The organism is Streptomyces sp. NPDC091209 (assembly GCF_044757755.1).
Lineage (GTDB): Bacteria > Actinomycetota > Actinomycetes > Streptomycetales > Streptomycetaceae > Streptomyces.
Genome location: NZ_JBIVVR010000004.1, coordinates 522,371 through 631,097 on the forward strand (window position 1 = coordinate 522,371; position 108,727 = coordinate 631,097).

At 70.1% G+C, this 108,727-nt stretch carries 84 protein-coding genes and 4 pseudogenes; 29 read left to right on the plus strand and 59 right to left on the minus strand.

Annotated elements, in window-relative coordinates:
- Positions 1-124 precede the first annotated feature (124 nt).
- From ACIQRL_RS15150 to ngcE, 5 genes are all read right to left on the minus strand, one after another.
- Positions 125-1,231: a sugar ABC transporter substrate-binding protein gene (locus ACIQRL_RS15150; protein WP_401331640.1), complete on the minus strand. Its 1,107-nt coding sequence runs from the start codon at positions 1,229-1,231 to the stop codon at positions 125-127.
- 121 nt (positions 1,232-1,352) lie between these two features.
- On the minus strand, positions 1,353-2,552 hold the full coding sequence (locus ACIQRL_RS15155) for an ROK family transcriptional regulator (protein ID WP_401331642.1): 1,200 nt from the start codon (positions 2,550-2,552) through the stop codon (positions 1,353-1,355).
- A 240-nt stretch (positions 2,553-2,792) separates the two neighbouring features.
- Entirely contained in the window at positions 2,793-3,731 is a 939-nt protein-coding gene (locus ACIQRL_RS15160) for a carbohydrate ABC transporter permease (RefSeq protein ID WP_401331644.1), read from the minus strand.
- 15 nt (positions 3,732-3,746) lie between these two features.
- Positions 3,747-4,679 carry a carbohydrate ABC transporter permease gene (locus ACIQRL_RS15165; protein ID WP_401331646.1) on the minus strand — a complete coding sequence of 311 codons (933 nt, stop codon included), beginning with the start codon at positions 4,677-4,679 and terminating at the stop codon, positions 3,747-3,749.
- 80 nt (positions 4,680-4,759) lie between these two features.
- Positions 4,760-6,211 (minus strand): N-acetylglucosamine/diacetylchitobiose ABC transporter substrate-binding protein, encoded by a 1,452-nt coding sequence (ngcE, locus tag ACIQRL_RS15170; RefSeq protein ID WP_401331648.1) that lies wholly within the window; start codon positions 6,209-6,211, stop codon positions 4,760-4,762.
- A gap of 547 nt (positions 6,212-6,758) precedes the next feature.
- Here ngcE and ACIQRL_RS15175 point away from each other — a divergent pair.
- On the plus strand, positions 6,759-10,523 hold the full coding sequence (locus ACIQRL_RS15175; protein ID WP_401331650.1) for a GH92 family glycosyl hydrolase: 3,765 nt from the start codon (positions 6,759-6,761) through the stop codon (positions 10,521-10,523).
- A gap of 77 nt (positions 10,524-10,600) precedes the next feature.
- Here the strand turns inward: ACIQRL_RS15175 and ACIQRL_RS15180 are convergent, their stop codons facing one another.
- A complete protein-coding gene (locus ACIQRL_RS15180) occupies positions 10,601-13,879 on the minus strand; it encodes a GH92 family glycosyl hydrolase (RefSeq protein WP_401331652.1) in 3,279 nt (1,092 codons plus the stop codon).
- 1,186 nt (positions 13,880-15,065) lie between these two features.
- Between ACIQRL_RS15180 and ACIQRL_RS15185 the strand changes: the two genes are divergently transcribed.
- Positions 15,066-15,416, plus strand: a complete 351-nt coding sequence (locus ACIQRL_RS15185) for a hypothetical protein (RefSeq protein WP_401331654.1) — start codon at positions 15,066-15,068, stop codon at positions 15,414-15,416.
- A 407-nt stretch (positions 15,417-15,823) separates the two neighbouring features.
- On the opposite strand, the gene ACIQRL_RS15190 is transcribed toward ACIQRL_RS15185, so the two are convergent.
- Entirely contained in the window at positions 15,824-17,443 is a 1,620-nt protein-coding gene (locus ACIQRL_RS15190) for a sensor histidine kinase (protein WP_401331656.1), read from the minus strand.
- 797 nt (positions 17,444-18,240) lie between these two features.
- Positions 18,241-20,955: an aconitate hydratase AcnA gene (gene acnA, locus ACIQRL_RS15195; protein WP_401331658.1), complete on the minus strand. Its 2,715-nt coding sequence runs from the start codon at positions 20,953-20,955 to the stop codon at positions 18,241-18,243.
- Positions 20,956-21,659: 704 nt separating this feature from the next.
- Here acnA and ACIQRL_RS15200 point away from each other — a divergent pair.
- Positions 21,660-21,854: a DUF4236 domain-containing protein gene (locus tag ACIQRL_RS15200; protein ID WP_339132092.1), complete on the plus strand. Its 195-nt coding sequence runs from the start codon at positions 21,660-21,662 to the stop codon at positions 21,852-21,854.
- 229 nt (positions 21,855-22,083) lie between these two features.
- The gene (locus ACIQRL_RS15205; protein WP_401331660.1) at positions 22,084-23,613 is read left to right on the plus strand and encodes a helix-turn-helix domain-containing protein; all 1,530 of its coding nucleotides are present in this window, start codon (positions 22,084-22,086) and stop codon (positions 23,611-23,613) included.
- A 150-nt stretch (positions 23,614-23,763) separates the two neighbouring features.
- On the opposite strand, the gene ACIQRL_RS15210 is transcribed toward ACIQRL_RS15205, so the two are convergent.
- Both ACIQRL_RS15210 and ACIQRL_RS15215 read right to left on the minus strand, forming a co-directional pair.
- Positions 23,764-23,976: a DUF397 domain-containing protein gene (locus ACIQRL_RS15210; RefSeq protein ID WP_401331661.1), complete on the minus strand. Its 213-nt coding sequence runs from the start codon at positions 23,974-23,976 to the stop codon at positions 23,764-23,766.
- Entirely contained in the window at positions 23,973-24,857 is an 885-nt protein-coding gene (locus ACIQRL_RS15215) for a helix-turn-helix domain-containing protein (protein ID WP_401331662.1), read from the minus strand. The genes ACIQRL_RS15210 and ACIQRL_RS15215 overlap by 4 nt, the downstream gene beginning before the upstream one ends.
- Before the next feature lie 597 nt (positions 24,858-25,454).
- Between ACIQRL_RS15215 and ACIQRL_RS15220 the strand changes: the two genes are divergently transcribed.
- A complete protein-coding gene (locus tag ACIQRL_RS15220) occupies positions 25,455-25,955 on the plus strand; it encodes a DUF3293 domain-containing protein (protein WP_401331663.1) in 501 nt (166 codons plus the stop codon).
- A 2-nt stretch (positions 25,956-25,957) separates the two neighbouring features.
- Positions 25,958-26,167 carry a hypothetical protein gene (locus tag ACIQRL_RS15225; RefSeq protein ID WP_401331664.1) on the plus strand — a complete coding sequence of 70 codons (210 nt, stop codon included), beginning with the start codon at positions 25,958-25,960 and terminating at the stop codon, positions 26,165-26,167.
- A gap of 138 nt (positions 26,168-26,305) precedes the next feature.
- Here the strand turns inward: ACIQRL_RS15225 and ACIQRL_RS15230 are convergent, their stop codons facing one another.
- The gene (locus ACIQRL_RS15230) at positions 26,306-26,755 is read right to left on the minus strand and encodes a DUF6299 family protein (RefSeq protein ID WP_401331665.1); all 450 of its coding nucleotides are present in this window, start codon (positions 26,753-26,755) and stop codon (positions 26,306-26,308) included.
- Between the two features lie 252 nt (positions 26,756-27,007).
- Here ACIQRL_RS15230 and ACIQRL_RS15235 point away from each other — a divergent pair, with 252 nt between their 5' ends.
- Positions 27,008-27,202, plus strand: coding sequence for a DUF5999 family protein (locus ACIQRL_RS15235; RefSeq protein ID WP_401331666.1), 195 nt, complete (start codon positions 27,008-27,010; stop codon positions 27,200-27,202).
- Positions 27,203-27,227: 25 nt separating this feature from the next.
- On the opposite strand, the gene ACIQRL_RS15240 is transcribed toward ACIQRL_RS15235, so the two are convergent.
- Both ACIQRL_RS15240 and ACIQRL_RS15245 read right to left on the minus strand, forming a co-directional pair.
- Positions 27,228-27,626, minus strand: a complete 399-nt coding sequence (locus tag ACIQRL_RS15240) for a RidA family protein (RefSeq protein WP_401331667.1) — start codon at positions 27,624-27,626, stop codon at positions 27,228-27,230.
- Positions 27,627-27,728: 102 nt separating this feature from the next.
- Entirely contained in the window at positions 27,729-28,907 is a 1,179-nt protein-coding gene (locus ACIQRL_RS15245; protein WP_401331668.1) for an acyl-CoA dehydrogenase family protein, read from the minus strand.
- Between the two features lie 125 nt (positions 28,908-29,032).
- Here ACIQRL_RS15245 and ACIQRL_RS15250 point away from each other — a divergent pair, with 125 nt between their 5' ends.
- Both ACIQRL_RS15250 and ACIQRL_RS15255 read left to right on the plus strand, forming a co-directional pair.
- A complete protein-coding gene (locus ACIQRL_RS15250) occupies positions 29,033-30,721 on the plus strand; it encodes an AMP-binding protein (RefSeq protein WP_401331669.1) in 1,689 nt (562 codons plus the stop codon).
- Between the two features lie 15 nt (positions 30,722-30,736).
- Positions 30,737-31,579 carry a PaaX family transcriptional regulator C-terminal domain-containing protein gene (locus tag ACIQRL_RS15255; protein WP_401331670.1) on the plus strand — a complete coding sequence of 281 codons (843 nt, stop codon included), beginning with the start codon at positions 30,737-30,739 and terminating at the stop codon, positions 31,577-31,579.
- Between the two features lie 21 nt (positions 31,580-31,600).
- Here ACIQRL_RS15255 and ACIQRL_RS15260 read toward each other — a convergent pair whose 3' ends face one another.
- Both ACIQRL_RS15260 and ACIQRL_RS15265 read right to left on the minus strand, forming a co-directional pair.
- Positions 31,601-33,868 (minus strand): bifunctional salicylyl-CoA 5-hydroxylase/oxidoreductase, encoded by a 2,268-nt coding sequence (locus ACIQRL_RS15260; RefSeq protein ID WP_401331753.1) that lies wholly within the window; start codon positions 33,866-33,868, stop codon positions 31,601-31,603.
- Positions 33,869-33,944: 76 nt separating this feature from the next.
- On the minus strand, positions 33,945-34,772 hold the full coding sequence (locus ACIQRL_RS15265; RefSeq protein WP_401331671.1) for an enoyl-CoA hydratase family protein: 828 nt from the start codon (positions 34,770-34,772) through the stop codon (positions 33,945-33,947).
- A gap of 486 nt (positions 34,773-35,258) precedes the next feature.
- On the opposite strand from ACIQRL_RS15265, the gene ACIQRL_RS15270 reads away from it, so the two are divergent.
- Positions 35,259-35,714, plus strand: a complete 456-nt coding sequence (locus tag ACIQRL_RS15270) for an ATP-binding protein (RefSeq protein WP_401331672.1) — start codon at positions 35,259-35,261, stop codon at positions 35,712-35,714.
- 54 nt (positions 35,715-35,768) lie between these two features.
- Here the strand turns inward: ACIQRL_RS15270 and argF are convergent, their stop codons facing one another.
- Complete coding sequence (gene argF, locus ACIQRL_RS15275; RefSeq protein WP_401331673.1) at positions 35,769-36,776, minus strand: ornithine carbamoyltransferase; 1,008 nt, start codon at positions 36,774-36,776, stop codon at positions 35,769-35,771.
- A 231-nt stretch (positions 36,777-37,007) separates the two neighbouring features.
- Positions 37,008-38,231: an arginine deiminase gene (locus ACIQRL_RS15280; RefSeq protein WP_401331674.1), complete on the minus strand. Its 1,224-nt coding sequence runs from the start codon at positions 38,229-38,231 to the stop codon at positions 37,008-37,010.
- Between the two features lie 164 nt (positions 38,232-38,395).
- Here ACIQRL_RS15280 and ACIQRL_RS15285 point away from each other — a divergent pair, with 164 nt between their 5' ends.
- Positions 38,396-39,475, plus strand: coding sequence for an SPFH domain-containing protein (locus tag ACIQRL_RS15285; RefSeq protein ID WP_401331754.1), 1,080 nt, complete (start codon positions 38,396-38,398; stop codon positions 39,473-39,475).
- Entirely contained in the window at positions 39,472-40,365 is an 894-nt protein-coding gene (locus ACIQRL_RS15290) for a hypothetical protein (RefSeq protein ID WP_401331675.1), read from the plus strand. Before ACIQRL_RS15285 ends, ACIQRL_RS15290 begins: the two co-directional genes overlap by 4 nt.
- Before the next feature lie 474 nt (positions 40,366-40,839).
- Here ACIQRL_RS15290 and ACIQRL_RS15295 read toward each other — a convergent pair whose 3' ends face one another.
- The 3 genes from ACIQRL_RS15295 to ACIQRL_RS15305 form a co-directional block, all read right to left on the minus strand.
- Positions 40,840-43,383, minus strand: coding sequence for a polynucleotide kinase-phosphatase (locus ACIQRL_RS15295; RefSeq protein WP_401331676.1), 2,544 nt, complete (start codon positions 43,381-43,383; stop codon positions 40,840-40,842).
- Entirely contained in the window at positions 43,380-44,867 is a 1,488-nt protein-coding gene (locus ACIQRL_RS15300; protein WP_401331677.1) for a 3' terminal RNA ribose 2'-O-methyltransferase Hen1, read from the minus strand. Before ACIQRL_RS15300 ends, ACIQRL_RS15295 begins: the two co-directional genes overlap by 4 nt.
- A 295-nt stretch (positions 44,868-45,162) precedes the next feature.
- Positions 45,163-45,786: a TetR/AcrR family transcriptional regulator gene (locus tag ACIQRL_RS15305; protein ID WP_401331678.1), complete on the minus strand. Its 624-nt coding sequence runs from the start codon at positions 45,784-45,786 to the stop codon at positions 45,163-45,165.
- A 106-nt stretch (positions 45,787-45,892) separates the two neighbouring features.
- Between ACIQRL_RS15305 and ACIQRL_RS15310 the strand changes: the two genes are divergently transcribed.
- Positions 45,893-46,603: an SDR family oxidoreductase gene (locus ACIQRL_RS15310; protein ID WP_401331679.1), complete on the plus strand. Its 711-nt coding sequence runs from the start codon at positions 45,893-45,895 to the stop codon at positions 46,601-46,603.
- 273 nt (positions 46,604-46,876) lie between these two features.
- Entirely contained in the window at positions 46,877-47,800 is a 924-nt protein-coding gene (locus tag ACIQRL_RS15315) for an LLM class F420-dependent oxidoreductase (RefSeq protein WP_401331680.1), read from the plus strand.
- A 526-nt stretch (positions 47,801-48,326) separates the two neighbouring features.
- Here the strand turns inward: ACIQRL_RS15315 and ACIQRL_RS15320 are convergent.
- The 4 genes from ACIQRL_RS15320 to ACIQRL_RS15335 all read right to left on the minus strand — a co-directional run bounded on the left by ACIQRL_RS15320 (position 48,327) and on the right by ACIQRL_RS15335 (position 51,225).
- Entirely contained in the window at positions 48,327-48,806 is a 480-nt protein-coding gene (locus tag ACIQRL_RS15320) for a DUF6099 family protein (protein ID WP_401331681.1), read from the minus strand.
- Positions 48,807-49,155: 349 nt separating this feature from the next.
- Entirely contained in the window at positions 49,156-49,488 is a 333-nt protein-coding gene (locus ACIQRL_RS15325; protein WP_401331682.1) for a nucleotide pyrophosphohydrolase, read from the minus strand.
- Positions 49,485-50,642, minus strand: a complete 1,158-nt coding sequence (locus ACIQRL_RS15330; protein WP_401331683.1) for an AAA family ATPase — start codon at positions 50,640-50,642, stop codon at positions 49,485-49,487. The genes ACIQRL_RS15325 and ACIQRL_RS15330 overlap by 4 nt, the downstream gene beginning before the upstream one ends.
- A gap of 193 nt (positions 50,643-50,835) precedes the next feature.
- Positions 50,836-51,225 carry a cell division protein SepF gene (locus tag ACIQRL_RS15335; protein ID WP_401331684.1) on the minus strand — a complete coding sequence of 130 codons (390 nt, stop codon included), beginning with the start codon at positions 51,223-51,225 and terminating at the stop codon, positions 50,836-50,838.
- Positions 51,226-51,399: 174 nt separating this feature from the next.
- Here ACIQRL_RS15335 and ACIQRL_RS15340 point away from each other — a divergent pair, with 174 nt between their 5' ends.
- The 4 genes and pseudogenes from ACIQRL_RS15340 (at position 51,400) to ACIQRL_RS15355 (ending at position 54,685) form a co-directional block, all read left to right on the plus strand.
- The gene (locus ACIQRL_RS15340; protein ID WP_401331685.1) at positions 51,400-51,819 is read left to right on the plus strand and encodes a molybdopterin-binding protein; all 420 of its coding nucleotides are present in this window, start codon (positions 51,400-51,402) and stop codon (positions 51,817-51,819) included.
- 121 nt (positions 51,820-51,940) lie between these two features.
- Positions 51,941-53,683 carry a hypothetical protein gene (locus tag ACIQRL_RS15345; RefSeq protein ID WP_401331686.1) on the plus strand — a complete coding sequence of 581 codons (1,743 nt, stop codon included), beginning with the start codon at positions 51,941-51,943 and terminating at the stop codon, positions 53,681-53,683.
- A 73-nt stretch (positions 53,684-53,756) separates the two neighbouring features.
- Positions 53,757-53,888: pseudogene (locus ACIQRL_RS15350) on the plus strand (acyl-CoA dehydrogenase family protein); the annotation flags it as partial.
- A 5-nt stretch (positions 53,889-53,893) separates the two neighbouring features.
- On the plus strand, positions 53,894-54,685 hold the full coding sequence (locus tag ACIQRL_RS15355; RefSeq protein WP_401331687.1) for an SDR family NAD(P)-dependent oxidoreductase: 792 nt from the start codon (positions 53,894-53,896) through the stop codon (positions 54,683-54,685).
- 254 nt (positions 54,686-54,939) lie between these two features.
- On the opposite strand, the gene ACIQRL_RS15360 is transcribed toward ACIQRL_RS15355, so the two are convergent.
- The 8 genes from ACIQRL_RS15360 to ACIQRL_RS15395 form a co-directional block, all read right to left on the minus strand.
- Positions 54,940-56,199 (minus strand): VWA-like domain-containing protein, encoded by a 1,260-nt coding sequence (locus ACIQRL_RS15360; protein WP_401331688.1) that lies wholly within the window; start codon positions 56,197-56,199, stop codon positions 54,940-54,942.
- Positions 56,196-57,458, minus strand: a complete 1,263-nt coding sequence (locus tag ACIQRL_RS15365; RefSeq protein WP_401331689.1) for an AAA family ATPase — start codon at positions 57,456-57,458, stop codon at positions 56,196-56,198. Before ACIQRL_RS15365 ends, ACIQRL_RS15360 begins: the two co-directional genes overlap by 4 nt.
- Positions 57,459-57,708: 250 nt before the next feature.
- Complete coding sequence (locus ACIQRL_RS15370) at positions 57,709-59,133, minus strand: hypothetical protein (protein WP_401331690.1); 1,425 nt, start codon at positions 59,131-59,133, stop codon at positions 57,709-57,711.
- A gap of 467 nt (positions 59,134-59,600) precedes the next feature.
- Positions 59,601-60,935 carry a hypothetical protein gene (locus tag ACIQRL_RS15375; protein WP_401331691.1) on the minus strand — a complete coding sequence of 445 codons (1,335 nt, stop codon included), beginning with the start codon at positions 60,933-60,935 and terminating at the stop codon, positions 59,601-59,603.
- A gap of 160 nt (positions 60,936-61,095) precedes the next feature.
- Complete coding sequence (locus ACIQRL_RS15380; RefSeq protein WP_401331692.1) at positions 61,096-61,629, minus strand: hypothetical protein; 534 nt, start codon at positions 61,627-61,629, stop codon at positions 61,096-61,098.
- A 509-nt stretch (positions 61,630-62,138) separates the two neighbouring features.
- Positions 62,139-63,200: an LLM class flavin-dependent oxidoreductase gene (locus ACIQRL_RS15385; RefSeq protein ID WP_401331693.1), complete on the minus strand. Its 1,062-nt coding sequence runs from the start codon at positions 63,198-63,200 to the stop codon at positions 62,139-62,141.
- A complete protein-coding gene (locus ACIQRL_RS15390) occupies positions 63,200-63,724 on the minus strand; it encodes an SRPBCC family protein (protein WP_401331694.1) in 525 nt (174 codons plus the stop codon). The genes ACIQRL_RS15385 and ACIQRL_RS15390 overlap by 1 nt, the downstream gene beginning before the upstream one ends.
- A gap of 211 nt (positions 63,725-63,935) precedes the next feature.
- Positions 63,936-64,433 (minus strand): winged helix-turn-helix transcriptional regulator, encoded by a 498-nt coding sequence (locus ACIQRL_RS15395; RefSeq protein WP_401331695.1) that lies wholly within the window; start codon positions 64,431-64,433, stop codon positions 63,936-63,938.
- Positions 64,434-64,607: 174 nt separating this feature from the next.
- On the opposite strand from ACIQRL_RS15395, the gene ACIQRL_RS15400 reads away from it, so the two are divergent.
- Positions 64,608-65,174, plus strand: coding sequence for a hypothetical protein (locus ACIQRL_RS15400; RefSeq protein ID WP_401331696.1), 567 nt, complete (start codon positions 64,608-64,610; stop codon positions 65,172-65,174).
- A 38-nt stretch (positions 65,175-65,212) separates the two neighbouring features.
- Here the strand turns inward: ACIQRL_RS15400 and ACIQRL_RS15405 are convergent, their stop codons facing one another.
- Positions 65,213-67,864 carry a glycosyl hydrolase gene (locus ACIQRL_RS15405; RefSeq protein WP_401331697.1) on the minus strand — a complete coding sequence of 884 codons (2,652 nt, stop codon included), beginning with the start codon at positions 67,862-67,864 and terminating at the stop codon, positions 65,213-65,215.
- 496 nt (positions 67,865-68,360) lie between these two features.
- Between ACIQRL_RS15405 and ACIQRL_RS15410 the strand changes: the two genes are divergently transcribed.
- Positions 68,361-68,489 carry a DUF6408 family protein gene (locus ACIQRL_RS15410; protein WP_401331698.1) on the plus strand — a complete coding sequence of 43 codons (129 nt, stop codon included), beginning with the start codon at positions 68,361-68,363 and terminating at the stop codon, positions 68,487-68,489.
- A gap of 55 nt (positions 68,490-68,544) precedes the next feature.
- Here the strand turns inward: ACIQRL_RS15410 and ACIQRL_RS15415 are convergent, their stop codons facing one another.
- The 17 genes and pseudogenes from ACIQRL_RS15415 to ACIQRL_RS15495 form a co-directional block, all read right to left on the minus strand.
- Positions 68,545-70,659, minus strand: coding sequence for a DUF2075 domain-containing protein (locus tag ACIQRL_RS15415; protein ID WP_401331755.1), 2,115 nt, complete (start codon positions 70,657-70,659; stop codon positions 68,545-68,547).
- Between the two features lie 382 nt (positions 70,660-71,041).
- Positions 71,042-73,222 (minus strand): hypothetical protein, encoded by a 2,181-nt coding sequence (locus ACIQRL_RS15420; RefSeq protein ID WP_401331699.1) that lies wholly within the window; start codon positions 73,220-73,222, stop codon positions 71,042-71,044.
- A 2-nt stretch (positions 73,223-73,224) separates the two neighbouring features.
- On the minus strand, positions 73,225-74,085 hold the full coding sequence (locus ACIQRL_RS15425; RefSeq protein ID WP_401331700.1) for a hypothetical protein: 861 nt from the start codon (positions 74,083-74,085) through the stop codon (positions 73,225-73,227).
- Positions 74,082-74,918 carry a vWA domain-containing protein gene (locus ACIQRL_RS15430; protein WP_401331701.1) on the minus strand — a complete coding sequence of 279 codons (837 nt, stop codon included), beginning with the start codon at positions 74,916-74,918 and terminating at the stop codon, positions 74,082-74,084. The genes ACIQRL_RS15425 and ACIQRL_RS15430 overlap by 4 nt, the downstream gene beginning before the upstream one ends.
- Positions 74,919-75,183: 265 nt before the next feature.
- Positions 75,184-75,678: a restriction endonuclease gene (locus ACIQRL_RS15435; protein ID WP_401331702.1), complete on the minus strand. Its 495-nt coding sequence runs from the start codon at positions 75,676-75,678 to the stop codon at positions 75,184-75,186.
- A 187-nt stretch (positions 75,679-75,865) separates the two neighbouring features.
- Positions 75,866-76,123 carry a hypothetical protein gene (locus ACIQRL_RS15440; RefSeq protein WP_401331703.1) on the minus strand — a complete coding sequence of 86 codons (258 nt, stop codon included), beginning with the start codon at positions 76,121-76,123 and terminating at the stop codon, positions 75,866-75,868.
- Positions 76,124-76,523: 400 nt separating this feature from the next.
- A pseudogene (locus ACIQRL_RS15445) lies at positions 76,524-76,838 on the minus strand (DUF6079 family protein); the annotation flags it as partial.
- A 110-nt stretch (positions 76,839-76,948) separates the two neighbouring features.
- On the minus strand, positions 76,949-78,841 hold the full coding sequence (locus ACIQRL_RS15450; RefSeq protein ID WP_401331704.1) for a DNA/RNA helicase domain-containing protein: 1,893 nt from the start codon (positions 78,839-78,841) through the stop codon (positions 76,949-76,951).
- Between the two features lie 248 nt (positions 78,842-79,089).
- Positions 79,090-79,320, minus strand: coding sequence for a hypothetical protein (locus ACIQRL_RS15455; protein ID WP_401331705.1), 231 nt, complete (start codon positions 79,318-79,320; stop codon positions 79,090-79,092).
- A complete protein-coding gene (locus ACIQRL_RS15460) occupies positions 79,317-79,448 on the minus strand; it encodes a hypothetical protein (RefSeq protein WP_401331706.1) in 132 nt (43 codons plus the stop codon). The genes ACIQRL_RS15455 and ACIQRL_RS15460 overlap by 4 nt, the downstream gene beginning before the upstream one ends.
- Before the next feature lie 469 nt (positions 79,449-79,917).
- Complete coding sequence (locus tag ACIQRL_RS15465) at positions 79,918-80,820, minus strand: hypothetical protein (protein ID WP_401331707.1); 903 nt, start codon at positions 80,818-80,820, stop codon at positions 79,918-79,920.
- A 32-nt stretch (positions 80,821-80,852) separates the two neighbouring features.
- Positions 80,853-81,191 carry a hypothetical protein gene (locus tag ACIQRL_RS15470; protein WP_401331708.1) on the minus strand — a complete coding sequence of 113 codons (339 nt, stop codon included), beginning with the start codon at positions 81,189-81,191 and terminating at the stop codon, positions 80,853-80,855.
- A gap of 354 nt (positions 81,192-81,545) precedes the next feature.
- Positions 81,546-82,193, minus strand: coding sequence for a hypothetical protein (locus tag ACIQRL_RS15475; RefSeq protein ID WP_401331709.1), 648 nt, complete (start codon positions 82,191-82,193; stop codon positions 81,546-81,548).
- Positions 82,190-82,663 carry a hypothetical protein gene (locus ACIQRL_RS15480; protein ID WP_401331710.1) on the minus strand — a complete coding sequence of 158 codons (474 nt, stop codon included), beginning with the start codon at positions 82,661-82,663 and terminating at the stop codon, positions 82,190-82,192. The genes ACIQRL_RS15475 and ACIQRL_RS15480 overlap by 4 nt, the downstream gene beginning before the upstream one ends.
- Positions 82,660-82,950, minus strand: coding sequence for a hypothetical protein (locus tag ACIQRL_RS15485; RefSeq protein WP_401331711.1), 291 nt, complete (start codon positions 82,948-82,950; stop codon positions 82,660-82,662). Before ACIQRL_RS15485 ends, ACIQRL_RS15480 begins: the two co-directional genes overlap by 4 nt.
- Positions 82,947-83,249: a hypothetical protein gene (locus ACIQRL_RS15490; protein WP_401331712.1), complete on the minus strand. Its 303-nt coding sequence runs from the start codon at positions 83,247-83,249 to the stop codon at positions 82,947-82,949. The genes ACIQRL_RS15485 and ACIQRL_RS15490 overlap by 4 nt, the downstream gene beginning before the upstream one ends.
- A gap of 19 nt (positions 83,250-83,268) precedes the next feature.
- Positions 83,269-83,673 (minus strand): hypothetical protein, encoded by a 405-nt coding sequence (locus tag ACIQRL_RS15495; protein WP_401331713.1) that lies wholly within the window; start codon positions 83,671-83,673, stop codon positions 83,269-83,271.
- 303 nt (positions 83,674-83,976) lie between these two features.
- Between ACIQRL_RS15495 and ACIQRL_RS15500 the strand changes: the two genes are divergently transcribed.
- Positions 83,977-84,105 (plus strand): hypothetical protein, encoded by a 129-nt coding sequence (locus ACIQRL_RS15500; RefSeq protein WP_401331714.1) that lies wholly within the window; start codon positions 83,977-83,979, stop codon positions 84,103-84,105.
- 90 nt (positions 84,106-84,195) lie between these two features.
- On the opposite strand, the gene ACIQRL_RS15505 is transcribed toward ACIQRL_RS15500, so the two are convergent.
- The gene (locus ACIQRL_RS15505; RefSeq protein WP_401331715.1) at positions 84,196-84,852 is read right to left on the minus strand and encodes a hypothetical protein; all 657 of its coding nucleotides are present in this window, start codon (positions 84,850-84,852) and stop codon (positions 84,196-84,198) included.
- Between the two features lie 254 nt (positions 84,853-85,106).
- On the opposite strand from ACIQRL_RS15505, the pseudogene ACIQRL_RS15510 reads away from it, so the two are divergent.
- The 6 genes and pseudogenes from ACIQRL_RS15510 to ACIQRL_RS15535 all read left to right on the plus strand — a co-directional run.
- A pseudogene (locus ACIQRL_RS15510) lies at positions 85,107-85,749 on the plus strand (ATP-dependent helicase); the annotation flags it as partial.
- Between the two features lie 545 nt (positions 85,750-86,294).
- Complete coding sequence (locus ACIQRL_RS15515) at positions 86,295-86,609, plus strand: hypothetical protein (protein ID WP_401331716.1); 315 nt, start codon at positions 86,295-86,297, stop codon at positions 86,607-86,609.
- 5 nt (positions 86,610-86,614) lie between these two features.
- Positions 86,615-91,015, plus strand: coding sequence for a polymorphic toxin type 28 domain-containing protein (locus ACIQRL_RS15520; RefSeq protein ID WP_401331717.1), 4,401 nt, complete (start codon positions 86,615-86,617; stop codon positions 91,013-91,015).
- Between the two features lie 116 nt (positions 91,016-91,131).
- Positions 91,132-91,551, plus strand: coding sequence for a contact-dependent growth inhibition system immunity protein (locus ACIQRL_RS15525; protein WP_401331718.1), 420 nt, complete (start codon positions 91,132-91,134; stop codon positions 91,549-91,551).
- An 816-nt stretch (positions 91,552-92,367) separates the two neighbouring features.
- Positions 92,368-92,751, plus strand: coding sequence for a hypothetical protein (locus ACIQRL_RS15530; protein WP_401331719.1), 384 nt, complete (start codon positions 92,368-92,370; stop codon positions 92,749-92,751).
- Between the two features lie 5 nt (positions 92,752-92,756).
- On the plus strand, positions 92,757-96,659 hold the full coding sequence (locus tag ACIQRL_RS15535) for an AAA domain-containing protein (protein WP_401331720.1): 3,903 nt from the start codon (positions 92,757-92,759) through the stop codon (positions 96,657-96,659).
- A 47-nt stretch (positions 96,660-96,706) separates the two neighbouring features.
- Here ACIQRL_RS15535 and ACIQRL_RS15540 read toward each other — a convergent pair whose 3' ends face one another.
- The 4 genes and pseudogenes from ACIQRL_RS15540 to ACIQRL_RS15555 all read right to left on the minus strand — a co-directional run bounded on the left by ACIQRL_RS15540 (position 96,707) and on the right by ACIQRL_RS15555 (position 102,689).
- Positions 96,707-97,762, minus strand: a complete 1,056-nt coding sequence (locus ACIQRL_RS15540) for a beta family protein (RefSeq protein WP_401331721.1) — start codon at positions 97,760-97,762, stop codon at positions 96,707-96,709.
- A 569-nt stretch (positions 97,763-98,331) separates the two neighbouring features.
- Positions 98,332-98,925: pseudogene (locus ACIQRL_RS15545) on the minus strand (nitroreductase family protein).
- A 151-nt stretch (positions 98,926-99,076) separates the two neighbouring features.
- Positions 99,077-100,405: a class I SAM-dependent RNA methyltransferase gene (locus ACIQRL_RS15550; RefSeq protein WP_401331722.1), complete on the minus strand. Its 1,329-nt coding sequence runs from the start codon at positions 100,403-100,405 to the stop codon at positions 99,077-99,079.
- Positions 100,406-100,640: 235 nt separating this feature from the next.
- The gene (locus tag ACIQRL_RS15555; RefSeq protein WP_401331723.1) at positions 100,641-102,689 is read right to left on the minus strand and encodes an APC family permease; all 2,049 of its coding nucleotides are present in this window, start codon (positions 102,687-102,689) and stop codon (positions 100,641-100,643) included.
- A gap of 424 nt (positions 102,690-103,113) precedes the next feature.
- On the opposite strand from ACIQRL_RS15555, the gene ACIQRL_RS15560 reads away from it, so the two are divergent.
- Positions 103,114-103,785 (plus strand): potassium channel family protein, encoded by a 672-nt coding sequence (locus tag ACIQRL_RS15560; RefSeq protein ID WP_401331724.1) that lies wholly within the window; start codon positions 103,114-103,116, stop codon positions 103,783-103,785.
- Positions 103,785-104,465 (plus strand): TrkA family potassium uptake protein, encoded by a 681-nt coding sequence (locus tag ACIQRL_RS15565; protein ID WP_261707696.1) that lies wholly within the window; start codon positions 103,785-103,787, stop codon positions 104,463-104,465. The genes ACIQRL_RS15560 and ACIQRL_RS15565 overlap by 1 nt, the downstream gene beginning before the upstream one ends.
- 185 nt (positions 104,466-104,650) lie before the next feature.
- On the opposite strand, the gene ACIQRL_RS15570 is transcribed toward ACIQRL_RS15565, so the two are convergent.
- The 4 genes from ACIQRL_RS15570 to ACIQRL_RS15585 all read right to left on the minus strand — a co-directional run.
- Positions 104,651-105,418, minus strand: a complete 768-nt coding sequence (locus ACIQRL_RS15570) for a DUF3159 domain-containing protein (RefSeq protein WP_401331725.1) — start codon at positions 105,416-105,418, stop codon at positions 104,651-104,653.
- A gap of 3 nt (positions 105,419-105,421) precedes the next feature.
- The gene (locus ACIQRL_RS15575) at positions 105,422-105,820 is read right to left on the minus strand and encodes an OB-fold nucleic acid binding domain-containing protein (RefSeq protein ID WP_261707694.1); all 399 of its coding nucleotides are present in this window, start codon (positions 105,818-105,820) and stop codon (positions 105,422-105,424) included.
- Between the two features lie 264 nt (positions 105,821-106,084).
- Positions 106,085-106,768, minus strand: coding sequence for a response regulator (locus tag ACIQRL_RS15580; protein ID WP_401331726.1), 684 nt, complete (start codon positions 106,766-106,768; stop codon positions 106,085-106,087).
- A partial coding sequence (locus ACIQRL_RS15585; RefSeq protein ID WP_401331727.1) for an ATP-binding protein occupies positions 106,765-108,727 on the minus strand: 1,963 nt, incomplete at its 5' end. The genes ACIQRL_RS15585 and ACIQRL_RS15580, both read right to left, overlap by 4 nt.

Genomic DNA, 108,727 nt, shown 5'->3' on the forward strand with positions numbered 1-108,727 from the left:
ATCCGACGCCCGCCCCGCAGCGGGGTGTGAAGGTGGAGCAGGCGCCGGACAGGTTCGCGAGACCGCTCAGCGGTCGGAACTCGGGCGACCGTCCGTTGTGGGGAGGTCGCCCGAGCGGGTCGTGCTACTGCAGGCCGGCAGCCTTGCAGGCCTTGGCGAAGTCCGCGGTGCAGATGTCGGCGACGGTGTAGAGACCGTCCTTGACGACCGTGTCCTTGATGTTGGCCTTGGTGACCGAGACCGGGACGAGGAGCTGCGAGGGCACCTTGTCGCCCGAGCCGCTGGTCAGCGTCTGGGTGGCGAGGGACTTGATGTCCTTGCCCTCCAGCAGGTTGACCGCGAGCTGGGCAGCGGCGTCCGCCTCCGGCTTGAAGGCCTTGTAGACGGTGGAGGACTGGGTGCCGGCGACGAGGCGCTGGATACCCGCGAGCTCCGCGTCCTGACCCGTCAGCGGGATGCCACTGATCTTCGCACCCTTGAGGGTGTTCGCGATGCCACCGGCCATGCCGTCGTTGGCGGAGTAGACGCCCGCGATGTTCTTGGCACCGAGCTGCGTGATGGCAGCGGACATCTTCTGAGCGGCGACGGTGTCCTTCCAGAGACCGGACTGCTCGTAGGCGATGTTGACCTTGCCGTCGAGGGCCTTGTGGGCACCCGCCTTGAACTGACCGGCGTTCGGGTCGGCGTCGTCACCGTTGATCATGACGATCTTCGACTTGGGGGTCGCCTTGGAGCCGAGCGCGGTGAGCAGCGCCTGGCCCTGGAGCTCGCCGACCTTCTCGTTGTCGAAGGAGACGTACGCCGAGACCGGACCCTGCGCGAGGCGGTCGTACGCGACGACCTTGATGCCCTTGTTGACCGCGGTCTGGATCGAGGACTTGATGGCGGCCGAGTCCTGCGCGCTGATCACGAGGACCTTGACGCCCTGGGTGATCATGGTGCTGACCTGCTGGGCCTGCTTGGCGGCGTCACCGGCCGCGTTCGCGTACTGGACCTTGCAGTCCGGGCACAGCTCCTTGACCTTGTTGACGAAGAGCGGGTGGTCGAACTTCTCGTAGCGAGCGGTGACGCTGTCGGGGAGCAGGAGACCGATGGTCTTGCTGCCCGAGGAAGAGGAGCTGCTGCTGCTGTCGCTGGAGCTCTTGTCGCCGGCCTTGCCGCAGGCGGCCACCGAAAGGGCCATGGAAACAGCGGCGGTACCGATTACGACTCTACGCATCATTGCGTTCATTGGTGGTGCCTCCCTGACAGGGCCGCAACGCTGCGGCCGAGGTGGTTTGGAGTCAACTCGGCCGCTCGTGCGACGTCAAGAAGTAAATACTTAACGGGTTGGCAACGGCGTGTTTCGTTCTCTAAGTGAAGGCAGGTGTAACGGCAGACAGAGACCCATCCAAAAGGGTCGAATCGCCCATCTCGCTGAGCGCGAGAGCAAGCGCCCCGAGCACCTCAGCACGGCCCCCGAGGGCCCCTGGCAACACCGAGAGTTGACGTGCGGCGCTGGGGATCGCGTAGCGGCCGACAGACTCCCTGATGGGCCCGAGAACGAGCTCACCGGCCTCGGCGAGATCGCCGCCGAGGACCACCCGGCTCGGGTTCAGCAAATTGCAGAGATTGGCCACTCCACTGCCGATATGTCGGCCGACGTCGGCGATCACGCGACGGCAGCCCGGATCTCCGTCCCGCGCCAGCCTGACCACGCCCTCCATGGTCAGATCGGTCCCGTGACTGGACTGGAGGAGCGGCAGCACATAGCGCGCCGCCGCGAAGGTCTCCAGGCAGCCCCGGTTGCCGCAACGGCAGACGGGGCCTGATTCATCAAGTGTAATATGCCCGATTTCTCCCGCTGTGCCACCCGGGCCGCGGTAGATCTTGCCTTCTATCACCAGGCCCGCCCCGACACCGCTGGCGACCTTGATGTACGCGAGATCCCTGACCCCGCGACCGCTGCCCCAGACCATCTCGCCGAGCGCGCCCAGATTGGCGTCGTTGTCCACGTAGACAGGCACCCCGAGCCGCCCCCGCAGCTCCTCGGCGGGCCTGGCGCCGGTCCAGCCCGGCAGGATCGAGGTGGACCCCAGGGTCCCCGATTCCACGTCGATGGGCCCCGGCACGCCGAGGCCCACGCCCGCGACCTTGGAACGGTCGACGCCGGTCGCCGCGATCAGACGGCTGACCAGCTCCTCCGCCCGGTCGAAGCCCTGCGCCGCGGACGCGTCCACGTCCAGCGGCTCGGACTCCTCGGCCAGCACCTGGTGGGCCAGGTTCCCGACCGCGACGCGCAGATGGGTATGCCCGAAGTCGACACCGATGACGATGCCGGCGTCGCCGCTCAAGGACACGCTGCGCGCCCTGCGGCCGCCGGCCGAAGTGGGTGTGACCTCGACCGTTCCACCGTCCTTGAGTTCACGGACGATATTGGAAACGGTCGCGGCCGACAGGCCCGTCGTCCTCGCGATCTCCGCCTGCGTGAGCGAGCCGGCAAGCCGCACCGCCCGCACGACGCGTTCCAGATTGGCTCGGTGCAGCGAAGACTGCGACCCCGGAGTCTCCATCGACTCATCCACTCCTGCCCTCAGCCGGGCGGCCCCGATGCCGCCCGTGTGATCTGGGTCACGCCAACGGGACCCCGGTCACTTACAAGTTGTGAACTCCAAGCTCCGCTGATCGGGTTACCGCAGTCAAGTCCTTGACGAAAATCGGGTCCATCCTCAGGTTCGATTTCCGGCCGCGCCCGGACACGCGTACGCCACCCCCGGGACGGAGGTGGCGTACGCGAAGAAAGGGGCGAATCGTTACTTGAGGGTCGCCGAGGTGAGACCGGCCTGGACCTGGCGCTGGAAGGACAGGTAGACGATCAGCATGGGGACCATGGCGATCGTCACGCCGGCGAACAGGACGGGAAGGTCGGTGGCGTAGCCCTGCTGCTGCTGGAGCTGGATGAGGCCCTGGGTCAGAACGTAGCGTTCCGGATCCGAACTGGTCTGCGGCTGCATCAGGACCGAGGGCAGGATGTACTGGTTCCACTGGCCCAGGACGTTGAAGATGCCGACGCTGAGCAGTCCGGGCTTGGCCATCGGCAGCATGACTTGGAAGAACGCCCGTGTGTGCGAGGCCCCGTCGAGCACCGCCGCCTCGAAGACCGCCGTGGGCAATGTCCGGAAAAAGGCGTGCATGAAGAACACGGTGAACGGCAGCGAGTAGGCCACGTACACCAGGATCAGACCTTGGTACGTGTTCAACATGTCGAGACGCTTGACCATGAAGAACAGCGGCACCAGGGCCAGGAAGACGGGGAACATGGCCCCGCCGACGAAGAAGTAGTACACGAGCCGGTTGCCCGGGAACTCGTAGCGGGCCAGGACGTAGGCCGCCATCGCGCCGAGGAGCATGGTCAGCGGGACCGAGAAGACCAGGACGATCAGGGTGTTGGCGAAGTAGTCGCCGATGCCCTTGTTCCAGGCCCGGACGAAGACGTCGAACTGCCAGTTGGAGGGCCAGCCGAGGGCCGAGCCGCCGATCTGCGCGTCGGTCTTGAACGAGCTCAGGACCAGCCAGAGCAGCGGCAGGATGATCAGGATCGCCCACAGGGCCAGGAACCCGTGCGAGAAGACGTTGAGGGCCATGCCCTCGCTGCGCTTGTCGCCCGGCCTGGGCGGGGCCTTCCTGGCGTTTCGTTGCGGGGGTACTCCGGCGCCGTCGACCTTCGTCGGCTCCGTGATGGGTGCGCTCATAGTCGTGTCTCCCGCTCAGAACTCGATGCGCTCGCGGCGGGTGGCGCGCAGCGTGACCACGGACAGGATCAGGGTGAGAAGGAGCATGACGACGCCCATGGCGCAGGCGTAGCCGCTCTTTCCGAAGTAGAGGAAGTTGCGCATCATGACGTTCGCCATGACCTCGCTGTGGTGGTCGGGCCCGCCGCCGTACCCGGTGCCCTGGGTCGTGGTCGAGACGAGCACGAACATGTCCATCGCGATGATGCCGAGATAGACCCAGGCGGTCTGCACCGTGTCCCACAGCAGGGGCAGGGTGACCCGGAAGAACGTGTGGGCGCGGCTCGCGCCGTCCAGCAGCGCGGCCTCGTAGATGTCCCGCGGGATGGACTGCATGGCGGCGGAGAACAGCACCAGATAGAAGCCGACGCCGTGCCAGACGACGACCGCCATCAGGCACCAGAGCACCAGACTGGGCTCGTTCATCCACTCGATGGGGTTGTTCCCGTCGACCAGACCGAACTTGATCAGCAGGCCGTTGAGCAGACCGCCGCTGTCACTGCGGTAGAGGGCCCCGAAGAGCACCGCCACGATCGCGAGCGACAGCACCTGCGGGAAGAAGTACACGATCTTGTAGAACCGCGAGCCGGCGACGCCCTGTACGCCACCGGCGCCACCCCGCCCGCCCGCGTTCACCATGAAGGCGAAGAAGAGGGCGAGCAGGATGGTGATCACCGGGATGAACACCAGGAACAGGATGTTGTGCCAGATCGCTTCGAGGAATACGTCGTCCTGGAACAACGCCTTGTAATTGTCCAGGCCGACGAAACTGAACGTCTGCGACTGACCCCTCCAGTCGGTGAAGGAGTAACCGATGGTCTGTATGTAAGGCCAGATCACGAAGATCAGATACAGCGCCAAAGGTGCGAGGAGAAACCCCGCGACGAACCGGTACTGCCCTTTTCGCATGGCATCCTGCCCTGGTGTTCCGGGTCTGCGACCCGGGTGTTCCGGGTACGCGTGCCCCTGATGTTCCGGGTTTTACGTGATCAGTCGCGGTGGTTCTTCTTGGACGCCGGGTCCTTGGCCGCCTTGTCGACCGCCGCCTGGGCCCGCTTCAGCCACTCCTTCGGCTGAATGCGCTTGGACATCAGCTCGTTGGACGCGTTCTGGATGGACACGTCCATCTCGCTGTACCAGTTGGGGTACAGGAAGTTGAAGGTGTTGTCACCCGCCGCCTTGGACGCGTCGACGGTGGACTGCGTACCGGGGCGCAGCGTCACGCCGGCGGACACGCCGTCCTTGAGGATGGTGAGCGAGTTGGCCTTCTGCGCGAAGAGCGTCGACCACTCCTTGGAGAGCATGGAGCGCATGAACTCCTGGGCCTCGGGCAGGTTCGCGGCCTTCGCCGGGATGATGAACGGCTCGCCGGAGCCGGCCCGGATCGCCTCGAACGGCAGCTTGTCGCCGGACAGGCTGGGCATCGGCATGAACTTCATGTCGAAGTCGGCCGGGGTCTGCTTGAGCTGCTCGTTCTCCAGCCAGGAACCACAGGTGATGAACGCGGCCTTGTACTGGTTCCACCGGGTCTGCGACTCGGTGTGGGTCAGGCCGTTGGTGCCGGCCATCAAGTAGCCCTTTTCCACGACCTCGTAGATCGCCTCGACGGCAGCCAGGGCGGCGTCGGACCCGACGAACGCCTTGGGGTCGAGGTTGTCGATCGCCTTCATGGCGTCCAGACCGCCCTGCTTGGCGATCAGGTCCATGATGGCGACGTTGATGTAGTACGGGTACTTGCCCTGGTGTGCGAGGCCGCCGATGCCCTGCGACTTGGCGTCCTTGCAGATGGCGAGGAAGGCGTCCCAGGTCTTGGGAACCTCCCAGCCCTTCTCCTTGAAGAGCTTGCCGGAGTACCACAACCCCCACACCGTGTAGATGTAGTTGAGGGACACGACCTTGCCGCCCTGCAGGCCCGGGTCGAGCGTGCCCGGGATCAGGGTGTCGCGGACCTTCTTGGTCGGGTCGTCGATGGACGGGGCGTCGAGGACCGCGGCCAGGTCGAGGAGCTGGCCGCTCTTGTAGAGCACGTCCAGCTTGATCTGCTGGGCGCCCGAGTCGTCGACGATGTCCGGCGGGTTGCCACCGTTGAAGCGCGGCTGGAGCTTGCCGGTGATCTCCTGCGTACCGGTGTGGGCGCTCTTGCTGCCCCACTTCTTGTCGAACGACGCTTCCCACGCCTTGGCGTAGTCGTCGCCGTAGCCGCCCTTGAAGACGACGACGTCGAGCTTGCCGCCACCCTTCTTCACACCGAAGGGGTTGTCCTTGGTGGTCTTGCCGGTGCCCTTGTCGCCGGACTTGCTGTCATCGCCCCCGCCGCTCGCACAGGCGGACAGGAAGCTCATCGTCGGGACGGTGATCAGACCGAGTGCGGCCGACCTCTTGATGAGGTCACGGCGGCCGACACCCTCGGGGCTGCTGTTCTCGGCGGAAGTGGATCCCATGCTCAAGTCCTCGCCTTCTCCAGGACTCAGGCGGTGAACCGGATCCTCCCCGGCACCGCGGTTAGGTCAAGCTGGGGTCGTGCATGGGGGATTCAGTGGGACGAATCGGCGGTACGTGTATGAACCACGGTCCGCCGGCCCGCGAAATTCCCCCCTGGGTCCTGCCTGTCCAGCGCCAGTCGATCGACTGGCCGGACGCGACAGGTATAGTCCACTTCCCGCCAGCGGAGCAAGATCGAATGCAGGTTTGCCCGTCGGTCTTTTCCGAGTTGAGACCTCCCGGAAATATGGGGCAGCCCCGGACCACCCCGGCGAAGATCCACAGGAGGCCAACCTCCCGCAATGAACGCAATGCACGGTTCGTCACACGGTATTCACCCCGGATGCCGCATCCAACACCCTTGACAGCGCTGTCAACTTGGCTCCCAAATGGTCCTTGCGCATCAAAATTGACAACGTTGTCCAGGTGCAGGGAGGGTGCTCGCGCATGCAGCACAGAGCTCGGTACAGACACAGTTCCACGCGTCGGACCGGATGGCTTTCCCCTATGGCACTGGGGGTGACGGCCCTCTCCCTGTTAGCGGCCTCGCAGGGCGTGGCCATCGCCCTGCCGGCCCAAGGAGCGGCCGCGGACCGGGAATTCAGTTCCTCGTTCGAATCGGGCGATCCCGCTCCGGACTGGCTCAACACGGTGGATACGGCTCCTGACGGGACGAAGCGGTCCTCCGGGGTCGACGGCGGCTACAGCACCGGCATCCCCGGAAACGTGACCGACCATGTCAGCGACGTGCGCGCCAGCGGTGAGAACACCGGCGCGGGCGAGGTCAAGGAGAACCTCGTCGACGGCGAGTCGAGCAGCAAATGGCTGACCTTCGAGCCCACCGGCTGGGCGGAGTTCGACCTGGACGCGCCGGTCAAGGTGGTCACGTACGCGCTCACATCCGCAAACGACCACGACGAGCGCGACCCCCAGGACTGGACCCTCCAGGGCTCCACCGACGGCAAGGACTGGAAGACGCTCGACACCCGTTCCGGCGAGACCTTCGGCGAGCGGTTCCAGACCAAGACGTACGACATCCAAAGTCCCGTCGAGTACCAGCACTTCCGGCTCGATGTCACCAGGAACAACGGCGGCGACATCCTCCAGATCGCCGACGTCCAGTTCTCGACGGGCCAGAGCGACGACCCGACGCCCAAGGACATGCTCTCGCTCGTGGACCGGGGTCCCAGCGGCTCGCCGACCGCCAAGGCGGGCGCGGGCTTCACCGGCAAGCGGGCGCTGCGCTACGCGGGCACCCACAAGGGTGACGGCCGTGCGTACTCGTACAACAAGGTCTTCGACGTGAACGTCGCCGTCGGGCGCGACACCGAACTGGCGTACCGGATCTTCCCCGCGATGGCGGACGGCGACCGGGACTACGACGCCACGAACGTGGCCGTGGACCTGGTCTTCACCGACGGCACCTCGCTGAGTGATCTGAACGCCGTGGACCAGCACGGATTCGCGCTCACGCCGCAGGGCCAGGGCGCCTCCAAGGTGCTGTACGTGAACCAGTGGAACAACGTGACCTCACGGATCGGTTCCGTCGCGGCCGGGAAGACCGTCGACCGGATCCTCCTCGCGTACGACTCGCCGAAGGGCCCCGCGAAGTTCCGCGGCTGGCTGGACGACGTCGCGCTGCGCAAGGCCGCTCCGCAGAGGCCCGAGGCGCACCTCGCCGACTACGCGCTGACGACCCGCGGCACCAACTCCAGCGGCGGCTTCTCGCGCGGCAACAACTTCCCGGCCACGGCCGTCCCGCACGGTTTCAACTTCTGGACGCCGGTCACCAACGCGGGCTCGCTGAGCTGGCTGTACGACTACGCCCGCGCCAACAACGCGGACAATCTGCCCACCATCCAGGCGTTCAGCGCGAGCCATGAGCCCAGCCCCTGGATGGGTGACCGGCAGACCTTCCAGGTGATGCCGTCGGCCGCCTCCGGCGCCCCGGACACCGGGCGCACGGCCCGCGAACTGGCCTTCCGGCACGAGAACGAGACCGCGCGGCCGTACTACTACGGGGTGACGTTCGAGAACGGTCTGAAGGCGGAGATGGCGCCGACCGATCACGCCGCCGCCCTGCGCTTCACCTATCCCGGTGACGACGCGAGCGTGATCTTCGACAACGTGACCGAGCAGGCGGGGCTGACGCTGGACACCTCGGCGGGTGTCGTCACCGGCTTCTCGGACGTGAAGTCCGGCCTGTCGACCGGCGCCACCCGGCTCTTCGTCTACGGGGTGTTCGACGCGCCCGTGACCGACGGCGGATCCAGCGGCGTCAAGGGCTATCTGAAGTTCAAGCCCGGCGCCGACCACACCGTCACCCTGCGCCTGGCCACCTCGCTGATCAGCATCGACCAGGCCAAGGACAACCTGAGCCAGGAGATCCCGGACGGCACGTCGTTCGACGCGGTCAAGAAGGGGGCTCGCAGGCAGTGGGACCGGCTGTTCGGAAAGGTCGAGGTGCAGGGCGCCACGCCGGACCAGCTCACGACGCTGTACTCCAGCATGTACCGGCTCTACCTGTACCCCAACTCCGGCTTCGAGAAGGTGGGTTCGACGTACCAGTACGCCTCGCCGTTCTCGCCGATGCCGGGGCCCGACACGCCGACCCACACCGGCGCGAAGATCGTCGACGGCAAGGTGTACGTCAACAACGGCTTCTGGGACACCTACCGGACGACCTGGCCGGCGTACTCGCTGTTCACGCCTCATCAGGCGGGTGAAATGGTCGACGGGTTCGTGCAGCAGTACAAGGACGGCGGCTGGACCTCGCGCTGGTCCTCGCCCGGCTACGCGGACCTGATGACCGGCACCTCCTCGGACGTGGCGTTCGCGGACGCGTACGTCAAGGGCGTCGACTTCGACGCCAAGTCGGCGTACGAAGCGGCGCTGAAGAACGCGACGGTGGTCCCGCCGACCTCCGGCGTGGGCCGCAAGGGCATGGCCACCGCCCCCTTCCTCGGCTACACGAGCACCGCCACGGGCGAGGGGCTGTCGTGGGCCATGGAGGGCTACGTCAACGACTACGGCATCGCCGAGATGGGCAAGGCGCTCTACAGGAAGACCGGCGAGAAACGCTACAAGGAGGAGTCGGACTACTTCCTCAACCGCTCCCAGGACTACGTGAACCTCTTCGACTCGAAGGCCGGCTTCTTCCAGGGCCGGGACGCGAAGGGCGACTGGCGGGTCGACTCCGCGAAGTACGATCCGCGCGTGTGGGGTTACGACTACACGGAGACCGACGGCTGGGGGTACGCCTTCACCGCGCCGCAGGACTCGCGGGGACTGGCCAACCTCTACGGCGGTCGCAGTGCGCTCGCACAGAAGCTGGACACGTACTTCGCGACCCCCGAGACCGCCTCGCCGGACACCGTGGGCTCCTACGGCGGGGTCATCCATGAGATGACCGAGGCCCGGGACGTACGGATGGGCCAGTACGGGCACTCCAACCAGGTGGCCCACCACGTGAACTACATGTACGACGCGGCCGGGCAGCCCTGGAAGGCCCAGAAGAACATCCGCGAGGTCCTCTCCCGGCTCTACTCCGGCAGCGAGATCGGGCAGGGCTACCACGGCGACGAGGACAACGGCGAGCAGTCGGCCTGGTACCTCTTCTCCTCCCTCGGCTTCTACCCGCTGGTGATGGGCAGCGGCGAATACGCCATCGGCTCCCCGCTGTTCACCAAGGCGACGGTCCACCTGGAGAACGGCCACGACCTGGTGATCAAGGCCCCGCGGAACAGCGCCAAGAACGTGTACGTGCAGGGCGTGCGGTTCAACGGCAAGCGGTGGAACTCGACTTCGCTCCCGCACTCGCTGATCACCCGGGGCGGAGTGCTGGAGTTCGACATGGGCGCCGAGCCGTCCTCCTGGGGCACGGGCAAGGACGCGGCGCCGGTCTCGGTCACCCAGGACGACAAGGTGCCGTCGCCGCGCGCGGACGTCCTCAAGGGAGACGGCGCGCTGTTCGACAACACCTCGGCGACGGACGCCACCGTCACCTCGGTGGACCTGCCGGTCGGCGACGCCGCCCAGGGTGTCCAGTACACGCTGACGTCCTCGGACCACACGAAGGCCCCGACCGGCTGGACCCTGCAGGGTTCCCCGGACGGAACGACGTGGGCGGATCTCGACAGACGCTCCGGCGAGTCCTTCACCTGGGACCGGCAGACCCGGGCGTTCACGGTCGCGAACCCGGGTTCGTACGCCCACTACCGTCTCGTCCTCGACGGCGAGTCGACCCTCGCCGAGGTGGAACTGCTGGCCTGAGCCACATCCGAAGGGAAAGGGGCGGGCCCGGAGGAGACTCCGGGCCCGCCCCGCGTTCGGTTCAGGGGTTCAGGGGTTCAGGGGCTCACCGCGAGGGTGAAGACGTGCAGATCCGCGTCATCCGGAAGGGTGACGGCCTTGACGGTCTTGCCTGCCGGTGCCGTGAAGGGCTTGGTGGCGAAGACGTAGGTGGCCACCGGGTCCTTGTCGGCACCGGCGACGTTGCGGTAGGCGGCCTTGGCGATGGTCTCGTTGCCGTACTGGACGGTGCCGCCCCCGCCGCCGACGGTCCAGTCGGTGAAGGACAGCTCGACGGAGTCCGTACTGCCGTCGGTGTAGGTGACGGTCGCCCTGGTCTCCTGGTTGCCGTTCACGGCGCTGCCGATGAAGGACAACCGGCCTGCCGGATCGGCCAGTTCGATGCTCTGCGAGGTCGCAGAGGCGTTGTCGGGGCGGCCGGACGGCGACTTCGGCCAGGTGTAGGTCAGACCGTCCACCGTTCCCTGTGCGCCCGGGGTCAGGCCCGCGTCGGCGAGGGCCTGGCGGGAGTAGCTCCAGCCGCCGCCGTCGTAGTCGGCCTCGGAGTGGTCTCCGGTGTCGTCGGAGACACCGGTGTTGTTGTAGGCCGCGAGGAGGGACCCCGGGGCCGCGACCGTCAGGGCCACCGGCTGCGCGTACGACGTGTCGGCGGAGGTCACCGTCACCTTGACGTCGTAGGACCCCTGCTCGGCGTCGTCCGCGGCGGTGAGGGCGATCCGCTGGGCGCCGTCGGTCACCGTGCCCTCGGCGGGCGTCGCCGTCACACCGGCGGGCACGTCCACGTGGAAGCGGACCTCGGGCCCGGCACCGCCGCCTAGGGCCAGGGCGCGGATGTCGAGCGCGGTGCTGCCGCCGGGCGCGAGCGTCGCCGCGGTCGGTCCCACACCGATCTGGTACGGCTGCTCGCCCGTGCGGAAGGACGGCGGCGCGGCCGTCTCGGCACTGCCCCAGCCCTTGTCGGCCGTGGCGGACAGCGTGTAGTCGAGCGTGCCGCCGTCGCGGACGAAGGAGGCGGGGAGCCAGGGCCGTTCGCTGCTACGGCCGTCCACGCGCAGCGACTGGACGTACGGGGCGTCGGCGGCCGCGCCCCGGGCCCGGATCTCGATGTCGGCGCCGCCCGGGCGGTCGATCTCGATCCTCGGGAACAGCGGTGAGGCCAGGGTGAGTTCGGCGCGCGAGGGCACCTGCGGGTACATGCCGAGCGCGGAGAAGACGTACCAGGACGACATCTCACCGAGGTCGTCGTTGCCGGGGATGCCGTCGGGCTGCGTCGACCACAGCCGCGTCATCGCCGCGCGGACGGTCTCCTGCGCCTTGTAGGGCGCGCCCGCGTAGTCGTACAGGTACGGCACGTTGACCGAAGGCTCGTTGTCCAGTTCGGACTTGTCGCCGCCGCTGCCGGTGAACGCCCAACCGCCGTCCGCGTCGTGGAAGAACGTGTCGAGGCGGTCGAGCGCCTTGGCGCGACCGCCCATCGCGGCGAAGAGGCCCGCCGGGTCGTGCTGCACCATCCAGGTGTACTGGGCCGCCGTGCCCTCCACGAAGCCGTTGCCGGTCGACGGGGTGAAGCCGGTGACCCAACTCCCGTCGGCCTTCCGGTTGGCGATGTATCCGCCGCCGGGGTCGGCCGCGATGTTGAAGTTGTTCTGCCAGTACTGGGACCGCTCGGCGAAGTCGGCGGCGGTCTTCTTCTCCCCCGCCGCCTTGGCCAGTTGGGAGATCGCGAAGTCCGCGCCGGACATCTCCAGCGTCTCGGCGGCGCCGCCCCAGGCATTGGACACGGACGGCATGTAGTGGTGTTCGAGGTACTTGTCGAGCGAGGGGCGCTGGCCGGCCGAGAGCACCGGTTTGCCCGCCGCAGAGAGGTCCGCGTCGGTCGGTACGGTCGCCGCCTTCACCAGGGAGCCGAGCGCGCCGCGCAGGTCGAAGTCCGTGCCGCCGAAGGCGCGGATGCCCGCGAGGGCGGGGGCTGACGGGTCGCCGTTCATGACGTGCGTGCCGCTCGCGCCGTGCAGCCAGCGGTCCCAGACTCCGCCGTTCTGCCGGGCGAGTTCGAGCAGTGACTGCGCGATGTCGGAGCCGGTGTCCGGGTCCAGCAGGGTCAGCAGCTGGACCTGGGAGCGGTAGACGTCCCAGCCGGAGAACGTGCCGTACTGCGCTTCGTGGCCGCGGCTCACGGTGTGCACCCTGTCGTCGGAACCCCGGTATCTGCGGTCGGCGTCGCTGATGACGTTCGGATGCAGAAGGGCGTGGTAGAGCGCCGTGTAGAAGGTGGTGCGGTCGCCGTCCGTGCCGCCGCCGACGTCGATCGCGCCGAGCTGTTCGCGCCAGGCGCGGTGGGCGGCACGCTGGACGGAGGCGAAGGACCGGGACGGCGGGTTCTCGTCGTCGAGGTTGGCGGCGGCGCCTTCCTGACTGACGTACGAGATACCGACCTTGACGTTCACCGGGTCGGTGCCGGGCGCGAACTCCACATAGCCGCCCGCCCCCTTGCCCGCGACAGGACGGCCGCCCTGCCCGAAGCCTCCGGTGCCGCCACTCGCCTCGGTGGCCCCCGGACTCAGCCGGTCGTCCTGCCAGGTGCCGGTGGTCTTGAAGTCGCGGTCGAAGCGTGCGGTGAAGTAGAGGGTGTAGTAGGAGCGTTGGCCCTCGGGATCGAGATAGCCGCAGAAGTTGCCGGAGGTGACCGAGCCGGAGACGGTCCGGGTCGCCGGGTCGATCCGCACGGTCGAACCGGTCGATCCGACCTCGGAGTTGGCGGTGCGGATCAGCAGCGAGGCGGGCTTGTCGGCGGGGAAGGTGAAGCGGCCCGAGCCGCTGCGCGCGGTCGCCGTCAGGTCGGCGGTCACTCCGGAGGCGAGGCCCACCTTGTAGTGGCCGGGCTCGGCCCGCTCGTCGGCGTGCGCGAACCCGGAGGCGTAGACGGCGTCCTTGGTGTCGCTCGCCGGGGAGGAGGTGACCTCACCGGCGTACGGGAAGAACGGGATGTCGCCGCTGCCGCCCGCGCAGCCCGTTCCGGACATGTGGGTGAGGCTGAAGCCCCGGATGCGCGTGGCATCGTACTGGTAGCCGCCGGGCGCGGCCGTGCGGGTGGCGTCCCCGCGGGTGTTCTCGGGGCTCCAGGAGAGCATGCCGAAGGGCGTGACGGCGCCCGGGAAGACATTGCCGCCGTTCTTGGTGCCGATGAGCGGGTCGACGTACGCGGTGGGGTCCCTGACGAGCTCCGGTGGACCCGACGGGGGTGCGGCGAGCGCCGGAGTGGCGCCGGCGACCGTCAGGGCGACGGCCAGCAGGAACGATGACGGACGGAAACGCATGACGCGGCCCCTCCTCCTTCGGACGGGTCGCGCACCACAGGTCGCACAAGCCGCAGGGACAGTAACGTGCGTCACGGCTACCACGGAAGACCGCCTGCGCCACCGGGGACGCGCCCGGTACGCACTCCGATGGCGCCGCTGGCACCCGGCCAGGCGCACCCACCTCCGACGGCAGCGCAGGCAGGACGCCAGGCAGCCACCCCGCCTGCGCCGCCTGCCACGCCCCCGCACACACGCCCGCAGCGCCGCAGCGACACGCCCTGCACGCCCGCGCCTGCGCCGGCTGTGGCGCAGCCTCCCCCGCGACGCGCCCGGCACGCCCCCTGCGCCACGGCCCACGCATGTACTCGGCGTGCCCCAGCGTCTCCGCCGACGTGTCCGGGCGCACCCACGGCCCGCGCCACCAGAGCCCCGCCCAGCACACAGCCAGATGGCGCACGCCGATGACAGGCCCCGTCCGAGGCTGCCCGAGGCGCTCCCCGGCGCGCGCCCCGGTCACCCGACCCCGCGGCCCCAGGAATGGGCCTCACCCGCCCCACGGGGGTGAGCGTCAAACCCCCGCGGCCCGCACAGGGGTGGGCGTCAAAACGAGGCGGTCCGTCCGGAGGCGGGCATCAACTTGCTTGACATCGTTGTCCGTTGAGGCGATAGAGTCTTGCGCAGACCGCTCGACAACGTTGTCGCTCACCGTGGTCGCCACAAGCCGCACCATCCCGGGCAGGGCCTCCCCCGACCCGTCCGGGCTCGCGGACCGGGCGGGTCCGAACCCACCCACCCGGTCCGCCCCGAGCGTTGCTCGTTCAACCGACCCAGCAGGGTCGGCTCGTTGACGGATCGTCACCCGAGTCCGAGCCCGAGCCCCGAGCCCCGAGCCCCGAGCCCCGAGCAGAGACGACGTACCGAACGTTGGTACCGCCGCCCGGATTCGGCGAGCCGTTCCGATCGGCGTCGTGCACCAGCACATCGTCCGATTCCCTTGCGCGCATTCCGAACGCCTCGCGCACGGCGCACACACCAGGGCCGCACCCCTCACATGGGGGTGCGGCTCTCGCGTGAGTCCGCATTCCCGGAACCTCACGGGCGCCAGCGCCCTCTACCTGTGAAAACGGCGCGTACCAAGGCGAGTTCGGGAGGAGGTGGACCGGTGCGGGAATCCGACAGTGACGGGGGTCGCCGGAGCGGCACCGTGAACACCGGCCGCGGCGGCGGCCTCGGCCGCGAGCTGGCGGGGGCCGCGTTCGCGAACCTGTTGATCGGAGGGATCGGGATCATTCCCGGCCTGTGCCTGCGGTGGCTGCTGACCCGATTCCCCTCCGTCGAATGCGGCGGCCCCTTCGGCTGCCACCGGGAGACACCCGACAACGCCCTCGGCCTGATCGCGGGCGCCGTGCTGGGCGGCGGCTTCGTCCTCGGCACCGTGCTGGTGGTGGACATCCTGCTGCCCTTCCAGGAGGGCCGCCCGGTGGGTCCCTGGCTCGGCATGGCCGCTCTCGTCCCGGCACCCTTCCTGCTCGGGCAGGCGGTGGGCTGGTTCTGAGGAGGGGGCGGTGAACTGGGCGCAGGCCCGGTTGGCCGGGCGCAGGCCCGTGAACCTGGCGCAGGCCGGCTTGCCGGGCGCGCAGGCCTGTGGACCGAACACACGTCGACTTGCCGGACACGGGCCCGTGAGCCGGGCGCAGACCCGTGAACCTGGCACAGGCCCGTGAGCCGGGCGCGGGCCAGCTTGCCGGACGCCCCGTGAGCTGGACACACGTCCGCTCGCCGGGCGCAGGCCCTTGAACCGGACACAGGCCCTTGAACCTGGCACGGGCCCTTGAGCCGGGCGCAGACCCGTGAACCAGGCGCGGGCCTGTGAGACCCAGGCGCGGGCCTGTGAGACCCGGGCGCGGGCCAGTTGCCGGGCGCGGGCCAGTTCGCCGGAGATGGTCGGCTCGCCGGGGTTCCTCAGTTCCTTGGGAAGGCGGTGGCTTCCCAAGTGGCCCGGGGCGTCGGTGTCGCCCTCGCCGGTGGCGGGGTCGGGGCGCTGCCTCCCGGAACTCGTTCGGTCGGCATGCCGTCTTCGTCGGCGCGGGCCCAGGGTGCCACGGCCCCCGCGGACCGGGGCGCCGGTGTGTACTCCCCTGGGGTCCCTCCGGTCGGGGTGACGAACCGGCCCGCCGGGAGTACGACGGTGAACTCCGTGCGGCCCGGGACGCTTTCGGCGTGGATGCGGCCGTGGTGGGCCTTCGTGATCGCCGCGGCCACGGCGAGGCCGAGGCCCGAGCCGCCGTGGCCGGGAGAGACCCGGGAGCGGGAGGCGTCGGCGCGGGTGAAGCGCTCGAAGACACTGGGCAGCAAGCCGGGCGGGATGCCGGGACCGTCGTCACGGACCCGGATCACGCGCGACGCGCCGGTCACCTCCACCGTGGCGACGACCGTCGTACCCGCCGGCGTGTGCGCGCGGGCGTTGGCCAGCAGGTTCGCCACCACCCGGTGGAGCCGGGCCTCGTCGCCGGCCACCAGGGCCGGGGAGTCCGGGAAGGGGGCCAACCGCCAGGTGTGGTCCTCCCCCGCGGCCCGCGCCTCCCCCACCGCGTCGATGACCAGCGCCACCAGGTCCACCTCCGCCGACGCGGACGGCCGCCCCTCGTCGAGCCGGGCGAGCAGCAACAGGTCCTCGACGAGACCCGTCATCCGCGCCGACTCGGCGGACACCCGCCGCCAGGCCTGCGCCGGTTCGATCAGTCCGGTGCCCCTGTTCATCAGCTCCGCATATCCGGCGATGGACGCGAGCGGCGTACGGAGTTCATGGCTCGCGTCGGCGAGGAAGCGGCGCATGCGTTCCTCGCCGCGCTGCAACTCCTCCTCGCCGTAGAGGCGTTGTGCGCACGATGTCTCGGCATGGTCGATCAGGCTGTTGAGCGCGGCGCCGATCCGTCCGGCCTCGCCGCCGGGGTCGGTGTCCTGTTCGGGCACGGCCGGGCCGGTCACCCCGCCGTGTCCCGGCGTCGTCCGGGTGACCTCGACGGCCGTGGCGACGACCCGTTCGAGCGGGCGCAGCCGACGCCGCACGACGACCGCGCAGACGCCACCCGCGACGGTGAGGCCGGCGGCCCCCACCACACCCTCGACCACGGCCAGACCGCTGAGCATGTCCTGTACGTCGTCCATCGGGAGGGCGGTGAGGACGGGCCGTCCGCCGCCGTCGAGCGCGGTGACACGGTAGGCGCCGAGCCCGGGGACGGTACGGGTGTGCAGTGAGCCGTCCGCCTCGACACCGGCGAGGGCGGAGCGCTGGGCGGCGCCGAGATGGCGCGGCGCGCCGGAGCGGGTCACGAGCTCGGCCGCGATGACAGTTCCGCCGTCGTCGAGCCGGGCGGCGATCGTGCCGGTCGGCTGCCCCCGCGCGTCGAGGAACCCGAGGTCCGTCCCGGTGCCCGGCCCGGCCAGGACGCCGCTCCGGCTGCGCTCGGCGGCGTCGCCGACCCGCCGGTCCAAGTCGGCGAGCAGAAAGGCGCGTTGCGCGAGGACCGTGGCGCACGCCGTCGTCGCGCACACCGTGAAGAGTGCCAGTCCGATGAGCACGAGGAGCCGTGTGCGCAGGGAGCGCGCGCGAAGGAATCCCGTCCACGGGGAGCGGGTACGCGGCGAACGCGGCAGCGGGGACCGGCCGCGCGCGGATGCCGACGGCTGGGTTCGGGTACGGACGGACCGCGACGGCCGGAATCGGTCACGGACGAGTCGCAGCGCCCGGAAGCGGCCGCGCGGGGACCGCGGCGGCGGGAACCCACCGCGGCCGGGCCGCGACGGCGGAAATCGGCGGGGCAGGGATCGGGCCTCCGGAGATCGAGTACGTACGGATCGGGTACGAACACCTCGGCCAAGTACGCTTCGGCCACGGACGCATCGCGTCGGCAGGGACCTCGGGCAGAAGGACCGCTTCCGCCGGGACCGGCGGCGCCACCGCGTCCACGGTGGCCGGCGTGCGCCGGGCAGGGGGCTCATCTCCCGTCCACCGGCGGCCTGGTGGCGTACCCGAAACTACGCACCGTGCGGATCGCCCGCACCCGGCGTGTGTCGCGTTTCCGGCGCGGGCGGACGACGGACGGCGGCTCGGTGAGCACCGGCTCGTCGCCGACGATCGGTACACGGACTCGGACACGGCCGACAAGGACCCCAGATGCGCCAGACATGGGGCAATCGTGCCGCCGCCCGCTGAGGGAATCCTGTGTTCCACCTGAGCAACGCCGATGTCCTGAAACCGACTTCGGGGGCGACGGCGAAGGGCCGCACCCCCGTCGACCGGGGATGCGGCCCTCAACCGCCTCGGAGCTGCCCGGCAACCGCAGTGGGCCGCCCCGGCAACTACCTTGCCTGACCGCTTAGTTGCGGATCAGGTTGCGCAGCACGTACTGCATGATGCCGCCGTTGCGGTAGTAGTCCGCCTCGCCGGGGGTGTCGATGCGGACGACCGCGTCGAACTCGACGCCGGTGTCGGTGGTGACCTTCACCGTGCGCGGGGTGGTGCCGTTGTTGAGCTCCTCGACACCCGTGAAGGAGAAGGTCTCCTCGCCGGTCAGACCGAGGGACTCGGCCGTCGCGCCCTCCGGGAACTGGAGCGGCAGGACGCCCATGCCGATGAGGTTCGAGCGGTGGATGCGCTCGTACGACTCGGCGATGACGGCCTTGACGCCGAGGAGCGCGGTGCCCTTGGCGGCCCAGTCGCGGGACGAGCCGGAGCCGTACTCCTTGCCCGCCAGGATGACCAGCGGGATGCCCTGGTCGATGTAGTTGCGCGAGGCGTCGTAGATGAAGGAGACGGGGGCGCCTTCCTTCGTGAAGTCGCGGGTGTAGCCGCCCTCGGTGCCCGGCGCGATCTGGTTGCGCAGGCGGATGTTGGCGAACGTACCGCGGATCATGACCTCGTGGTTGCCGCGGCGCGAGCCGTAGCTGTTGAAGTCACGACGCTCGACACCGTGCTCCGTGAGGTACTTGCCTCCGGGGGTGTCGGCCTTGATCGCACCGGCCGGGGAGATGTGGTCGGTGGTGACCGAGTCGCCGAGCTTGGCGAGGACGCGCGCGCCGGCGATGTCGGAGACCGGGGTGGTCTCCATCGTCATGCCCTCGAAGTAAGGGGGCTTGCGGACGTACGTCGACTGCGGGTCCCACTCGAAGGTGTTGCCCTCGGGGATCGGCAGCGCCTGCCACTGGGCGTCGCCCGCGAAGACGTCCTGGTAGGACTTGTTGAACATGTCCTCGCCGATGGCGTTCGCCACGACGTCGTTGACCTCGGCCTCGGAGGGCCAGATGTCGGCCAGGTAGACCGGCTTGCCCTCGGTGTCGGTGCCGAGCGCGTCGCGGGTGATGTCCACCTTCATGGAGCCCGCGAGGGCGTAGGCGACGACCAGCGGCGGGGAGGCCAGGTAGTTCATCTTGACGTCGGGGTTGATACGGCCCTCGAAGTTCCGGTTGCCGGAGAGGACCGAGGTGACCGCGAGGTCGTGGTCGTTGACGGCCTTGGAGACCTCTTCCGGCAGCGGGCCGGAGTTGCCGATGCAGGTGGTGCAGCCGTAACCGACCAGGTTGAAGCCGACCTTGTCGAGGTAGGGGGTGAGCCCCGCCTTGTCGAAGTAGTCGGTCACGACCTTGGAGCCCGGGGCGAGGGTGGTCTTGACCCACGGCTTGCGGGTCAGGCCCTTCTCCACGGCCTTCTTCGCGACGAGCGCGGCGGCGACCATGACGTACGGGTTCGAGGTGTTGGTGCAGGAGGTGATGGCCGCGACCGTCACCGCGCCGTGGTCGATCTCGTAGGTCGAGCCGTCGGGGGCGGTCACGGTGACCGGGTTGGACGGGACGCCGTTGGCGGCGGCCGGGGAGTCGGAGGCCGGGAAGGACTCCTTGCCCGCCTCGTCGTCGTCGGCGACGTAGTTGCGCACGTCGCTCTTGAACTGCTCGGCGGCGTTCGCGAGGACGATGCGGTCCTGCGGGCGCTTCGGGCCGGCGATCGAGGGGACGACCGTGGAGAGGTCGAGCTCCAGCTTCTCGGAGAAGTCGGGCTCGGCGGCCGGGTCGAGCCAGAGGCCCTGCTCCTTGGCGTACGCCTCGACGAGCGCGAGCTGCTGCTCGGAGCGGCCGGTGAGCTTGAGGTACTTGATGGTCTCGCCGTCGATCGGGAAGATCGCGGCGGTGGAGCCGAACTCCGGCGACATGTTGCCGATGGTGGCGCGGTTGGCCAGCGACGTGGCGGCCACACCCTCGCCGTAGAACTCGACGAACTTGCCGACGACACCGTGCTTGCGCAGCATCTCGGTGATGGTCAGCACGAGGTCGGTGGCGGTCGTGCCCGGGGTGAGCTCACCGGTGAGCTTGAAGCCGACGACGCGCGGGATCAGCATGGAGACCGGCTGGCCGAGCATCGCGGCCTCGGCCTCGATGCCGCCGACGCCCCAGCCGAGGACGCCCAGGCCGTTGACCATCGTGGTGTGCGAGTCGGTGCCGACGAGGGTGTCGGGGTACGCCTGGCCGCCTCGGACCATGACCGTGCGCGCCAGGTGCTCGATGTTCACCTGGTGGACGATGCCGGTGCCCGGCGGGACGACCTTGAAGTCGTCGAACGCGGTCTGGCCCCAGCGCAGGAACTGGTAGCGCTCCTTGTTGCGGCCGTACTCCAGCTCGACGTTCTGGCCGAAGGCTTCCTTCGTACCGAACTTGTCGGCGATGACGGAGTGGTCGATGACCAGCTCGGCCGGGGAGAGCGGGTTGACCTTCGCCGGGTCGCCGCCGAGCTCCTTGACGGCCTCGCGCATGGTGGCGAGGTCGACGACACAGGGCACGCCGGTGAAGTCCTGCATGATCACGCGGGCGGGCGTGAACTGGATCTCCTGGCTCGGCTGCGCCTGGGAGTCCCAGTCACCGATGGACCGGATGTGGTCGGCGGTGATGTTCGCGCCGTCCTCCGTGCGGAGCAGGTTCTCCAGCAGCACCTTCAGGCTGTACGGAAGGCGAGCCGAGCCTTCCACCTTGTCCAGCCGGAAGATCTCGTACGACTCGTCGCCCACCTGCAGCGTGCTGCGGGCGTCGAAGCTGTTCGCCGACACGACAGTCTCCTTCATTGATGTGCGCGTTCCCACCGCATCCTGCCGCCACGACGTCATGGCCGATCCGCTAAGGTAAGGCTAAGTTAGGTAACCCTTACCGTCAGACCCGACGACGCCGTGCGGCTGCGGTACGCCTCGGCAGATATCTCGATGTCGAGATAACTCTAGTACATGGGGGCGGACAGGTCATGTCCGGGCGCCCGCATGTCCGGCCGGTGTCGCTTGTCCGATCGGAGCGAATTGCCCGGTCGTCATCCCTTGTCCGGTCGCCACCCCCCGCCCGACCGTCACCCGCCGTCCGGCCGACACCCCTTGCCCGATCGGAGCCAGCCGGCCGATCGGAGTCGCCCGGCCGGCACAGCCCGACCGACCGGCACAGCCCGACCGGCCGGCGAGAGCCATTTCCCCGGAGGCGAGCGGAAAGCCCGCATCGCCCGGAATCCGCCGGTCGCGACGGCGCCGGGCCGAAGGCGCCCGGCACCGGGCGCTCGCCCGCCGGTGACGGTCACTCATCCGGAACGGCGGAATCTCCGGACACCCCGGCCTCAGACGCCCAGGGGTGAAGTCCGGCACCCCCGAGGGCAACTCAGCTCCCCAGGGCGGAAGTTGACACCCCGAGGCAGAGGACAGGCACATCGGGGCCGTTTCGGGGTACCCGGTTGTCCGCCGGGAACGTCCCGGCCGAACCGACACCGGGGGCCGCCATGCCGCTCACCTTCCGCAAGAGCTTCCGCATCCTTCCGGGACTGCGGCTCAACATCAACCGCAAGTCGTGGTCCATCACCTCGGGCGGAAAGCACGGACCGAAGCGCACCCACAGCAGCACCGGACGCCGGACGACGTCGATGGACCTGCCCGGGCCGTTCGGCTGGCGCAAGACGACCCGGAAGTCAAAGTGACCCAATAGCGACATACGACCCCAGTATCGACGAACCGTCACGGAAGCGCCTCTTCACGGCATCCATCGGCGGCGGCGCGGGCTCGCGATGCCTCCCGGCACACCGCGAGCGTCGCCGCCGCGCCGGTGCGGGCACCCGAACTCCCCCTCGAACACGGCACGGTGGGCCCGGCCACCCGGAAGGCGGCGCTCCATTTCTCTTTATCTCACATCCGATATACGGTCGCGCCATGGCAGACGACTACCTCGTACGTATCGGCAAGCTCATCCGTGACGCCCGGCAACACCGGGGCTGGACACAGTCGCAGCTTGCCGAGGCGCTCGGCACCAGTCAGAGCGCCGTCAATCGCATCGAGCGCGGCAACCAGAACATCAGCCTTGAGATGATCGCCCGAATCGGTGAGGCGCTGGACAGCGAGATCGTCTCGCTCGGCTATGCGGGTCCGATGCATCTGCGCGTCGTCGGCGGCCGTCGTCTGTCCGGCTCGATCGACGTCAAGACCAGCAAGAACGCCTGCGTCGCGCTGCTGTGCGCGACGCTCCTGAACAAGGGGCGCACCGTGCTGCGCCGGGTGGCCCGGATCGAAGAGGTGTACCGCCTGCTGGAGGTCCTCAACTCCATCGGTGTCCGCACCCGCTGGATCAACGGCGGCGTCGACCTGGAGATCGTGCCGCCGAGCGAACTGGACATGGAGGCGATCGACGCCGAGGCCGCCATCCGCACGCGGTCCATCATCATGTTCCTCGGCCCGCTGCTGCACCGCCTGGACGCCTTCAAGCTGCCGTACGCGGGCGGCTGCGACCTGGGCACCCGGACCATCGAGCCGCACATGATCGCGCTGCGCCGGTTCGGCCTCGACATCGCCGCGACCGAGGGGCTCTACCACGCCCGGGTCGACCGTTCCGTCACGCCCGGACGGCCGATCGTGCTGACCGAGCGCGGGGACACGGTCACCGAGAACGCGCTGCTCGCCGCCGCCCGTCACGACGGCGTCACGGTCATCCGCAACGCGTCCTCCAACTACATGGTCCAGGACCTGTGCTTCTTCCTGGAGGCGCTGGGCGTACGGGTGGAGGGCATCGGCACCACGACGCTCACCGTGCACGGTGTGCCGAACATCGACGTCGACGTGGACTACTCGCCCTCCGAGGACCCGGTCGAGGCGATGAGCCTGCTCGCCGCCGCCGTGGTCACCGAGTCGGAGCTGACGGTCTGCCGGGTGCCGATCGAGTTCCTGGAGATCGAGCTCGCGGTCCTGGAGGAGATGGGCCTCGACCACGACCGTACGCCCGAGTACTTCGCGGACAACGGCCGTACGCGGCTGATCGACCTGACCGTGCGGCCCTCCAAGCTGGAGGCGCCCATCGACAAGATCCACCCGATGCCGTTCCCCGGCCTGAACATCGACAACGTCCCGTTCTTCGCGGCCATCGCGGCCTCCGCGCAGGGCAAGACGCTGATCCACGACTGGGTCTACGACAACCGGGCGATCTACCTGACGGACCTCAACCGCCTCGGCGGCCGGCTCCAGCTCCTCGACCCGCACCGCGTGCTCGTCGAGGGCCCGACCCGCTGGCGCGCCGCCGAGATGATGTGCCCGCCCGCGCTGCGGCCCGCCGTGGTCGTCCTGCTCGCGATGATGGCGGCCGACGGCACGTCGGTCCTGCGGAACGTGTACGTCATCAACCGCGGCTACGAGGACCTCGCCGAGCGCCTGAACTCGATCGGCGCGCAGATCGAGATCTTCCGGGACATCTGAGCGGCCTTCGCGCGAACGTCGCCGAACCACTTTCCGACCAGGGCGCGCACGGGTCGGGAGGCGGTGCGGCGGCACACTTTGGGGACGGGATCCCGCTCCCAGGCCCAAGTCCCCGCCACACAGGTGCCGTTCACGACCTCGCCCCGCACCTCAGCCGCCTGCGTGGACCGCGTACCCGACGAACACCGCCCAGGCACCCGCGCCAACAGCGAGCCCGGGGCGGGCGGTGTCCTTGGAGTCCCGGACATGGACTGTGTGAACGTGGGCGGCCACCTCGACGCATTCACCGCCTTCTTCACTGCTGTGGCTGCTCTTTGTCCAGAGCAGGCGAGAATCGCCGTGGCTGATGTTTGCGGCCTTCATAGCTCTCCCAGCAACGTATCGACGTACGCCATCGACTCGTGAGGCGTGAGCGCCTGCGCCCTGAGGCTGCTGTACTTGGTCTCCAGGCTGCGAACAGAGGCCCGTTCAGTGAGCAGTCGACTCGCGCTCTGCACCTCAACGTACGCGATCCTCCGTCCATCCCCTGTTTCGATCAAGGTGAAGGGACCGGCCGGACCCGCGTTCTCCTCCCGGTCCAGTGGCATGATCTGCACGTCCACGGTTCGCTTGCGGCCGGCGAGGCGCAACCGCTCCAACTGCCCGCGCAGCACTTGGCGTCCACCGATCGGTCTGTTGAGGACTGACTCGTCGATGACGAACGTGGCGAGTGGTGTGGGACGTCGCTCGAAGAACTCCTGACGAGCCAGCCGCCCCGCCACTCGTTCGTCGACGGTCGCGTCATCCAGCGGGGGCCTCATCATGCGAAAGACAGCTCGCGCGTAGTCCTCCGTCTGCAACAGACCTGGCACTGCCTGGTTCGCGTACACGTGGAGTTCAACCGCCTCCGCCTCCAAGCGGGCCGCGTCGCGGAAGAACGCCGGGAACTGCGCCCGCGCGACCTCCTCCTTCATCTCCCGCAAGACGCCGCCCGCGTCCAGCAGTTCGTCCGCCACGTCGATGAAGCGAGGAGGCGGCACCCGCCTCCCTTGCTCGAACGCCGCGATCGTGGAAGCCGAGTACCCGGTCCCCGCCCCGACGTCAGCGCGCTCCAGAGCGGCTCGCAGCCGGAACCGCTTCAGCTGCCGCCCGAAGACCCGGATGACGCCCGACCCCGGTTCCGGCGGGTCCGGAGCCTCTGTGTCGTGGTCCGAGCCCCCGTCCGCAGCCGCGGTTCCGCCCGACTCCCGTACCGGTTCACTCACCCGCCCGCTCACCTCCGCCCGCCCCTTGCACCGACCAACGCAAACGCTAGGAAGCACACGCTCACGACGTCGGTGAACCCCAAAGGTTCACCCGGACAAGTGCGCACCGTCGGTGCGCACGGATCATGCGTGCGGAAGGCCCGTTCGTTCTCCTCGCCCTCGTCCTGGCCATCCACCTTTGCGTACTGCCTTCCGGAGTCGAAGGACCCCGGTGGCGCACGGTCCGCACTGCGGTGATCTCCGGTTCCCACGCACCGCACATGGCGGTCGGCCGTCTCCCCGGAGCATCCGCGACGGAACGGAATGCCGTCCAGCGGGCCGGGACTTGCACACTGGAACTCTTGCCCCAGCGGGGAAACCAACACCCGTGGCGGGCCTTGGCAAGATGATCCGAAACCCCTTGCTCCGGGACCGGAAACGTGACACCTTGCGGCTCGGTCGACCCGGCCGATCGCGACCGGGGAAGCCGCCGGTCGGCCGACTCGCACACCGCGTGAGTGCCCTTCCGGGCGACACCGTGCTCCCACGCCCATGGGAGCAGGCACCGATCTCCCTGCACGGCGTGTAAGGGGGTCCTTCGTTCCACAGGAGGCCCTTGTGCACGCAACCGACGTACCCGGTGAGCCCCAGAACTGGCAGCTCTACCGTCACGCTGTCGTGGACATCCACTTTCACGACCGGACCGTCCGGGTCGAGCCGCGTTCGCCGGGTACGGCCGAGGGATCCTTCCCGAACGCGGCCGGCGGCACCGCCCTTCATGTGATCACGGCCTGGAATCCCTTTGGCCGTACCGCCTCCGCCGAGTACAACGCCCGTGCTCACGGCCTGCTGCTCGACGAGCTCGCCCGGCAGGGGCTCACCTGGTGGCCGGCGGCAGGCGGAGACGCGCGCGGCATGCACGTCGAGGAGAGTGTCGCCGTCGCGGGCATGAGCGACGACGCGGCACACGAACTGGGACGGCGCTTCGGCCAGGACGCGATCTTCACCTGGACTCCCGACGCATGGCGTCTATCGGTGTGCGACGGCGACACCGCCGCCACGAGTGGATGGGCGGCGTTCACCAGCACCACGGGCGCCCACGTACGACAGGAGCGTTGACGATGGGCATGTATCCCATGCGGACCCCGGACCGCTGTCCCCACTGCGGCAGAGCTCTCGCCGGCCCACCCGCCGAACGGGTCGCGGCCGACGGCTTCCCGGCGGAGGTGGCCTACGAGACCGACCCCCGGTGCGGTGCGCGCTGGCACGTGTGGGACAAGACGTCTCCACTGCGCCGGCTGGCCCGCCCGTACGTGGACGGCACGGATTGACATCGACGACGCCCGGGGCATCCGTGGGACCGCGTCAGGCACCGGTCGGCGCGGGTCTGCGTCCGGCGCGAGAGGGGCCGCCGACCCGCACGATCGGCGGCCCCTCTCGTACGCGCTCAGCCCTGGCGTCGTACGCGCTCAGCCCTGCGCGACGGTGACGTCCTGCTCCCGGACGGCGTGGACCGTGGGCAGGGGGAGGCCGGTGGCGCTGATGTCGAACACCGTGGCCTCGACGTGCGCCGGTCCCGGGACGAGGGTTCTGGGCGCGCTCTTCTCCGAGTTGCTCCAGCGATGCTCCGCGCCGTCGCAGACCGCCGAGGAGCCGCCGATGGGGTGGCTGGCCAAGGGATCGCCCTGGGACACCGTGGAGGACACGAACACGGGCCCGGCGGCACCCGTGCAGCGGTAGGTGCCGGAGAGGGTGATGGTGCCGTCGGCGGCGACCGTGCCGGTGGCGTCGACGGTCACCTCGTCGGACGGGGCGGTCCGGGCGCTGTCGTGCGGGGCGGACACGGCGACGGCGGACGGGGCGAGGAGCAGGAGCAGCGCGGCACCGGCGGCCGTGCCGACGGCCTGGCGGAATGACATGGAGTACCTCCTGGAGCGGGGGCCTGGAAAGGGCGCTCAACAGGTACCTGCCCGGAGCCCCGAGGGCGGTGATCATCACCCCTTTGGTGGCGAGTTGGCACCGTCCGTCTCGGGGACGTCCGAGAGTTGTCCTCGTGTTGTCACGCTTCACGACCGGCTGTTCCGATCAGTTCGCCGCGCGCGCATGTTCTATGTGTGCGAGGGCGACGACAACGCCGCCGACACTCTTCGCATCCCACGTGGAGGTGCACCATGTGCTCACACCGGTCTTCGTGCCCGTCCGTGGACGCCGCCGCCCCGCATATCGTTTCGGCCCACCCCGAGCAGGGCTGGAACCTCCTGTGCAACGGCGCGATCGTCTTCGACGACAGTGGCGAGTTGCTTCCCGACGGCAGCGTGATCGCTCCGCACCGGGTGTTCGTCGAGCGGCTGGCCGTCGCGGCCTGAACTCCGGCCGCTCTCCCCGCGGGCCCTACGCCAGTACGGCGAAGCCGTCGAGTTCGACCAGCGCCTGTTCGTCCCACAGGCGCGTGGCGCCGATGACGGCCATCGCGGGGTAGTCGCGGCCCGCCAACCGGCGCCAGATGCGGCCCAGTTCGGGCGCGTGGATCCGGTAGTCGGCGACGTCCGTGGCGTAGACCGTGACCCGGGCGAGGTCCGCCGGTTCGCCGCCCGCCGCGCGCAGCGCGGTCAGCAGATTGGTCAGCGCCCGCTCGAACTGCAGGGGCAAAGTCTCCCCCACCACCTTTCCGTCCACGTCGAGCGCGGTCTGGCCGGCCAGGAAGACGACACGGGAACCGGTGGCGACGACGGCGTGGGAGAACCCGGCCGGCGGTGAGAGCTCCGGCGGGTTGACGCGCTCGGCGGTCATGCGGACCCCGTTCCGTGTGGTCGGTCGACGGTCATGCGGAAGGCCGTTCCGTGTACTCGGTCGACAGTGACGCCGAGCCCGTTTCCCGTGGCTGCTCGGCGGTCATGCCGACCCCGCTCCCCGTGGCCGGTCGGCCGCTTCCGGGCATTGTGCGGCCGCCCGGTACAACTCCTTGGCGATGACGGTTCGTTGGACCTCGCTGGCCCCCTCGTAGATGCGCGGCGCGCGCACCTCGCGGTAGAGGTGTTCGAGGAGATGGCCGCGGCGCAGGGCGCGGGCGCCGTGCAACTGGACGGCCGCGTCGACGACGTACTGGGCCGTCTCGGTCGCGAGCAGCTTCGCCATCGCCGCCCGCCGGGGCACGTCCGGTGCCCCCTCGTCGTACGCCGCCGCGGCCGCGTACACCATCAGACGGGCCGCCTCGGTGCGCAGCGCCATCTCGGCGACCCGGTGGGCCACGGTCTGCAGGTCCTTCAGCGGGCCGCCGAACGCCTGGCGCCGCGTCGTGTGCGCGAGGGTCGCGTCGAGCGCGGCCTGCGCCATGCCGACGGCGAAGGCGCCCACGCTCGGCCGGAAGAGGTTGAGGGTGTTCATGGCGACCCGGAAGCCCTGGCCGGGTTCTCCGAGGACGTCGTCGACCGTGACGGGTACGGCGTCGAAGGCGAGGGCGCCGATGGGGTGCGGGGAGAGCATGTCGAGCGGGGTGCCGGTGAGGCCGGGCCGGTCGGCGGGGACGAGGAAGGCGGTGACGCCGCGGGCTCCGGCGTCGGGCGCGGTCCGCGCGAAGACGGTGTAGAAGTCGGCCGCGGGGGCGTTGGAGATCCAGCACTTCTCGCCGGTGAGCCGCCAGCCGCCGGAGCCGCCACCGGTACCGTCCTCGTCCGCCCGGAGCGCCAGCGCGGCGGCGTCCGAGCCCGCGCCGGGCTCGCTCAGCGCGAAGGCCGCCACGGCGGTGCCGTCCGCGACCCGGGGCAGCCAGTGCTCGCGCTGGGCCGCGGTGCCGTACGCGTGGACCGGGTGGGCGCCGAGCCCCTGGAGGGCCAGGGCCGTCTCGGCCTCGGTGGAGACCTGGGCCAGGGACTCGCGCATCAGGCAGAGGTCGAGGGCACCCGAGGTGAACAGGCGGGAGAGCAGGCCGAGTCGGCCGAGTCCGGCGACGAGTGGTCGGTTGACGTGACCCGGCTCGCCCTTGTCCGCCAGTGGGCGCAGGTGTTCCGCGGCCAGGGTACGCAGTTCGGCACACCAGGCGATCTGTCCCGTATCAAGCGAGAATGCGGTCATTGCCCGTCCCCTCTCCCCGTCGGACACCCCCACGTTATCGCGAACCGTTGACTGTCGTCACCAACACGATACGCTCCTTGTGCGAGCCCACCACGACGCCCACCAAGGCAAGGGGGCGAACCTCCATGGACCCTGTGGATCCCGCGGATCGAGCGGATCCCGCGGACACCTTGGGGCCGGCACCCTCGGCCCACGTCGACAGCTTCGCGCGCGACCATCTCCCGCCCCCCGAGCAGTGGCCCGAACTCCGCTTCGACCTGCCCGGACTGCGCTACCCCGTTCGGCTCAACTGCGCTGCCGAGCTCCTCGCGGACACCGACCCCGGACGCCCGGTGTTCCGTACGCCGTCCGGCGATCCGTGGACGTACGGCCAACTGCGCGCCCGTGTCGACCGGATCGCCCACGTGCTGACCGGCGAACTGGGCGTCGTCCCGGGCAACCGGGTGCTGCTGCGCGGCCCGACCACACCGTGGCTGGCGGCCTGCTGGCTGGCGGTGCTGAAGGCGGGCGCGGTCGCCGTCACGGTGCTCGCGCAGCAGCGGCCGCACGAGCTGAGCACGATGTGCGGGATCGCGCGGGTGACGCACGCCCTGTGCGACATCCGCTCGGTCGACGACCTGGCCAAGGCGGGGATCCCCGGACTGCGGGTCACGACGTACGGCGGTGACGCGCCCGACGATCTGCTGCTGCGGATCACCGGCGCCCCGGACGAACCCTTCGAGGCGGTGGACACGGCCGCCGACGACGTGGCGCTGATCGCGTTCACCTCGGGCACCACCGGACGGCCCAAGGGCTGTATGCACTTCCACCGCGATGTGCTGGCGATAGCGGACACCTTCTCGAAGCATGTGCTGCAGCCCCATGAGGACGATGTCTTCGCGGGCAGTCCTCCCCTGGGTTTCACCTTCGGCCTCGGCGGTCTCGTCGTCTTCCCCCTGCGGACCGGCGCCTGCTCCCTGCTCCTCGAACAGGCGGGCCCCAAGCAGTTGCTGCCCGCGATCGCCGAGCACCGGGTCTCGGTGCTGTTCACCGCGCCGACCGCCTACCGGGCGATGCTCGCGGAACTGGCCGAGCCGGACGAGCACGACATCGGGTCGCTGCGGCGCTGTGTCTCCGCGGGCGAGAACCTGCCCGCGGCGACCTGGCGTGACTGGCACGGGCGCACCGGGCTCGGCATCATCAACGGCATCGGCGCCACCGAACTGCTGCACATCTTCATCTCCGCCGCCGACGGGCAGATCCGCCCCGGCACCACGGGCCTGCCCGTGCCGGGGTGGCACGCGCGCGTGGTCGACACCGAGGGGGCGCCGCTTCCGGACGGCGAACCCGGGCTGCTCGCCGTACGCGGGCCGGTCGGCTGCCGGTATCTCGCCGATCCCCGGCAGCGGGAGTACGTGCGCGGCGGCTGGAACATCACCGGCGACACCTACGTACGTGAATCCGACGGCTACTTCCGTTATGTGGCCCGCGCCGACGACATGATCATCTCGGCGGGGTACAACATCGCGGGCCCCGAGGTCGAGGACGCGCTGACGCGGCACCCGGACGTTCTCGAGACGGCCGTCGTCGGGCGGCCCGACGAGGCGCGCGGGCAGATCGTGGTGGCCTACACGGTGCTCAAGCAGGGCGCGCGCCGGGACGCCGAGGCACTGCGCGCCTTCCTCAAGTCCGAGCTGGCGCCGTACAAGTGCCCCCGCGAGATCGTCTTCCTGGACGCGCTGCCCCGCACCGCCACAGGCAAGCTCCAACGGTTCAGGCTACGGGAAAAGACCGAGGCTGAGGCCGACTTGTCCACAGGCGGCGATCCCAAGTGATCTTCGCGCACTAGAGTGATCAACGTGTCAGAGCAACACGCCCCCCGCTCCCTCATCGTCACCTTCTACGGCGCGTACGGCCGGTTCGCGCCCGGCCCGGTACCGGTGGCCGAGTTGATCCGGCTCCTCGCCGCGGTCGGCGTGGACGCGCCCTCGGTGCGGTCGTCCGTCTCCCGGCTCAAGCGCCGCGGGCTCCTGGAACCGGCGCGCACGACTGCGGGCGCCGCCGGGTACGCGTTGCCGCCGGACGCGCGGCAGTTGCTCGACGACGGCGACCGCCGGGTGTACGCGTCGGCGCCTCCGGAGGACGACGGCTGGGTGCTCGCCGTCTTCTCCGTGCCCGAGTCGGAGCGGCAGAAACGGCACGTCCTGCGCTCGCGGCTCGCCGGTCTCGGCTTCGGCACGGCCGCCCCCGGGGTGTGGCTCGCCCCGGCGCGGCTGTACGAGGAGACCCGGCACACCCTGGAGCGGCTGCGCCTCGATCCGTACGTGGAGCTGTTCCGCGGCGAGCATCTGGGGTTCGCCGCGACGGCGGACGCGGTGGGGCGCTGGTGGGACCTGGCGGCGATCGCCAAGGAGCACGAGGCGTTCCTCGGCCGGCACGCGCGGGTGCTGCACATGTGGGAGGGGCGCGCGGACACCCCGCCCGATCAGGCCTACCGCGACTATCTGCTGGCTCTCGACTCCTGGCGCCATCTCCCGTACACCGACCCGGGGTTGCCCGCCGCGCTGCTCCCCGGGGACTGGCCGGGCGCCCGCTCGGCCACCGTCTTCCGGGCCCTGCACGAGCGACTGCGGGACGCGGGTGCCGAGTTCGCCGGGGTGCCCCCGTGGTCCGGGCACCCCGACGCCGTGTGACCTCCGGTTTCCGGGCCGAGCTCAGGTCCCCAGGGTGAGGCGGGGCCTGGGGGCGTCGGTGCGGCCGGTCTGCGGGGGGCGGCTGCCCGCCCGGTAGGGCATCGGCCAGCCGGCGCCCGGCCCCTCGTAGCCCTGTTCCGCCGCCGCGTGCAGGGTCCAGTTGGGGTCGTACAGATGCGGCCTGGCGAGTGCGCACAGGTCTGTCCGGCCCGCCAGGATCAGGGAGTTGACGTCGTCCCAGGAGGAGATCGCGCCGACGGCGATCACCGGGAGCCCGGTCTCGTGCCGGATCCGGTCGGCGTACGGCGTCTGGTAGGAGCGGCCGTACTCGGGGCGTTCGTCGGCCACGACCTGGCCGGTCGACACGTCGACGGCGTCGGCGCCGTGCGCGGCGAAGGCCCGTGCGATCGCCACCGCGTCGTCCCCGGTGGTGCCGCCCTCGGCCCAGTCGGTGGCGGAGATACGCACGGTCATCGGCCGTTCCGCCGGCCACACCGCCCGTACCGCGTCGAACACTTCGAGCGGGAAACGCAGTCGCCTGTCCAGCGATCCGCCGTACGCGTCGGTGCGCAGGTTGGTCAGCGGCGAGAGGAAGCCGGAGAGCAAGTAGCCGTGGGCGCAGTGCAGTTCGAGGAGGTCGAAACCGCAGCGGGCGGCACGGCAGGCGGCCGCGGTGAACTGCTCGCGCAGATCGGTGAGCTGGGCCCGCGACAGTGCGCGGGGCGTCTGGCTGTCCGGCCGGTACGGGAGGGGGGAGGCGGCCACGAGCGGCCAGTTGCCGTCCGGCAGGGGTTCGTCGATGCCCTCCCACATCAGCCGTGTCGAGCCCTTGCGGCCGGCGTGGCCGAGCTGGAGGCCGATCGCGGTGCCCGGTGCCTGCCGGTGCGTGAAGTCGACGATCCGCCGCCAGGAGTCGGCCTGTCGGCCGGTGTAGATGCCCGCGCAGCCGGGCGTGATGCGGCCTTCCGCGCTGACGCACACCATCTCGGTCATCACCAGTCCGGCGCCGCCGAGCGCCCGCGCGCCCAGGTGGACGAGATGGAAGTCGCCGGGGACGCCGTCCACGGCCGAGTACATGTCCATCGGTGAGACGACGACACGGTTGCGCAGGGTCAGACCGCGCAGCCGGAACGGGGTGAACATCGGCGGGGTGCCGGGCGGGCAGCGGAACTCCCGCTCGACCGCGGCCACGAAGTGCGGATCGCGCATCCGGAGGTTGTCGTGGGTGACCCGGCGGCTGCGGGTGAGCAGGTTGAACGCGAACTGCCGGGTGGGCTGGCCGAGATAGCGGCCGATGTCCTCGAACCAGTCGAGGCTGGCGCGGGCGGCCCGCTGGGTGGAGGCGACGACAGGACGCCGCTCCTCCTCGTACGCCGCCAACGCCGCCTCCAGCGAGGGCTGTTCCTCCAGACAGGCGACCAGTGCGAGCGCGTCCTCGACGGCGAGCTTGGTTCCGGAGCCGATGGAGAAGTGGGCGGTGTGGGCGGCGTCGCCGAGCAGCACCAGATTGCCGTGCGACCAGCGGTCGTTGACGATCGTTCTGAAGGTCGTCCAGGCGGAGTTGTTGGCGCGCAGCGGGCGTCCGCCGAGCGCGTCCGCGAAGATCTTGCCGCATCGTTCGACGGACTCCGCCTCGTCGAGGTCCGCGAACCCCGAGGCCCGCCAGACCTCTTCGCGCATCTCGACGATGACGGTGGAGGCGTCGGCCGAGTACGGGTAGCCGTGCAGTTGCATCACGCCGTGTTCGGTCTCGGCGATCTCGAAGCGGAAGGCGTCGAAGGCGAAGTCGGCGGCGAGCCAGATGTAGCGGCAGCGGTGCTCCTCGACGGACGGCCGGAACACCTCCGCGTGGGCCGCGCGGGTGAGGCTGTGCACGCCGTCGGCGGCGACGACGAGATCGTGGGCCGACATCAGTTCGTCCACCGGTGGGGCCTCGGCCGTGAAGCGCAGGTCGACGCCCAGCGAGCGGCAGCGTTCGTGCAGGATCTCCAGGAGCCGGCGCCGCCCGAGTGCGGCGAAGCCATGGCCGCCGGAGGTGTGGCGCACCCCGCGGTGCACGATGTCGATGTCGTCCCAGCGGACGAACTCGGCCTGGAGCGCCGCGTACACGACCGGGTCGGCGTGCTCGATGCCGCCGAGGGTCTCGTCGGACAGGACGACGCCGAAGCCGAAGGTGTCGTCGGGCGCGTTGCGTTCCCAGACGGTGATCTCGCGGGCCGGGTCGAGGCGTTTGAGGAGGGCCGCGGCGTAGAGTCCACCGGGTCCCCCGCCGATCACCGCGACGCGCATGGCGCCACCGGCCCCGCGACCGGCCCCGGCACGGTCCTCGCGGTTCTCGCCGCCCGCGTCCGTACGCATCCCGGGTTCACCTCCCCCGCCACTTCGGGGCCCGCTTCTCCGTGAAGGCCGCGTGGAACTCCGCGTAGTCCTCGCCGTTCATCAGCAGGGCCTGGGTCGCGGCGTCCAGTTCGACGGAGGCCGCGAGCGGCATGTCCAGTTCGGCGGTGAGCAGCGCCTTGGTCTGGGCGTACGCCAGGGCGGGACCGTCGGCGAGGCGGCGGGCCAGCGCCTGGGCGCCCTCGTCGGCGTGCCCCTCGTCGGTGAGTTCGCTGATCAGGCCGATGCGCTCGGCCTCGGGCGCCCGTACCGGTTCGCCGAGCATCAGCAGCCGGGTCGCGTGGCCGAGCCCGACCACCCGGGGCAGCAGATAGGCCGCGCCCATGTCGCCGCCGGACAGCCCGACGCGGGTGAAGAGGAAGGCGAAGCGGGCGCTCGGGTCGGCCACCCGGAAGTCGGCGGCCAGCGCCAGCACGGCTCCGGCGCCGGCCGCCACCCCGTGGACGGCCGCGATCACCGGGAACGGGCACTCCCGTACGGCCCGGACGACCTGCCCGGTCATCCGGTTGAAGTCGAGGAGCTGGGCGGTGTCCATGGAGAGCGTCGCGCCGATGATCTCGTCGACATCGCCGCCGGAACAGAATCCGCGGCCCTCACCGGCGAGCACCAGGGCGCGGACGGACCGCTCGCGGGACAACTCGGCGAGCAGGTCCCGCAGGTCGGCGTAGGCGCCGAAGGTGAGCGCGTTGAGTTTCTCGGGGCGGGCCAGGGTGACCGTGGCGACGCCGTCGGTGAGCTCGTACCGCAGATGCTCCCAGTCGGATGTGCGGCTGGCGGAGCCGGTGAAGGGACTCATGGCGGGCGGCCTCCTCGGGCGGGGGCGACGCGGTGCGACTGTTCAACAAAGTTATCACTCATCTGTGACTGTCGTCAGGAGTGCGCGATAGGGCGATCACGGTGTCCGGGAATCGACGGTCATGTCGCCCCCCGAGACGGTTCGGCGTGACGCGGCGTGCTGTTACATGACGGGACGTAGTGACTGCGAGTCGTGAAGCGGCGGCCGCGCCCCGTGAGGGGGCGGCCACAGGTCGTGAAGGGGCGGGCGCGAGGTGCCGGTGATCCGTCTTCGCGTCACGGATCGTCGATAGCCGTGTAACGACGGGAGCGGATACGGGAGGGGGACCGTTCGTCCGGGTACACAGCCCGTATCGGACCGAACGTCCCGAAAGGAGGTCCCGGCCCGCGTCGGACACACCGGCCGATGTCACGAGAAAGCCCACCGAGCGCGTTCGCCCGACGGCGCCGTACCATTCCTTAGGTTGTAAGCAGGACAGCCTGCTCCATGAACGGAACCGCCTTGCCCGACACCCCAGCACCCGCCTTCTGGCGCATCGCGCTGCCGCACACCGTCGCGGCCGTGCCCGTCGCCCGCGCCCTGGTCCGCACGGCTCTCGCCGAACGGGAACACGCGGCCGACAGCGACACCGCCGAACTGCTCACCGCGGAGCTGGTCGCCAACGCCGTCGAGCACACCGCGGGCGACGGGCCGATAGAGCTGGTCGTGGAACTGATGCCGACCGGCTGCCGGGTCGAGGTGCACGACCCCGACCCCGCGCCGCCGCTCGACCTCACGCTCCCCCACCCGCCCGGCGAGCCCGACCCCTGGCAGGAGCACGGGCGCGGCCTGCTGCTGCTCCGCGCCCTCAGCTCGGCCTGCGGGCACCGCCCCACCGACTCCGGCAAGGCGGTCTGGTTCAGACTGCCGGTGGTTCCCGCCCAGCGGCGTCCGTTGCTGTAGCGGCTCCGGCCGCGAGGACGGCGGCGAATGGGATCCAGGTCGTCCGGCCGAACATCAGGCCAGCGTGGCGACCAGGATCGCCTTGATCGTGTGCAGCCGGTTCTCGGCCTGGTCGAAGACGACGGAGTGCGCCGACTCGAAGACCTCGTCGGTGACCTCCAGCGAGTCGAGGCCGTACACCGCGTGGAGGTCGCGACCGACCTCGGTGCCGAGGTCGTGGAAGGCCGGCAGGCAGTGCAGGAACTTGACGTCCGGGTTCCCGGTGGCGCGCAGGACGTCCATGGTCACGGCGTACGGGACGAGGGCGCCGATGCGCTCGGCCCACACCTCCTTGGGCTCCCCCATGGAGACCCAGACGTCGGTGGCCACGAAGTCGGCCCCCCGGACGCCCTCGCCGACGTGCTCGGTGAGGGTGATGCGGCCGCCGTTCTTCTCGGCGAGTTCGCGGGCCTGCTCGACGATCTCGTCGGTGGGCCAGTAGGCCCGGGGAGCGACTATCCGGACGTCCATGCCGAGCAGCGCGCCGGTGATCAGGTACGAGTTGCCCATGTTGAAACGGGCGTCCCCCAGATAGGCGAAGGTGATCTCGCCGATCGGCTTGGCGCAGTGCTCGGTCATCGTGAGGACGTCGGCCAGCATCTGGGTCGGGTGCCAAGCGTCGGTGAGGCCGTTGTAGACCGGCACTCCGGCGTAGGCGGCCAGCTCCTCCACGGCGGCCTGGCTGTCTCCGCGGTACTCGATGGCGTCGAACATGCGGCCGAGCACGCGGGCGGTGTCCTTCACCGACTCCTTGTGGCCGATCTGGGAGCCGGTCGGGTCCAGATACGTGGTCGAGGCACCCTGGTCCGCGGCCGCGACCTCGAAGGCGCAGCGCGTGCGCGTCGAGGTCTTCTCGAAGATCAGCGCGATGTTCACGCCCGTGAGATACCGGGTCTCCGCCCCCAGCTTCTTGTCCGCCTTGAGTCCGGCGGCCAGCTCGACCAGGCCGCGGAACTCGTCCTCCGTGAAGTCCAGCTCCTTGAGGAAGTGGCGGCCGGCGAGGGCGGTCGGGACTGTCGCCATGGGGGCGCTCCAGGGATGACGAGGGGCGAGGACGGGGACGAACGCTTGGAATTCTATACGATGCCCAGCATTTATATGCGGCCTCTCGTTCGACCCCGTTCGACGGTTCCGGCGATCGGTCCCCCGCGCGGCCTCGCAGACGACCCCGCGTGAAGCCTGCACACGACCCCGCGTGCAGCCCGTACAGGACTCCGGGACGGGGGTTCCACGCGGGGCTCCGGCACGGAGCCGCTACACGGCGTCCCGTTCGACGGGGCAGCTCATACAGCGCGGGCCACCCCTGCCCCGGCCCAGCTCGCTGCCCGGGATCTCGATCACCTCGATGCCCTGCTTGCGCAGATGGGTGTTGGTGGTGGAGTTCCGCTCGTAGGCGATGACGACGCCCGGTTCGACGGCCAGGACGTTGCAGCCGTCGTCCCACTGCTCCCGCTCGGCCGCGTGGACGTCCTGCGTGGCGGTCAGGACACGGATCTCGCCCAGACCGAGCGCCCCGGCGATGGCGCGGTGCATGTGCTCGGGCGGATGGTCGGTGACCTTCAGCTCCTTGTCCCCGGCACCCGGTTCGATGGTGTACGAGCGGAGCATGCCGAGCCCCCCGTACTGCGTGAAGATGTCGCCGTCGACCATCGTCATCACGGTGTCGAGATGCATGAGCGCCCGCCGCTTGGGCATGTCGAGCGCCACGATGGTGCGGGCCGAGCCGGCCGCGAACAGCTTGTGCGCGAGCATCTCGACGGCCTGGGGGGTTGTCCGCTCGCTCATCCCGATGAGGACGGCACCGTTGCCGATGACGAGGACGTCACCGCCCTCGATGGTGGACGGGTAGTCCGCCTGCCCCTCCGACCAGAGGTTGAAGCCCTCCTCACGGAACAGCGGGTGGTACCGGTAGATCGCCTCGAAGTGCACGGTCTCGCGCTGCCGGGCCGGCCAGCGCATCGCGTTGATCGAGACCCCGTCGTAGATCCACGCGGAGGTGTCACGGGTGAAGAGATGGTTGGGCAGCGGGCGCAGGAGGAAGTCGTCGAGGTCCATGACGTGGAAGCGCACGGAGGTGGGCTCCGCGTGCGCGTCCAGGAACTCGCGCTTGGTCATGCCGCCGACGAGCACGGACGCCAGTTCCTCCGCGGGCAGGGTCTCGAAGGCGGCCCGGAGATGGTCGGTGGCGAGCGGCCCGTACTCCTTCTCGTCGAAGACCCGGTCCAGAACGAGCGACCTGGCCTCCCTGATCGCCAGGGTCTCGGCGAGCAGGTCACCGAAGAGATGGACGGTGACCCCGCGGTCGCGCAGCACGTCGGCGAACCCGTCGTGTTCCGCGCGCGCCCGGCGCACCCACAGCACATCGTCGAAGAGGAGCGCGTCCTTGTTGCTGGGGGTGAGCCTTTTGAGCTCGAGATCGGGCCGGTGCAGGATGACGCGGCGCAGCCGCCCGGCCTCGGAGTCGACATGGAATCCCATGTCTCCATCCTGACCATCCGGACGCGTGTTCACCCGCGGATCGCCCGAGTCGCATCGCATTCATTTCGTCCCCTTGACGATAAGCCGGTCTCCCCGTTATCGTCCTAGTGACGACAATGAAGGACGAGGAAGCGCCGGGACCGCCCGGCGCCCAGGGGGTACTCATGGCCGACATCACGCGACGCCTCGGCTGGCGCCATCTGCGCGGGGCGCCCACCGCCCATGTCCGGCACCACATGTCGGGACGCCTGGTCCACGACGGCCCCGGACTCAGCTTCTGGTACCGCTCGCTGACCGCGGCACTCTCCGAAGTCCCGGTCGACGACCGCGAGTTGGCGATGACCTTCCACGCCCGGACGTCCGACTTCCAGGACGTCGCGGTGCAGGCCACCGTGACCTACCGGATCAGCGACCCCGCGGTCGCGGCCTCCCGTATCGACTTCTCCATAGACCCCGACTCCGGCGCCTGGCGCGGCACCCCGCTGGAACAGCTCGGATCACTGCTCACCGAGACGGCCCAGCAGCACGCGCTCGACGTCCTGGCCCGTACGTCACTGGCGTCCGCCCTGGTCGACGGCGTCGCGGCGGTACGGGAGCGGATCGCGGACGGCCTCGCCGCCGAACCCCGGCTGCCCGCGACCGGCATCGAGGTGGTCGCCGTGCGGGTCGTCGCGCTGCGCCCGGAGCCCGAGGTGGAACGGGCCCTGCGCACTCCCGCCCGCGAGCAGATCCAGCAGGACGCGGACAAGGCGACGTACGAACGCCGGGCGGTCGCCGTCGAGCGGGAACGCGCCATCGCCGAGAACGAACTCGCCAGCCAGATCGAACTCGCCCGGCGCGAGGAGCAGTTGGTCGACCAGCGGGGTACGAACGCGCGCCGCGAGGCCGAGGAACTCGCCGCGGCGGACGCGGTGCGCGCCGGGGCGGAGGCGGACCGCACGGTCCGGCTGGCGGAGGCCGAGGCCACCCGGTCGCTGCGGCTCGCCGAGGCGGAGGCCACCCGGAAGGTACGGCTCGCCGGAGCCGAGGCGCAGGCGGAGCGCCAGGTCGGCGCGGCGCGGGCCGAGGCGCAGGCGGCCTGGCTGCGGGTGCACGGCGACGTCGACGTCGCCACGCTGCACGCGCTGACCGGCAGCCGGCTCGCGGAGAACCTGCCGCGGATCGAGAACCTCACCGTCTCGCCCGACGTCCTCACCGGGCTGCTCGCCAAGCTGGGCAACGGGGCCGCCGGGGACCCGGCGTGAGTCTCGCGCCCCGGGTCGTCCTCGTCCACCGGACCACCGAGTACGAGGAGTTGACGGCCCGGCACGGCACGCACGGGCAGGCGGCGTTCTTCCTGTCCTCGCGCGGCCGGGACATCGCGGAGGTGGCCGAACGGCACCGGCGGTCCCGCGAGGCGCTCGCCGCGGTGGTGTCGGCGATTCCGCTGACCTGGCGTCAGGCCCGATTGGAACGGGCCGACTTGGACCGCTTCCTGTTCGCTCCGGAGGACGTGGTGGTCGTGGTCGGCCAGGACGGGCTGGTGGCGAACGTGGCCAAGTACCTGGCGGGTCAGCCGGTGGTGGGGATCGACGCCGACCCCGGGCGCAATCCGGGTGTGCTGGTGCGGCACCGGCCCCGGGACGCGGGCGCGCTGCTCGCCTCGGCGCACGGGGGCAGCGCCGACGAGCTGACCATGGTCGAGGCGGTCGCGGACGACACCCAGCGGCTGGTCGCCCTCAACGAGATCTATCTGGGGGCCGCGGGCCATCAGACGGCCCGGTACCGCCTGGGGCTCGACGAGTACGGGGGTGCCGTCGAGCCCCAGGCGTCCTCCGGGGTGCTGGTGGGAACCGGGACCGGGGCCACCGGCTGGCTCCGCTCGGTGTGGCAGGAGCGGGGCGGGGGGCTGCCGCTGCCGGGGCCCACGGACGAGCGCCTGCTCTGGTTCGTCCGCGAGGCCTGGCCCTCGCCGGCCACGGGCACCTCGCTCGTGGCCGGCGAGCTCACCGCGTCCGGGCGGCTGTCCCTGACGGTGGAGTCGGACCGGCTCATCGTGTTCGGGGACGGGATGGAGGGGGATGCGGTGGAGCTGGTCTGGGGTCAGACCGTGCGGGTGGGGGTGGCTGGGGTTCGGCTCCGCCTGGTCGGCTGAGGGTCGCTTCGCTCCCTCGCCGCCCGGCTGGGCCGAACCCCGCCGGGCCCCGCCGCCCCGGACCGGGCTCCCCCCGGCGGGGTCTGTTGCGTGTGCCCCGGTGGGGGCGGGGTCGGCTGCGGGCCCGGTGGGGGCGGGGTCGGCTGCGGGCCCGGTGGGGGCGGGGTCGGCTGCGGGCCCGGTGGGGGCGGGCCGCGCAGTTCCCCGCGCCCCTTACGGGGCTCCCACCAAGCCGGCGACTACCAGTCCCGGTGGATGCACGATGGGACTGCGTCCCCGACGGGGCCAGGCCCGCGACTCCCCGCACCCTTTACAGGGCTCCCACCAAGCCGGCGACTACCGGTCCCGGTGGGAGCACGATGGGGCTGCGGCCCCGGCGGCAGCCGGGCGCGCGGCTCCCCGCGCCCCTTGCGGGGCTCCCCCGGACGCAGAGGGACCCTTGCGGGGCCGGCCCAGGTCAAGAGGGTGGACCCGCTACAGGCGGGGGTCGACCGGTTCGGATTCCAGGGAGAGGATGCCGAACACCGCCTCGTGGACGCGCCACAGGGGCTCGCCCTCCGCCAGGCGGTCCAGGGCCTCCAGGCCTAGTGCGTACTCGCGGATGGCGAGGGACCGCTTGTGGTTGAGGAAGCGGCCGCGCAGCCGGGCGAGGTTCTCCGGGCGGGTGTACTCCGGGCCGTAGATGATCCGCAGGTACTCGCGGCCCCGGCACTTGATGCCGGGCTGCACGAGGCGCCCGGTACCGCCGCGCACCACCGCGCCGACCGGCTTCACGACCATGCCCTCGCCGCCCCGCCCGGTCATCTCCAGCCACCAGTCGACACCGGCCCGCACCGACTCCGGGTCGCCGGTGTCGACGTGGAGCCGCCGCGTGGTGTGCAGCAGCCCGCTCGCGTCGTTCTCCACCAGCCGGTCGATCAGGGCGAGTTGCTCGTCGTGCGGCAGCGCGGCGAGGCTCCGGCCCTGGACGGCCAGGATCTGGAACGGTGCGAGGCGGACGCCTTCGAGGCCGTCCGTCGTCCAGCAGTAGCGGCGGTACGCGTCCGTGAACGCCTGGGCGTCCGCGGCCCGTTCACGCTGGCGCGTCAGCAGGTCACCGACGTCGACGCCCCGCGCCGCCGCCCCTTCGAGCGCGGTCAGCACCCCGGGGAACACCGCGCCGGACGCGGCGCCGACAGCGGCGTACTGACTGCGCAGCAGCCCGGACGCCTTCAGCGACCACGGCATCAACTCGGCGTCCAGCAGTATCCAGTCGGTGTCCAGCTCCTCCCACAGTCCGGCTTCGGTCGCGGCGGCGCGGACCCGGCCGAGGATCTCCTCGGTGACGGCCGCGTCGTCGAAGAAGGGGCGGCCGGTACGCGTGTACAGCGACCCCGTCGGACCGTCGACGCCGAACCGCTCGCGTGCCGCACCCGCGTCCCGGCAGACCAGGGCCACCGCCCGCGACCCCATGTGCTTCTCCTCGCACACGACCCGCGCGACCCCGTCCTCCCGGTACTGGGCGAACGCCTCGGCCGGGTGCTCCAGATAGCCCTCGACCTGCGAGGTCGCGGTCGGAGCCATGGTCGGCGGGAGGTACGGGAGCAGCCGGGGGTCCACCGCGAAGCGGCTCATGACCTCCAGGGCCGCCGCCGCGTTCTCCTCGCGGACGGCCACCCGGCCGGCGTGCCGGGTCTCCACGGCCCTGCGACCGTGCACGTCCGCGAGGTCCAGCGGCCGGCCCTCGTGACCGCCCGGCGCCTCGGTCGCCAGCGGCTTGGCCGGCTCGTACCAGACCCGCTCGGCCGGTACGTCGACGAGCTCGCGCTCCGGCCAGCGCAGCGCGCTGAGCTTGCCGCCGAACACGGCGCCGGTGTCCAGGCAGATCGTGTTGTTGAGCCACGTGGCCGTGGGAACCGGGGTGTGCCCGTACACGACCGCCGCGCGGCCCCGGTAGTCCTCCGCCCACGGGTAGCGCACGGGCAGCCCGAACTCGTCGGTCTCCCCGGTCGTGTCGCCGTACAGCGCGTGCGAGCGCACCCGGCCCGAGGTGCGGCCGTGGTACTTCTCGGGCAGGCCGGCGTGGCAGACGACGAGCCGCCCGCCGTCGAGGACGTAGTGACTGACCAGCCCGTCGACGAACTCCCGTACCGTGGCTCGGAACTCGTCGCTCTCCTGGTCCAACTGCTCGATGGTCTCGGCGAGTCCGTGGCTGTGCTGGACGTTGCGGCCCTTCAGGTAGCGGCCGAGCTTGTTCTCGTGGTTGCCGGGCACGCACAGGGCGTTGCCCGAACCGACCATGGACATCACGCGCCGCAGCACGCCGGGCGAGTCCGGGCCGCGGTCGACGAGGTCGCCGACGAAGACGGCCGTACGGCCCTCGGGATGCGCGCCGTCGACGTAGCCGAGCTTGCCGAGCAGGGTCTCCAGTTCGGAGGCGCAGCCGTGGATGTCGCCGACGATGTCGAACGGGCCGGTGAGGTGGGTCAGGTCGTTGAACCGCTTCTCGGTCACCACCGACGCGTTCTCGATGTCCGCGACCCCGCGCAGGACATGCACCTTGCGGAACCCTTCACGCTCCAACCGGCGCAGCGAGCGGCGCAGTTCGCGGGTGTGGCGCTGGATGACGCGGCGCGGCATGTCGGCGCGGTCGGTGCGCGCCGCGTTGCGCTCGGCGCACACCTCCTCGGGCACGTCGAGCACGACGGCGATGGGCAGCACGTCGTACTTCCTGGCGAGTTCGATCAGCGCGCGGCGGCTCTCCTCCTGGACGTTGGTCGCGTCGACGACGGTCCGGCGGCCGGCCGCGAGCCGCTTGCCGGCGATGTAGTGCAGCACGTCGAAGGCGTCGCCGCTGGCGCTCTGGTCGTTCTCGTCGTCGGCGACCAGGCCCCGGCAGAAGTCGCTGGAGATGGTCTCCGTCGGCTTGAAGTGCCGTCGCGCGAAGGTCGACTTGCCGGAACCCGACGCGCCGATCAGCACCACGAGGGAGAGGTCGGTGACGGGCAGGACGCGCCCCGGGGTGGTCTGCTCGCTCATGCGGCCTTCTCCTCCTTCGCGGTCGTGGTGGCGGTGGCGGTGGCGGTGGCCAGGGTGAAGACGGCCATCTGGGTGGGCGGGCCGACCTCGGGGTCGTCGAGACCGACGGGGGTGAACTCCACGTCGTAGCCGTGCCGTTCGGCGACCTTGCGGGCCCAGGCGCGGAACTCCTCGCGGGTCCACTCGAAGCGGTGGTCGCCGTGCCGGGAGTGTCCGGCCGGCAGGGTCTCCCAGCGGACGTTGTACTCGACGTTCGGGGTCGTCACGAGGACGGTCCGCGGGCGGGCGGAGCCGAACACCGCGTACTCCAGGGCGGGCAGCCGGGGCAGGTCGAGGTGCTCGATGACCTCGCTGAGCACGGCGGCGTCGTACCCCTTGAGCCGGCGGTCGGTGTAGGCGAGCGAGCCCTGCACGAGTTGGACGCGCGCGGCCTGCCGCTCGCCCATGCGGTCCAGCTTGAGCCGGCGCGCGGCGATGGTGAGCGCGCGCATCGACACGTCGACCCCGACGATCTCGGTGAACCGGGTGTCCTTGAGCAGCGCCTGCACCAACTGGCCCTGTCCACAGCCGAGATCGAGGACGCGGCTCGCTCCGGACGCGTGCAGCGCGGCGAGGATCGCGTCCCGGCGCAGCACGGCGAGCGGCACCGGCTTCTCCTCGGTGTCGGTCTCCTCGTCGACGGCGTTGTCGATCTGCTCGACCTCGGTGTCGTCGGTCTCGGCGAGCCGGACGAGTTCGAGGCGTTCCATGGCCTCCCGGGTCAGCGACCAACGGCGGGAAAGATAGCGGCTGGTGATCAGCTTGTGCTCCGGGTGGTCCGGCAGCCAGCCCTCGCCCGCCCGCAGCAGCTTGTCGACCTCGTCGGACGCCACCCAGTAGTGCTTGGCGTCGTCGAGGACCGGGAGCAGTACGTAGAGGTGGCGCAGGGCCTCGGCGAGCGTCAGCTCCTCCGCCGCCAGTTCCAGGCGTACGTAGCGGGAGTCGCCCCACTCCGGGAAGCGGACGTCGAGCGGCACGGGCTCGGCCGTCACCGTCCAGCCCAGCGGCTCGAAGAGCCCGCGGACGAGGTCGGCGCCGCCGCGTGCGGGCAGCGCGGGCACCTCGACGCGCAGCGGCCTGGTCTCGGCCGGCAGCTCGGGACGGGCGGCGCACTGGCCCTTCATCGCGCTGGAGAAGACGGCGCTCAGCGCCACGGCGAGCAGCGAGGACGCCGCGTACGGGCGGTCGTTGACGTACTGCGCGAGCGCCGCGTCGGGGGCGCCGCCGCGCCCCTTGCCCTTGCCCCGCCGGACCAGCGCCACCGCGTCGACCTCGAGCAGCAGCGCGGCCGTGCACCGCTCCGCGGTCGCCTCGGGGTACAGCACGTGCGCCGTGCCGTACGAGGTCGAGAACGTCTGCGCGTTGTCTGGATGCTTGTGCAGCAGGAAGCCGAGATCGGTCGCTGGGCGCTCTGGGGTACCGGTGGTACTGATCGTCAGGAACACAGTGGGTCTGCCTCGGAACGTCTTCTGAGCCGCGGACACCCAGCGGGTCGCCCGGCCTGTGCGCGGGGATGCGCATGTGCCGGACGCCGGTGGGCCGCAAGCATGGGCGAGCGCGCCCCGGCCGTCGCCGCTCCCGGTTCTCCCCCGGCCCTCGCAGCCGTGGCCGCGCCACGCCGCGGCCGACCGCAGGGGCGACGCCTGTCGTCGGCGCGCTCCCCCAACGTACAGCGAACGCCCCAGGTGGACCGGGGTTTTTTCGCCGCACACGGGAGCCCGCCGGGGGTGCGGCCCGGGGTCAGCCGGCGGTTTCCGACCCGTGCCGGGAGGCATCCGCGCGCCCGTTCAGGCCGGCGCTGTCGAGCAGGGTGGTGGCGGTCGCGAGGGCGAGGCCGTCGAGGCCCCGGCCCTGCATGACGGCCCGGACGCCCGATCCGTCGAAGGCGACGGTGAGTTGGCGTGCGAGGATCTCGGGGTCCGCGGCTCCGCCGCGCTCCGCCTCGTTCCGGAAGAACGCGGTCAGCGCGTCCTTGCAGCGGCGGGCGACCAGGCTCGCGGGGTGATCCGGCGCCTTCAGCTCCGCGGTCACCGCCACGAAGGGGCAGCCGCGGAAGTCCGGGCGGTCGGCGAGTTCTTCGAGTCGCTCGAAGACGTGCAGAATGCGCTCACGCGGCGGCCGGTCGTCGTCGGGGGGCAGCAGGAACGCCTGGTAGGCGGGCGCGCTGCGTTCCAGGCTCGCCGCCAGCACGCCGTCCTTGCTGTCGAAGAGCTGGTACATCGAGCGCTTGGACACCCCGGCCACCCGGCACAGCGCCTCGACGCCGACGCCGACGCCCTCGCGGTAGAAGAGGTCCGCCGCGGCGTCGAGCAGTCGGTCGCGGGTCGAGGAGCCGGCGGTCGCGGTCGAGGTCGCCTGTGTCATACGCCCAGCTTACGTTCTCCGTTTGCGTCATGGAAACCGATCGGTTTACAGTGCGAACGGCACCGGAAACCGATCGGTTTCCTATCGGCCCCAAGAGGAGAAGCTCATGACCAGCATCGAAGGTTCGGTGGCGCTCGTGACGGGCGGCAGCCGCGGTATCGGCAAGACCCTCGTGGAGGCCCTCTACGAACGCGGCGCCAAGAAGGTCTACGCGACCGCCCGCGACCCGCGGACCGTCTCCCACCCCGACGCGGTGCCGCTGGCGCTGGAGGTCACCGACCCGGCGTCGGTCGCGGCCGCCGCCGCGCAGGCCCAGGACGTCACCCTGCTGATCAACAACGCGGGCGCGACGGCCTCCACGTCGTTCCTCGACTCCCCGATCGACGACGTACGGCGCGAGTTCGAGATCAACTTCTTCGGGCCGCTGCTCACCACCCGGGCGTTCGTCCCGGTCCTGGAGCGCAACGGCGGCGGGCACATCCTGACCGTCCACTCGGTGCTGTCGTGGGTCACGGTGCCCGGGGCCGACGGCTACAGCGCCGCGAAGGCCGCCCTGTGGTCCCAGAGCAACGCCCTGCGCCTGGAGCTCCAGCCCCGCGGCATCAAGGTCACCGGACTGCACGTGGGATACGTCGACACCGATCTGACCGCGGGCCTCGACGTGCCCAAGGTCACCGCGCACAGCGTCGCCGAGCAGGCCCTCGACGGGATCGAGACGGACGCCCACGAAGTCCTCGCGGACGCGCTCACCCGCCAGGTCAAGGCCGGGCTCTCCGGCGAGCTGAGCGGCCTGTATCCGCAGCTCGCCGGGCAGTAGAGGCCCGCCGCCGACCTCACCTACGGAGCCGCACGCCCACCGCGGGCCCCGCACGCCAACGCGGGCCGCACGCGCCCCACCGCGGGCCGCACCGCGAAACCCGCCCCACCGCGGCGGGGGCCCGTCGGCGGAGGCACCCCACCCGCCGCCGCGGGTCCCGTCGGCAGACCCCCATCCACCGCCGCGGGTCCCGCCGGCGGAGCCGCCTCGCGATCGGGGCCGTGACAGCGGTTCGACAGGGGGCGCCTGTTGTGACCGGTGCATGATGGATACATGGATCTTCGAGTCTTCACAGAACCGCAGCAAGGTGCGACCTACGAGACGCTGCTCCGCGTCGCCAAGGCCGCCGAAGACCTCCATTACGGAGCCTTCTTCCGTTCTGATCACTATGTGCACATGGGATCCGTCGACGGGCTTCCCGGTCCCACCGACGCCTGGATCACCCTGGCCGGCATCGCCCGCGAGACGAGCCGCATCCGCCTGGGCACCCTGATGACTGCCGGAACCTTTCGCCTCCCCGGCGTCCTCGCCATTCAGGTCGCCCAGGTCGACCAGATGTCGGGCGGCCGCGTGGAACTCGGCCTCGGCGCCGGCTGGTACGAGGCCGAGCACACGGCGTACGGCATCCCGTTCCCGAAGGAGAAGTTCGGCCGCCTGGAGGAGCAACTCGCGGTCGTCACCGGGCTGTGGGGCACGCCGGTCGGCGAACGCTTCACCTTCGACGGAACGTATTACCAGCTCAAGGACTCCCCCGCGCTGCCCAAGCCGGCACAGTCGAAGGTGCCGATCCTGATCGGCGGCCACGGGGCCAGGCGGACTCCGGCGCTCGCGGCGCGCTACGCCGACGAATTCAACATCCCCTTCGCCGGGCTCGCGGACACGGAGCAGCAGTTCGGCCGGGTGCGCGCGGCCCTGCAACAGGCCGGGCGCCAGACCGACGAACTCGTCTACTCCAACGCCCTGGTGGCGTGTGTCGGCCGGAACGACAGCGAGGTGCGGCGTCGGGCCGACGCCATCGGCCGCGATGTCGACGAACTGAAGGCCAACGGACTCGCGGGCTCGCCCGCGGAGGTCGTCGAGCGGATCGCCCGGTATCAGGCGGTCGGTTCACAGCGGATGTACCTCCAGATGCTCGACCTCGACGACCTGGACCAACTGGACTTGATCGCCTCCGAGGTGACGCCTCAGTTGGGCTGAGCGGCGGGGCACGGCGCGCGATCGGCCGGTCCGGTCAGCCGGCCATCCGGCCTCGACCGGCACCGGTTGGACGGCGGGTGCGACGAAGGCGCGGGGCAGGGACCCCGTGGCGGCGGGGACGCGGGCGGCTCCGCGCGCGTCGGGGCTGCGGGCGGGGCCGGAGACCGGCAGGAGAGCGCGTCGAAGCAGCGATCCGTGCCGGAGACCGGCAGGGGTGTGGGTCGAAGCAGCGATCCGCACCGGAGACCGACGCCCGGCGCCGGGGCTGCGGTCGGCGCCGGGCGTCGAAACTGCGGTCGCCTCCGGGGCCAACGGGGGTGCACGTCGAGGCAGCGGTCCATGCCGGAGACCGGCAGAGGTGCCTGCCGGAACAACGGCCACCGCCGGAGCTGACCGAGGTGGACGTCAGGGCTTCGGTCGGCGCCGGGGACTGGCAGGACTGCACGTCGGGGCTGCGGTCCGCGCCGGGGGCGACTGGGGTTCGCTCGGGCGGCGAGGTGAGCGAGGGCCGGCGACGACGGAGCCGCTACCCCGCGGCCGAGTCCCGCTCCACCACGCGTTTCTCGTCCCGCACCGCGAGTCGTCTCAGCATTTCCAGGACGCGGTCCCGGGACTCGTCCGCCGCGTCGATCGCCTCCATGCACTGCCAGTAGGTGCCCTCGTCGTCCGCCGCGCAGGCGATGCCGACCAGGGCTATCCCGACCTCCGCCAGGAGGCCGCCGAGGCAGAGCAGGGCCTCGCGCGCGTCGCCCAGCTCCGTGAGCTGGGCGGCCCGTAAGGCGCCGACGCCGAGGGCGTGATCCCCGAGCACTCCGCAGCCGCGACCCGCCAGCTCGGTCAACCCGAGTGCCTCACCCCGGAGTTCAGGCGGCCCGGACACGGCGAGGCGGCTGCCGATCGCCTGCGCCAGGGAGTGCGCCTGCCACGCTTCGGCCATTACCTCCGGAGTGTCACCGCTCTCCGCCAGGGCACGTCTGCTCGCCACGATGAGCCGCATAGCTTCCATGCGCTGCCCCCGTCTGTCCGACGCGCTCTCGCACGTCCGCCCGAACTCCCTTGTTCACTACCCAGAGTGAAGTCCCTTGAGACGAAAAGCCAGAGGAAGCCCGAAATCTGTGGACACGGAATCGCATCGGACCGACGAGACGGCTACGGAGAGTAACAGATTCCTCTTTTCGCCTCGCGTCACGGTCGTACGGCGTCGTACGGTCAGGGGTTCTCCGGCGCCGGGCCGGCGGGTCCCCCGGCGCGGGGAAGCCCGCCCGCCAGGAGATCTCCGGTACGGGGAGGGGCCGGCCAAGGGCGCCCCGCTGCACGCAAGGCCCTTCAAGGGGCGCCCCGTCGCGGGGAGTCCGTCAGGAACTCCCCGGCGCCGGGAACCTCCGCTCGTTCCGGTCGATCTTCGCGTCGAGGGCCGCGAGCGGGTCGATGCCCAGCACCTCGCAGAACTGGAGCAGATACGCGAGGACGTCCGCGACCTCGTCGGTCACACGGTGCGCGGTGTCCTTGTCGTCCATGACGCGGGCCGACTCCTCCGGCGTCAACCACTGGAAGATCTCGACGAGTTCGGACGCCTCCACGCTCAGGGCGGCGACCAGGTTCTTGGGGGTGTGGTACGGCTGCCAGTTCCGCGCGGCCGCGAACTCGGCCAGTCTGCGCTGCAGCGTCGCTACGTCCAGTTCACTCACGTCGTCAGGTCTACCACCGTGGTCCCCGCCACCCCGAACGCGTGAGCCCCGTCGGCCAGCGCGCCCATCAGCCGGATGTGCCCGCGCTCGCACATCCGCGCTGCCAGCCGCACCAGTTCCCCGCTCTGCCGGGCGTCCGTCCCGCGGTCGAGACCGTCGGCCAGGACCGTCAGCGACTGGAACGCGGCCGGGACCTCGCCCGCCGGGTCGACCTCCAGGACGCCCGGTCCGGTGAGCAGCACCAGAGCCAGCGCGAGATACCTCAACTCGCCGTCCCCGAGCAGCCCGAGCGGCGTACGGACGCCGTCCCCGCGGTCGAGGAGCGCGCGGACGGTGCCGTCGCCCAGGATCTCGGCCAGGACGTCGGTGACCGTGCCCGCGCAGCCGGCGCGGACCGCGGTGACCAGGTGGGCGTAGCGGTGGCCGCACTCCGACCGGGTGCGCCACAGGACTTCGGCGAGGTTGCCGCAGTCGCGCAGGAGCCGTCCGGAGCCCAGCGGCACGGGGGCCCGCATCGAGTCCGGGCTCGGGTCGCAGACGTAGACGGAGCGCAGCGCGAGGACCATCTGCTCGGCGGCGGCCAGGACTTGGCACTCTCCGGCGGTGCGGCCCGCGACGCGCAGGGGGAGCAGCGCGGTGCCGAGGCGGTCGTCGGGGAGCGGGACCCGGGTCACCGCGGAGGAACCCCCGGTGTACCAGGCCGCCTGGACGGACGGGCGGCCCGGGTCGCGCAGCGCCGTCTCCAGCAGGGTCTGCCCGCCCGCCGACAACCGCTCGCCCACGATGCGCAGTTCGGGTTCGGCCTGGACGGCGACATCGAGCCGGACCGGGCCTTCGGGTCCGTCCACCGTGCAGCCGATGCGGAAGCCGCGGCGGTGCTGGGCGTCGGGCCGGGACCGTTCGGGAACACAGGCGGCCGGGTCCGGGAACACCTCCCGGAGCCCGGCACCGGCACCCAGCCGGGCCAGCGCCTCGTAGGCCCGCAGGACGGCCGTCTTGCCGCTGCCGCTGGGGCCGGTGACCAGGGTGAGCGGTCCGAGCGGGAACCGGACGCGGCGATGGGCGGCGAAGGCGGCGAGCCGCAGCTCGGTGACGCCCGGACGGACGGGGCGCGCTTCCGCCGCCGTGGGAGCTTCCGGCGAGGACAGAGTCATATGCGGACGGTAAGCGTCCACGGCGAGGCGAACCGTTACACCCGGGGGACCTTCCTACGATCGGGGGACGGAACCGCCCGATCCCGGGACCGGGAGCCCCTGGAATCCCCGCACGGGAGCTCCGCCGACCCGTGACCGCAAGGCCCCGCGCATCCCCGCACGGGAGCTCCGCACCCCGAACCGCCCCGCGAGGTCAGAGTCCGGGAACGCCGACCCCCTCCATCAGCCCCCGCACCTCGGTCCCCGGGGGCGTCAGCAGGAACACGTTCCGGTCGACCCGGTGCATGCCGCTCGCCAGACCGAAGACCACGCCCGTACTGAAGTCCAGGACCCGCTTGGCGACCTCGGTCTCCGCGCCGGTCAGATCGAGGAGGACGGGGGTGCCGGACATCAGCGTCTCGGCGACGTCGCGCGCGTCCGCGAAGACGTTGACCCGCAGGACGACGAAGCGGCGCCGTGTCTCGGTCTCGGCCTCGGGGATCGACCGGTGGCGGACCGCCGAGGGCCAGGCGTCCCGGCCGCGCAGCGGAACGACCTGGGCGAGCCCTTCCCACTGTTCATCGGTGACGTCGTGGCCGGTCATCGATCCACCCCGTCCTGGCTCCCACTCGTTGTCTGCACCGGGCAATTCTTACGCATGGTCACCCGTTCGGCCCAACAGCGACACGGTCCGCGACCCGGACGGGGAGACGGCGCGTGCGGCAAGCTACGCATATACGCCCATATCCATCACGCCGCACAGCAATCGAGGCCCCCCATGAGCCTGAGCATCCGCAATCAACTCCCGGGCACCGTCACATCCGTCACCCCCGGTGAGGTGATGGCGACGGTGAAGGTCCGGCTCGACGCCGGACAGGAGATCACCGCGGCCGTCACCGTGGAGGCCGTACAGGAACTCGGCCTGACGTCCGGTTCCGCGGTACGGACCCTGTTCAAGTCGACGGAGGTCTCCCTCGCGACCGGTCCGGTGAACGGGCTGAGCATCCGCAACCAACTGCCGGGCACGGTCACCGACGTCGTCTCCGGCGGCGCCATGGCGCGCGTCAAGGTCCAGGTCGCGGGCGGCGAACTGACCTCCGCGATCACCAAGGACGCGGTCTCCGAACTGGGCCTTTCGCCGGGTTCCGAGGTCGTCGCGCTCATCAAGTCCACCGAGGTGTCGCTGTCCAACGCCTGAGGTGTCCCTGTCCAGGGACCGACATGCCAAACCGGCGCGGGGCATGCTCTTACTCGCCTCACACCGGACTCTTCACGTCCTGTCGCGCCCGGCTCACCTGCGGGAATTAGCGTCTTACGGCGTGTACTCGGCAGAAATCAAGCCGGCGCCCACCCGCCGGCAGGCCCCTTCGAAGGCCTCGCCCGGCGGACTCCTCGCGCAGTGGAACCCGGACGAGGCGCCCGCGCAGTGGCACCGTGTCCTGACCCTCCTGGCCGACATCAGCCTCTTCATCGGTACGCGCCCGCTGTGGGCGCAGGCCGCGAGCCACCGGCTCGTCGTGGCCGCCATCGTCTCGCTCTGCTACGCCTCGATCCTGGCGACGGGCGTACTGACCCTCGTCGTGCGCCGGGGCCGCTCGCTGGCGCGGCTCGACCTCGTCGTCCTCGTGACCGCGATCACGCTCGTCGCGTGCGGGCTGGTCATGAACCACCAGGGCAGCGACGAGTCGGTCCTCACCACCCGGGCCGCCCACGAGTTCCTCGCCGGCCATCAGGTCTACGACCGTCCGTGGCCCTGGCTCTTCGGCCACGGCGTCGCCCTCACCGCGACGATGAACGGCGGCTACGACTACACGTACGGCTATCCACCGCTCGCGCTGATGCTCACCGCGCCGCTGCTGTGGATCGGGCACGGTTCGACCCCCGCGACGATGGTCGGCACCGGGGCCCTGATCACGGGCGCGATCGTCATGTGGCGGATGCTGCCGGTGCCGTGGCGTTCCGCCGCGACGCTGGCCTGCCTCGGCTTCGGTCTGCTGCCGACGTACGCGCGGCTCGGCTATCCGGCGATCCTCGCCTGCGCCCTGCTCATCCCGGTGGTGGTGGGCTGGCCACGGATGGGCGGCGGCGGCCGGGGCGACATCGCGCGGGCGATCTGCCTCGGGGCGGCCTGTGCGGCACAGCAACTCCCCTGGTTCCTGGCACCGTTCCTGCTGGCCGGGGTGTACGCGCTGCGCCGCGGGGACCTGGGCGCCCGCGCGGCGGCGGTCGCGGTGGGGCGGATCATCGGCGTCGCCGCCGCCACATGGCTGCTGATCAACGCGTACTTCATCGTGAGCGAGCCGCGCGCCTGGCTCTCCGGGATCGCGCTGCCGCTCACCCAGGACGCGGACATCCACGGGCAGGGCCTGGTCGGCATCTCGCTCTACTTCACCGACGGCAGCGACCGCCTCGCCTGGTACGCGCACGCCAGCCTGCTGCTGGCGGCGGGTCTGCTGGCGCTGTTCGTGCTGTTCGTACGACGGCTCGGACCGGCGGCGACCGTGCTGCCCTGGTGCGCGTTCTACGTGGCCACCCGTTCGCAGGACGGCTACTACCTGCTGATGACGCCCCTGTGGGTGGCCGCCGCCATCACCGCGCCCTGGCAGGCCTTCCGGACCGCGTGGCAGCCCCGGCCCGCCTTCCTGCGCGGCCTGCACCGGCGCGGGGGCCAGGTGGCCGCGGTCGCCCTGTTGCTGGCCCCGACCGCGGCGGCGGTGAGCCTGGCGGCCACCGGGTCACCGCCGCTGCGCATGCAGGTCGTCGACGTGCGCCGCACCGGCCTCACGGTGACCGGACTCAGTATCGGCGTCGTCAATCTGGGCGACGCGGCCCTGAGTCCGCACTTCACGGTGACCACGGGCCAGGGCATGAGCCGCTACTGGTCGGTGACGTCCGGGCCGGCCACGCTGGCCGGTCATGCCTTCAGCCGCTACGAACTCCGGCCCCCGGACGGCAAGTTCCACCTCCCGCGAGCCGGCGTACGCATACGTCTGCGCGCCGTCTCGGCGTCGCCGATGACGCTGTCGAGCACGGACCTCCACCTGACGACGATCCAGCCCTGAGCACTCCGCCGTCTCCGCCTGGCCGGCCGGTCACCCGCTGCCCGGGCGGGGACGGGTGGATCGGCGCCCGCACCTGTTCAGCGGGTACGGATACATGCTGGAATACCCCGTCGCCCCGCTGTGCGCGGACGCGCGCATCACCCGGCTCCGCGCCGGGACCAGCGAGGTCGTGAAGGTCATCATCGCCAAATCCCCGGGACTGTGATGCCGATGTCGGAACCAACGGATTTCACGGGTCGGAAAGGTGTCGCCTTCGTCGCGGGCGGCACCGGCGGTATCGGCGCGGCGATCGTGCGGCTGCTCGCCGAGCGGGGCAGCGACGTGGCGTTCACCTATCGCAACAGCGAGGCGGCAGCCGACGCGCTCGCCGCGGCGCTCACGGAGGAGTTCGCGGGGCAGGGTCGCCAAGTGACGCCCCTGCGGCTCGACTTGACCGAGGAGGAGGCCGTGGCCGCCGCCGTGTCCGGGACGGCCGCGGCGCTCGGCGGACTGCACACCCTCGTGTACGCGGCGGGTCCGCATGTGCCGATGACGCACCTGAGCGGGGTCGCACCGAGCCGGTTCCGCGCCCAACTCGACGCGGACGCCGGGGCGTTCTTCAATCTGGTGCATCCCGCCCTGCCCCTGCTGCGGGAGAGCCGGGGCAGTGTCGTCGCCGTCACCACCGTGGCCACCCGCCGCTTCCCCGTCCGCGACGGGCTCTCCTCCGGCCCCAAGGGCGCGGTCGAGGCGATCGCCCGTGCCCTGGCCGCCGAGGAGGGGCGTTACGGCGTCCGGGTGAACTGCGTCGGACCCGGCATGCTGACCGACGGCATCGCCGCCCGTCTGATCGACTCCGGCGAACTCGACGACACCGCACTGGAGATCACCCGCCGCAACACCCCGCTGCGCCGCTTCGGCACCGCGAAGGATGTAGCCGAGGCCGTCGCGTTCCTGGCCTCTGACCGCGCGGGCTTCATCACCGGGCAGGCGCTGGGGGTGGACGGGGGGTACAGCGTGTAGGGCACGCCCGACCGGCCGTACCGGCGGAGTCCGGCCGAAGAGCCGTACGTATGACCGGGGTTGCCGGGCCCGGCGTACCGGCCGGCCCTTTCCGGCCCCCGTACCAACCAGGCCTGTCCGACCCGCCGTACCAGCCGGGCGGGCTGTCCGGCCCGCCCTACCCGGCCAGGCGGCCTCTCCCGCCCGTCCCACGGCCGGATCCGCCCCCGCTCACCGTCCTGCTCGCGGGCTGTCCCGCGTGGGCCGTCCCGCGTTCACCGGGTCGCCGGGGCCGACCCGATCTCGACCACGCGCGCCCAGGCGGGCGGCGCGTCGGGCACGTAGTCGGGATCGTCCTCGTCGTAGGAGTCGTCCGATCCCCCGCGGGGGAAGAGGCCCACGACCGTACGGCACGGGGGTCGCGTTTCCGGCCAGGGAGTCTGCCCGTCGGTGAGGACCACGACGACATCGGGGCGCGGCCGGGCCCGTAGCGCCGCGGTGAATCCCGAGCGCAGGTCCGTACCGCCACCGCCCAGGAGCGCAATGCCCTCGGCACGGCACAGGGGGTGCGCGATCCCGGCCGCCGAGTCGCACGACACCACGGTGATCAGGTCGCGGCGGCCGCCCACGGCACGGGAGATGGCGGAGACCTCCAGAAGCGCGCTGCCCAGTTCCGCGTCGCTGACGGACCCGGAGGTGTCGATGACCACCGAGACCCGGGGCGGTCTGCGGCGCAGGCTCGGCAGGACCACGCCGGGCACACCGGCCGAGCGCCGCGACGGCCGGCCGTAGGTGTAGTCCTCGCCCGCCCCGGGACCCGAGGCCGCGGAGCGGACGGCCGCCCCCAGCAACTCCCGCCACGGCTGGGGCTGCTGGAAGGCCTCCTCCGCCCACCGCTGCCATCCCGCCGGGTTCTTCCCGGGGCGTGCCTTGATGCCCTGCGCGACCCGGAACCGGACCGCGTCGCGTTCCTGCGCGCTGAGACCGTGCGCGCCGTCCGGACCGAGGTCCCACTCCCGTTCGCGTCCGTCGGCGCCGCTGCCGCAGTCCAGCCAGGCCAGGCTCTGGGTACGCGGCCCCAGTCGGAACTGGCGGAGGTAGTCCTCCATGAGCTCGCCCGGGGGCAGGTGCAGGAGTTGCGGCGTGACGGCGCCCTCGGGCCGGACGAGCCCTTCGCCGAACGCGTCGTCGTTGATCTCGCAGTCGGCGGCGATGTTCATCCGCAGCCGTTCCCCCGGGCCGGTGAGTCCGCGTTCGCGGGCGACCCGTTCGCTGCGGCCGTGGTGGTCGCGCAGCAGGTGCGACACCTCGTGCACCCAGACGCCGGCCAGGTCCTCCACGGGCATGCGGTCCACGAACCCCGGCGAGACGTAGCACCGCCAGTGCCGGTCGACGGCCATCGTCGGCACCCACCGGGACTCGACGGTGTGCAGCGCGAACAGCGCCGTCGCCAGGTAGGGGCGGACCCGCGCCGCGTGCAGGCGGGCGGCATACAGCTTTTCGAGGTCCAGGACCCCCGGCTCGTCCGCCGTCATCGTCCCGCCTTGGTGTCGACCGCGATGCGGGCCGCGGCGTCGTCCGCGCGCCGGGACAGCTTCACCGCTCCGGCCAGCCGCTCGATGGACGCGGGAACGTCCCAGTCCTCCTGGCGCAGCGTCGCGAGCGTGGTCGCGGGTACGACCACCAGGTCCGGGGCGCCGGTGTCCAGCGCCCGGACGAGCAGGGCCCAGGCGGCGTCCCAGCGGGCCTTCTCGGGCCGCTTGCGGACCGCGGCGACCACGCCGTCGAGGACGGCCTGGCGCAGATCTCCCCGCTCGGGCAGGGCGGCGCCCGCAGGGTCGGCGAGCAAGGTCTCGGGGTCGGGCAGGTCCATCCGGTCCACACTCGCCAGCAGTTCCAGTCCCGGTCCGTCCCCCACCGCGCCTCTGACCAGCAGAGAGAGCACTTCCCGGGAGGATCCGGCGGCGGTCGCGAAGGCGATCAGGTTCCGGGTCGTCTCCCAGCTCCGGGGGGAGGGCCAGGCGCTGCCCCGGCGGGTCTCGCCGCTGGGCAGCCGGTGAACGAGTCCGGGGCGGGCGGCGAGGAGTCCGCACACCGCGCGGCGGGCGAAGTCCACGGCCTCCGGCAGTTTCCGTGGGTCGAGTCGTGGCAGGGTCGCGCGCGGCCAGGTGCCGCCGAGCCCGCGTACGACGACCTCGTGGTCGTGGGCCCACTGGAGGTGGACGAACCGGTTGGCGAGCGGCGGGCTCAGTTCCCAGCCGTCGGCCGCGGAGGAGCGCGGGTTCGCGGCGGCCACGATCCGTACGCCGGGCGGCAGTTGGAGGGTGCCGATGCGCCGCTCCAGGACGAGACGGAGCAGGGCTGCCTGAACTGCCGGGGGTGCGGTGGACAGTTCGTCCAGGAACAGCAGGCCCCGGCCGACGCGTACGAGTCGCACCGCCCACTCCGGCGGGGCCATGGGCACGCCCTGTTCGGCGGGATCGTCACCGAGGACGGGCAGCCCGGAGAAGTCGGACGGCTCGTGGACGCTGGCGATGACCGTGGTCAGCGGCAGGTCCAGGGCCTCGGCGAGCTGGGTCAGGGCCGCGGTCTTGCCGATGCCCGGCTCACCCCACAGGAGTACGGGCAGATCAGCGGCGACGGCGAGCGTGAGGGCCTCCAGTTGACTGTCGGGACGCGATTCGGTGCGGGTGTCGCGGAGCAGGGCCAACAGCGAGTCGGCGACGTCGAGTTGGGTGGCCTGGGCCGGGTCGACGAGGGCATCGGGCTCGGCGAACGGGGTGCGCGTGGGCATGTTTGATCACCTTTGGGTTTCGTGGTGGGGCCGCTTGGGCGCCGGGGCGTGGACCCCCGGAGCGGTCAACTGTCTTTCACTGAGTGGTTGATGAGCTGCCGGCGGTCGGCGCCGCACGAACGGCCGGCGGTCGCCAACGGGGAGTGGTTACGAGGTGCCAGTGGTCGGCAAGCGGTCAGCCGCGGGCAACCGGCCGGTGGTCGGTCTACGAGGTGCCAGTGGTCGGCAACGGCCAGTGGTCCACGTGCGGTCAGCGGCCGGTCGTGCCACGCGGGCGGGAACGGTGGTCGCGGGGGCGGGCGGGCCCCGGGCGAAGGCGGTCGGGTCCGGGACCGGTCAGGCCCGCCCTGAACAGTCCGTAGGTGACGCGGCGCAGCGCGGCCGCCTGGAGCTCGTCCCGCAGGTCGCCGCTGCGCAGCACCGCTTCGGGGCCGAGCAGCCCCTCGACGACGGCCAGCGCACCGGCGGTGTCGCCGTGGCGCAGGCGTTCACGGACTCCGGAGAGGCAGTGCGGACGCCGGTGCGCCTCGTCGATGGCCTGGAGGCAGGGAAGCGGTGTGCCGGTCAGTGCGACCAGCAGTTCTTCACGGCGGATCTCGGCCGGGTCGTGGTCGAGCGGCGCGAGCACGCCGTCGACCAGGCCGATCCGATGCCGGGCGCCCCGGCACTCCACCATGCGCGGCTGTCCCGCCCGGTCCGCGATCCCGGTGGACGCGCCCGGGAGCCGGTCCGGCACGAGCGCCGAGGCGACCAGCGGATGCAGCCGCTCCGCCTCGATCGCGCCGGCGCGGATCAGGGCCAGGTCGGGCAGCACCCAGGTCGCCGCGTCGGGCAGGGCCGGTACCGCCAGGACGCTGCCGTCGGCGGGCGCGGCGGCGGTCCGCAGGGTGGGCGGCTCGACGCGTGCCGGGTCCGTGACCAGCTCCAGCAGCAGCCACCGCCCGGTCCCGAGCCGCACGGTGACGGTGCCGGCCGTCAGCCCCTCGTCCTGGAGCAGAATCGCCGCCTCGGCCGCCCACCGGCCGACGGCGCAGCCGAGGTCCCACGGAACCGGTTCCGGTGGATCCGCGTCCCCCGAACGGGTGTCGCCCGTGGGCAGGTCGGCACCGGAACGGACCCGCAGTTCATCGGTTCTGCGCGTGTCCCACAGGTGGCGGTGCAGGTCGAGGCGGTGTCGTCGGCTTGGGCGGGGGTGCGGATGGCGGCGGACTCCGGCATCGCAGGTGAACCGGTCGCGGGATCCGCCGTGGGTTCCGTCCCAGAGCGCGAGGCTGATCCGCTGACCGCCGTCGGCCCAGGCCGGTGGCGTGCGGACCACGAGGTGAACCGGGTGGACGCCGTCGCGCCCGGCACGGTCGTATCGAGCCAGTGTGAGGGTGAGGCCGGGACGCAGCAGCCCGTCGGGCGCGACTCTCGGCATGTGCCAGCGCAGCAGGTCGGGAGCCAGATGGCGTAGATCGGCACGGACTCGGGAGACCAGTTCGCGACCGTGCGTGCGTGCCAGGGAGCGCAGATCGAGGTCGATGTCGAGGCCTGCGGCGGTGCACGCACCGGCCCAGTCCCCGGAAAGGCGGCGGGCGGTCGCGGTCTCGATCATGGTGGGCGGCACGGCGAAGTCACGCACGCGCGGCCAGAAGGAGAGGAGGGAATCCTCGTACGCGGTTCGAGTGAGCATCAGCACTCACCTTGCGCGGACGGGTCCCCCGATCTGATTTCAGAGGGAGTCATCATCGCGGGGAGCATAGCCCGAGGTTGGCGATCTGTCAGGTGCAATCCGTTGGGGACGGATCCGGCGACCGTGGCACGCACGTGGCCGTCGGACAACGCGTCGAGCGCCTCGGGCAGGGGTACGCGCGGCAGGCGCACGCCGGCACCCGACCTGACCATCAACTCGCCTACTCGATTGGCGGGTTGGGGCTCTCCGGCGAAAAGATTCCGTGGGCCTGATACGCCCGACACCCCCGCCATCGCGCTGACCCTGTCGGCGGGGCGGCCGGGTCAGCGCGACAGCGGGGGCGGCGATGGGCAGCGGCGGCAGGGGGACGGGGCAACCGGGCGGTCTCGGGGTGCCGTTCCGGCCGTCGGCCGGAACGGGCCCATGACCATCGGGTTGTCGGACCGGCCCTGCCCGTCGGCCGGTCGTCAGGCCGGGCTCCTGGACATGGGGCCCGCCTCCGGTCCGTCGATCGAGCCGGTCAGGTGCGGGGTGCCGTCGTCGTCGAGGAACTCGACCACCGCCAGGGCCAGCAGGGCCAGCACGGCGATCCAGATCGTGACGACGGCCGTGGGGTAGCTCCAGACCAGCAGGATGACGACGGCGACCACGACAACGGTCCAGTTCAGCCACTTCTTGACGCGGTGCACCCACGCTCCGACCGCTCCGAGGTCGAACCCCGTCGCCGTACGCACGGCACCGATGCCGCCGGTCCAGCCGGCGAGGACCCGCTTGGCCGCCCGGCCGCTGCCGGTCAGCCAGGCCGCCAGCGCCACGATGACGCCGAGGGTGATCACCATGCGTACCGAGGCCCGCAGGTAGCGCACCAGGGTGTCGAAGACCGACCCCGCCGCGGCCTGGGACGCGTCCGCCGGAAGGCCGTCGAGATAGATCGACCGGAAGATCCAGAGCGCGATGCCGAGGACGGCGGCCCCTGCTGCCACGAGGAGCGCCGCGGTGACGAGCGCACGGCGCCTGCGTACGGCGAGCAGGACACCGCCGGCCGCCATCAGGAGGGTCAGCACAGGCAGCCAGAATCCGACGATCTCGAGCAGCCGGTAGATCTTCTTGGCCTTGCCGATGGACTTGGAGGTCATCACCGTGAAGTTGGTGTGCACCTCGGGGATCTTCGCGGCGACGGCGAGTCCCTGGTTGACGAGCGACTGCTTGACCTGGTCGATGACGGGGGCGAGGTCGATGACGACGGCGTCGTTGGTGAGCTTCACCGCTCCCCCGCCGCTTCCGGTCAACGCCTTGTCGACGGTGGCGTGGGCCTTCCTGTTCAGCTCGGTCCACAGGGTGGCGAACGCGTCACTGCTGACGAACTTCAGCGCCACGGTGTGCACGAAGTCGGTGAGACCACTGGTGATCGGGCCGCTCAGCGGGCCCAGGGCCTTGGTCAGACGGGGCCGGTCGGCCGGGGCGACCGACTCGAGCAGCGTCTGGACGTCGACGTGCTGCATCACCGCTTTGGTCACTCGGTTCGCGACGGCGTTCTGGACGTCCGGGTCGGAGGCGAGCGGCTTCATGGTGGCCACGTACCGATCGGTGTTCCCGATCAGGTCGCTCGTCCAGGCCGACACGGCGCTCAGCGGGGTGAGCAGGGCCGCGAGGAGGATCAGCACGACCGCGAAGAACGAGCGGACGCGGTGATGCTCGGCCCTCGGCCGGCGCTGCTCCAACTCGGCGACCCGGGCCCGCAGGTCGGCGATCTCGCGCGCGTCGCCGCCGCTCGCGCCGCCGCTCACTTCTCCGGCGCTCACGTCGCCTCCGGATCTCTGATCGTGTCTGCCCGCGTCCGGTCGGTCACGTCATCCATCGCGTGTCTCGTTCCGCTCGGTCGGTCCAGTTCGTTGGGTTCCACGGCATACGACAGCCCCCTTCTCGGCGGCGCTCGTTCGGCGACGGGATGAAAGGGGGGCGTCAGCGCGGCTGACGGGCATCGGGCCGGTACGTGGCCAGTGCCCAGATGATGAAGACGTCGATGGCGATGAGGATGACCGACCAGATCGGCGCGTACGGCAGGAACATGAACTGGAAGAGCATGCTCAGCGAGGCCAGCGCGATGCCGGTGATCCGGGCCCACCCGGCGTCCTTGAGGATTCCCCATCCGGCAACGGCGGCGATCGCGCCGAGTATCAGCAGGATCCAGCCCCAGCCGGTGAGGTTGATGCGGTAGACGTAGTCGTTGACGCGCGCGTACACATCGTCCTTGGCGATCGCGGAGATGCCCTCGAGGATGTTGAGGCCGCCGTTCACCAGCAGGAGGACACCGGCGAAGGTGGTACCGCCGGCCGCCCAGGCGCCGCCTCCCGTGGGCGGCGGCCCCATGCCTCCCGCGGCGGGCGCGGCCCCGGACCACTGGTCTCCCCACAGCGGCATGTCGCCGCCGCTCGGCTGGGATCCCGTGCCACCACCGGGCGGAGGGCTCGGAGGCTTCGAAGAATCCTGGCTCATGTTCGACCACCTCGATGCGCTGTCGGCCGCTGGCCGTCCCCGTGCCGGAAGCATCGGGGAGTTCGAGCGTCCGCCCACTGCACCCTCCCCCGCCACGGGGGTTGCACCGATCGGGTGACGGCCGACTGTCGTCCGCCCGCCGTCACGGAGCCGCCGGCCGGGCGCACGGGCTGCCGGTCACAGAGCCATCGGTCGGGCGCACGGGCTGCCGGTCACAGAGCCGTCGGCCGGGTACACCGGCTGCCGGTCGCGGGGCTGCCGGTGGCGCAGAGCTGCCGACCGCACACGCCCGAACCCGAACGACAGCCGCCGAGCACGCAGGCCGAGCGACGGACTCGGGATCAGCTTCTCGGCGGCAACCGGCTTCGGTGCGGCGGCCGGCCGCTCGGCAGCACCGGGGCTCGCGGTAGCGACCGGATCCTCGGCGGTAACAGGTTTCTCGGCAACGGCTGGCTCCTGGGCAGAGACCGGGCCACTCGGCAGCAACCCGCCCCTCGCCAGAGACCGAACTACTCGGCAGCGACCCGCCCCTCGGCGGATACGAGATCCAGCGCCCGCCCGAGCGTCGTGAGCCGCTCGTCGAGGGTCTCGCCCGCGGGGTAGAGGCGGACCGTGTCGACTCCGGCGGCGCGCCAGACCCGGAGCCGTTCACGGACCATGTCCTCGGTACCGATCAGGGTGGTGCCGAGGACCATCTCGTCGGTCACCAGCCCGGCGGCGCCGTCCCGGTCCCCGGCCTGCCAGCGCTCATGGATCTCGGCGGCGATCTCCGCCCAACCCTGCCGGCTGTAGGCGGCGTTGTAGAAATTGGTGGTGGCCGAGCCCATCCCGCCCAGGCTGAAGGCGAGTTCCTTCTTCCGGCCCGCGACCATGGCGCGCAGCGCGTCCTCGTCCTCGGCGAAGGCCACTTCGGCGCCCTGGCAGACATCGAGGTCGGCGCGGCTTCGGCCCGCCGCCGCGAGGCCCGCGTCCAGGTGGTCGAAGTACGCCTCCTTGGCACCCTCCGGCACGAAACTGGTGCCCAGCCAGCCGTCCGCGACCTCCCCCGTCAGCCGCAGCATCTTCGGCGACAGCGTGGCGAGATAGACCGGCAGATCGTGCTCCGCGCGCATGGACATCCGCATGGGCCGTGCCTCGCCGCCGGGCAGCGGGATCGTGAACTCCCTTCCCTCGTAGGAGAGTTTCTCCCCGGCGACCGCCTGCCGGACGATCTCCACGGTCTCTCGCATCCGGGACAGCGGGCGCGCGAACGGCACGCCGTGCAGCCCTTCGATCACCTGGGGGCCGGACGGACCGAGGCCGAGGAGGAAGCGCCCGCCGGAGATGTTGGAGAGCGTGATCGCGGCCCGCGCGATGGCCGCGGGGGTGCGGGTCCCGAGCTGGATGATCCCGGAGCCGAGCAGCATCCGATCGGTCCGCGCCGCCAAGTAGCCCAGCGGAGACGGGGCTTCGGAGCCCCACGCCTCCGCGACCCAGCAGATGTCCATCCCGAGCTTCTCGGCTTCGACCACGAAGTCGACGGTCTCCCGCCAGTCGCCCGTCGACGCCTCGATCGTCGTGGAGGTACGCATCACGCACCCGCCCCTTCCGCGCTCTCGGCCAGCTTCCTGATCGCCGCGACGGTGTCCGTCATGCTCCGCTCGAACTCCCGCAGCCGTACGAACACGATCTTCTGCTCCTTGTCCGGCATCCGGTCGATCGCGAAGGAGAGCCCCGAACGACCCGGCCCCATCCGCATCCACTGGGTCAGCTCGGTGCCGCCGTCCGTCTCCTCCAGGCCGAACCGCCAGACGGCGCTGGGATGTTCGGGGTCCGCCACCGCCCAGGCGAACGCCCGGAACGGCTCGCACTCCACCACGTACGAGGTGGTCTCCCACTCCCCCAGCGACTCGTGCCTGCTGCGCCCCACGAAGCGCGCGCCGACCGCCGCTCCCGTCGCGCCGTCGAGCCACTCGACCGACTGGAGTTCCGCGCTCAGCTCCGGCATCAGACGGATGTCGGACACGAGCTCCCACACGCGTCGCGGGGGAGCGTCGATCCGTGTCCGCACCTCGACCGTCGGCTGGTCCGCGTAGCGCGCGCCCGTCCACTCCATGGATCTCCGGCCTTCCTCTCGTATCCCAGGGAACACACCATCCCAGGGCCCTGACCTTGAGAGTTGCGTAGATAGACTGACCTGTCAAGGAAAACCGCTCCCGACACACAGGCCGAAAGCGGAAGCCCAAGGCACAGCGGCAGCGGCAGCGGCAGCGGCAGCGGCAGCGGCAGCGGCAGCGGCAGCGGCCAAGGATCCTGCCATCCCGCACTCAGGCGGTGAAACGCTGCCGGATGTCCGGGCGTTCGGACAGGTGCGGCGGGTAACCGGGGCCGAGCCGTGGATGGGTGTCCTCGGCCGTCATCGGCTCACCGCAGTCGGCGCACACCACCGCGGCGTCGCTCTCGTGCCCGCAGCGGTCATGGTGGAAGACGACCGGGGGCCCCTGCTCACCGCTGAGCCAGCGGTTGCCCCAGCTGTTCATCGCGGCCAGCACCCCGAAGAAGTCACGGCCCATCTCGGTGAGTACATAGTCGTACCGCACCGGATCCGTCTGATAGGCCCGCTTCTCCATGAGCCCTTCGTCGACCAGCCGACGCAGCCGGTCGGTCAGCGTGTTGCGCGCGATGCCGAGCTCCTGCTGGAACACGTCGAAGCGCTTGATCCCGTAGAACGCCTCCCGCAGCACCAGCGGCGTCCACCAGTCGCCGAGCAGATCCATCGTGCGCGCGATGGAACAGGGCCAGTTCGCAAAAGAAGTCCGCCTCACGCACCCAGCATACGAGGGTCTCGGAAAAGGACCCAGCAGCTCGCGACGGTGCCGACGTCTCCCGCAGCGTGCCTTTCCGCGCTTTGCCTGCCCTCCTCGACGACGGCGGGGCATGCTGATGGCCGGACCAGCGGACCGGGAGGTGCGGACATGCGGTGGTGTGCCGGAGGATGGATGGTCGCCGGAGTGCTGGTCCTCGCGGCCTGCGGCGCGCCGGCAGGTGGCGGATCGACCGGAGGCGGATCGACGGGAGAACCTTCCGGCAGCCGCTCGACGGGATCGCCCGGACCGACGGCGGATACGCCGACGCGCGCCTCCGCGGGCCCGTCCTCGACCACGCCGACGCGCCCGACCGGGAACAGCCCGTCCGCGCCCGCCCCCTCGCCGTCCGGTTCGCCGGGGACGTGTGCCGCCGGGCATGCGAAGGTCGACGTCACCCCCGGTGACGCGCCCGAGCGACACCTGTGCGTACGCCCCGGCACCACGGTGTCCCTGCTCCTCCTGCCCCGTAACGACGACAAACGATGGACGGGCGCGCTGAGTTCCGCGCCGGCCTTCGCCCTGGTGTCGGGATGGAAGGTGGCGGCGGACGGCACCGCCCGGGCCTCGGTGCGCTGCGCCGGGACAAGGGGCGGTACGGCGGACGTCACCGTGTCGGCGAAGGCGCCGGATGTGGCCGGCGCCCCGCGCGTCGCCTTCACCCTGCACGTGAAGGTGGTGCCCTACACGACGCAGGGGTGACCCCGGAGACCCGGGATCACCCCTGCGGCTTCACAGCGTCAGCCGCAGTCGCGCACCTTGATCGTGTAGATGCCGCGGCCGTGCGTGGCCGCGTACAGGGTGGCGCCGTCGGGGCTCAGCTTCAACTGGAGCACGGCGACCGCCGGGAGCTGTCCGACGCGCTGCCACGTCGTACGGCCCGGCGCCCGGTAGACCACGCCCAGGTCGGTGGCGACGGCGAGACCGCCGTTCGCCGTGACGACCGCGGAGTTGGCCGGCACGTCGGGGAGGTTGACGGAGACGTCCTTCCAGGTGGTGCCGCCGTCGGTCGACTCGAAGACGTGGCCGACCCCCGCGCCGGGTCCCTCGGTCCAGTGCCGGGAGAAGCCGTTGACCTCAAGGAACACATGGTCGGCGTTCTTCGGGTCGATGGCGAAGCCGCTGAGGTAGCGGTTGGGCACCGCGCCGTCCGTGCCGGTGGCCGGCAGGTTGATGTCGTGCCAGCCGGTGCCGTCCGCGTTGCCGACGGAGATGCCGCGCGCGAAGCCCTGGTTGTTGCAGGGGCCGCACCACGCGGCGTACACCTTGCCGCCGGACGCGGCGACGGCGGTCGCGGTGCGCCCGGCACCGAGGTCGCGGACGCTCGTCCACTCGTCGCCGCTGCGGATGGCGTAGCCGTGCGTCTGCACCCAGACGTGACGGCCGCCGGCGATCCATGTCGAGCTGTTCTTCATGTCCGTCGCGAGCGGGGCGATGAAGCGGGCCTCACTCGTGGCGTTGTCGGCCGGGGCGACGTTGTACGACGTCACCTTGCTGGGGTCGGTCACCCAACTGCCGTCGTTCACCGCGCAGTTCTGGGTGACCTGGACGGAGAGGTAGACGTATTCCTCGGCGATGTTGCAGCCGTCGGCCGGGTCCGTGAGCGTGTCGCCGCCGTCGCCGCCGAAGTTGGAGCCCATCACCTTGTCGTTGCTGCGCAGAATCGACTGACCGTTGTCCTGCAGGCCGCCGGTGACGGAGACCCCGCCGTACGTACGGTCCTCGCCGATGCCCACCGAGTAGTACTGGAGGGTGTCGATGGTGCCGTCGTTGAGGGAGGTCCAGTCGGTGGCGTGGCCCGAGGAGTCCTGGGAACCGCTGACCGGGCGCTTGTAGGCGCCGCCGTCGTTGCCGACGTACACGTAACTCTTGCCGTGGTAGCTGCCGATGGCGACGCCGTGCTGGTCGGAGTGGGTGGTCTGGTTGCAGTCACCGGTCTGCTTGGCCGGGTCGATGCTCCAGCAGGAGAAGCCGAAGTTCCAGTACGGGCCGACGGTCGACCAGTTGCTGCCGCCGTCCTTGGTCTCGTAGACCTCTTCGAGCCCCGCGTACACATGCTCCGCGTTCGCCGGGTCGACCGTCAGGAACTGGTTGTACCAGGCCTGCACGCCCGGCATGTATCCGCTGGAGGTCAGCGCCGACCCGTCGGCCGCCAACTGCTGATAGTCGGCGATCTTCGTCCACGGCCCGGTGGGAGAGCCGGACTTGGAGACGTAGAACCCCTCCAGGCCGCTGTCCGGGTTGGTGTTGAGCTGTTCCGGCGACTGGTCGATGGCGTAGTAGCGGGAGCCGTCGGCGGACCGGGCGAAGGTGACGTCGCCGATGTTGTCCGCGTCGGACGGCAGGTCGCCCAGGCCGCTGGTAATCCGCGTCCAGGTGCCGTTCGAGCCCTTGGAGTAGAAGCCGTTGTAGTCGTCACCGCTGCGCCAGCCGACCGCGAGGACCACCTTGGCGGGGTTCTTCGGGTCGATGGCGATGTCGTTGGTGATGTTCTTGTACGGGGCCGAGGCGTCGTTGGCCAGCGAACCGCCGGGCAGATAGTCGGGGTTGGGTGCGAACTCCAGTTTCCAGGCGCCGCCGAGGGTCTTCGTGGAGTGGCTCCAGACACCCTCGCTGGTCGCCGCCCACACCTTGCCGCCACCGAACCGCAGTTGGTGGATGGTGGTGCTCTCCAGCTCGTCACCGCCGACCCTGCTACGGGAGGAGAACGTGCCGTGGTGCGGGTCGCTCAGCACGTACACCCCGCTGCCGAGGTACGCGTCCGCGTTGGTGTTCGCCTCACCGGTGCCCAGCCACAGCCGCCCGGACCCGTCCAACGCCAGCGCGCCGGTCGACTGGGAGGACAGCTTGTCGCTGATGGGCTGCCAGTGCCCGCCGCCCGACCGGGACCGCCATACGCCACCGCCCGCGCTGCCCGCGTAGACATACCCGTCACCGTCGGCGGCCATCGCGGCCATCCGCCCGGTGACATTCCCCGAACCGCCACTGGAGTTGGAGTCGTAGTCGCGGTAGCGCCCGTCGTCGGAGTTGTACGGCAGATCGGTGACGTTCCGCCAACTGCCGCCGGTGGACCGCAGTTTGGCGAGACTGCTCCAGGCGGCACCGTACGCGCCGGGTGCCACGACGCCGGGCGAGGTGCGGGCCTCGGCGTACTGGTCGGCGCCCTCCGCTATCTCGTCGGCCTCATTGCCGTCGTCCTCCGCCGTCACCTTGGGGGTGACAGCGCCCACCGACTGCGTGCGCTCGGCGGCGAGTTGCTTGAGGGTACGGGCCCCGAAGGGGCTGCTGCCGCCCCGACCGGGCGCCGCACCCGCGGGTATCGCGACGAGGGCGGCGGACGCGGTGATGGCACAGATCGTGAGCCACCGTCTCTTGCGGGTTGTTTCTGACACCAGATCCTCCCGAACGAGCTTCGATAGAGCCGTCGCGGGAGACCCGACCACGCACACGGGACGACGTCCGGCGCTTGGTCAAACCTTTGATCAGAACCTGTCATTCACCCCATCCGCATCGGATGCGGGCCGTGCGGTGCCCGATGTCACAGAGGCGCCACGCCCCCGGGGTCAGCGTCACGGGGTTGGCGACGCCTTGGCCACGGCGTCGGAGCTGCCCGCACGGGCCGACTACCGCTGAAGCGCCCAAGTCCGCTTCGGATCAGCATCCATGGACATCACGCGATCCAAATGACCAAGGACACGGGCAACTTGGTTTTGCACTAGAGTTGTTCCCCGCTGCGCACCTTCCCGGAGGGTACGTCGGCGGCGTTCAGGTGCCGATCCTCGACTGTGACTGACGAGTGGTTTCCGCTGCGTACTGCACGCGGTGTGACTGCGGATGCCCGGTAGGGCTGTCCCTGCCATTCCCAGCTCACGCCCAGGAGTGGATACCGTGAACCCCGTTGAGTACAAACCTGCACGTCGTGACCGGCTTCGCGAGATTCTGGTCAACGTCGCGGCAGGAGTCGCCGTCAATCTCATGGTGGCGGCTCTGACCGCGGCAGCACACCTGGTCTTCTGACACAGGTAGGTGGCGGGCCCGGAGAGCCCGCCACTCCCTATGTCCTGGCGGCCCGTCAGAACAGACGCAGCTCATTCGGATCTGAGCCCTTGTCCTGGCGCCTGTTACGGGGGCGCCGCCCTCGGCGAGGTCGAGGCAGATGGGGAACGCGCGCGACTTCAGGCAAGTTCTCCCACGTAGGGCGCAATCCGTGGATCTGAGCCTCACCGACGAGTTCCTTCAGATAGACCCGGGTCTCGTCATCCGTCGAATAGAGCACGGTCGCACGGCTCGCTCGGGTGGCCAACACGTGGTAGGCGTGCCGGACGAGCCGAGCGAATTGCTGGTCGTCGACGCTGCCGGGCTTCACCTTGGGGTCCAACGACCCCGGTACGGCAACGCGCTTGAGGCCCGTCTCCTTGTCCTCCCGCTCCTTGCCCCGGCGGAACAACCATCGGCCGTCCCGGCGCACCATGTCCTCACCCATGATCACGCCACACCAGTCCCACTCGAGCCCCTGCGCCGTATACACACAGCCGATCTGGTCGAGACCGTTCTCGTGCACGGACCAGATCTTGGAAGGTGGCGCCTCGTTCTCACAGAAGGAGTCGCTGTACGCGTTCCACGGCCTGTGCCAGTCACCGATCCGTACGTCGGCCTCAAGACGTCTTTCCTTGCCCAGCGGCTTGGTCCAAGGCCAGCAGTAACCGGCGACCATGCGCGCCGATGCCCCCGCCCGAGCCTCGCTCCGAACGATCTGTTCGAGTTCCTCAGGGCTGTCCGCGACCTCGACGTGCATGAGTCCGTCCGGCGTCCATCGCTCCGGCTCCTCGCCCGAGACCCCGAGCATGGCGCGCACCCAGCGGATGTAGGCGTCACTACCACCACAGCGAAACTGTTCTCGAAGCGGGTACTGGACAAGATCTGCGCCGTACCGCCGTGCGGCATCTTCCACCAGCCCGACGGAGCCGACCTCGTGGGGCCGTACGGACTGCCCCTCGTCGAGGAAGAACACCGTCAGTCGGGACGCGTCGAGAAGTTCGTCCACCTGGGGCTTCGTGCCCTGCTGTTCGGGTTTCCAGAAGCGATTCGTCGATCGTTCCCGCAGACGGTGGGCCTCGTCGCAGATCAACACGTCCAGGGGCGGATCCGGCGGGGTGACGAAGTTGCTGAAGTAGGTGAAGGTCTCTCTGAATTCCCGGTCTCCGTAACCGACATGCTCCTGAATGGCACCGTTGAATGCTCTGCTGCCGCTCGCATACTTGACGATCCGCCCTTCGGCCTCCAGTTCCGCCTTGATCTGGAGACCGATGGCGCTCTTCCCGGTGCCGGCACCACCCGTGACCAGAAAGATCACACGCCGCTCGTCCGGTATGAGCGCGGGCCGCTGAGGATCCGGAAGGATCTTGGAAGCCCTGTCCAGAATATGGTCGGCGACCGTCTTCTGCCGACCACGCAAGGTGAAGACCGTGTCTTCTCCGCGGGAGCGGATCATGGCGTCGAGCAGAGGCGTGTTGCGCAGGCCCAGATTCCGCAGCAGTATCTCAGCCGCCGAGGCAGCACCTTCGGCGGCGAAATGCTCCCGGAGGTCGGACATCAGCTGTTCACGCCGGTCATTCGTATAGACGTGGGCGTAGACACCGGTCGGCGCATCCACATCGACCAACGGTCGCACCGAGTCGTCGGTGGCGTTGTGCAGGTAGGCGAAGCCGCCGCATGCGAATTCGAGTCCGTGCAGCGGTCCCCTGTCACTCGTGAACGCCTGGTAGTACTCACGTAGTTGTAGAGCGGGGTGCTTCTTCGTCCCCAGGCCCGGTACGTGAACGAGCTCCGCAGTGGCTCGCTCGACCCTGGTCACCATCGACCAGCGTTTCAACTCGACGAGTTGGACGGACAGCCCTCTCCCTTCGGGGTGATGGCCGACAAGAACCACATCGATGAGCCTGGGTTCACCAGGGCGGTCGGTCTCGTCGAGCGTGGCAGCGCACTCGACGATCATCTCCACGTTTCCACGATCGGCGGCGACCAGGTCTTCGGCGAGGCTCACGAGGCTCTCAGCCCAAGCGGAACGTTCCGTCAGCGAGGCGTCGGCTCCACGGAAGTGCCGCCACCTGGCGGCCAGATGCGGAACCATACGGCGTCTTGAGTTCAAGGTCAGCAGATCCTGCGCTGCCAATTTCAGCAGGAGCATGGACACGAGGTGGTTCCCCCAGGGCACGAGTGATTCGTGCGGGTGGGGGCATGTCCTCAGCAGGAAGCCCGTCGGGCCGCAATAGGTGACTGCGATCTTAAGGAAGCGGCCGTCCACTGCAGACCGCTGCGCCACTGTCGGCGCAAAGCACAGCCAAGATGGCCGGATCATGTGTTCGATGCCGGAGGACTGGCCCGGTCGCCATCGCGACTGCCTGCCCGAACTGACCCCCACGAGTGTTCACGACTTGCCGCTTGTCTCCAGATTTGTGCAATGCGCGACCGCGCCCTGGGCCAGCAGCATTAACTTCGTGAATGCCTGTGAGCCGGGCACCCCGTTTCACCACACCGCGCACCACGGTGTGTGACTGCCGGGCATGAAATCAACGACCGGTGTAGAGGAACCGCATGTAGCGCGTGTACGACAGCCCACGATGCCGGAGCTTGGCGACTTCCCTTGATTCGCTCAACGCTCCGTGGAGCACACTGTTCTGATGGAGCGCGACCGTGCGTCGGCCGAACTCCTGACGCTGTTGCCGGGCCTGGTCTCCGGCAAGCGTGTTCTCCCGGGAGAGTCGTTCTTGGCCGTCTTCCAAGTTCTTCCGCGCCTGCTCGCGTGAGGCCTCGGTCCCGGACTCCACAGCCTTGCGCTGGTCGGTGAGTTGAGCCCGGCGGCGGGTGCTGTCCCGCTCGATCGACTGTCGTTCCGCCGGGCTGAGGACCATCGGCTGCTGGGCGACGGCGGACGCGTGCAGGTCATTACGCCAGATTTCGAGGGCGATGGCCTTGGCCTCGCCGATCCCCTGCACGTTGACGGTACGGCCGCCATTCAGCACGAGTACGGCGCCGGTGCTGTTGTACGAGTTGTTCTGCACAGGCCGGTAGCCGGTGAAATCGGCTGCTGTTCGGATGCCCGCCGCAGCGAGACGGGCAGCAAGTGTCGGCCCGATGCCGTGCGGCGGGGACTGCGCGATCAGTCGCCGGCTGAGCCGCTCTCGGACGAACGCGGACTGCTTGTCGGCGAGCGCTTTACCCAAGGCTCTGCGGAGTTCCTCCGCGAGCCCGTCGATCTTCTTGTCGATCTCGCGCTGCTTACGGACCTTGCGCTGCTCGGCCTCCCTGAGCTCGGCGTGGTACTGCGCTGTGAGCTTGTCCTGAGCCTGTGGATAGGCGTTGGTCCGCTTCAGTTCCGCCGCGTCGAACTTCGCCTTGTCCTTGCGTAACTTCTCGGCTGCCTTGGCAGGGTCCTCAAGCTTGGCCAGGTCGTCCGTCAGCCCGGCCAGGACGGCCCGTGACCGAGCCCTCTCGGCGCGGCGGCTCCAAGCGAAGGTGGGTACCACAGCGGCGACAATGACGGGCGCCACGGCTGCGATGAGGGGTTGCGGGAATCCGACGACAATCATCAAGGCGGTCGCGGCCAGCAACAGCGGCCAGAGCACGGCTGTGACGATGTCCAACGGCGTCCGGTCACTGAAGCTGTCCGGTGAAGTGATGGAGGGCGCGGACGATGACGGGGCGATCTGCGGGGGAACGTGCCCGGTCATCCAACCGGGCAGTCCGCCCGTGCCCGGAGCAGGTGCCGTGGGGGGAGCCGACGCTGATGCGCTCGTCGTCGCGCCGCTCCGCTGCTTGGGGATCGCGTTGGCGAGCGGGGGAAGGAGGTCCAGCGGCTGAAAGGCCAAGGACCTCACCTGGTCGGCAAGGCCACTCACCGTTGGGTCGGGATGGGCGAGCAGCGTCTGGAGCCCGGTGGAGCCGCCCGGATTCTTGAAGTCTTCCTCGGTGAGCAGCAAGAACTCACCACTGGGCTCGTGCAGCCGATGCCACAGTGCCGGGTCGGCGGCGGTCGCCTTCAGCGACATGAAGATGACCCAGGCGGAGAACCGGTCGAGGGCCACCCCGAAGTCATCGTTTCCGCGCAGGGGCGACTGGTAGTTGCGGTGGCCACGCTCGGTGCCGCCGAGGCCCGACAGCGCCGGCACGTACATGCCGTCGTAGTCGACCAGGCGCAGGGTGTCATCGCTCGCGACAAGCAGGTTGCCGTGCTGAAGGTCACCATGGGCGATCTCATGTTCCGACAGATCGCGGGTCAGCGCCTCGAACCGGTCGGCCAGACGGTCCACGGCGAACCGGTCGGTGTGGTTGTCGTCGAGCCAGGAGGACAGAGTGACAGCGTCGATCCAGTCCATCTTCAGGACCGGGTACCGCTCCCGGCCGACGCCGATCGCGTCAGGAAGGTACTCGAAGCCGAGCTTCCAGGGCTGGGAGAGCTCGGCCGCGTCCAGTTGCCCAAGTCTGCTGCTGATGGCCTGGTAACGGCGTTCCTGGTCAGGGACGTGGCGGGTGAAGCATTTGACCGCGTACCGCCGACCCGACGCGGCCGAGGTCAGCGAGAACACGCTCGCGAAGGCGCCGGAGATGGCGCGGGGCAGACCGAGCTTGGTCAGTTCCGGCCGTGCGCCCTTGAGTTCGGGATGCTCGAAGCACAACCGCGTGTGCTGCAAGGCCTCCGCGTAATCGGCACCGCTGGGGAACTGCCTCTGCTGGCCGGTGGGCGAACCCACGTTCACCGTCCTTCGAAATCGATCCGTACGACGGCCACATCGTCGTTGCGCAGTTGCTTGCTGTCCCGGAGGCCGTTCAGCCAGTCCACGAACCCGCTCAGGTCGTCGGGCCCGGAGAACTCCAGCAACTGGCCGACCGCGGCGTCTTGGTCAGGGGCCGACAGGAACCACGCGGCCAGTGCGTCGGTCATCAGGAACAGCCGGTCGCCCGGCCTGCACCGGCCTTCGATGAACCGGGTACGGCAGGCCAGCAGTGCCACGTCGTGGTTCCGGCTGCCGAAGAGGTCGGGGACTGTGCCGAACTCCTCGGCAGCCCCCACCGGGAACGCCTTCATCAACCGGTCGTCGCGCAGATGGAACAGACAGCTGTCCCCCAGGGCGGCGGCTCGCCAGCGCCATGCCGGTTCGGACGCGTCAGAGGCGGCATTCGTATCAGGGCCGTACTCCGGGTCGACGCGCACGGTGAGCAGGGTCGCGTAGGCACCCTCGGCTAGCTTGGTGTGCTCGTACCACTTCAGTGGACGCCCTTCCGCGATGCGCGACTGCGTGTACTGCACAAGCCAGGGATCCCACTGAGACACCGCCGACGACGCGAACTCCTCGAAAGCGGTGCCGCCGTCCAGCAGGTCCGGCCGCTCCATGGCGTGTTGGGCCGCCACGCGGGACAGCAGCCGGGCCCAGTCCTTGGCCAGGGCACTCTCGGTTGCCCCGTCGCAGACGCCGGCGGTGAGCGGTTCCCGCAGCATGTAGTCGTGAGAGCGGCTGGGCAGCACGACGACGGCGTCCTCGCATTCCGCCTCGGTGCTCCCGTACTTGGGAGCCACGAGGTGCGTGACATACACGCAGGAGGGTGGAGCCGTCACCGCAGCTCGGTGGCGCGGGTGCCGATGTCGAGGAACTGCACGACCGTGGTGATGTCGGCGTTGTAGACGAAGCCGCGGGTGGACTCGCTGACCCGCTGGCCCTGCGAGGCCGCGTACGAACGCATGTGACTGGGCAGCGGGCTCGACATGGAGAAGAGGGTGCGGGCGTAGCTGTCGGGGAGACCGTCGGCGGTGTCGGGGAAAGCGGTGGGTGTGCCGCCCGCGGCGGAGACGTGCAGATTGAACAGCAGCGCCGCGCCGTCGGCCGTGGCGTGCGAGGTGATGGCCTCGGCGGCCGCGCTGGGGTCACCGTCGGTCGACTCGCCGTCCGTCAGGTTGATGACGATCGGCGGGAAACTGGCCGGGTACCGCTCGGTCCAGCCGGCGACGAGTCCCTCGGCGTACTGAAGGGCGCGGTTCATCGGGGTTCCGCCGTGCGCGACCGGGTCCATCCACAGCGGGAAGTTGACCACCGTCTCGACGAGACCACCGGCGCCGTCGGACACCTTCTTGCTTCGCTCGTCGACGCGGGCCGGGTTGTCCGCCACCTCGCTCAGGGGAACGATGTCCCTGCCGCCGAGCGACCCCGCGAACGCCGAGCCCACGGTGGCGCCGTAGCCCACGACCGCGACGTGGAAGTAGTCACGTACGCCTTCCTCTTTGGCGCACTTGACCGAGAGCTCGGTGAGGAGCCGGTTGATGGCGTCGGCGACGACATCAGCCTTCTGCTGGGGAATCTCACCGCCGATGGGGTCGCTCATGGAGGTCGACTGATCGACGAGGAAGATGATGCTCGTGGGATTGCTGCGGCTGATCTCTGCCGTATACGGCACGTTGGGCTCCCGCCGGACTGCGAAGAAGTCGGTCGTCGGAGGAACTCGTACGACGTGCCGCTGTGTCGGTCGCCAGCACGCACGCCGACCACCGAGATCCCCCGGTCGTAGGGTAGTGCGAGGACATCGACATGGGACGGACGTTCTGAAAGTACCCGCGACGACCTGGACCGCTAGTACTCAATCTCATCGGACACGTGCCCTTGTGCCGCCAGTTCGCCTTCCACGCAGCAAGGATTCTGGACCCTGCCGATACGCGGCCATCTCAATGCCGCCTCCATCGCCATGATCCCGGGGCGTAGTGCCTGCGCCTTGCACCCTCGTCCGGAACTCGCAGGATTCTGTACAGCGGCTCACCCAGGTCCGCCCACCTCTCCAGCGCGGCCCGGTCCACGAGGTGGATCCCATAGCGTGGGCCGCTGGATCTCGCGGCCGCGGTAAAGCCTCCGGTGGTGACGATCACCGCGAAGTCGGCCCCGTGATCGTGGCGATACGTGCCGTTGACCCGCTGTACGTCCTGGTCCCCGACCCTTCGGTCCGGGCGCAGCCGCTTGCACTGCACGACGACCCGTCGCCGCGAACGGTCGACGACGAGTACGTCGGCCCCTTGTCCCCCGTTCTGCCCACATGCTGCGCGGTCAGCCCGTCCCGGCGCAGCAGGGAACAGACCGCCAGTTCGAAGGCCCGGGGGTCCAGTGAATCGAGATGCGCCAGCGAATACCGCACGGATCCCGCGGAAAGCGTCGAGCGGTCCGCCCATCTCTGGACGGCAAGCCGCCCCGGCTTCAGGCCCAGTCCCACTGCCACGGCGGTCAGCGCGATGCCACCCGTTCGCACCGGCCACAGTTCAGCCGCCTGCCACAAAGCACTGATCCCCACGAGGGCACCCGCGCCCCACACCCACCAGGGAACGGCCGCCCACCCTCCTTGGCTCCGCCTGCGCCGCATCAGGCGGCCGGGCCGAAGAGCACCCACGTGCCCCAGGCCAGCCCGAACAGCGCGAGGCCCGCCAGGTCGGTGATCGTGATCAGAGTGACGGTGTGGTCCTGGCAGCGCGCGAACAGCCCCTTGCGTCTCCTGCGACACGGTCGGTGGAAGGCTGTCGGACCCCCGCACCGCGATACCAGCGCGATGCCGCCGATCACCAGTAAGGCCATGACGAGCAGCACCGGATCCCCCGTTCCCACCCACGTCTTCATGGTCATGGGTAGCGGGAAAGCCTCCGCCCAGCCAGTACGTCTTCGGCCGAACCAGCCGAAATGGGGGCGCACGGAAGTGCTGACAATGCGCTTTCCCCGCAGGTCTCCTGAACGCGCCCCCGGCGATGGTTGCGGCTTTGCTCACGACTTACCCGCTGTCGTCGGCCGGAGCTAGGGTTCAGCAGGTCCGCGACGTGGCGGAAACCGCAGGTGGGGCCGCGACCGGGGACAGAACTAAGAGGCGGAGACGCGCATGCGGCAAGGCGGCCGGTGGACCACGGTCACCGACTCCGAGTTCGATCATGAATTCCGTGGGTTGGAAGCCATCCGGGAGAAGCTGCCGGACTCCGATCCCTGACGGGCGTGGTCGAAACTTCACCTTCACCGCCCACACCGGTCACGTCAACTTGGTCAGAACCGGGTCCAAGTCCGTCCGCGCGCGGGCTGCCGGCACCCCGCCGAGCAGGGCGTGCAGCACCGCCATGAAGTGCGACTTACCGGAACCGAACGAGCCGTGCAGGTAGGCCGCCTTCGACGTGTGCCCGTCGAGCGCCGCCCGGATCAGTCCGAGTGCCTCGTCGAAGTTCTCCAGCAGCCGTTCCGTGACCACATAGTCCCGCAGCGCGCGCTCGGCACCCTCCGGAGTCGTCGCCTCCGAGAGCTGGAGGACAAAGTCCGAGGTGGAGATGGACTCTTTGATGTCGATGACATCGCCGAGCAGAGGCGGCTGCTGGGCCCTGAACGATCACTCTTCGACAGGCGGCTGCGCGGGCTCATCCGATCGTATGGCGTGCCACTGACAACGGATGACCACTTGTCGCAATGGCCCGACTACACGAGAACCAGTGCCTCCACCCCCGATGTCGGATGCACCAGCGAGCGGAGCTTCTCACGCGTCTCCGGGTCCGTCGAGTAGATGATCGTGCCGACCATGCCCCTCGTCAGCAGCACCTTGTAGGTGTTGCGGATCAGCCGGTCGATGTCGCTGTCCGGCGTCGTCTTGGTGAAGATCGGGTCCTTCGACGCCGACCGGTCCACGACCCAGCGGTCCGTACGCCACACCAGGTCGGGGCCGATGATCACGCCCGACCAGTCGTACTCGAATCCCTGTGCCGTGTAGACGCAGCCGACCTGCCCGAAACCGGCCGGGTCGGTGGCCCACAAGGGTGCGGGCGGTGCGCCGAGCACGGACCGGTCGCCGTACACGTTCCAGGGCCGCGCCCAGTCGCCGATGACGACGTCGGTGGGAAGCGCGGTCATGTTCGGCGTGACCTTGGTGGTCCACTTCCAGCAGTAGCCGGCCGACATGCGCGCACCGTAGCCGACCTCCCGCCGTGCTGCGAGGAAGTCCTCGAGTTCCTGCGGGCTCTCGGCCGTCCGCAGCTCCAGTTTGCCGTCCGGCTCCCACACAGCAGGCGTACCGCCCTCAAGACCGAGCAGGTCGACGACCCACTTCTCGTACGCGTCACTCCCGCCGCACCGGAATTGGCCGTCCAACTCCACGACCGTACAGTCGAGGCCCTGTTCGGCGGCGGCCCGCTTGATCTCCTCCTTCGTCCCCATCTCGCCGGGCCGCACCACCTGGTGCTGGTCGAGCAGGAACACCGGGACTCGGGCCGCGTCGATCAGCTCGGCCACCTGCGGGCGGCCGGTGCGCAGTTCCGCTTTGGTGTAGCGGTTGGCGGAGGTCTTCCGCAGCCGGTGGGCCTCATCGCAGATCAGTACGTCGAGGTCGTTCGGCTCGGCGTCCATGAAGCTGTTGAAGTACATGAACAGCTTCTGCACGGCCGGCTTCTGCGCCCCGGCGACCTTGCGCATGGTCTTGGTGAACGAGGCAGAGCCGGTCGCGTGCAGGGCGGTCACCCCGCGCCGGTACAGCTCACCGAGAAGCGACAGGGCGACGACGCTCTTGCCGGAGCCGGGACCACCGGTCACCACGACGACCTGCTTGTGGTTGGACCGTTTCGCCTTGCGGACGGCGGACATCACCTGCTCATAGGCGACCCGCTGTTCGGCGAGGAGGACGAACTGCTCGCGGTCACGGATCTCGGCCGCCGCGACGGCCATCAGTTGCTTGGACGGCCGGATCCTGCCGCCGAGCAGTACATCGGCCGCCTCTGCGCCGGGCTTCGCCGCGAGCCGCGAGCGCAGGAAGTCGAGGAAGGCGCCGCGCTCTTGGCCGGTGTACATCCGCCCGTGCTGGTCCTCCTTGACACTCCGCAGCCCCGCGACGCCGAACTCGGTCGCGTTGTGCAGGAACGCCACCCCGGACAGGGACTTCGGCATTCGCTCCAGCGCTCCGTTGAACGACAGCAGGTATTCGCAGTAGCCGCGAACCTGCTCGATCGGGTTGAGGACGGCATCCCGGTACGAGGGGATCCGGCACAGCAGCGGCTCGTCCTCCTCCGGATGCGCCTCACTCCACTGCTTCAGTTCGACCACGACGTACGACGGTTCACCCGTGGTGGGGTGTACGCCCGCGAGGACCGCGTCCGCGCGCTTGCTGGTGAGGGGCAGGCTGTACTCGATGAGGACCTCGACGTCGCCGAGCCCGGCGTCCATGAGGGCGTTGACGAGAGCCGGGAGGCTGCGTTCCCAGGACCGGACCTCCGCCTGCCCGGCGCCTCGGCCGTGCTGGTGACGGAAGTTCTCGGTCAGATGCAGCGCCAGCGACCCTTCGAGGATGCGGGCGGCCACGGACGCCGCGGACTCACGGAACAGCAAGAAAATGCCCCCAGGCAGCACGAAGAAGACTCGTGCGGGTGGGGGCATGTCCTTCGATGTCCGCCGTGCGCTTTCGCGGGACGGATCAGGAAGCCCGTCGGGCCGCTGAGATGGTTCTCGCCATCCTAGGCGAGGGTGTCGAGCATGGGCGGGGATCGGTACGGAGTCGGGCTGGTCGGGGGTGGGCGGGTGCCGGGGGTCCGGCTTCGGATGGCTGGGGCGCTGTCCCCTGTCGCCTCACTGTCCGGTCATCTGTGCTGTCTGCTGCGGGTGTTCGCTTCGGCGACCCGGGCGCTCAGCAACTCGGCCGGGGTGAGAGGGCGGAGGTGGTTCGGGTCGGCGTCCCATTCGATGCCACCGGCGAGCGGGCGGATTTGGACGTACGGGCCGATGTGGCCCATGACTCGTCCGACGCGGTCGCGGGCGGTGTCGTGGACGGTCGCACCGACGGAGGGGATCCCGTCGGCGTCCTCTGTCACCCGGCGATCCCCTTCGTGATCACGTCCGCGAGCAGGAGGACGATGGGGGCCGAGCACACGCCGAGGTGGACGAGTGCGTAACGGGCTTCGGCCTTGCGGTCGTCCGCCCAGGGGGTGCGGATGTCCATCGCGGGAAGCTGGATGCCGGCCTGGGACAGGGCGTCGGCGAGGGCGTCGCGGGCATCGAGGGCTTCCTGGATCTTCGGGGCGGGGTTCGTTGGGCGGTGTTGGGCGGTGTTGGGCGGTGTCGGGGTGGGGCGTCGTCACCTGGTCCGGGTGTCGGGGCGTGGGGGGCATCGGCATCCTCGTCGGTTCGGTCCTGCGGAATCCGTCACTCGGCTGCGCTGGACGAATTGCGCCGCGTAGTCCGGGTGTTACGAGAATGCGGCCGAATGCGGACGGTCACGCTGCGGATGGGCCCGTGCTTCCCCGTGGCACGGAGGTCGTTCCACACCTTCCACACCGGCGGCGAGCCTTTCGGACACGGTGCTGCTTCCGCGCCCGATCCCACGACTGCCTTTACGAGTGCAGCGACTGCTCCGAAGCCTCCGCGGACTTCGTGAAAGGCCTCGCCGCACGGAGCGTCGTGGGCCCGGCTCAGTCGTGCGGGACTTCCTCGATCACGGTCTCCTTGAAGCGCCACGAACCCCGGTTGCCCGTGGCCTCCGCGCGCAGGCCCATCTCCCAGGCGATCCGGGCGGCTCGTTGCTGCGGCAGGTCGGGGTAGTCCTCGGGTTGGACCTTGATGTAGCCGCGGCGGTCGGCGGGGTACGTGCGCAGGGCTTCGCGGAGCTTCTCCTCCTGCTCTTCCCCCGTGGTGTAGTTGCCGGTGACGGCCTTGTACGCCTTGCGCAAGCCGACCGACGGCTTTCCGTCGTCCCGCCGTCTCGCGGTGTCCGACCCCCGCCAGGTCATCCAGCCGACGGCGCCGAGTGCGGCAAGCGCGAGCGCAACTGATCCGAGCGACTCGCCCGTCGCGTCCGCCTGGCCCGGTGTCTGGGGGCGGAGTTCACCCTCGGGGTCCTCGAGCACGGTCACTTTCTGGCCGATGTCGTAGCGGTCGGACGATGTCTTCATGACCGGTCCCGGCACCTTGGTGCCGTCCTGATGTTCCAGCGTGTAGTTGTAGTCGCGGTTCTTGCGCCCTTGGGCCGGGTCCAGCCACTTCTTCACGACGGTGGCCGTGACCTTCTCCCCGCGCTGCTGGAGCGTGAGATCGTCGCGCGCCATGGTGGCGACGTACACGGACATCAGCGAGGTGATCACGATGAACAGCGCCGTGTACGTGCTGGACTCCTTGGCGCCCAGCTTCCGAATCAGCAGGATGAGCAGCACACCGTGCACGATCCACAGGGGCACCAACAGGGCAGGACCGAAGTCGTCCGTCAGGAGGAACAGCCCCGCGATCGCGGCGAGCACGTAGCAGCCGATGCCGACCGCGAGCGGGACGGGGTAACGGGTACGCCTCTTCCGCGCCTCATCCTCGGCAGCGCCGCTCATGCCTGCTTCCGCGCCCGGCTCCACTACTGCCATCACAAGCGAACCGACTGCCCTGACGACTCCACGGACCTCGTGGGTGGGGCGACGTCGGTGTCCGCGCTGTTCTGCTCGCCCTCGGTGAAGCGGAGGCTTCGCAGCACGCCGGCCATGACCGGTGCGTAGCACCGCTCCCAGTGAGTGATCTGGGGTGTGGAGAAGGCGATCAGGCACATGCGCTGTTCGCCTCCGCCCTCGGAGACGACAGGGATCATCGCGTGGAACTCGGCGGTGAGTACCTCGATCTGCTCACCGGTAGGCGAGAACGTCGGAGGAAGGACATGGCTCTGGCCACCGGTGAAGACGGCGGCCTTGCCGCACGGAGCGTCGATCACCGTTCCGGTCCAGCCTTCCCCCCCGCGTTGCCAGGACGCCTCGCAGACTCCCTCGGGCTGCCGTGGCGGCGTCGTCGCCGTAGGGATAGCCCACGACCGCGACAGCGAGCGAGCCCAAGGAGGGCTCGCCCTCGAAGGAGTGCAGGCAGTTGGCGGCATACACCACCCCGCTGTCGTCGAGGAATCGCGATATCCGCTGCAGTGCCCGCGCCATCTCCGTCAGCCGCTGCTCGTCCGTCGCGGTTGTCAGGGATCCGTACGCGCTTCGGGCGTTCACCCTGGCCCAAGCCGCGTCGAAGTCCATGCCCAGCGGCACTTCCTCGAACTCGGCCGGTACCGAGAAGTCGATCCGCATCACTGCCCGTTTCCTGTACCAGGATGCCGGTCGGAGGGGCCGGGCGGTGGCGGCGGGGGCCCGACCTGGCCGATCCGCTGCTGGTCGTAGAGATCCACCAGTTGTTGGTTCTTCTCGTACCAGCGCTTCATCCATCGAGGGATCAACGCCGCGGTCACGGCCAACGGGACGGCGAACACCACCAGCACAGCGAGCGCGGCGCCCGGCCGGTCCCGCAGCACTCCTGCGACGATGAAGCACCCGAGACTGAGCAGTGCGACGACGAGGGCAAAACGTTTTGCCCCGTTGGCTTCGTAGGCGGTCACACCCCGGCGCGCCGCCGTCATCTCTTCAGCCGTGGCGGGCCGGGTCGTGCCTGGCTGTGCGCCGGGAGCGTTCCACGTCGGCAGGAGTGGGCCTCCCGCGCGCAGGCGGTCCTGGGTCTGCTGGGCACGTTGTCGGGCTGTCGGGGAATCGTTCCGGACGAGGACCAGGCGGATGGCGCTCCTGCTCGGCATCTCGGTTGCCTGGAGGTCGTAGCCGAACTCGAAGCCGATGGCCGTGATCTTGTTGGATTGACTGCCTTCGAAGCCGCCGAGGAGGAACTCGACGTGGCCTCGCCCGTCGAATCGGGACAGTATTTCCGGGTCTTTCATCGTGCGGCTCACTTCCCCTGCCTGGCTGCTCTGTCCTTGTCGCTGCCGGTCTTCCAGGCGTTCTCGAACGCTACGAGCAGATCGCCGCCCGGCAGCGCTGCCTCGATGGTCTGCCGGTCGTCCTTGGGAGCGAAGTATCCCAGTGCCGTCGGGTCGGCGATGAAGGCGGCGACCGTGTCCACCAGGCCGAAGTTGGCTGCCGCATCCGCCGCGCGGCTGGCTGCGACGACCCGCGAGATGCCTTGGAACGCGTTGCGGAACGGCAGCACGCCGAGAGCGTCCTGGGCCAGGGTCCGGTTGGAGACCACGGAGTCGCCGCCAACGGCTCGTGCGGTGGCGTGCAATCCCAGTGCGCCGAGTGCGAAGGCACCTGACGTGACCCCGACGGCGGCGGCCGCGGCCGCGAACTCGGGGGCCAGCGGGCCGGTGACCGGGGCGACGAGAAGGATGGCGAGCGATATCGCGCCCAGAACCGCGCTCACGGTCGCCAGCTTGACGGCGTCGGCCACGGCCGCGTCGACGGCGGCAGGAAGTCGTCGTCGAACTGCGCCCGGAACGCATCGGCGTGGCGCCCCTTCCAGTCCCCCTCGCCTGTGCCGCGCAGGACGTCTGATATCTCGGTCAGCGCTTTGGCGGTGCGCTGCACGATGCCCACCACATGCTTGGCGGTGTCGGGTTCACCCGGGCAGGGGACGAACCCCACCGCGGGGAACCGGTCTTTCAGCGGTGAGGTCTGCGTCGGAGAAGTCCACGAGAACAGGTCGCTCATGCGTGCTTCTCCCGTGACTTCCGCAGCTCGTCGTCCAGCTGGTCGTCGAGTTGCTCGAAAGCCCGCTTCATCATGTCGAGTTCTTTGACCGCCGCACCGGAGAACTTCTTGATCTGCTTGATCCCGTACGACCACTCGTCACCGAAGTCGTTCATGCGCGCGGCCAGCATGCTCACACCCATGGAGTCGCCGTCCACCTCGTCCATCTCCTTGCCTGGACCCTCCATGAGCTCGCCGATGTGCTTGATGTCCCGGCGGACCCGATCAAGCACATCGAAGTCGATGCGAATGTCACTCATTGTTCCCCCGTGCCATGGTCTAGCGGTTGACGGACTGGATCTCCTGGACGTTCATGTCCTGGGTGGTCTCGAACGTGCCGTCCGGCAGGTCGCCCGCCGCGCCGCCGCTGCCCTGCCAGGAGATCTGCCAGGTGATGGACGCGCTCAGCCGGTACGGCTTCCCGTCCGTGGCACGCAGGTAGGTGATGCCGCACGACGGGGTCCTGCCGGCGTCGCCCTTGGCGTACGGGGTGCCGATGGAGCCGTCGTCGTTGATCGCGCAGTCACCGGAGGCGGGGTAGGTCTCGGCGTCGCCCGTGCCCGGGTTCAGGTGGAGGGCGACCGGCTTCGCCGTCGTCTCCGCCCACACTCCCGCGGCTGCCAGCTCGGCGCGGACCTTGACCTCTTTGAAGGTGCCCTTGTCCAGCCATACCCAAGTCGGCACGTTGACCGTGGACTTGGGGGGTCGTTCGCCCTGTCCTGACTGATGACCCCGCGCCAGAACATCCCGTTCTTGCCGAGGTTGTAGGTCTCGTAGCCGTCGCCGCTGCCGTTCTCCGCCTTGCCCTTCTCGTAGTGGTTCACCATCAGGTCCTCGCCCCAACTGAGCGTGGGCGTGACGGGCACCAGTTCCGTGTTGGGGTTCTTCTTGAGGCGGTCCACCGCGGCCTTGAGTGCCTGTGGCGTGGCCACCGGTTCGTACCAGCACGCAGGGGGCTTCCAGTTGGGGTCCACGGGAGCGAGGGCCTTGGGCGAGGTGCCCGAGGTGCTGCCGTTCGACTGCGTGACCTTGATCTGGGTGGCGGTGGCCTTGGCTCTCAGTGTGTTGCCGGATGCGCCGCCGGAAGGCGTCGAGGAAGGGGGCTTGTTGTCCTGATCTCCGATGGCGCCGTAAGCCGCTGTGGAGGAGAGGACCACGCGTAGACGGACGTGACCAACAGCGTGCACGTCTTCGCTGCGAAGCTCATCAGCCGCAGGCTCCCGGAACCACCGTCGAGGACGTGGTCTTCCAGACGCCTTGGGGGTTCTTGTCCAGTCGGTTGCGGTACTGGATCACGTTCTCGGGCTTGTCGGCGGTGGTGGTGATCTTCGCGGTCCTGCGGTTCTTCGTGGACGCCTTGCGTTCGTCGACGCAGTAGAAGAGCACGCCCGAGCCGGTGTCGTTGATGTGGACCTGGGGGTCGAAGGCTCTGACGCTGCCGATCAGACTCTCGTCGTCGTCGACGAACTGCTTGATCCACTTGTGGGCTGTGGCCAAGGTGGCATCCGAGTTGTAGAACGCCACGGCGCTGGAATTCAGATCCGCCTCGATGACCGCGGCGTACTCCGACCTCAGTTCCTCCCGGCCGTCGTTCAGGATCGCCTGGAGCTTCGGATCACTGTTCGTCCAGCCTTCGAAGTTCGCCTGGAACTCCCTGGAGAGCGTGATCTTCGGCCGCCCGGCGGCGTCCTGCCCCGCCGGAGCGGAAGCGCTCGCGCTCGCTGAGGCCTTCTCGCCGCCGGCGTCCGCCCCCTTGATCTTGTCCGAGGACGAGTCGTCGCCCCCTCCCGAGCCGCAGGCGGTCAGCAGCAGGGCCGTGGATACGGTGAGCGCGACTGCGACGAGCCGGGCGGGGCGGTTCACTTGGGACTCCTGTTGAGGTGGGGGTTGCGCAAGTAAACCAACGCTATCCGTGGGACATGTGCCGACACCAGTTGATATCCCGTCAGGAGGGGACAACTGGCGGTTGACATAGGGCGGTTTGGTCGCCGCTGCCCACGCGCCCTGCGCCTGGTTGCCGCGCTTCACGTGGCCGACTGCGCTCCCGAGGGTGCGGGTTCCGCGATGGGCGCATCGGGGTCGTCGTCGTCACGGACCTACCCGATAGCAACCACGATACCGAGATCGGCCGGATGGACCCGTCCGTACTCACCGAGGAACGCCCGGGCCCACGACGCCTGTTGCTGGTGGGCCGCAGTTGGCAGGTGACGTTCATCGACTGGGGGCGCAAGAGGGTCCTCGTCGAGCCGGTCGACAGCGGCGGGGTGGCCAAATGGTCCGGGGGGACGCTCATCGGCCTGTCGTATGCCCTGACCCGCGCGATGCGAGAGGTTCTCCTGGGCGCCGATCCGCCGGTGTCCCTCACCCGGCGGGCCGAGGTCGGCCTCCGGGAATGGCGCGACGAGGAGGCGCCGCACCTGGTCCACCCCGGCGGGACGCTGGTGGCCCGGCAGGGCAACGACGTCCGCTGGTGGACGTGGGCTGGCTACCGTGACCCGGTGCAGCGCCCGACGGACTGCTTCCTGCGGCTGCGAAGATCTGACCCAGGACATGTGGCGCGGGGCGATCGAAGCCGCTCAGGCCGCACCGGCTCTGGTCCTCCCCGATGTCGACCCGCGGGCAGTACGTGGTCTGAAGTTCTCGGTGGCACTCCCCCAGCGACTGGCCGTAGCCACGGTGTCCGCAAGGCTCGCCGACTTCGACGGTGCACGCGCCGCTCTGTCGGAACCGAAGCGCTTCTCAACCGAACCAGCCGACTGAGCGGCTCACGACCCGGTCCAGCCGCACCCTGGCGCAGGCAACGCCCGAACGTTTCGCGACCAGAATCCTTTGCCGACTTCGGCCTCAGCCCGCCTTAGCCGCCTCCTCCAAGATGGCCACGCACTCCACATGATGCGTCATCGGAAAGGTGTTGCCGCGAGTGAGTCACGGAAGCATCCGGTACACAGCCGTTCTCTCGCCTCATGGCGTGTGCGCGAGGGCGCAGAGCGTCACGCACTCAGTCCGCACTATCTCGCGGCCCCGCGCACCCGATACCTGCACCCACACCGGGGAACCGGTCGGGAGCAGGCCATTCCGGCGGCACCCCCGGATTCGCCGCCGCGCAACCGGCTCGAGTTCGTATCTGCGAGAACTGCGCGGCGGAGGAGAGGACTTGATCTGCTGCGGGATCGGCAGACCGACCCGGGTAGGACCAACCCCCTTGCCGTCCGTGACCGAATGCGGGTAATACGCTTATCCGGATCGACTGCTTTCCGCAGTTGACTTGTGCACATGTAACGCGTGGTATCGGGGGGACAGGCGTCATGGGGGACCTGGGTAAGGACTCTGAGTCGATAGCGAAAGCGGCGCCACGGCTGCGCAAGGCGCCTCAGCACATCGCCAAGCCGCTGCACGCCTTCAAGTCCGCCTCGCACGACCTCTCGGCCTTGGGCGCGCTGGGCGCCCTGATGGGTGCGACCGACGATGTGCGTGAAGGCATGGAGACGCTCGCCGAGGTCGCGGCGGACCTCGTGGACGAGTGGCACGGCGAGGCGAAGCTGATGACGGACCTCTCCGAGGCGTTCGACGTCCTCGACGCCCTGCTCGAGGCCGCAGCGCGCGGCAAGAATCAGGGCTGAGCGCCGTGGTCGACCTCAACCCCTTGCACTACATCAACAAGTTCAACCACATGGCCGGCGACAACATGGCCAGCATGATGGAGTTCCTGGGAATCTCCGACCCGGCGGTGGACCCGGACGGCGTACGGGAGATCGCCAAGAAGTGGCGCACCCTGGCCGAGGCGGTGGATGCCTCCGTCAGAGACGCGGAAGCCGCCCTGCGGAGCGTGACCTGGGAGGGTAAAGCCGCTACCGCCTTCAGCAAGCGGGCGAAGAAGACCCGTTCGCAGGCCACGAAGATGGCCGATTCGCTGCGCGACGGCGCCGACGCTCTGGACAAGTACGCCGACGACGCACACGAGTTGCTCACCGAACTCAACGTCATCATCGTCGAGATCATCGAGGTGGAGATGGCGAGCCTGGCCCTCTCAGTCCTCACGGGCGGCGCCTCCGCCGTGGTCGGCAGCCTCGCCGCAGGCGCGCGCTTCGCGAAGGCCATGGCCCTGATCGGCCGAATCGAGCACGCCGGCACGGCGATGGCCCGCACCATCCGAGCGGTCCTGGAGGTCATCCGCGGCCTACGTCGGGCCCTGGAGGCCCTCAAGGAGATCAAGACGATCGCGCGGGTCGGCAAGATGGCGGGCGAAGGCAGCAAGTTCGCCGCGCTGGACACGCTGCTGAAGGACCCCTCCACCTTCAAGGACCCCGGCAAGCTGGCCGAGACCCTGGCGCTCGGCGCGGCCTTCGGGGTCGGTCTGGGCAGCCTGTCCACGCTGCTGGGCAAGGGGCTCGGTAAGCTCAAGCCCAGGGATCTCTCCAAACTGCGCAGCGCCTTGAAGCTCAACTGCGCCTCATTCGAACGGCTTTCGTTGCGGCCGGGCTTCGACAAGCTGCCCGCCTCGGTGCGCGACGCGCTCAAGAAGTTCGTCCGGGACCCTATCGACGTGGCCACCGGTGACGTGGCGCTGACGCGGACGGATGTCCGGCTGCCCGGCGTGCTGCCGCTCCTCCTGGAGCGCACGCATGTCTCCTCGTACCGCTTCGGCGGCTGGTTCGGCCCTTCCTGGGCCTCCTCCCTGGACCAGCGAGTCCAGGCTGACGAGGACGGCTTCGTCTACGCGGCCGCCGACGGCGCCCGGCTCTGTTTCCCGTTGCCCGACCCGGAGGCCGGCGCCCCTGTCCACCCGGAGACCCCGGGCTCGCGCCTGACCCTGGCCTGGGCCGATGGATTCGACGGCGCGATATGCGTCACGGATCCCGATAGCGGCCTTGTCCAGGTCTTCCACAGCCCTGTCCCGGCCGCCGCCGGCGAGGCCGTCGATCTGCCGCTGCAATACCTCCAGGACCGCCACGGCAATCGCGTCACCATCGAGTACGAAGAGGGCGACGTCCCCGCGGCGGTAACCCACTCGGGCGGCTACCGCATCGCTCTGGACCGCGACGACGATCTGTCACGCATTACCGGCCTGCGCCTACTGGACCCCACAGAACCTTCCTCCCCCGGCACCACCCTGCTCACCTTCGGCTACGACAAGACCGGCCGTCTCACGGAGGAGGTCAACTCCTCTGGCCTGCCCATGCGTTACACATACGACGCCGCGGGCCGCCTTACCTCCTGGACCGACCGCAACGACACTACGTACTGGTACGCCTACGACGAGTCGGGCCGGGCCGTGGCCACCGGCGGCACGGGCGATGCCCTGGCCTCCGCCCTCACCTACGAGGACGCGACGCGCACCACCCGGGTGACGGACTCGCTCGGCCACGTCCGCGTCTATGAGCACAATGAGTCCTTCCGCCTGATCCGGGAGACGGACCCGCTCGGCCATGTCACCCGCCAGGAGTGGGACCAGGACCTGCGCCTGACCGCGCTCGTCGATCCGCTCGGGCACACCACCCGCTATCAGTACGACGAGCGGGGACGGGTGGTGTCGGTGACCCGCCCCGACGGACTGGGCACGACCGCCACGTACAACGAACTCGGGCTGCCGACGACGGTCACGGGCGAGGACGGCGCCCAGTGGCGCAGAGAGTACGACGAGCGCGGCAACCTCACCCGGGTCACGGCCCCTGACGGAGTGGTGACCCGCTACGGCTACGACGCATCCGGCCATCTGACCGAAGTCACGGACGCCCTGGACCACACCACCCGCGTGTACTGCGGCCCGGCCGGCCTCCCCGACCGCGTCACCGACCCGCTGGGTGCGTCGACGTACTTCGAGCGCGACGCGTTCGGGCGCCCCGTCCGGCTCACCGACCCGCTCGGCTTCGTGACGCGCATGGAGTGGTCCGTCGAAGGCAACCCGATGCTCCGTGTCGCTCCCGACGGCAGCACTGAGTCGTGGACCTATGACAGCGAGGGCAACTGCACTACCCACGCCGACGCACTGGGCGCGGCCACCCACTACGAGTACACGCAATTCGACCTGCTCGCCGCGCGCACGGACCCCGATGGCATGCGCCACACCTTCACCTACGACAGCGAACTGCGCCTCACCCAGGTCACCAACGCCCAGGGCCTGAACTGGAAGTACGCCTACGACCCGGCCGGACGCCCCTTCTCGGAGACCGACTTCGACGATCGCACGATCGGCTACCGGCACGACGCGGCAGGACGACTCGTCTCCCGCACGAACTCCCTCGGCCTGACGACGCACTTCGCCCTCGACGAACTCGGGCAGATCGTGCGCCAGACGGCCGGGGCCCTCAGTAACAGCTACTCCTACGATTCGTCCGGGCAGCTCACGCGGGCCACCGCGCCCGAGGTCCAGGTCGACTTCCGCTATGACGGTCAGGGACGACTCCTCGCGGAGACGGTCAACGGCCGGACCATCTCGTATTGCTACGACATCCTTGGCCGCCGCATCAGCCGCACCACTCCCAGCGGTACCACCAGCCGCTACGACTACGACGCCGCGGGCAACCGCACCGCGTTGCACTCCGGCGGGCGGACGATCGACTTCGAGTACGACCTGGCGGGACAGGAGGCGCTCCGGCGCATCGGCGACGTCATCGGCGTGGCCCACACCTTTGACGCCCTCGGCCGGCTGACCGTCCAGTCGGTCACGGGCACCGACGGGCGCTCGATACGCCGCCGCGCGTACGACTACCGTGCGGACGGCAACCTCATCGGCCTCGATGACGACATCGAAGGCGCGTGCCGCTTCGACCTCGACCCGGCCGGGCGCGTCACCCGGGTCCGGGCGGGGAACTGGTCCGAGCGCTACCTCTACGACGCGGCAGGCAACCAGACAGACGCCTCATGGCCCCACTCGCACCCGGGATCGGAGGCCACCGGCACGCGCACGTACGAGGGCACTCGCATCACCCGCGCGGGAGCCGTCCGCTACGAGCACGACGCCCTGGGCCGCATCGTGCTCAGGCAGAAGACCCGGTTGTCGCGCAAGCCCGACACCTGGCGCTACACCTGGGACGCGGAGGACCGACTCGCCGCGGTCAGCACGCCCGACGGCACCTTGTGGCGCTATCTCTATGATCCGCTGGGCCGCCGCATCGCCAAGCAGCGCATGGCCACGGACGGCGTCTCGGTGGCGGAACAGGTCGACTTCACCTGGGACGGCCCGACGCTCTGCGAGCAGAGCACCACCGGCAACGGGCTGCCGGGCCCGGTCACCCTGACCTGGGACCACCAAGATCTGCACCCCGTCGCGCAGACCGAGCGCATCGGGGCAGGCGACGCCACGGGCGACACCTGCCGGGATGAGATCGACACCCGGTTTTTCGCGATCATCACGGACCTCGTCGGTTCCCCGACGGAACTCCTCGACGAGGAAGGCGATATCGCATGGCGCGCCCGCTCCACGCTGTGGGGCGCTACCGCATGGGCGGAGAACAGCACCGCCTACACACCCTTGAGGTTCCCCGGGCAATATCACGACCCCGAAACCGCCCTGAACTACAACTACTTCCGCTATTACGACGCCGAGACCGCCCGCTATCTCAGCCCGGACCCTCTCGGCCTGGTCCCGGCACCGAACCCCAACACGTACGTACACAACCCTCACAGGTGGACGGACCCCCTGGGGCTCGCGCCCGAGGACTGCCGCGACCTGGGACTGCGCGACGACGCCCTGAATGCCATCACCAAGCTTGAGAACATCAAGAAGGACCCCATCGGGTCCATCAACTCCCAGCCGAATCACAACCATTACAGCGCCGCTCGCCGCGAAGCCAGAGGCGAAGTCGTAGCCCGAAAGCCCGACGGCACCCCCTTCGACCACATCAGCGACCTGAAGCAGGCCAGAAACGGCCTGGAGGGCATCCGCAGGATCCTGACCAAGGAACTGCAGAAGCCGCCGGAGACGATCACCCCGCGCGGCATGGAAGTGCTGAGCAGGAAGCGAAAGGACGCCATCGTCGAGCTCGAACGGCTGAACCGCTTCCTGAAATCCATCGGCCACGGGTGACGGCGGCTGCGGATGCCGCCGATCCGTAGCCTGAACGGTGCGGACGCACAGACGCACAAACGCACTCCAGAAGTAACGCCTCCGCGCCGCAGCGGCGGAGCACGAGAGGACCGACGATGCCCGAAGAGTTCGACCGCGGTAGCTCCCTTGAGGAGCTGGAGGGCCTGCGCTGGCCGGTTCCTCCTGCGGACACGACCCCCATGGTCCAGAACGTGTACGAACTGCGGCGTCGGCCGGTCGCGACCCTGGAGCCGCACGAGCTGGCCCGGCTGATCGGGCAGGACGTGGGGCTGCCCTGGCTACTGCCCCTGGCCGTGGAAATTCTGCGGGCCACCGCGCCGAAGCAGGCCGAGGGCGGATGGTTCGACGATGACCTGCTGTACGCGGTCGTCACCAGAAAGCCAGAGGTCTGGGCCGCCGCCCCGGAGCTGGCTCACGAACTCAAGGAAACCGTCGCCGTCCTGACCGACGTCTCGCGCTACGTCCGCCAGGACATCGACGCGTTCCTCTCAGCGCTACCCGGGGACGATGCCTGACAGCGAGGCACTACCAAGCTGGTGGAGCAACGCGCAGCGGACCTTCGCGCTTCCGCCGTACGTCGTCCGAACAGGGTGGCCTCGCCGTTGCCGAAAATACTCCTGGCCCAGGATCCCTCGCTACGACCGCTCCCCCGCCGACCGTCTGAAGATCTGCATCAGCGGCGGCCCGCATCACCGGGCCGGTGAGTGGGCCGGCACCGGCGAACAGCTCCTCATATCACCTGATCGCCCACACCGCATATAACGCACGCCCCCCGAACCTGCAGCTCAAGCGCTCTTCTTCACCGGCTCCAGAATCGCCACACACTCCACATGATGCGTCATCGGAAAGATGTCACACAAAGGGGAAGGTGGCATCGCCGCAGGTCAGGGGGAGTTCGCGGCCGCTCGAAGCCGCCGCCGGGTCACCTGGAGCGTCATACGAGCGTCATGGCCCGGAACCGAGGGCGCTTCTGCTGAGCTATACCAGCGATGTCTTCCAACAGCACATCCGCCACCGGCTCTTCGACCGGAGCGGGATGGTGTGCTTCTCTCCGACTGGGAGCCGCAGGGCGACGCGGAGTCCGGCCGGGGCCTGCTGATCGTGGGGCGCTGGGGACCCGTTGGGCGGGCGCCCACGCGTAGGCGCGCCGCGGAAGGCTGTTCGGGCGGAACTGCGCCTGACGCGAGGCACGCACGACCCGGCCATCATCGGCCGGTTTCACGCCAACGACCCGGACGGCGGACCCTCGTGGGCGTGCGGTGTCGGTACCGGGCACTAGTCTCGTTCGCCCGGCAAGGAGCCGGTGAATCCAGGGGGAGTACGAGACTGCCATGCCCGACAACCACATCGGATACCTGATCTCCGTCGTCGACGACGATCCGCTGCGCGCCCGTAAGGACGCACGCGAACTGCTTGCCGCGCTCGGCGAGGTGGACCCCACGGCCACGCTTGACCTTCCCGAGCCCGGCAGTCTGGCGGGAGTCGGCGACAAGGGCGGGCCGTCCGCCGAGACCGTCGGGTTGCTGCTGAGCGCCGGTTCGTTCGTCGTCGCGCTGGTACAGACGTGGCTGGCGCGGGTCCCGCAGCGCACCATCGTGATCAAGCGGCCCGACGGGGCGATCCTGCACATCACCGGCAAGGAGGCCCGCGAGGACGACACGCTGGTCGAGCGATTCCTCGCAGACGACGGCACGACGGCGACAACGGCGGGCTGAGCGCGATGACCGACAACGACCGGCACGCGTTACTCGTCGGCGTATCCACGTACGGCAGCGAGACGTACGCCGACCTCCCGGCCGTACGTGCCGATCTGCACTACATGCGGGCGGTGCTGGAGAACACAGAGATCGGCATGTACAACGAGTGCGCGGTGGCCGCCGAGCCGACGCGCGCGGAGATGCTGCACGCCGTCGAGACGTTCCTGGAAGCACGGCAGCCCAGTGAGACCGCGCTGCTCTACTTCAGCGGGCACGGCGAGTACTGCGAGCAGGACGGCCAGTTGTACTTCCTGACCCGGGACACCGACCCCGCCGATCTGCCGGGCACGGCCGTACCGGCGGAGTTCCTGGAGCGGATGCTCCAGTCCTGCCGGGCCGCCTCCAAACTCGTCCTGCTCGACTGCTGCTCCAGCGGATCCGTCGTCCAGGGCTGGAGCGCCAAGGGCCCGTCGGGCGAACCGGACCGGCCCGCGCCGAGCACCCTGCTGCGACCGACCGGCGTCTACTTCATCACCGCCTCCGACGCCCTGCAGGCGGCCTCCGCGATGGCGCCGCCAGGGTCGGGCCTCGGCACCTCCCGGTTCACCGGAGAGATCGTCGAAGGGCTGCGCAACGGCCGGATCAAAGAGGGCGGCTGGATCACCCCGGACGACCTCTTCGACTACCTGACCGCCCAGATGACCCGCGACGGCGTACCGGAGGAACAGCGGCCCACCAAGTCCACGATCAGGGCCACCCGGAGCCTTCCCTTCGCCCGGTCGGTGGCACGACCGGTGCGACTCGCCGCGCTCCCCCACGACGCCTCCGGAACCGTCCGGCGCTCCCCCTCGCTGTTGAAGGCCCGGGAGTTGGCGGAGGCGGACGAGCGGGACGGTGTAGACCGGCAGCGGCTGCTGCGGTACTACGCGGACTGCCTCACAGCGCAGGCGGCGGCCGGAATGCGGCCGGACCGCGACAGCGGCCGGGACAAGAAGTACTTCCTGCTGGCCCAGGGCCAGGAGACCATCCAGTCGGGGCGCGGACCGCACATCCTCGCGCCCAGCGCATTGCCCCGGCCGCAGGAGGGACGGAGCGGCTCGTACACCGAGGCGGGCTCGCGACAGGAATACTGGTACGGCTATCCGGCGATCACGCTGCCCGCGCGAGACGGCGGCCGAGGGCGGCGTGCGACGGTGGAGCTGGCGCCCTTGCTCATCCAGCAGATGGAGCTGGCGCCGGACGAGGAGGGCCGGGACGTGCTCCGGCCGAGCGGGGTGCCGTCGCTGCACAGCGGCGTCGTCTCGGAACTCCTGGACGCCGGCGACGCGGCCGACCTGGTCGCGCGTTGGCAGCCGGCCTGGCAGGAGGGCAACGACGCCCAGATGCTCCGCGCCGTAAGGGAGTTGCTGGACGAACTGGGGTTGCCGGAACTCGAACCGCTGGACCCGTCCGCGCTGAGCGACCGCACGGTGATGCAGGCGCTGCGGCCAGGCGCGCACAACGCGGCCGTGCTGCTGGTGCCTTCGGGCGCGGAAGCCATGGCCACCCAGGCGCTGGTGGACAACCTGGTCCAGATCTCGACGCGGACCGTGCAGATCGCGGGCACGGCCCTGGACGCGCTACTGAACGGTGGCTCCCGGCAGGTGCCGGCACCGACCGCCCTCGCGGTGAGCCCAGTGACGCCAGTCTCTCCGGGGCCGTGCAACGAGAGCCAGGAGTTGGTGATTTCGTCGGCGATGACCCAGCCGCTGACGGTGGCGACCGGACCGCCCGGCACGGGGAAGAGCGAGGTCGTCACGGCGGTCGTCACCACCTGTGTCGCCGCGGGGCAGTCGGTGCTGGTCGCCTCCACGAACAACGAGGCCGTGAACGTCGTCGCCCAGCGCTGCGACGCCATCGCACCCGGCCTGCTGATGCGAACGGGCAACGCGGAGGCGCTGGAGCGGGAGGCGGCCAAACTGGAACGGCTGCTCGCCGAACCGGCCGGGGCCTCACGGCGTGGATCGGCCACCGTGGGCGGCGAACTGCGCAACACGCGAGGAACGGCCGACCGGCTGACGGCACAGGCCGCACACCGCGTCGGCGAGGAAGGTCGGCTGCTGGAACTGCTCCGTGACCGGGAGGAGCGGGCCGCGGACCTGGAACTGCCCCTGTCCCTGCTCGAAGAGGCCTGGGCGGTGGACGTCGACGGCGTGGCATCGCTGGGCCGGTGGGCGGAGCGGGCGCGAAAGACTGCCGGGGCCCGCTGGTGGCAACTGGGGGCATGGCGGCGCGGGCGGGCGCTCGCCGCTCTGGTCGCGGCGGGGGCGGAGCATACGGACGGTGCCGGACCGGCATGGCCGGAATGGGCGACGGGACGACCCGTGCCGCCCGAACTGCTGGAGTCCCTGGCCGGGATCGTGTCTGTGGAGCGGGAGGTACGGGAACTCGTCCACCGGCACGGGGAATGGGACGAGGAAGGGCTCAAGCAATCCCGGCTCGCGACGGCCGAAGCGCTGTCCGGGCTGTCGGCGGAACTGTCCCGTGCGCTGTCCGCCGAGGCCCTGAACCGGGCCACCGGGCTCATGAACCAGCGGCTCCAGGCGCTCCGCCGCCGCTCCGGATACCAGCGCAGCCAGAAGAACCTGATGACGCACATCAAGGGATGGGCCGTCAGCACCCATTCGGTGCGGCAGCTGGAACTCGCCCCGCAACTGTTCGATCTCGTCGTCATCGACGAGGCGAGCCAGTGCTCCATCCCGTCCGTGCTGCCCCTGCTGTTCCGGGCCCGCCGGGCACTGATCATCGGTGACCCCATGCAGCTCGGGCACATCCCCGGTGTGTCGCCGCAGCAAGAACGTCAGGCACGGGTACGGGCCGGGCTGAGCGCCGCGCAGTTGGAGCACCATCGCCTCACCTACCACGTGCACTCGTCGTACCACGCGGCCGAGCAGCACGGCGACAGCGCGCTGCTCCTCGACGAGCACTACCGCTGCCACCCTCGGATCGCGGACGTCGTCAACGGCCACTGCTACGGCGGCCGGTTGCGGGTGCTGACCGACGTGCGGCTGCAGGTGCCGACGCACGACCCGCTGGGAGCGGCCGACCCGGCACCGGTGCTCGGCTGGGTCGACGTACCGTCCGGGGAATCGGCGCGCGGCGGCGACGGGCAGTCCTGGCGGAACGTGCAGGAGGCGGAGGCCGTCCGGCGCGTGGTCGACGCACTGCTGGCGGGACTTCCGCCGGACGCGACGGTGGGAGTGGTAACACCGTTCCGGGCGCAGAAGGAGACACTGGCACGCATGTGGCGGGACGACGACCGCGTCCGAGTCGGCACCGTCCACACCTTCCAGGGCGGACAGCGGGACGTGATGATACTCAGCCCGGTGGCGGCGCACAACACACCGCCCCGGACGACGCACTGGGTCGCGAGTCAGGTCAACCTGTGGAACGTGGCGGTCACGCGGGCCAAGTCGCAGCTGATCACGGTGGGAAGCCGCGCCTTCTGGCAGGACCAGAGCGGCCTGCCCGCCCTCCTCGCCGCACGTTCGGTGCCGCTGGGAGCAGGTGACGACGGCACAACGACCGAGGCCGGCACGCCCGGCACGGTGACCGAGGCCCGCAAGGACCTCGCCGACCGCCTGCAGCGGTACCTGGCCGAACGGGGTATCACTGATCTGGAGCGGGCCGTTCTGGTGGGCGGTCACCCGGTGGACCTGCTGTTCACCGACGCCGGCGAGAACACGGCGGTGCTGATCGACCCCGGCCCGGAGCCCGGTACGGAGCCCGCGCGACACCTTCGGTTGACCCACGCGCGAAGCGACCTGCTCACCGGACTGCCCTCCGGGGGGCATGGGGCCAAGCCGTGCCCCGTGAGCCGGACGGTGCGCGTGCCAGCCTGGCGGATCCTCGCGGGCGAGACCGCGCTGGTACCGCTGCTCGGCTGAGCGCCGGACAAGGCGGCTGGCCCGGTCGGCCAGGCCCGGCGGCCCGCTCAGCCGCCGGGCAGACTCCGCACGACGTACGTCATGTGCTGGAGGTTGCCCGCCCGTAGCCATTCCGTCGGCCCGCCCACACCCTCGCCTGTCGAGAGCGGGCCGTCCGCGCAGTCGCTCAACCATTCCTCGCCCTGTCCGGCCCCCGCTCCCCGGAACTCTGGCAGTTCGACGATCCGGCGAGCCGCGCTGCGATTGACCGCGATCCGGTCGGGCCCCCGGGCCAGCGTCTTGAACAGCAGATACGAGCTGTCGGTGGTGTAGCGGAGCACACCCCAGGACGGTCCGCCCTTCCTCCCGGGTGCAGGAACCTGCGCGAGGGCGCTCGGGGGCTGCACCCCATAGTCGCCATAGCCGAGCAGCGGAGCATAGGCACTGCCTGTGGCGCGCATCTCGTGCCACATGCGCCACTCCGCCCGTGCCCCGTCGTACGATCCTTCCTCCAGCATGTCGGCGGTGACCCGAGGAAAGCCCCCTCCGAGCAGAGCCGCATTCCGCCAGACCGCCAAGGGCATCAGCGCGTCGAGGTCGCGCAGCGCCTCCTTGCCCGCGTCGGGCCGGTCATCGAGGACCGCGCCCATGTCGAGCAGCAGATCTACGGGTACCTCAGGACCGGTTCGGGACAGCAGGCTCCGGACGTGCTCCCCGAGGCTGTCGTCCCACTCCTTCGCAACCCGCACCCGCACACCCAGTCCGCGCGCGCAGCGCCGGGCCGTCTCCACGGCCGCCGCCTGCTGCGTCTCGGTCCGCTCCGGCCCGGTGACCGGGCGGAGCCGCCCCAACTCGCAGTAGACGGACAACGCTTCGGCCAGATCGGCGGTCTGGGCATCCTCGCCGAAGGGAGCGTCGATCCATCCACCATGACGGCTCACGACGCTCACCGGATCGACGTACTTGCCAACCAGTTTGGCCAGCGTCTCCGTTACGGCTCCGGGTAAGGGCGGCAGATTCCACAACGGCCTGATAGCGGCGCGGACGTCCGGCCACAGTCGCCTGCAGGCGCCGGCGGCGTGCGGCCGCGTCGGCAGAACGGGAACATAGAGCGGTCCGGACATCGCGGCTCCCCCTCGGCACCGTCCGTGCGCATCCCTTTCCACCAGGGTCCGCTCACCTCGAAGTACTTGAAAAGAGAGTGATTCCAGCCCGCTTGGCCGATGTGTTCAAGTACCTGGTGACGGTGTGCCGCAAGTTCCACGACTGGGCGCTGGTGGACGTGGAGACCTTCCCTGACGCATGAATGCTCCTTTGCCCCTCCATGGAGGACGGAACGAAGAAACGGTTACGCCGCGATCGTCAGCGGAACCTCCAGCCGCCCCCAAGCACCCAGGGTTTGGCACGGCCCGGGTCTACGACTTCAAGGTGCCCGACTCGGCGGACATGGAAGGCGAGAACAAGTGATCGCGACGCTGGCATGGGCGGACGCACAACGGTCGGTGTGCCCGCGGCCGCCATGGTTGTCGAGCGGCAAGCCCAGAACACGGGTGCGAAGGGATGGGCGATGATGTTCGGGCAGGCCCGGTCTCGCTCGGTTCTCATGGGTCTCGACAACCACATGATCACAGGCGCCGTGCCTGCTCTGCTCTCCGGGTCCCCTTGCCGCACAACGGAGATGACGCCACGTCACTCACGAGACCGGCGAACCGAACCAATCCCGATCACGCAATGCCCCTGACCAGGGAGCGGAGCGCAAGTGCGCGACGCTGTACCGGGCGCGGCCCTCCGGCGGTCCGCCGGCCGCCTTGCCCACCGCGACCATGGAGACGATCACCCAGCCCGGGTTCGGGTCCAACTCCTTGGTGAGCCCCTCCAGGTCGAAGGCCCGGAATTGGTGCGCGGCCAGTCCCGCGGCCTGGGCCTGAACAGTCGTGTGGGCGCTAGCCTGGCCGAGGTCGTAGTCCGCAAACTCGGAGTAGAGCAGCTGCATGTCATCGACGTGCCGGCGCGTCAGCGTGACGACGAGCAGGCTCGCGTCCGTCGCCCAGTGGGCCGAGCTCGGCGCAAGGTGAGGGAGCATCCGGTCGCGCTCCGGCTCACCGGACCTGCCGGTGAAGAAGCCCCAGGGCTGGGAGTTCCCCGCCGACGGTGCCCACCGCGCGGCTTCCAGCAGCAGCCCGAGGGCGCGGTCGTCGACAAGCGCCTACGGATCGAACCGGCAGAGGCTAAAGCGCCCGGCAAGCAACGGGTGTATGCCGCTGGGCGGTTCCTGAGGATGGCGCATGTTCCGCTGCCCTTGGGCGCCCAGGGCATGTGAACCGCCCCTCAGGTAACCTGACACCCCATCAGAACGAGCGTCACGAGCGTCATTTCAGCGTCAAGATATCGCCTGTAACGCCCGCACCGCACATTACGCGCACGCACAAAATCGCAGGTCAGGCGTCCTTCTTCACCGGCTCCAGAATCGCCACGCACTCCACGTGATGCGTCATCGGGAACAGGTCGAACGCCCGCAGCGTCCGTACCTTGTAGCCGCCGTCGCGGAAGTACGCGATGTCGCGGGCCAGCGCCGCGGGGTCGCAGGCGACGTAGGCGATCTTTCGTGCGCCGAGCGCCGACAGCTGTTCGACCGTCTTCTTGCCGGCGCCCGCGCGGGGCGGGTCCAGGACGATGAGGTCGACCTCGGTGATGCCGGTGCGCGGGAGGACCGCCTCGACCTTGCCCTGTTCGATGCGGACGCGGTCGAACGCGGCGAGGTTGTGCCGGGCGTCCTCCACCGCGCGCTTGCCCGACTCGATGCCGAGGACCGCGCCCTGGTCGCCGATCCGGTCCGCGAGGGCGCCGGCGAAGAGGCCGACGCCGCAGTACAGGTCGAGCGCCATGTCGCCCTTGCGCGGCAGCAGACCCTGCATGACCGCCTTGACGAGGGTGTCGGCGGCCATCGGGTGGACCTGCCAGAAGCCGCCGCTGCCGACCCGGTAGGTACGGCCGTCGGCGCGCTCGCGCACGAACGCGCGGCCGTGGACGCGGTGGATGCCGCCGTCCTGTTCGGCGACCCGCATCACGGAGACCGGCTTGTCGAGCTCGACGAGCGGCAGGCGGGCGCCGGGGCGGGGCTCCAGGATCACCATGCGGTCCTGCGAGCCCGTCGCGGCGATCGCCTCGACGGCCTCCATGCCGGACCAGTCGCGCTCCTCGATGCCGAGTTCGGTGACACCCGGGGCGGCGATCATGCAGCGCTCGACGGGCTCGACCTCGTGCGAGCGGTGGCGGCGCAGTCCGGCGTTGCCGTCCGGGTCGACCGCGTACTGCACGCGCGTGCGCCAGGCCGGGACCTCGCCCGAGGGCAACTTGTCACCCTCGGCGGGCATCACCGTGCCGTCCCAGCCGGCCTCCTCGGGCGTGAGGCCCGCGAGGCGCAGCAACTGCTCGGCGACGACCTCGCCCTTCAGCCGGCGCTGGGCACCGGGCTTGGCGTGCTGCCAGTCGCAGCCGCCGCAGCGGCCGGGACCGGCGTACGGGCAGGGCGCCTCGACGCGGTCCTTGGAGGCGTCGATGATCCGCACGGCGTCGGCGCGCAGGAACCGCGCGCCCTCCTCGCCCTCGGTCACCCGGGCGACGACACGCTCACCGGGCAGTGTGTGCCGGACGAAGAGGACCTGGCCCTCGTCGGTCCGGGCGATGCAGTGCCCGCCGTGCGCCACGGGGCCGATCTCGACCTCGTACTCGTCCCCCACCAGCGACTTCTTCGGTTCTGCCTGCATGGTGGGGTGACTCCAGATGAGAAGGGGGAAACGGCCGGACAACAGCCCACCAGTCTACGTGCTTCCGACGTGCTTCCCGCGCCCGTCGTTCCGAGGGCCGCACTCCTTCGGCCGCCAGCCCTTCGAACCGCACCCCTTCGGCCGCCGACCTCTTCGAACCGCATCCCTTCCGCGTCCCTCGGCCGCCCCGCCCTCGGAGCGCGCCTCTTCCCGGACCGAGCCCACCCTTCGGGCGCTAGCTCTTCGGGCTGTGCTCCTTGTGCCGCTCGTGGGCCGGCCCCCGGCGCACCGCACCCGGCGCGTTCCAGTCCTGCCGCTTGCGGGCCCGCAGCTTCGCGGCCTCGGAGGACTCCAGCTGGTAGGGCACGGAGGTGACCATGACGCCCGGCGTGAACAGCAGCCGGCCCTTGAGGCGCAGGGCGCTCTGGTTGTGCAGCAGGTGCTCGTACCAGTGGCCGACGACGTACTCGGGGATGATCACGGACACCGCGTCGCGCGGCGACTCCTTGCGCAGGCCCTTCACGTACTCGATGACCGGCCGGGTGATCTCGCGGTAGGGCGAGTCGAGGACCTTCAGCGGTACGTCGATGCCGCGCCGCTCCCATTCGTCGCGCAGCGTCTTGGTCTCGGCCGGGTCCACGTTGACGCTGAGCGCTTCGAGGGTGTCGGAGCGCAGCAGCTTGGCGTAGGCGAGGGCGCGCAGCGCCGGGCGGTGGATCTTGGAGACCAGGACGACGGAGTGGACGCGGGAGGGGCGGACGCTGTCGTCGGACGGTCCCTCGGGGGCGGCCAGCTCCTCCGAGACGCGGTCGTAGTGCTTACGGATCGCGGTCATCGTCGCGTAGAAGATCACCATGCCGAGCAGGGCGACCCAGGCGCCGTGCGTGAACTTGGTGACGAGGACGACGACCAGGACCAGCCCGGTGAAGAAGGCGCCGAAGGTGTTGATCGCCCGGGAGCGGACCATGTGACGCCGCTTGACCTGGTCGGTCTCGGTGGCCAGGTGACGGTTCCAGTGGCGGACCATGCCGGTCTGGCTGAGAGTGAAGGAGACGAAGACGCCGACGATGTAGAGCTGGATCAGTCGCGTCGAGTCGGCCCCGTAGATGATGACGAGCATGCTCGCGGCGCCGGCCAGGAGGACGATGCCGTTCGAGAAGGCGAGGCGGTCGCCGCGGGTGTGGAGCTGGCGCGGCAGGTAGCGGTCCTGGGCGAGGATCGAGCCGAGCAGCGGGAAGCCGTTGTACGCGGTGTTCGCGGCCAGGAACAGGACGAGCGCGGTGGCGGCGGCCAGCACGATGAACAGGAAGCTGCCCTTGCCGAACACGGCCTCGGCGACCTGGGAGATCACCGGGTTCTGGACGTAGGAGGAGCCGACCGCCACGCCGTTGTGGATCAGGTCCGTGGCGGGGTTCTCCGCCATGCGGACCTTGGTGGTCATGGCCAGGACGATGATGCCGCAGAACATGGTGACGGCGAGCAGGCCCATCGCCGCGAGCGTGGTCGCGGCGTTCTTCGACTTCGGTTTACGGAAGGCGGGGACACCGTTGGAGATCGCCTCGACGCCGGTGAGCGCGGCGCAGCCGGACGAGAAGGCGCGCAGCAGCAGGAAGACGAGGGCGAAGCCCGCGAGCCCCTGGTGCTCGGCCTTGATGTGGTAGTCGGCGGTGGGCGCGTGCATGGTGTCGCCGAGCACGAGTCCGCGGAAGGCGCCCCAGGCGATCATGATGAAGACGCCCGCGACGAAGACGTACGTCGGAATCGCGAAGAGCTTTCCGGACTCCTTGACTCCGCGCAGGTTCATCAGCGTGAGCAGCACGATGACGGCGACCGCGCAGGCCACCTTGTGCTGCACCACGAAGGGGACCGCGGAGCCGAGGTTCTCGATGCCGGAGGCGATGGAGACGGCGACCGTGAGGACGTAGTCGACGAGGAGCGCGCTGGCGACGGTGAGGCCGGCCCGCGGACCGAGGTTGGTGGTGGCGACCTCGTAGTCGCCGCCGCCACTGGGGTACGCGTGCACGTTCTGGCGGTAGGACGCGACCACCGTGAACATCAGCACGACGACCGCCAGCGCGATCCAGGGGCTGAAGTGGTAGGCCGACACGCCCGCGATGGAAAGGACCAGCAGTACCTCCCCGGGCGCGTACGCCACGGAGGAAAGCGGGTCGGATGCGAAGACGGGGAGGGCAATGCGCTTCGGCAGGAGCGTTTCACCCAGCCGGTCACTGCGCAGTGCGCGCCCGATGAGGATCCGCTTCGGCACGTCGGTCAGTTTGGACACAACAGGGAATCGTAAGGGTTCGAACTGGCAGCCGCCCACCCGCCGTACCTCATCGGCACATCATCTGCTCTCCGGGTGAAAACGGGGCGGGCTCCGGCTGCGGATTCCGTGGCCCCGAAGATCCACGTGTCTATATGACAAAACCCCGCTCCCGACCGCCCTGGAGGACCCATGCACCTGTCCGCGGAGCTCATCGGCGCCACCGTCGGACTGATCGGCCTCGGAATCCTGACTCTCGCGAGTGTTCGCAGCATCACACGGCGGTGAACCCCCGGGTTCACCGCCGCTCCCGGGCCGTTCCGCGAAAAACCGCAGGCGAACCTGCGCAAGGGTGCCCCCGGCCGACCGTGCGTGTGTAGCTTGGGCGGCGGTCTGAGACCCTGTTTAGCCTGAGCCGTAACCATTCACATGCGGAAGGACGGTCGTGCACATCGTCATCATGGGCTGCGGAAGAGTGGGTTCCGCTCTTGCCCAGAACCTGGAGCAACAGGGGCACACGGTCGCCGTGATCGACCAGGACCCCACCGCCTTCCGGCGGCTGGGCTCCGGGTTCGGCGGCCGTCGTGTCACCGGAGTCGGCTTCGACCAGGACACCCTGCGCGAGGCGGGCATCGAGGAGGCCGGCGCGTTCGCGGCGGTCTCCAGCGGTGACAACTCGAACATCATCGCCGCCCGGGTGGCCCGCGAGATGTTCGGCATCGAGAACGTGGCCGCCCGTATCTACGACCCGCGCCGCGCCGAGGTCTACCAGCGCCTCGGCATTCCGACCGTCGCCACCGTCCGCTGGACGGCCGACCAGATGCTCCGCCGGCTGCTGCCCTCGGGCGCCGAGCCGCTGTGGCGCGACCCCACGGGAGGTGTGCAGCTCGCCGAGGTGCACGCCTCCGCCACGTGGGTGGGCCACAAGATCAGCCGCCTCCAGGACGAGACGGGCGTGCGCGTCGCCTTCCTCACCCGGCTGGGTGAGGCGGTCCTGCCCACCTCGCAGACGGTGCTGCAGGAGGGCGACCTGGTCCACGTGATGATGCGCACCGACGAGGTGGAAAAGGTCGAGGCGTCGTTCGCCAAGGGCCCTGAAGAGGAGGCGGGTCACTGATGAGAGTCGCCATTGCCGGTGCCGGTGCCGTGGGCCGCTCGATCGCGGGCGAACTGCTGGAGAACGGTCACGAGATCCTGCTGATCGACAAGGCGCCGACCGCCATCTCGGTCGAGCGCGTGCCCCAGGCGGAGTGGCTGCTCGCCGACGCCTGCGAGATCACCTCCCTGGACGAGGCGGCGCTGCAGCGCTGCAACGTGGTCATCGCGGCCACGGGGGACGACAAGGTCAACCTCGTGGTCTCGCTGCTCGCGAAGACCGAGTACGGGGTCCCGCGGGTCGTCGCCCGGGTGAACAACCCGAAGAACGAGTGGCTGTTCAACGAGTCCTGGGGCGTGGACGTCGCCGTCTCCACCCCGCGCCTGATGTCGGCCCTCGTCGAGGAGGCCGTCAGCGTCGGAGACCTGGTGCGGCTGCTCCGCTTCAGCCACGGCGACGCCAACCTCGTCGAGCTGACGCTGCCGCCGGAGTCCGCCCTGGCCGGCACGACCGTGGGCGATGTCGCGTGGCCGGAGGACACGTCGCTGGTGACCATCATCCGCGGTACCCGCGTCCTGACCCCCTCGCGGGAGGACTCCCTGGAGGCGGGCGACGAGCTCCTCTTCGTGGCCGCCCAGGCCCGTGAGGAGCAGCTGGAGGACCTGCTGTCGGTGCGCCGCGACACGAACGCGACGAGCTAGCGGTTCCCGTCGGCGGTACGACGTCCCGGCGACGGGAAGGCGTCTCGCGGCGGGAAGGCGTCTCGCGCGGCGGTACGACGAAGGGGGCGCCCGGAGATTCTCCGGGCGCCCCCTTCGTCGTACCGCCGTCGTGCTCAGTCGTGCCAGTCGTGCCAGTCGTGCCAGTCGTGCCAGTCGTGCTGGGCCTACGCCTCGCGGCGGTGCCGGGCCGGGGCCGGGGCGTCGCCGCGCTCCTTCGCGAGGGCGGCCTTGCGCTCCTTCTCCGCCTGCTCCTCGGCCTCCATCTCGGCGAACACGTCGATGGGCGGCGGCGCCTTGGCCAGGAAGACCCAGGTGAGCCAGACGGCGAGCAGGAACGGCGGGATCTTCAGAGCGATGAGGACCCAGCCGAACTGGGTGGTGTCGCCCCACCAGTAGAGCGGGAAGAGCACGGCGCACTTGGCGAGCAGGATCAGGCCCCAGGCCCAACTGGCCTTCGCGTACGCCTTCTTCCGGCCGGGGTTGCGGGTGCGCCAGGAGAGGTTCTCCTTGAAGACCGGGCCGAGGATCAGGCCGATCAGCGGGACACCCGCGAGGGTCGTCACGATGTAGGCGACGGCGAGCCCGAGCGTGTAGAGCATGCCCGGAAGGTAGAAGTCCTTCGCGTTGCCCGTCATCATCGCGAAGACCACACCGAAGGCGACGCCGAAGACACCGCTGAAGGCGTGCTTCACGGTGTCGCGCCGTACCAGGCGGACCACGACGAGCAGCAGGGACACGGCGAGGGCGGCGATGGCCGACCAGTGCAGGTCCTTGTTGATCGTGAAGATGGTGACGAAGAGCAGGCCCGGCACCACCGTTTCGACCATGCCCCGCACGCCGCCGAACGCCTCGAAGAGTGCGGCCTCGGTCACCGCCCGCGCATCCTGCTGGGCGTCCTGGGCGTCTTCGGTCGGCTTGTCGAGCGACGTCACCGGCTACTCCCGTCCGAGGGGTCTGAGTTCGTACTTCGGATTGAACAACACCCTACGGCCCCGGCTCATCGAGATACGGCCGGAGGCGATCAGCTTGCGTCCGGGCTCGATGCCGACGATGGAACGGCGGCCGAGCCAGACCACGTCCAGGGCGGCCGAGCCGTCGAACAGCTCGGCCTCCAGGGCCGGAACACCTGCCCTCGGCCGCAGAGTGACCGTGCGCAAGGTACCAGTAACCGTGACGATCTGCCGGTCGTGGCAGTCACCGATACGGGTGCAGCCCGCGGTCGCGGCGTCCTCCCGCAGCTCCTCGGACTCCAGGTCCTCCTGGGACGAGGAGAGCCGGTCCATCATGCGCCGGAAGCGGCCCGCCGGCTTTTCGGAACGAGGAACAGCACTCATACCGAAAGCGTACCGGGGGGCGCTGACAGCTACGTACCCGCGGCGCCGTCACCCGAACCGGGCACGGACCTCACACGATCCGGAGGCCGCACCCCCTCGAACCGACGCGAGCGCCATCACTCACACCGGTGCGTACGTCGTCACCCGAATCGGTGTCGGAGCGTCACCCGGATAGGTGTCCGGGCGTCACCCGGATCGGTGTCCGGGACGCTTCGGTGCCGCGGCCCGGACGGGAGACCGCGTCGCCACGGCGTCGAGATCGCGTCATCGCTCGAACCGGTACCCCATCCCCGGCTCGGTGATGAAGTGCTTCGGGTGCGAGGGGTCCGCCTCCAGTTTGCGGCGGAGCTGGGCCATGTAGACCCGCAGGTAGTTCGTCTCCGTCCCGTACGACGGCCCCCAGACCTCCTGGAGCAGCTGCTTCTGGCTGACCAGGCGGCCCGTGTTGCGGACCAGGACCTCCAGCAGGTGCCACTCCGTGGGGGTGAGGCGGACGTCCCGCCCGTCGCGGTGCACCTTCTTCGCCGCCAGGTCGACGGTGAATCCCTCGGTCTCCACGATCACGTCGTCCTCCTCGCCCCCGGTGGGCTCCGCTCGACGGACGGCGGCGCGCAGCCGGGCGAGCAGCTCGTCCATGCCGAACGGCTTGGTGACGTAGTCGTCGGCGCCCGCGTCGAGCGCCTCGACCTTCTCGTCGGAGGAGTGCCGGGCGGACAGCACCAAGATCGGCACCCGGGTCCAGCCGCGCAGCCCCTTGATCACCTCGACGCCGTCCATGTCGGGCAGGCCGAGGTCGAGCACGACGACGTCGGGGTGGCGGGCGGCGGCGAGCTGGAGCGCGGTGGCTCCGTCGGGGGCCGCGTCGACCTCGTACTTGCGCGCCCTCAGATTGATCACGAGGGCTCGGGTGATCTGGGGCTCGTCGTCGACCACGAGGACCCGGGTCATGAGGCCTGCCTTTCTGCGACTTCTGATCGGGCGGCCAGGTCGGGCCGGCGGTCCACCGCCCGCACCGTGAGCACCATGGTGAGTCCGCCGCCGGGGGTGTCCTCGGCGTTGAGGGTGCCGCCCATCGCCTCGGCGAAGCCGCGGGCGACCGCGAGGCCGAGGCCCACTCCGGTGCCGCGCGGGGCGTCTCCGTAGCGCTGGAAGGGCGCGAATATACGGTCCTTTGCCTCGTCAGGGACGCCGGGGCCGCGGTCCACCACGCGTACCTCCACGCGGTCGGCGATCGCGCTCGCGGCGACCAGGACCCGTTCGTCGACGTGGCTGTACTTGACGGCGTTCTCGACGAGGTTGGCGACGGCGCGCTCAAGGAGCCCGGCGTCGACGGCGACCATCGGCAGGCTCTCCGGGATCTCCAGCTCCACGCTGTCCTCGGGAACACCGCCGAGCGCCATCGGGACGACCTCGTCGAGGTCGATCTCCCGGATCAACGGGGTGACCGTCCCGGTCTGGAGCCGGGACATGTCGAGCAGGTTGCCCACCAGGTGGTCGAGGCGGTCGGCGCCGTCCTCGATGCCTTCGAGGAGTTCGGCCCGGTCCTCCTCCGACCAGGCCACGTCGTCGGAGCGCAGGGACGACACCGCGGCCTTGATCCCGGCGAGCGGGGTGCGCAGGTCGTGGCTCACGGCGGCCAGCAGGGCGGTGCGGATGCGATTGCCCTCGGCCAGTTCCTTGGCCTGGTCGGCCTCGTGCTGGAGGCGCTGGCGGTCCAGCACCACCGCGGCCTGCGCGGCGAAGGCGGCCAGCACCCGGCGGTCGGAGGCGGGCAGCACGCGTCCGGACAGGGCGAGCGCCATGTGGTCGCCGACCGGCATGTCCACGTCGGCGTCCTCGGGGCGGGCCGAGGGCGCCGGTCCCACACTGCCCGCGCACGTCCACGGAGCGACGTCGCCGGCCCGCTCCAGGAGCGCGACCGACTCCATGCCGAAGGTCTCCCTGACCCGCTCCAGCAGGGCCTCCAGGCTGGTCTCGCCGCGCAGCACGCTGCCCGCGAGGAAGGAGAGGATCTCGGATTCGGCGCGCAGCCGTGCCGCCTGGTGGGTGCGGCGGGCCGCCAGGTCCACCACCGACGCCACCGAGACCGCGACGCCCACGAAGATCACGATGGCGACGATGTTCTTCGGGTCGGCGATGGTCAGCCGGTGCAGGGGCGGTGTGTAGAAGTAGTTCAGCAGCAGCGAGCCGAAGGCCGCCGAGGCGAGGGCCGGGAGGAGACCGCCGAGCAGGGCGGCCGCGACCGTCACCGCCAGGAACAACAGCATGTCGTTGGCGAGGCCGAGGTCGATGGTGTTCAGCAGCAGCGCCATGACCACGGGGCCGCCCACCCCGATCACCCAGCCCCAGATGATCCGGGAGCGTCCGAGCCGTGCCCCGCGCGCCACCGGCAGACCGCGCCCCTTGGCGACCTCTTCGTGCGTGACGATGTGGACGTCCAGGTCGGGTCCTGACTCCCGGGCGACCGTGGCTCCGACGCCCGGCCCGAAGACGTACTGCCAGGTCTTGCGGCGGGACGAGCCGAGCACGATCTGGGTGGCGTTGACCCCGCGCGCGAAGTCCAGCAGGGAGGCGGGTATGTCGTCGCCGACCACGTGGTGGAAGGTGCCGCCGAGGTCCTCGACCAGGGTGCGCTGGACGGCCAGTTCCTTCGGCGAGGCGGAGGTGAGCCCGTCGCTGCGGGCGATGTAGACGGCCATGACCTCGCCGCCCGCGCCCTTCTCGGCGAGCCGCGCGGCCCGGCGGATCAGCGTGCGGCCCTCCGGACCGCCGGTCAGTCCGACGACGATCCGCTCCCGGGAACCCCAGATCTTGGAGACCCGGTGCTCGCTGCGGTACTCGGTCAGGTATTCGTCGACCCGGTCGGCGACCCACAGCAGCGCGAGCTCGCGCAGGGCCGTGAGATTG

What these genes read in the sequence shown, in the direction of transcription:
- ACIQRL_RS15465 (WP_401331707.1), bottom strand. Translation starts at nt 80,820, where the DNA reads ATGAGCGGCGCTGCCGAGGATGAGGCGCGGAAGAGGCGTACCCGTTAC.
- ACIQRL_RS15210 (WP_401331661.1), bottom strand. Translation starts at nt 23,976, where the DNA reads ATGAAGGCCGCAAACATCAGCCACGGCGATTCTCGCCTGCTCTGGACA.
- ACIQRL_RS15580 (WP_401331726.1), bottom strand. Translation starts at nt 106,768, where the DNA reads ATGACCCGGGTCCTCGTGGTCGACGACGAGCCCCAGATCACCCGAGCC.
- ACIQRL_RS15310 (WP_401331679.1), top strand. Translation starts at nt 45,893, where the DNA reads ATGACCAGCATCGAAGGTTCGGTGGCGCTCGTGACGGGCGGCAGCCGC.
- ACIQRL_RS15305 (WP_401331678.1), bottom strand. Translation starts at nt 45,786, where the DNA reads ATGACACAGGCGACCTCGACCGCGACCGCCGGCTCCTCGACCCGCGAC.
- ACIQRL_RS15315 (WP_401331680.1), top strand. Translation starts at nt 46,877, where the DNA reads ATGGATCTTCGAGTCTTCACAGAACCGCAGCAAGGTGCGACCTACGAG.
- ACIQRL_RS15415 (WP_401331755.1), bottom strand. Translation starts at nt 70,659, where the DNA reads ATGCTCCTGCTGAAATTGGCAGCGCAGGATCTGCTGACCTTGAACTCA.
- ACIQRL_RS15490 (WP_401331712.1), bottom strand. Translation starts at nt 83,249, where the DNA reads ATGAGTGACATTCGCATCGACTTCGATGTGCTTGATCGGGTCCGCCGG.
- ACIQRL_RS15575 (WP_261707694.1), bottom strand. Translation starts at nt 105,820, where the DNA reads ATGAGTGCTGTTCCTCGTTCCGAAAAGCCGGCGGGCCGCTTCCGGCGC.
- ACIQRL_RS15235 (WP_401331666.1), top strand. Translation starts at nt 27,008, where the DNA reads ATGTGCTCACACCGGTCTTCGTGCCCGTCCGTGGACGCCGCCGCCCCG.
- ACIQRL_RS15390 (WP_401331694.1), bottom strand. Translation starts at nt 63,724, where the DNA reads ATGGAGTGGACGGGCGCGCGCTACGCGGACCAGCCGACGGTCGAGGTG.
- ACIQRL_RS15320 (WP_401331681.1), bottom strand. Translation starts at nt 48,806, where the DNA reads ATGGAAGCTATGCGGCTCATCGTGGCGAGCAGACGTGCCCTGGCGGAG.
- ACIQRL_RS15150 (WP_401331640.1), bottom strand. Translation starts at nt 1,231, where the DNA reads ATGAACGCAATGATGCGTAGAGTCGTAATCGGTACCGCCGCTGTTTCC.
- ACIQRL_RS15565 (WP_261707696.1), top strand. Translation starts at nt 103,785, where the DNA reads ATGAGAGTCGCCATTGCCGGTGCCGGTGCCGTGGGCCGCTCGATCGCG.
- ACIQRL_RS15280 (WP_401331674.1), bottom strand. Translation starts at nt 38,231, where the DNA reads ATGGGATTCCATGTCGACTCCGAGGCCGGGCGGCTGCGCCGCGTCATC.
- ACIQRL_RS15245 (WP_401331668.1), bottom strand. Translation starts at nt 28,907, where the DNA reads ATGACCGCATTCTCGCTTGATACGGGACAGATCGCCTGGTGTGCCGAA.
- ACIQRL_RS15155 (WP_401331642.1), bottom strand. Translation starts at nt 2,552, where the DNA reads ATGGAGACTCCGGGGTCGCAGTCTTCGCTGCACCGAGCCAATCTGGAA.
- ACIQRL_RS15485 (WP_401331711.1), bottom strand. Translation starts at nt 82,950, where the DNA reads ATGAGCGACCTGTTCTCGTGGACTTCTCCGACGCAGACCTCACCGCTG.
- ACIQRL_RS15270 (WP_401331672.1), top strand. Translation starts at nt 35,259, where the DNA reads ATGAACGGAACCGCCTTGCCCGACACCCCAGCACCCGCCTTCTGGCGC.
- ACIQRL_RS15265 (WP_401331671.1), bottom strand. Translation starts at nt 34,772, where the DNA reads ATGAGTCCCTTCACCGGCTCCGCCAGCCGCACATCCGACTGGGAGCAT.
- ACIQRL_RS15175 (WP_401331650.1), top strand. Translation starts at nt 6,759, where the DNA reads ATGGCACTGGGGGTGACGGCCCTCTCCCTGTTAGCGGCCTCGCAGGGC.
- ACIQRL_RS15515 (WP_401331716.1), top strand. Translation starts at nt 86,295, where the DNA reads ATGGGGGACCTGGGTAAGGACTCTGAGTCGATAGCGAAAGCGGCGCCA.
- ACIQRL_RS15335 (WP_401331684.1), bottom strand. Translation starts at nt 51,225, where the DNA reads ATGACCGGCCACGACGTCACCGATGAACAGTGGGAAGGGCTCGCCCAG.
- ACIQRL_RS15200 (WP_339132092.1), top strand. Translation starts at nt 21,660, where the DNA reads ATGCCGCTCACCTTCCGCAAGAGCTTCCGCATCCTTCCGGGACTGCGG.
- ACIQRL_RS15380 (WP_401331692.1), bottom strand. Translation starts at nt 61,629, where the DNA reads ATGAGCCAGGATTCTTCGAAGCCTCCGAGCCCTCCGCCCGGTGGTGGC.
- ACIQRL_RS15370 (WP_401331690.1), bottom strand. Translation starts at nt 59,133, where the DNA reads ATGCTCACTCGAACCGCGTACGAGGATTCCCTCCTCTCCTTCTGGCCG.
- ACIQRL_RS15250 (WP_401331669.1), top strand. Translation starts at nt 29,033, where the DNA reads ATGGACCCTGTGGATCCCGCGGATCGAGCGGATCCCGCGGACACCTTG.
- ngcE (WP_401331648.1), bottom strand. Translation starts at nt 6,211, where the DNA reads ATGGGATCCACTTCCGCCGAGAACAGCAGCCCCGAGGGTGTCGGCCGC.
- ACIQRL_RS15160 (WP_401331644.1), bottom strand. Translation starts at nt 3,731, where the DNA reads ATGAGCGCACCCATCACGGAGCCGACGAAGGTCGACGGCGCCGGAGTA.
- ACIQRL_RS15550 (WP_401331722.1), bottom strand. Translation starts at nt 100,405, where the DNA reads ATGCAGGCAGAACCGAAGAAGTCGCTGGTGGGGGACGAGTACGAGGTC.
- ACIQRL_RS15355 (WP_401331687.1), top strand. Translation starts at nt 53,894, where the DNA reads ATGTCGGAACCAACGGATTTCACGGGTCGGAAAGGTGTCGCCTTCGTC.
- ACIQRL_RS15340 (WP_401331685.1), top strand. Translation starts at nt 51,400, where the DNA reads ATGAGCCTGAGCATCCGCAATCAACTCCCGGGCACCGTCACATCCGTC.
- ACIQRL_RS15435 (WP_401331702.1), bottom strand. Translation starts at nt 75,678, where the DNA reads ATGGGCGGACCGCTCGACGCTTTCCGCGGGATCCGTGCGGTATTCGCT.
- ACIQRL_RS15240 (WP_401331667.1), bottom strand. Translation starts at nt 27,626, where the DNA reads ATGACCGCCGAGCGCGTCAACCCGCCGGAGCTCTCACCGCCGGCCGGG.
- ACIQRL_RS15225 (WP_401331664.1), top strand. Translation starts at nt 25,958, where the DNA reads ATGGGCATGTATCCCATGCGGACCCCGGACCGCTGTCCCCACTGCGGC.
- ACIQRL_RS15530 (WP_401331719.1), top strand. Translation starts at nt 92,368, where the DNA reads ATGCCCGACAACCACATCGGATACCTGATCTCCGTCGTCGACGACGAT.
- ACIQRL_RS15385 (WP_401331693.1), bottom strand. Translation starts at nt 63,200, where the DNA reads ATGCGTACCTCCACGACGATCGAGGCGTCGACGGGCGACTGGCGGGAG.
- ACIQRL_RS15205 (WP_401331660.1), top strand. Translation starts at nt 22,084, where the DNA reads ATGGCAGACGACTACCTCGTACGTATCGGCAAGCTCATCCGTGACGCC.
- ACIQRL_RS15330 (WP_401331683.1), bottom strand. Translation starts at nt 50,642, where the DNA reads ATGACTCTGTCCTCGCCGGAAGCTCCCACGGCGGCGGAAGCGCGCCCC.
- ACIQRL_RS15230 (WP_401331665.1), bottom strand. Translation starts at nt 26,755, where the DNA reads ATGTCATTCCGCCAGGCCGTCGGCACGGCCGCCGGTGCCGCGCTGCTC.
- argF (WP_401331673.1), bottom strand. Translation starts at nt 36,776, where the DNA reads ATGGCGACAGTCCCGACCGCCCTCGCCGGCCGCCACTTCCTCAAGGAG.
- ACIQRL_RS15400 (WP_401331696.1), top strand. Translation starts at nt 64,608, where the DNA reads ATGGTCGCCGGAGTGCTGGTCCTCGCGGCCTGCGGCGCGCCGGCAGGT.
- ACIQRL_RS15295 (WP_401331676.1), bottom strand. Translation starts at nt 43,383, where the DNA reads ATGAGCGAGCAGACCACCCCGGGGCGCGTCCTGCCCGTCACCGACCTC.
- ACIQRL_RS15165 (WP_401331646.1), bottom strand. Translation starts at nt 4,679, where the DNA reads ATGCGAAAAGGGCAGTACCGGTTCGTCGCGGGGTTTCTCCTCGCACCT.
- ACIQRL_RS15535 (WP_401331720.1), top strand. Translation starts at nt 92,757, where the DNA reads ATGACCGACAACGACCGGCACGCGTTACTCGTCGGCGTATCCACGTAC.
- ACIQRL_RS15180 (WP_401331652.1), bottom strand. Translation starts at nt 13,879, where the DNA reads ATGCGTTTCCGTCCGTCATCGTTCCTGCTGGCCGTCGCCCTGACGGTC.
- ACIQRL_RS15525 (WP_401331718.1), top strand. Translation starts at nt 91,132, where the DNA reads ATGCCCGAAGAGTTCGACCGCGGTAGCTCCCTTGAGGAGCTGGAGGGC.
- ACIQRL_RS15440 (WP_401331703.1), bottom strand. Translation starts at nt 76,123, where the DNA reads ATGACCATGAAGACGTGGGTGGGAACGGGGGATCCGGTGCTGCTCGTC.
- ACIQRL_RS15365 (WP_401331689.1), bottom strand. Translation starts at nt 57,458, where the DNA reads ATGCCCACGCGCACCCCGTTCGCCGAGCCCGATGCCCTCGTCGACCCG.
- ACIQRL_RS15540 (WP_401331721.1), bottom strand. Translation starts at nt 97,762, where the DNA reads ATGTCCGGACCGCTCTATGTTCCCGTTCTGCCGACGCGGCCGCACGCC.
- ACIQRL_RS15285 (WP_401331754.1), top strand. Translation starts at nt 38,396, where the DNA reads ATGGCCGACATCACGCGACGCCTCGGCTGGCGCCATCTGCGCGGGGCG.
- ACIQRL_RS15260 (WP_401331753.1), bottom strand. Translation starts at nt 33,868, where the DNA reads ATGCGCGTCGCGGTGATCGGCGGGGGACCCGGTGGACTCTACGCCGCG.
- ACIQRL_RS15460 (WP_401331706.1), bottom strand. Translation starts at nt 79,448, where the DNA reads ATGGACATCCGCACCCCCTGGGCGGACGACCGCAAGGCCGAAGCCCGT.
- ACIQRL_RS15360 (WP_401331688.1), bottom strand. Translation starts at nt 56,199, where the DNA reads ATGACGGCGGACGAGCCGGGGGTCCTGGACCTCGAAAAGCTGTATGCC.